The sequence below is a fragment of the Oceanobacter antarcticus genome, assembly GCF_044962685.1.
GTDB classification, from domain to species: Bacteria; Pseudomonadota; Gammaproteobacteria; order Pseudomonadales; family Oceanobacteraceae; genus Oceanobacter; species Oceanobacter antarcticus.
This window is the reverse complement of record NZ_JBBKTX010000006.1, coordinates 1-115,343: the sequence shown is the minus strand read 5'-3', so window position 1 is coordinate 115,343 and position 115,343 is coordinate 1. Positions and strand designations below refer to the sequence as shown.

The window sequence follows — 115,343 nt, the reverse complement described above, 5'->3', positions numbered from 1 at the left end:
TCTGAAAGAAGTGCGCGAATGGGCAGAAACCCATGGTCTCGAACTGGAGCTGGTGCCGGTTGTGGTGCCCAAGGGAGGCTGTGCCTTCCACGATGGCTGGACCTGGCACGGCTCACGGGTGAATCGTGCCGATGTCCCACGACGGGCGCTGGCTATGCATTTTTTCCAGTCCGATATCCAGTTTAATCCAGACAAAATGACGGTCGGAAACGGCCCTATTTACGGTAAATACAAAAAGTTTGGCTCTAACGAAGTGGATGAAAGCTACTTCCCGATTACCTGGCGGAAGGACGGCTATCGCACGCCAGGGCTGGACGATTACCTGGCCTGAGACAGCTCTGGCCAAGTTTTTTGGTGCTTCGTCAGCCCCCCAAGGGCAGCCAACCCGCACTTTTTTGGCGAAGCACTTTTTTTATTCAAAAATGAGCGTTCAGCGTGGGTATTGGACGTGGATGTTCAGCTTGGATGTTTAACAGGCTGTTGATTTTTGTTTTCGAGACAGTCAATGCAAGGCAAAAACCGGCGAAAAGAGGGAGTTTATACGAGATAAATGACCGATTTGAGCCTGTTTTTAACAACGCAGTGGCCACGCAGATAGCAAATCAACAACCTGTTAAAGCGAGTGTTTACAACACAAGAGGAGTCGTACCTTTGAAAATTGCAGCCATTATGGCCGGTGGGATGGATGGCGAGGTGGAATCAGGCCGTATTGGCGAAACCGTCGCTACTCGTGGTGGCACCTTACAGTGGTTTTATCGCCGTCTGGGTGATGGCGTGCCCACGAGCACGAACGGCTTTGATGCCCTGATTGTCTTTGGTGGCGAGCACAGCGTTCATGATCCGGAACTGAAACCCTATTTTGATGGCCTGGGGGAGTGTATTCGTCGCTTTCATCAGCAAGGTAAACCGGTGCTGGGGTCTTGTCTGGGCTGTCAGGCGATTGCCTATGCGTTTGGTGCCGAGGTGAAGCCGCAGGGATTTCTTGAGTACGGTTTTACCCGCCTGAGTCTCTCTGCGGCAGCCCGTACGGACCTTTTGTTGCAAGGACTGGACGAGCAGCCGCTGCTGTTTGAAATGCACTCCGATACCTTCGACTTACCGGACGGGGCTGTGGCCTTGATGAGTGGTGATCAGGTGCCCAATCAGGCGTTCCGCATGGGAACAACCACCTGGGCATTCCAGTGCCACTTTGAAGTGACGCCTCATATCGTCGACATCTGGAACCGGCGCGAACTGATTGGCAATCCGGAGAAAAATCAGGACGATGTGAATCGTATGATCCAACAGACACAACAGGATTTTGAACAGTATCAGCAAGCCCAGACACTGTTTGCCCGTACCTTGATGAATCGCTGGCTGGATCAGGTTGAGGCTGGTTAATTGCTGTTGCTCCGCCAAATACCGGCTTGCTGGTAGAGCGACAGGCCAGTAATCCATGTTAGGGATGCGGGGGAGTATCTGGGGCGACAGCCGTTTTTTGTTCATGCGCTCGCACCATGGCACTGACCACTGCAGCTCCCAGCAGTTTGCCGAACACTGACATAATCCAGTTCGGCAAGGTCAGGAATCCGGCACCGAACAGAAACACCGTGGTATCCAGCGGCGCGGCAAACAAGCTGGACAGCATAACCCGTGTCGACAAGCGGAAGCGGGTAAAGGTAAACAGTACCCAATCCAGCAACTCGGCAATGGCAAATGCCGCCGCCGAGGCGATGGCAATGGACGGGTTGGCGTAATAAAACGACCAGGCAACACCAATCGCCATGGCGATCAGAACCCGGTGCTGCATCTCTTGCTGGGCAAAATCCCGCACCACCAGTACCAGGCCGGTGACTACCGTGACAGGGTTAAAACCAAACTCGGGGGCAAAGGGTAGTTGCCAGTTGGGCGCCCAGCCAAAACTCCAGTTGACAAACGGAATCAGCGCCACATAAATCAGGCTCCATTGCCGTCCGCCCAGCTTTATCAGCAGTACAATCGTCGCCAGGTAGCCAACCAGTACCGGCATCAGGTGGTCGGCATGACGATAAGCTACGATGGCAATTAGCTCGTCGAGCAGTGTGTCCATGGTCATTCCAGCAGGATATTTTGCTTATTGTTGGTGAAGCGTGTTGTGCAAACAAGCACAGTCGCAATTCGCGACTTTGACCGGCCAGAACCAGTCAGGGTCAGCCCCTCTATGTCAGCTTCTCTATGTCAGCCTGGTTGTCACCACAAATCGCCGTATAAATCCCGGTGACAAAGGTACAGCCGTACATCCAGCTCCAGCTGGAAGTAGTCCGGTTCCATATGCTGGCAGAGTTTGTAAAACGCCTTGTTGTGGGCTTTTTCTTTCAGGTGGGATAGCTCATGAACAATAATCATGCGCAGAAAGGCTTCGGGGGTGTTGCGAAACAGCGTCGAGATCCGAATTTCGTTTTTGGCCTTCAGTTTGCCTCCCTGCACCCGGCTGACAAAGGTATGCAGCCCCAGGGCGTGCTCAACCACATGAATTTTGTCGTCGTAAATTACTTTGCTGATCGGTGGCGACGAACGCATATAGCGGTTTTTGAGATCTTGAGCATAGTCATACAGTAACCCGGACGACAGCTGGTGGGCCTGTGGATGGCGCTGTTTGAGCAGGCTGCCGAGTTGGTTGCTATTCAGCAGCTGGTTGGCCTGGTGCTGGACGTCGCTGGAGTAGGCCGACAAATAACGTAGCGGATGGGGATTCATAAAACCGGCAGATTCAGAGTGGTTACGGAGTAGGGGGTGATTGTAACAGAGTCGTATTGATGGTTGAAAAGACGCCGTATTACACTCATTATGCTGAAATAAACTCATCCTTCAGGAACCTTGATGCGTCGTTTGCCGCCACTGAATGCCTTGCGAGTATTTGAAGCATCGGCCAGAAAGTCCAGCTTTGTTGCCGCTTCCGAGGAATTGGCTGTGACTGCATCGGCAGTCAGTCACCAGATCAAAACACTTGAAGAATACTTGGGCGTTCAGTTGTTTAGCCGCAACAAGCGTAAAGTCGAGCTGACGTCGGCAGGAGAGCAATACCTCAACGGCATCAAACACGCGCTGGATGAAATTGAAGTCGCGACCCAGCGACTCACCAGCAGCCACGAAACCAATGTTGTCCAGATCAGCGTGGCACCCAATTTTCTGACTCGCTGGCTGATGCCGCATATGTCCCGCTTTCAGGAGTTGTACCCGGATATCGAGCTGCAAATCAATGCCTCGCAAGGTTTGATCGATTTCAATCGCGTCAGCACCGATATTGCCATTTATTACGGTAATGGCGAGTGGGACGACATCGAAACCCACTTCCTCTGCAAGGTCATGCTGGTGCCGGTGTGCAGTCCGTCGCTGATGAGCGGCAAATACCCACTGGAAAAACCCAATGACTTACGCCGTCATACGCTGATTTACGTCAGCAAGCGCAAGTGGGAATGGGAAGACTGGATGCACCAGGCGGGTGTTGGCAACCTGGTGCCGAAGGGCAGCTTGCAGATGTCGAGCAGCCAGCTGGCCACCGCCGCTGCACAGGAGAACCTCGGTGTGGCTCTGGCAGACAGTACGTTGACCTCCCGTGAAATTGCCTCCGGGCGGCTGATCGTTCCCTTCGATATTCAGCTGGATACCCACAAGGCTTTTTATCTGGTGTATCGCAAAAATCGTCCGCTCACGGCTGGCATGAAAGCCTTCAAGGAGTGGATGATGAATGAAATGGCGGGCGAAACAGACGCAGCAGCCTTATAGCAGGCGGTTGAAAAGCGTGCGTTGCTTCCCTCCCATGACAAATACAGCAATGCCGTTGATCGGGTAGATAAGTGCGTGATGCTGCTCATTTATTGGTGGGCGGCTGTTACAGTCGGTTGCCAGGCTGGTATAAGCAGGCCGTCTTACCTTGAATTATCGGAGATCAAACATGCCCGGCGTAGGCAAAGGTTTACTCGGACTGATATTATTGCTGTTGGTTGTTACCCGTTCGTTTGCGGGTGTTTATGAAGATGTAAAGGTCAGCGCCGATTGCTATCGCTCCCAGGCATTGTGCAGCAAGGACGATTTGGTAAAGCAAAAAATTCTGCGGGCGTGCAGCAAGCGTCCGGATTTGTGCGACGTCAAAAAAAGTCGACTGATGGCCTACCGGCCGAATTATTCGCTGTTTCAGGTGACGGATAAAGACGACAACTCAATAGAAGCCCATTACTCGTTTAAATACCTGTTTACCAAACCCCACTGCATGCCACTAAAACTGTTGAATGCCGGCGACGGCAAAAAATCAGTGCCGGAAATAGACTGTCTGGAAAATTATCGCAACCGCTGGGAAGCCTTCTTTTCTTATACCGGCGAATTTGATTTTTATGCCGCTACCCGGCCATCCAGCCCGGTGATTAACCGGATCAGTAATCCGGCGCTTCATTATCGCAAATACTATCGCGATGTGTATTGGGGCGATACGGCGCTGGAGTGGTTCAATGTCAGCGTGGAACACCGATCCAATGGTCAGGTAATCAGCGCCAAAAAGACATATAACAATCCGGCGTCGCCCTATTATGGCCAATACATTGCCCAGGTTGAGCTGGACAGTGGCGGCTACGAATACTTTGACTCGATCAGTCGCAGTGCCAATTACCTGTCACTGGAGGGCAAGTTTAATACGGTTGGGCGTGATGCTGATGACGATGATTGCAGCAGTCGGCTGTCCTGTTTCAGTTTCTGGGTGAGCAGCAAGCTCTATTTCACTGACGACTCCAAGGTCTATTGGGGCAAGCAGGCCAACAGCGGGCTGCGCATCAATGATTACGACCGGGTGAATCTGGTCTTGAATAAACCTTTCAAAACCCCGCTTACCGCCATTCCGGAAATGGAACTGGGGGTGGAGTGGGTGATTGGCGATCAGGGGCTGGGAACGGATTCCTACGACATTCACCTGATGCTGCCGTGGATTCCGGCTAATAACCTGGAAATTCCGTTTTTTATCAAAGCGCATTTTGGTGCCATGAATACGCTTTCGGACTATACCCGCAAGCAAAACTCCATTGGCATCGGCTTCAAGTTGCGCTGATCAAGTTGCAAGTTATCTGGACCTTCCTCTATCACGGCCTGTGGCTGCGTAATGGCCAGTGGCTCAGTGTCGGCTTGCTTTTTTCGTCCTGATTTGTCGATACCTCCCATGGAATCAAACGATTTCACCGATACCTGTATCCTCGTTAGCCTGTCCTTGTAACTGACGATGCCGGTGTGCCGGCATCTGCAACTCGCTGGTATGAGAACAATAACAATGCGCTTTATTTCCTTTTTAAGCGCCGGTTCGGATACACGCGTCTGCTGATTTAACGCAGGGCGTCATCTTTCCGTATTACCGGTGGTTGCTATTCCACTCCGGGTTGATGACGCTCAGGTCTTGGCTATTGGCTGGCAGATAACTGCTGGGCCATGAGGAGAATTCTATGTTTGAACCATTCCCGGGGAATTACGTCTGGAACCTGCAAACCAACCTGGCGTTGGTGTGTGGTGGTAACCATGGTGAGGTGGACGTTGCCATTCGTCCTATCAAGGAAGCGGCAGCGAAGGGTGAGGACGCGGGCACGGCGCTGTTGTTCGACAGCTGGATTGCAGTGGCCGATCAAGTCACTAAAAACGCCGCAGCCGATGAAGCCGCTGGTTATACCCTGTCGGCGGGCACCAAGTATGGTCGTGCCTTTGGTTATTACCTGTCGGCTGAGCGGATGCAGTCGCGGGATTACGCCCCACGCTGGGAAGCTTACGATAAAGGTCTGGAGTTGTTCCGCAAGTACGTGCAATGCCGGGGTCTGCACATCGATTTTGTTGAAATCCCCTACGGCGATACGTATTACCCGGCAATTTTTGTCCACGATGGCAGCGGCATCAAACGTCCGGCGCTGGTGTCCTGTAACGGTCTGGATTCCATGAAAGAACAGGTTTATATGGCGGGCCATGGGGAATCGAACCTCGAACGTGGCATGTACACCCTGTTTGTGGATCAGCCAGGAACTGGCGAAGCGCTGCGCAAGCGCGGCCTGACAGCGGTTTATAACAGCGAAGCCTGGGCCACTCCGGCGTATGACTATCTGGCGTCTCGTACCGATGTGGACGAGAACAAAATCGGTATGTTCGGTTTGTCACTGGGTGGTTATTACGCTCCTCGCGCAGCCGCCAACGAGCCGCGTTTTGCCTTGTGTGCGGTGATGGGGGCCAACCATTTATGGGGCGATTTGCAACACCGTCGCCAGCAGCGTGAAGGGGAAAATCCGGTGCCGCATTATTGGGATCACGTAATGTGGGTCTGGGGCCATGATAATATCGATTCCTTTATGAAGTACTGCGACAACATCACGCTGGACGGGCAGATCGAGAAGATTTATATGCCGTTCCTGATCACTCATGGCCAAGGCGATCGTCAGGTGCCAGTATCGGACGCCTATCGCAGCCAAGAGCAGGCAGTGAACGCGGCCAAGTGTGATATCCGCGTATTCACGCCAGAAGATTTCGAAATTGAACACTGCGGTGCCGATAACGGCACGGTTATGCGTGATTTTATCGCCGACTGGTGTGCGCAAACCTTCGCAGCAATAGACTGATTCAGCCTGTCTGCAAGTTCATGGCTGTCACCCCGAATACCTTTTGAATGAACCCTGACCCTTGGTGCCAGCGCTGCACCGAGGGCTCAGGGTTTTTCTGGGTGTGGATTCTCCAATAAAAATAACAAACTGAGGTAGTCCCATGAATTCGATTAAATCCTGGCTGGTGGTATGGACGCTGGCATTAGCGGCGGCTTTGACACCGCTCTCTGTTCAGGCTCGGATCAACTCGGTAACAGAAGCCCGATTGCAATCGTTAAATGGCCTCAGTAACTTGTTGATGTTTTTTAATTCCAGCTTTGAAAACCGCGACCCTGGTTTGCAACAACAGTATTGGGAGGCATTTGAAGACGTTCGTGCATGGGCTGCCAAACAGTCCTATGGTAATGAATTGAGTCAGCCGATTGATAATCTGATCAAATCAATTAAACGGCTGGAGGCAGAACCTGACGAATACGCTCATATGCGGCCAGTCTGGATCAATAAAGTTGTTCAAAACCATGCCCGGCTGGAACAGCTATTACAGCCTCACGACAAGGCGAATACCCCGGAAACCCGTATGGCGCTGTATTTGTCGATGCAGAATCTGGTTTATCAAACGGGCACTTTCAGTTCGATTAATATGCTGTTGATGGATGGCCGGCCAGACATTATGGAATTGCTGGATACGGAAATAGAAAAGGAATTAACCATCATCAGGCAAACGGCCCAATCAAAGGATCTGGTCACCAAACTGGAGGCTCGTTACCAGTTTATTCGCCCACGCCTGGTGGGGCATCAGGAAAAATGGGTGCCGAATCTGGTGTCTTATTATTACCACAGCATGGTCGAGCTACTGGGTCAGATTCAGTCCGCACCAATCGTATCAGGGTAGCTGGTCAGTTCCGAAACGTGCCAATACTTCGCACGGAGTTGCTCGCAAGTACTCATGGGCACAGCTATCAATGACTGCGTTTGATAGTACCCTCATACTCTGCCTTAGCCTTCGCATTGAGGGGACAACGCGTGAATTCAAAAAAGCCACCCGGTGATAAACACCGGATGGCAATCGCGGGGGCTTGCTCGGCTGTGTTAGTGGTTTATTGGCAAATGTCGCCAGTGACCGTCACGCTGGGTGCGCCACTGCTGCCTTTGTCGCCCTGAAAACCAAAGGAGACCGTTGCTCCCGGTGCAATACTGCTGTTCCAGGAGACGGGTATCGCAGTGATCGGATCGCTGCCGCTGAAGCTGGCGTTCCAACCGCTGGTCATGGTGCTGCCATCGGTAAAGCTCCAGCTGACGGCCCAGCCATCGATGCTGTTGCTGCCAGTATTGGTCAGGTCGACACGTCCGGTGTAGCCGGTATTCCACTCATCTTCAATAGTGAAGCTGCAAGCGGCTGTGCCAGTATCACCTGTCTCGGTGCCGGTATCCGTACCTGTATCCGTTCCAGTATCGGTGCCTGTCGTGCCTGATGCATCGTTACAGCCGCCGGAACTGAAGTTGCCATCATGAGCCAGCTGGAAACCGAAGCTGTAGCTTGCACCTGCTGCCAGGCTGCCACCGGTTGCAATGATATCGCTGCCGCTGAGTGCCACGCTCGCTCCCCAGCTGTTGGCGATACTGGTTGCGCCACTGACGGGTAGTACGACGGTCCAGGCAGCGGCACTGTCGCCAAGGTTGGTGACGACGATATCGTTGAATACGGCACCGGTATTCCATTCGTCGATGGTGCCGATACTGCAGTCAAAACTGCCTGGTTGGGCTTCGGCTACCGTGACACTTTGTGTCGAGGTATCGCTGTCTTCGCCATCGCTGACGGTCAGGGTGATGTCATAACTACCTGCAGTACTATAGCTATAGTTGCTGGTCACACCAGAAGCGCTATTGCCGTCGCCGAGATCCCATTGATAGGTCAGCGTATCGCCATCGTCATCGGTAGATGCACTGGCGTCGAGGTTGATGTTCAGGAAGCTGTTGCTGACACTGAACGCGGCAACGGGGGCACTGTTGGGCGGTGCGACGATGGCATTCAGTGTCAGTGTGGCACTGGCCCCAGTCGCTGTACCGCTTTCATCAAGACCGGTCAGGGAGACAGTAAAGCTGCCGGTGGTTGACGGAGCAGTCAGGGTCACAGCGCCACTGGCATTGGCGCTGGCAACGACGCCGCCGTTGAGTTGAATCTCGACCGAATCGACATTGGACATGTCGAAGCTGAGGACAAAATCACTGTCTTGAATAATATCGCTGCCATCCACCGGGGAGCTGATGCTGACCGCTGGCACAATAGGTTCTTCCACCGTGATGCTGACAATAGCAGGGGTTGAGCTGGCCCCCTGGTCGTCGACAACCACATAGGTGAAGCTGTCGCTGCCAAAGTAGCCGCTGGCGGGAGTGTAATCGGCGCTGCTTGCCGTGACGGTTACGCTGCCGTGGCTTGGCGCGGTATCGAGTTGATAGCCATTGATGCTGCCATCTTCATCACTGCCACTGAGGCTGATACTAACGGCTGTTTCATATGGTGTGGTCGTACTGGTTGCAGTCGCGGATGGAATACAGTTGATACCGGTGTCAGCACCACAGGCTGGCGTTGGTTCGGCTCCCCAAACCAGTACCCCGGCGTCGTAAAGGGCGATTTTTGGGGCGTTGATCAGCGCACTGGTGTAGTTGTCCCAAGACGGGTCGTCACTGTTATCCCAGTCGCTGTCGTTGGTATTGGTCGGTAGCGACAAGCGGAATTGCACTTCTTTTTTTTCATCCGACTGGCCACCGGGGAATATATTAATACCGGCAAAGGATATGTCGACGTAGTAGATATTGTCAGATGGGTCACCCCATGGCGTCAGCTGACTGATAGCGCTGGCCTGACTGTAAGCGGTCGAAACGGTGACATCTGTTGCGACATATCCTGCGGCGATTTCGCTGCTGAGATCAACCCAGTAACGCATCGTCAGCGTATTGCTGATACGGGCAGGCCAGGCTGAGCGATTATGTACCTGGGTGGCCAGCTCGACAAAGCGGGGGCCGCTGGCGTTAACCTTGGCTTCAACAAAAAACTCGGTCTCACGTACTTCTGCGGGTGGAAATTCGCTCTCGGCAATGGGCGCACCGCCAAAATCGAGATAAAGACGTGCCAGCGCCGAGGTGAAACCGGCGTTGTAGTCGGTGGCAACTTCATTGGCAACATAATCGGTACGATCATCGGTATAGCTGTCGCCGCTGGCTGGCCCACCGACCAGTGCGCCAATCAGCAGGTGGCGGCTTTGAATCGGGGTGCTGATGTTATCTGCCCAGCTGCCGTGGGCCGTACGATGGTGCGGGTTGAGTGGCCCTGACGAGGTCAGACCAATCTGGTAGGGGTGACCCATCGGGTTGTCACCCAACAGGTATTCAAGCTGGCTGGTGGCGAAGTTGTAGTAGCTGTTGATGCGGCTGTTGGATGGCTCAATGGATTTGAGGTAGTCCGAATACACCAGTGCGACCCAGGCGGTATTAGCCGCATAGCGGTTGGCACCCCATTGATCCAGCTGTGCCAGGCCACCGGCGGTGTAGGGGACTTGCTCACCGTTGTAGCCGGTACTCCAGTAATCGAGCCAGCGCTCGGCATCGGCCCGGTACTGGCTTTCGCCGGTCAGCTGCGCCAGCAGCACATAGGAGCCGTAAGACTTGTCGTCCCAGGCCTGAGTCCATTTGTAGGATTTGTTGCTGCTTTGGCCTTCGGTGCCGAGCTGGTTGTAGTCGGTTTTGGCGTTATCCAGATAGGTACTGTTACCGGTGGCCTTGTATAGCCAGGCCGCAGACCAAACCAGTTCATCCTGATAACCGCTCCAGGAATTGTAGAACGACTGGGCGTCGGTGATGCAATCGGAATATTTACCCTGAAAGTTTTTTGCGAAGTCGTACAGCTGTTCTGAATGGGTCAGCAGCGTGGCCGAGTAGGCTGGGTCGTCGCTGGCAAATACCATGGCGATAGCGGCGAGTGCAGCGGCGGTTTCGCCAGCCAGATCGGAGCCAGGGCAGGATTCCGTAATGGCGTAGGAGGGACGGGTTGATGCTGCCCCTGAAGTGGCATGCATTACCTCGGCAGGCCCCCACCAGGCATGGTCGCTGGAGCCGGTGCCAACTTGACCATACAACACATGGGGTGCCGGGTGGGCATTCACAAAATAATCAGCGACAAAACGCAGATTGTTCTTGATATGAACCATTTGACCGGTTTGGTTATAGGCTGCAGGGTTTTCGATCACACCCCAAGCCAGCATGGTGGCGGAAGCGGCCATCGGCAAACCGAATTTGACGTGGTCGCCGGCATCAAACCAGCCGCCGGTCAGATCAACGCCGTTGTCGGCACCGTCGTCAGGGGTAGAATCGCCGCGCCATTCCACCCTATTCCAGGCAGGTAACTCACCGGCTTGTTGGGCTTCGTAAAAATAGATGGATTTTTGTAGCGCTTCGCCGTAGTTGGGGCTGGCGTGTGCTTGTGTTCCTATAGTTGCAATGGCAAGTGACAAAAGTGTTTTCCTTAACCTGACAAATTTCAACTGATCCATGAACCCTATCTCCTTTGGTCGTTAACTTTTAGGAAGTTACGACCGCAGCATAAGCGGGTGTTGATGTATGAGATGTGCGTCAGTTCACGAACGTGGATTGTTGGGCAATTCACGATGTGATGGCGCTTTTTGATACAGGCAAAACAATAAGACCTTATGCGACAGGCGATGACTGGTGGCTGGTTATTGATTAGTCAGTCGTCGATATAACCGCAGAGTAGGTAACAGCATGTGTGTCTTGTTGACAGCAAGGATAAGAGAGGATTGGGGTATTGACTGAACGTTCGTGAGCGTCAGGCTGCCGTTGGGCAGCCTAACGAACAGGTTTATACGGGTTTGCCTATACCGTGATCGAGGGCGTAACGAATCAGACCGGCGGAGTTGTTGATGCCCAGTTTCTGTTTGATCTTCAGCCGGTGGGCTTCCACGGTACGTACCGAAATGCTCAGCTGGCTGGCGATTTCCTTGTTACCCATGCCTTCGGTCAGTAAGGCCAGTACGTCGGTTTCGCGGGGGCTGAGTGCCTGTTGGCCATGGCTGCCTGCGGATAGCCGGGCTGGCGCTGTGCCAAATTCGCTGAACAGGGTTTTGGCCACGCTGGAACTGAAGTAAGTGCCGCCTTGGAAGACCGTCTGCACTGCCAGCAGCAGCTCTTCGGTCGGTACGTCTTTTAATACATAGCCTGCCGCACCGGCCTGTACGGCTTTAAGAATGTATTCGCGGTTATCGTGCATGGTGACAATCAGCAGGCGAATTTCCGGCAAGCGCTGGCGAAAGGACTCACAGGCTTCCAGGCCTCCCATAACTGGCATGGAAATATCCAGCAAGACCACGTCTGGCCCCAGCAAGGCCGCCTGCTCCAGTGCTTGTTGACCATTGCTGACATCGGCGATCACTTCGATAAAGTGTTCGCTCTCCAGGCTGACCTTCAGTCCTTCTCTCACCATCGGATGATCGTCCGCGATCAACAGACGAATAGGCGGACGCGCGCGGGTGATGTTCATTTGGGTTCCTTGCTGAGTACTGGGCCCCGCGCCAGTTCCGGCTCCGGGTTGAGTAGAAAAGCTGCTTTCACGAGTGTACCTTTGGTACGTCGACTGCGAACACTAAACTTTCCTCCTAGTAGCTCGACCCGTTCGCGCATGTTCATCAGGCCAATACCGCTGGCATCTTCGTCACTGGCGAAACCGCAGCCGTTGTCTCCCATGGTCAGTACCAGTTGCTGAAAACTGGCGGTCAGACTGAGGGTGACCTGGGTTGCTCTGGCGTGTTTGCGGATATTGGTAATGGCTTCCTGCACGACGCGATAGAGGGTCATTTCTATGGCATCGGGCAGGCGTTCCCGTGGCAGCCGGATACGGCGGCGGGTATCGATGTGGGATTGTTCTTCAAGCTCATCCAGCAGGCCATGTAACGCGGCTTCCAGTCCCAGATCATCCAGCAACACCGGGCGCAGGTGATGGGAGATGCGGCGGATTTCCTGAATGGCGATATTCAGTTGTTCGACGGCTTTGGTTTGATGCTCCAACGCTTGGCGATCTGGCCATTGTTTGTCGGCAAGATTCAACCGCAATTTGGCCGACACCAGCAGTTGATTGATGCCATCGTGTAATTCTCGGGCAAAATGACGCCGCTGTATCACCTGGAAGGTCACAAACCGGTTGGCCAGCTGTTGCAAGTGCTGATCGGCCAGTTGGGTGGTGTGCATATTGACCAGGGTGACAATCAGCACCACGGTCGAGAGGGTGACAATCAGCAAAATGGTTGAAGCCCAGACACTGTTACGCACATTGCTGGCGACCTTTTGCTTCATCAGGGCAATTTCTTTGGCAATGTCGTCAACATACAGGCCGGTACCCATCATCCATCCCAATTCCGGGATCTGGACGACATAGCTGAGTTTGTTGACGTCGTTGCCATCGGTCGGCTTACGCCAAAGGTACTGGTAATAGCCGCCGCCAGCTTTGGCGATATTGAGCAAATCACGTATGACGAACTGACCGTTTTCATCTTGCAGACCAATCAGATCCTGTCCTTCCAGATTCGGCTGGGTGGGGTGTACCAGATTGATGCCATCGGGGGTATAGGCAAAAAAGTAGCCATCGCTGCCATAACGCATACCCCGCAGTTGATGCTTGATCTGATATTCGGCAATCGAGCGTTCAAGGCCGCCGTCGAGTTGTTCGAGGACTGGAGAGATGGAATTCATGGCCAGATGAACGTGGTTTTTCAGCGCCTCGCGGCGGCTGGCCATCAGGTTTTCTTCAAAAATATCGACCTGTTGTTGCGCCAGCTCCTTGGCCTGTCGCTGATACATCCAGCTGATGGTCAGTGACAGCGCAATCAGTGGCAGTACGGTCAGCAACAGGATTTTGGCTTTGAGAGACAGATTCACCGGTAATGTCGATTCTTTTTGTGGTTGTTTCAGCCCATACGGCAGGTATGGGCTGGCGGGTTTGGCTCCTAGTCAACCAGACCGTAAAACTCAGGGAACATCAGGATGGAAACTACCACACCCACCTGCATCAGAATGAAGGGAATAACGCCCTTGTAGATATCCGTGGTCTGCACCTGTGGCGGTGAGACGCCTTTCAGATAAAAGAGCGCAAATCCAAACGGCGGTGTCAGGAAGCTGGTTTGCAGGTTCATCGCAATCAGAATAGCAAACCACAGCGGTGCTACTCCCAGCGAGTCGGCGACTGGTGCCAGAATCGGGACGATAATAAAGCTGATTTCAACGAAATCGATAAAGAAGCCGAGAATCAGAATCGCCACCATTGACAGGATCAGGAAGCCGATTTCACCACCCGGCAAGTTGGTCAGGATTTCTTCAACAATGTAGTCGCCACCGGTGTAGGTGAAGGCCATGCTGAAGGCGGTGGCACCGAGTAATATCGCGAATACCATCGCGGTGATCTTGACGGTTTCCTGAGCCGACTGGTAAAGCATTTTCCAGCTGAACTGGCCGTACACAGTAGCCAGTAAAATCGCACCAATACCGCCCAGAGCCGAGGATTCGGTCGGCGTGGCGATACCAGCAAAGATCGATCCCAACACCACCAGAATTAATGCCAGCGGCGGAATAATGGCGATGATCGCCTGGGTGTACATTTGGGTTTTGGTGTTGCCGTCGTCTTCGATGGGGAACGCCGGGGCGGCTTCCGGTTTGAGGAAGGAATACACCAAGATATAAAGGATGTAAATGCCAATCAGAATAAAGCCGGGCATCACTGCTGCCTGGAACAAATCGCCAACCGGAATCCCCATCACGTCACCCAGAATAATCAGGATAATGGACGGTGGAATAATCTGCCCCAGCGTTCCCGAGGCACAAATAGTGCCGCAGGCCAAGGACTTGTCGTAGTTGTACTTCAGCATCACGGGTAAGGAGATCAGACCCATGGCCACGACAGAGGCACCTACCACGCCGGTCGAAGCCGCCAGCAGGGCACCAACCAGCACGGTTGAGATCGCCAAACCGCCACGAACCCGGCCAAACAGCTTGCCCATGGCTTCCAGTAATTGTTCCGCCAGTCGGGTGCGTTGCAGCACGATGCCCATAAAAATAAACAGTGGAACCGCCATCAGGGTGACGTTTTCCATAATGCTTTGAATACGGAACGGCATAAAGGCGAACATGTCCGGGCCTTCGGCAATAACGCCAAAAATCAGTGCCACACCGCCAAAGGTAAAGGCCACCGGGAAGCCGAACATCAGCATCAGCAGGGCCACAATAAACATCACAATACCAATCACAGTGCTGCCTCCTTATGGTGTTCGTGTTTGACGCCACGTAACTCGTTAACGGCGCTGAGAATCATGCCGACGCCGGAGATTGACGTAGCAAAAAAGGCCAACGGGATAACGGCCTTGATTACCCAGCGGGCGGGCAAGCCACCGGGATCGCCGGAGGTTTCACCCAGCTCCCAGGCTTCGTGGGCAAAACCGATGCCGTAATAACCCACCAGCAGGCAGAAGGGCAGTAACAGCAGCAGGCCGCCACCAATATCAATCCAGTTTTTCATCGCCATCGGCAAACGCTCATAAACCAGATCGACACGGACATGGCCTTCGGCTCTCAGGGTGTAGGGCACGGCCAGCATGAACATGGCGGCAAACAGGTGCCATTCCATTTCCTGGGAACCAATAAATACGGTGTTTAGCGCATAGCGCAGGACAACGTCGACAAAGACATTGACCAGCATGATCACAAACAGTACGGCGGATATCGTACCGAGCAGATCGGAAAAGCGATTAATCGCTCGCTCAAGCCGAACTAACATAACTTTCTCCCTTGGGGGTACTTTTTTGGTACTTTGGGAAGCAGGGCAGATGCCTGACTCTGCCCCTGGCAGGCTGACGGTCGGGGGTGACCCTGTGGTCAGCTGCCATGAATCACCGGGGGCTTACTGGCCGACGGAGATACTGTTCAGATAGGCCTTGTCGGAAATATCCGTCCAGGCACGGGCTTTTTTCATGTAGCTGGCCTGGGAGTCGAGAATTTCCTTGGCCAGTGGGTCTTCTGTCGCTTTTTCAGCCAGCAGTTCGTCGTTGGCCTTGCGCATGGCGGCGATCACATCGGCAGGGAATGTTTTGATCTTGACGTTGGGGTATTCGCTGCTGATCACGTCCAGGTTAACGGCGGATTCGTGGTACGACTGAATGTACATTTCGTAGGCCGCTGCACGCATGGAAACCCGCAGAATTTCCTGCAGGTCGGCTGGCAGTTTGTCCCAGGTACGCTTGTTAACCAGGAATTGCAGCTCGGTTGCTGGTTCATGCCAGCCGGTGTAGTAGTAGGGTGCAATCTTGTGGAACCCCATACGCAGATCCAGTGACGGGCCGACCCATTCCAGCGCGTCGATCGTGCGACGTTCGAGGGCGGTATACAGCTCCCCTGGCGGAATATTGGTCGGGCTGACGCCCAGCTTGGCCATCACTTCTCCGGCAAAGCCCGGAATACGCATTTTCAGGCCCTTGAGATCGTCCAGCGAGTTGATTTCTTTCTGAAACCAACCGCCCATCTGGTTACCGGTATTACCACCAGGGAAACTCATCAGACCAAACTGGCTGTATACCTTGTCCATCAGTTGCATGCCGCCGCCGTAATAAAACCAGGCGTATTGCTCAGGTGCGGTCATGCCGAATGGCATGGTCGTGAAATACAGGGTATTGGGAACCTTGCCTTTCCAGTAGTAGGAAGCCGAATGGCCCAGATCATACTGCCCGGCACGCACCATATCGAAGACCCCAAAAGGTGCCTTGTGTTTGTTGGCGGAGTCGATGGTGATTTGCAAACGGCCGTTGGACATCTTTTCTGCCATGGCGGCCATGTTACGTGGTGAGTCACCAAAAATCGGGAAGTTGGCTCCCCAGGTTTCAGCCATTTTCAGACGGTAAATCTTGTCCGCTGCCTGGGCACCAGAGGCGACAACCAGACCGCAAAGTCCGGCCAGCAGGCCGCGCTTCAGTTTTGATAATTTGAGCATCTTGTTGTTATCCTTTTTTATAACCCGTCAGAACGACGTCGAGGCGGCAACTGCCTGCACGACCATCAATCGTCTCGTGGAGTTCCTTATAGTCGTCGCAGATGGCTGCTACGGCTATTCGTTGGACTGCGGTTACGCATAGTATTTATACGTATATTGCTTTCCTTGTTGGGTTATTTTGCTGGGTATTAATACGTACGTAGTCGACAAATGCTGGGCCTATAAATGCCTGTATTTACCATCAATACGGTGATTGATAGAAATTCGAAGTGATCGTGGTAGAAACCAAAAAGATAGGTAATTGACCTATGCTACTTTTGTCTAAGTTAGTGTTTGCTGGCTTGTTTGGGCATGTCCGGGGGGCAAAAAACTGCCGACCGGGTTGGAAAAACAGACAATGGCGGATGAAAATCGGCGCTTATGGGTAATTAATATCCGATTCCCCGCAATGCCAGCAGATTGCTGACAGCCTGATAATGGAGGGCTGCGCCATGACGACTGATATCGAAACGATGCGCCGCGTACTGCGTGAGCGGTCTCTTGTGGATGAAACGCAGGCGCTGCATGAGCTGGTAGCACACAGTTGTTTGGCACAGAACCCGACTCAGCGTGGCGCGATTGAAGCGACAGCTGCAGTATTGGTGCAGCGGGTACGTGCCGACAGTCGCCCGACCCTGATGGAAGATTTCCTGGCGGAATATCAGCTCAGCAGCCGTGAAGGGGTGGCTCTGATGAGTCTGGCAGAGGCGCTGTTACGGATACCCGACCGGCTCACCAGAAATGGGCTGATTGAAGACAAGCTGACGTTTGGCAACTGGCATGCACATCGGGGGCATTCGCCTTCTCGCCGGGTTAATAGCGTGACCTGGATATTGATGCTCACGAGCAAATGGCTGGCTCCCACTGCGGATCAGGACTGCGGCTATCGCTGGCGCAGCCTGCGAAAACGACTGGCTCAACCGCTATTACGGGTCGCCATGCAAGTGGCGATGAAAGAACTCGGTCGCCAGTTTGTGTTGGGGCGAAATATCAGGCAAGCCAGTCTGCGGGCAAGGCCAATAGCAGCCCGTGGTTACACTTTCTCTTACGATATGCTGGGGGAAGCTGCACGTACCGAAAAAGACGCCCAGTTCTATCAGCAGGCCTACCGCCGGGCGATCGTTGCACTGGCACCGCAATGTACTGCTGCGACACTGGCCGACAATCCTGGTATCTCCGTCAAATTGTCCGCCTTGCATCCGCGTTATGAATTTTCCCAGCGTGAACGGGTATTGGTGGAGTTGGTGACGCGCACACGTGAGCTGGCACGTCAGGCGTGTCAGGCGGGCATGGGTTTTAGCATTGACGCCGAAGAAGCCGATCGGCTGGATCTGTCGCTGGATGTAATTACTGCGGTATTGCAAGACCCGGAACTGGCGGGTTGGGATGGCTTCGGGGTGGTGGTACAGGCATTTGGCAAGCGCGCCCCTCAGCTTCTGGACTGGCTTTACGCTCTGGCTGGACAGCTGAATCGGCGCGTCATGGTGCGGCTGGTAAAGGGCGCTTATTGGGATACTGAAATCAAGCGGGCTCAGGTGCTCGGCCTGGACGGCTTCCCGGTGTATACCCGCAAAGTGCACACGGATGTTGCTTACCTGTGTTGTGCGGAAAAGCTGCTCGGTATGACCGACCGTATTTACCCGCAATTTGCTACCCATAACGCCCATTCTGTTGCTGCAGTGCTGCATTTGGCAGAGCGGCTTGATAAGGACAAATACGAATTCCAGCGCTTGCATGGCATGGGTGAGTCCTTGCATGAGGCCGTGCAGGCGGAATATGGCAGCCGCTGCCGGATTTATGCCCCGGTCGGAGCTTATCGTGATCTGTTGGCGTATCTGGTGCGGCGTCTGTTGGAGAACGGTGCCAATAGCTCGTTTGTCAGCCAGATTGCCGATGCCACCATCGCTCCTGAAACCATCGTCCGGGATCCGTTTGAGCTGGCCGGCGCATTCACTCCCGCCCCCAGTGAGCTGATTCTGCCTCCGGCACAACTGTTTGGTGACACTCGCCAAAATTCACGCGGTTGGGATATGACCGATCCGCAGGTAATGGCAAGCCTGCTGTCACAACGGGAGCACTTTGCCCAGATCAAATGGCAAGCCCGGCCGCTGATCGCTGGAACAGTTCAGGGAGGCATGCCGCAATTGGTGATCAATCCGGCGGATCCAGAGGATGTTGTCGGCCAGGTACTCAATGCCAGCCCTGCTGATATTGAAACCGCGATCGTGGCTGCTGTGCGGGGTGCTGCATTGTGGTCTGGCGAGCCGGTTGTTCGCCGGGTCGAGACACTGCAACGACTGGCTGATTTATACGAACAACATGCGGTCGAGCTGTATGCGCTGATCCAGCGCGAAGCCGGAAAAACCCTGACGGATGCGATGGGTGAGCTGCGGGAAGCCGTCGACTTTGCCCGCTATTACGCCAGTCAGGCGTTGTCCGTCGGTTCAGAACGGCGTGGCTGCGGTGTCTTCAGCTGTATATCACCCTGGAATTTCCCATTGGCAATCTTTACCGGTCAGGTGCTGGCCGCCGTTGTTAGCGGTAATGCGGTGCTGGCCAAACCGGCAGAGCAGACGCCATTGGTGGCAGCAAAAGCCGTTGCCCTGATGCACGAAGCAGGCATTCCTGTGGCTGTGGTGCAATTGTTACCGGGTTCCGGTGCCGAGGTAGGTGCTCTGTTGACCACGGATGCCCGTATTCAGGGTGTCTGTTTTACCGGATCGACGGCAACGGCACAGAGCATTAACCGCGCTATGGCTGGCAGCATGGCAGCCAGCGCTCCTTTGATTGCCGAGACTGGCGGACTGAATGCCATGATCGTTGATTCGACGGCTTTGCCGGAGCAAGTGGTTCGCGATGTGCTGGCATCGGCGTTTCAGAGTGCCGGTCAGCGCTGCTCGGCACTGCGGCTTTTGTATTTGCAGGAAGACATTGCCGCTACGCTGCTGGAGATGCTCTACGGTGCCATGGATGCATTGACCATTGGCTTGCCTTGGCAATTAAAGACGGATATTGGCCCGCTGATTGATGCCGCTGCACGTAATCGGTTTGACGCCTGCGTTGCCGATTTTGCTGCCCGGGGGTGTTTGCTCAAACGTCTGGATCTGCCCCGGCAGGGGTTGTTTGTTGCACCGGCGGTGGTGAAAGTAGCCGGTATTGAAGATATGACGGCAGAGATCTTTGGCCCGCTGCTGCATGTGGCGACGTTCAGGGCAGCGGATCTCGATCGGGTAGTGGATGCAATCAATCGCCAGGGCTACGGCCTGACCTTCGGTCTGCAGACCCGTATGGAGAGCCGTATCGGCAGCGTGTGCCGGCGTATCCGTGCGGGCAATATCTACGTTAATCGTAATCAGATCGGTGCTGTTGTTGGCTCACAGCCCTTTGGTGGTGAAGGTTTGTCGGGTACTGGCCCAAAAGCCGGTGGACCATTGTATCTTTACCGTTTTCTGCAACTTGAGCCGGAGCCAGCGGCGGCGTTTACATTTGCACCTGCTGGCTCCGACTTCGTCAGCCGCAGCGATCTCGACGGTGCCATTCAGGCTGTTCAGGCTATTCAGCCGATCCCGGCGCTTGCTTTAGCTCTTGATCTGGCTATCCCGACGGTGGATATAGATGCTGCGCAAACTCTGCTACGGCGAGTGAACGACAGTTTTGCCGCACTGGATATCCAGGTTCGTCTTGATCACCCACCGACACAGCTGTTGCCGGGGCCGACGGGAGAACTGAATCGCTGGTCTTTGTATCCGCGGGGTGTATTGCTGTGCTGTGGCCCAGGTTTGCAGCGGGCCCTGAGACAGACGGCAATGGCTCTGGCCTGCGGTAACCGGGTGGTGGTGGTGGCTCCCGGAGCGGTGGCTGCTGTCGGCCAGTTGCAAGGCAACCACTGGCCGATTCAGGCTTTGGACGGAGTGATTCCCGCTGCTTTGCTCAGCAGCCTCAATGGCTTTGATGCCGTTGTGTGTGGCAAGGCCGAGTGGTTGAGAGATTATCGCAAGGCATTGGCAGCGCGGGAGGGTGCTCTGTTGGCGCTGATCAGCGACGACAGCAACAGCCATCGTTATCTGTTGGAACGCCATGTGTGTATCGACACCACCGCTGCCGGCGGTAATGCCAGCCTGCTTGCCCGTTCTGGCTAGGTGTGATCTCTGACTAGCCTGACGCTGGCAAGGGCTGTTCGCCCAAGCCGGGAAGGCGGAAGTCGCATACCCCATCGGGAAACACTGTCGCCAGTTGCGCTGCAAAAGCGGTGACATCCAGTGGTTTATAAAGACCGCTCTTTATCGCCTCGGCTACCGGTATTCGTTGGCACATCAGGGTGGTGGCTCTGGCGTCGTCGCCAGCAGCCTGGCGGCTGCTCTGGAAAAACGGCATCTGCCGGGTGCAAGTCCCATCTGGGTGGTTATTCCAGTGGCCATCCCAAACATCGTCGCCACTGGCGATCAATTCTCCTTGCTGATTCATGCAGCGATCACTGGCGTAGGCAGGGATGGTATCGCGCGCCAGTTTTCCCGTGCGACGCTCACTGAGCCAGCGATCCATGGCAGCGAAGGCATCCCAGCGGGCTTTGTAGCCGGGCTCACTCATCCAGATACTTTGCCAGCGATTGAATCCGTTGCGGGCAATGATCCGGCTGCGGGACGAAATCGCCGACCAGCTGTGGTGCATGTCCGGTTTGGCGTCTTGATAGGGGCGTACGTCGATCAGCGGAATATCGAGTTTGCCGCTGAATACATTGCCGGATAGCCAGGCCGCTTTGGCGGCTTTTCTGGAGCCGGTGCTGCGCGGTGCCAACGACATCAGGTGCCCTTCGTGGGTCATGTTGTGTTCGCCATAGGGGCTGAAACGACGCCAGCTGTCATCGTTGCTGGCTAGCCAGAGGTGTGCCTGCTGCATCTCCGGCTGGGGTTTCCAGCCGCCAATCTTGCGATTGAGGTCGAAAAACTGGGCAGCACTGATGAGGCCGTTTTTCCAGGCATTCAGGCCATATTGAACGCCACGGTTGTCGCTGGGAAGCAGTCCATATCCTTGAGCGTCGGTGCCGTATACCTGGCGCAAGTCCTGCCAGTGATTCCAGTCGGTGGCTGCATTGACGGCAGTGCTGTAACGAGGGTAATGGGTATTGAATCTGGGGTTGTTGACGCTGGCTGAAATGCCACGCCAGCTGTGGGCGCATTCGGTGGTACCAGCGGGAATGACCGGCCATTCCAGTCGCATCAGACTGGCAGCCCAGCTCAGATAGTCGACCACGCCGGGCTGAAAGTCGTTGGTGTAACTCAGCCCTTCAACCAGGCTGCGGTGCTGCGGATTGCGCCAGAAGTCACGGTCAGTGGCGAGATGGTCGAAGTAGTATTCCAGCAATTCGCAGTCCAGCCCGTAAGTGACTTGGGTGACCATATCCGGGTAGGCGATAATCGCCACGCCGCCATCAATCAGACCGGGGCGGTTCTGTGCCAGCAGATACTGTTGCAAGCCTCCACCGGAATCACCAAAACCTATGGTGTAGTCGGGTTTGCCATAGCGGCTAATAAATTGCTGTTTGAGCCGGAGGGCGGTGTCTTCCTGGAGCCAGACGTTGTAATGAAAGTCCGTCTCGGTGCCGGTGGAATAAACGACAGCAAAGCCTTGCTCCAGCGCCGGTTTCATATCACGCAGCAAGCGTTGTAACCGCGCTTCGCCCTGTTGGAAACCAATGCCGACGGCACCCTTGAAGTTGTAGACCAGCTTGCCATTCCAACGGCTTTTATCGATAGCGTCTGGTTGATCCGCATTCCCTACCGGCATCATCACGACATAGATAAACCGGTTAATGGTACCGGTTTCCATACGAATCCAGAGAGACGCCGCTGTGCTGCTGACGCCAGCGTCAGAGGTTGGCAGTTGATCGTCAAAACGTACAAAATCTGGCTTGGCGGGGTTGGCCGAGGCGGGGTCTTCAACAAAATAATGCAAGCGGGTTGGCAGCCCGCAATCCTTGCTGTAGCCGATCACTTCGTTTGTTCGTGAGCCATCGGCATTTTCTCGATATACCGCGACTCCCAGACGTTGCTGATTGTCTACCCGTGGCTGACCCAGACCGGATTCCAGCGACTGGCATAAAAACGGATACAGAGGTGGCACTTGCTGGGTGGAGCCATCGGACTGCCGTGTTGTCAGGGCAAACAAGGGCGTTATTGGCCCTTCGCTGCCGTAGGGGATTGGAAAATGGAAGGTTTCTGGCGGACGAATGATTTGACTTGGCGACAATCCGGTATAGGACGGTAACGACAATACACGGCTGGCTGCTGGTATCTGCTCGACGCCAGGGAGCTCTGTTGAGTCCAGGGCATCTTTGACGAGTTCCTCGACATAGAAGTAACCCGCCAACAGCAAAACAGCGACAAGCGAGATGGCGGCAAAAACCAGTTTCATAGGGATCGTCCAGTAAAGTCAGAAAATAACGGAATATAAATTATTGGTTTGGATGACCCGGACTGTTCGGCTGTGGGCGTCCGAATCCAGCATCGGTTTGATTGTTGCAACGTATCTGCCTGTTGCGCCACGATATACTGTGGCGGAGGTCAGTACCATCTTCGTCTCAGAAACACGCGGGAGGTGGTCTGTTCGGGCTATTCGTTTGCTGGTGGTTTCTTTATGAGTTGCTTGGGAAGCGCCAGATCCGCTTGCCGGTAATCACACACCCCATGACTGAAGATTTTTTGCAGCGTTGCCAAATAGGGGTGCATATCTACCGGCTGATATAATCCTTGCGCCAGTGCTTGTTCGACGGGCTGCAAGTGACAATGGAAGGTATGGCCAGCATAGCTGTCTCCAGCAACCTGCCGTGAACCTTTGAAAAACGGCATCCGTTGGCTGCAGGGACCGTCCGGTTTCCCGTTCCACTCGCTGTCCCAGACCTGCGCGCCTGTGGCGATGACTTGTTTGTCTTTGCTGAAGCAGGTATCGCGGGCCAGTGGTGGCTTGGCTTGTAAGGCCGGCAAGCCCTGATTTATACCCATCAGCCATTGGTCCATCACCGCAACCGCATTCCACATCGGGTTGTAGGGTTTGGTTGTGATCCAGAGCGGGCTAAGGCCAATGTTGGTGCCTGCGTCGAGCAAGCGCTGGCGAATCGACAGCGCTGCCCAGCTGTGGTGGATGTTTTGTTCGGGATCCAGATACATACGGACGTCCATGATAGGGACGTCGATCTTGCCGAGGAAGACACTGCCTGCCTGATAGGCACCTTTGGCGGCTGCAAGGCTGCCATGGAAACGCGGAGCCACAGCCATCACGTTGCCGTTGTGAGTCATGTTGTGTTCGCTGTAAGGCGTCAGCCGGTAAAGCCTTGGGTCTCCACCCAGATGCCAGAGCCGTGCAGGCTGCATGTTGTCTGCGGGTTTCCAGGCACCAATACGGGCATTCAGTTCAAGAAATTGTGTAGGTGATATGACGTGCTGGCGCAGTGCCTGCAAACCGTATTGCACCCCCAGGTTGCTCCAGGGGGAATAGGCCCGGCCACTGTCATCGGTACCATAGACGTCGCGGTTGTCTTGCCAGTGGGTCCAGTAACTGTGCTGACGTACCGGGCGTGCAAAACGATCCCATTCGGTGTGAAACTCCGGGTTGTTGATCAGCGGTGTAGAACCGCGCCAGCCCGCGTTGCATTCAGAGCCGGGGGGCGTATCGCCAGGCCATTGCCCGCGTAGCAATTGAGCCAGCCCTTCCAGCCAGGCCATACGGGGCTGTTTGCCGGTGTTCTGATCGGGCGCAACACTCAGTCCCATCACCGCCTGACGATTGGCCGGGATGCGCCAAAAAAGGTGATCGCTGGCGAGATGGTCGAAGTAGTACTCCAGTAGTTCGCAATCCAGCGCGTACAGGGTTTGCGTCACCATATCCGGGTAAGCGATCAAGGCAACACCGCCATCAATCAGCCCTGGAGCATTCTGGGCCAACAGATATTGCTGCAAACCGCCACCCGATCCGCCCAACCCCATGGTGTACAGTGGCTGCCCATAGCGGCCGATAAACTGGCGTTTTACCCGTCGTGCGGTATCTTCCTGCAGGCGAATGTTGTAAGTGTTGTTGGTCTCGTTAGCAGTGGAATAGATCACCGCATAACCTTGTTCCAGCGCGGGCCGCATTTCCTTGATGATCCGATCCAGACGCAGTTTGCCCTGTTGGAAGCCAATGCTGATACCACCCTTGAAGTAGTAAATCAGTTTGTGGTTCCAGAGTGTTGTATCGGGGTCGGCGGGCCGATCCTGATCGGTCGTTGGCATCAACAGGGTATACGTAGAGCGGTTGATCGTGCCAGTTTCCGCCCGTATCAGCAGCTCGGTATTGGTGGGCACTGTCAGGATGTCGGCATCGACCCGCTGCGGGTATTTGCGGTCGTCGTTAAGGTAATACAGATAATGCAGCTGAGAGGGCAGGCTGCAATCCTTACTGTAGCCAATCATCAAATCCGAGCGTTTGCCGTTCGGGGTTTTGGCAAATACCGGCACCCCCCAGCCCTGAGTGTTATCGACCAGTGGCTGCCCCAGTCCGGATTCTTCGCTTTGACATAAAAAGGGATACTGTAACGATCCGGCATTGAGCGGTTCAATCGGCCCCTTGTCTCCCAAATCAATCGGAAAGTGGAAATATTCCTCCGGCAAGGTCTGGAAGCGGGGAAACACCCCCTGATAGGGCGGTAGATTTGTCTGGCGGGCATGTGGCGGAATACCAACGACCCTGGGCCAGGGACTGTCGAGCCCGGCCTGCTGGCGCAGTTCCATATAATAGTGGTAGCCATAACCCGAACCTGCGGCCAGCAGCAACAGGGCTACCAGTAAACCTTTTTTCATGCGTCGAATCCCCGTTTTTGCCAAACGGCCCTGTTTTTTCGTGGATACAAGGGATGATCCTCCGCGATCATCCGTTGTGGTGATGCTGGCGGTGGGCCAAATTCGTATCGGTATGCTCTGAAATACAGCTTAGTCCACTTTGGTCATGGTGACGGGAACCCATTGCATCACTCAATATGCTCTTCGGCACTACGTATTGGTTGTGGGAAGGGTTATTCGTTTGAAAAACAAATCAATATATCCGAATAATCTACTTAACGAATTAAAACAAATCGACGAGACTGGGGGCGTCAAACAGGTTATTCGGCAGGTTCCACTGTGTACAAGGAACTCGTCAGGCTCAAATAATCCTAACTAATCCAGCATTAATACTCTTTGACAGGCACCTGGTGCGAGGAGAACAAACATGGCAGGTTTTGATAAGGTCGTTGGCAGTTATGCCGAGGCAATGGAAGGGCTCGAAGACGGCATGACCGTCATCGCTGGCGGTTTTGGCCTGTGTGGTATTCCGGAAAATCTGATCGCCGAGATCAAGAACAAAGGCACTCGCGATTTAACCATCGTCTCAAACAACTGCGGTGTGGACGGCTTTGGTCTCGGCATTCTGCTCGAAGACAAACAAGTCAAAAAAATGATCTCGTCATACGTCGGCGAAAACGCCATGTTTGAACAGCAATTGCTGAATGGCGAACTGGAAGTAGAACTCACACCACAAGGCACCTTGGCCGAAAAAATGCGTGCTGCGGGCGCGGGTATCCCTGCCTTTTATACCGCCACTGGCGTTGGTACGCCGGTGGCCGAAGGCAAAGACACACGAGAGTTTAACGGTCGCGAATACTTGCTGGAAGAATCCATCCAGGGCGACTTTGCCATCGTCAAAGGCTGGAAAGCTGACCGCTACGGCAACGTCATGTATCGTCATACGGCACAGAACTTCAATCCGATGGCAGCCACTGCCGGAAAAATCACCGTTGTAGAGGTAGAAGAGCTGGTGGATGTTGGTGAACTGGAACCTTCCCAGATCCACACTCCAGGCATTTATGTCAACCGCTTGATCGTCGGTAGCTTCGAAAAGCGTATCGAAAAGCGGACAGTGTCTGACAGCTGATTCAACGACTACACAACTAACAACAGGTGACGACAATGGCTCTTACTCGTGAACAAATGGCACAGCGTGTAGCTCGCGAACTTCAGGATGGTTTCTACGTAAACCTGGGTATTGGTATTCCGACGCTGGTGGCCAACTACGTGCCCGCTGGTATGGAAGTGATGTTGCAATCAGAAAACGGCTTGTTAGGCATGGGACAGTTCCCTACCGAAGCTGAAATCGACGCCGACATGATCAACGCTGGCAAACAGACCGTTACCGCTATACCGGGCGCGTCTATTTTTAGCTCGGCTGAATCTTTCGCCATGATCCGCGGTGGCCATGTTGACCTGACCGTACTGGGTGCATTCGAAGTGGACGTCAACGGCAACATCGCCAGCTGGATGATCCCCGGTAAGCTGATCAAAGGCATGGGTGGTGCAATGGATCTGGTGGCCGGTGCCGACAACATCATCGTCACCATGACCCACGCTTCCAAACACGGCGAATCCAAACTGCTGCCAGAATGCAGCCTGCCACTCACTGGCAAGGGCTGTATCAAAAAAGTCCTTACCGACCTGGCCTGGCTCGAAATTGAAGATGGTGCCTTCCACTTGAAAGAACGCGCACCCGGCGTATCGGTAGAAGAAATCATCGAAAAAACCGCCGGTAAACTGATCGTACCAGACGACGTACCGGAAATGACGTTCTGAGCGGCTTCTAATATCTGAAAAACCAGGTTTCTAGATACTGTTTTATTAAGCAGGGCAGCACAATGGAACAGGTATCACGCTGAAATTTGACAGCATTAACAAAAAGCCCGGTCAGAGCAATCTGGTCGGGCTTTTTGTTACACGCCATTCTGAATATTGAACCCGTCACCGCCTTATTCGTGCGCGGATTCCTGCTAAGAATGCAGTAATCGGTCTGGCGGGAGTATTGGCAGAAAAACAGGTACTGAATTCTTTGGTACTGACGGGGTTTACAGTCAGTTGAGAGGTTTCCAGCTGGTGTTTCGTGATCTGCTTTCGTTATATTCTGCTCCAATGACTCCAAAGGACATCGATCATGGCTCTGCTGCAACGGATCAAGAAGAACCCCAAGCATTTTTTGTTAATTGCGATCACGGCACCTGTCATTTACGGCCTGATTATTCCGGTGGTGGTTGCGGATGTGTTTGTCTCGCTGTATCAGGCCATCTGTTTTCCGGTGTATCAAATACCCAGGGTAAAGCGCAGTCATTATCTGACGTTGGAGAGAAAGAAGCTGTCGTATCTCACGTTTTTTCAGAAGCTGAATTGCCTATACTGCGATTACGCCAACGGTGTGTTTGCCTACGCCAGTGAAGTGGCCGGGCGTACTGAGTGGTATTGGTGCCCGATCAAGCATTCAAGTCATGCGTTGCGTTCTCATGATCATTACGAAAAATTCATTGAATACGGTGACGGCACTGATTTTCCCAAGCAGCACAAGGCTCGCCGTCAGGCTTGTCGTGCGTGTGAAAGCAGTTGTTCACCGAGCGAGTAGATCAAGCATTCTGATCACTTAAGATTATCTGGGGTGACTGTCAGCTTCCTGCTGGCTCTGTTTCTTTTACTGCGGCACAATACCTGACCGAGCGGTCGGGTTCGACCGACTATCCTTGTAATACGATGACTGACACCACAGGTCCGCATGAACGATTTCAAACAATGGCTGCGTGCCATGCCCAAAGCCGAACTTCATTTGCACATCGACGGCAGCTTGCAGGCCAGTCGCCTGCTTCAGCTGGCCGCTAAAAATGGCGTTGAGATTCCTTACGACAGCGTTGAGTCGGTGGAGCAGGCCTACAATTTTGACGATCTGCAAAGTTTTCTGGATTTGTATTATCTGGGTGCCTCGGTATTGCGTGACGAGGAGGACTTTTATTACCTGATGAAGGACTACCTTGATAAATGCCGTGAGCAGAATATTGTTCATGCCGAAATCATGGTGGAACCTCAAACCTATCTGCCGTATGGCGTGGCGGTTGAAACTGTGCTGGCAGGTTTCCGTAAGGCGATTGCAGCTGCCAAAGCACAAAATGGCCAATCAGCGTTGATGATCCTGAGCTTATTGCGTCATCTGAGTGAGGAAGAAGCCCTTGCGATGCTGGATAGCGTCGAGCCATTCCGGAACGATTTTGTGGGCATTGGTTTGGCCAGTTCGGAGTTGGGTAATCCGCCAGAAAAATTTGCACAGCTGTACGCCAAGGCTAAAGAGCAGGGTTATAAGCTGATTGCTCATGCCGGGGAAGAAGGTCCACCGGAGTACATCTGGGGGGCGTTGGATGTGCTGCAGGTGGATCGTGTTGATCACGGTGTGCGTTGTGTGGAAGACGAGGCCCTGGTGAAGCGCTTGATTGCTGAGCAAGTGCCGCTGACGGTGTGTCCGTTATCTAACGTGCGTTTGTGTGTGTTTAACACCATGGCCGAGCATAATATTCTGGAGATGCTGGAGCAGGGGTTGTGCGTGACGGTGAACTCGGATGACCCCACCTATTTTGGCGGCTTTATGAACGAGAATTTTGAAGCACTGGCGGACGATCTGGGGATGACCAAAGCGCAAGCAGTACAGTTGGCGGCTAACAGTTTCCGCGCCAGCTTTTTGAGCGATGAAGATAAACACGCATTGATTCAGCAGCTGGAGCAGCATGCTGCGATAGCGGCGTAGCAAATATCAGGTCTGGCCGGTGTAAAACGCCTTGGCCGGTGCTTGTGTCATGCGGAAACCCCGAGCAAGGCTGGCTGGCGATGATTTATCCGTCCCAGCCTTCGTCATCCATATCGTCAAAACGACTGTCGGTTTTGTTTTGCGATTTGTCTTTTAATATTTTTGCCAGCCAGAATTCTGGCGTGCCATTCATTTGTTTTTGAATGTCTTCGATCAATTCTTCAACATCCGGGCCACCACTGACCTTGATGGGATTGACCCCCAGAGCAATGAGCTGACGCGTTGCCGAGCCACCAATCGAACCGCAGTAAACAACGTCGGCTCCCACCAGCCAGGCCAGCTTGGGTTTCAGTTTGTCTTCGTTACCATCTTTCTTTTCGTGGCCGAATTCCTGACTGGCCAGTAATTCAGCAGAATCAGCGCTAACGGCAAACAGGTAAAACGCCTGGGCAGAACCAAAATGCTGATCCACCATATCGCCGTCCATAGAGGCAAAGGCAACCAGAACTGCTTGTGGGTCGGCTTCTACGTCTGCAACGCAGGCGACGCTTGTCAATTCGCTCATACTCTCTCCGATGGCAACGGGTCAATGACTGTTACCGATGGTATTGCAAACACCAGGCCATAAAAATTCCATCAAGCTTGGATTTAAGTCAATAAAATCAATTGGTTAAAAAACATGTGATTGGAATGATCGTTGGAATAACCTCGACGAGGGGAGAGTAGTTATCTCCTTGTCGGCTTTCTGACAAATCTTGGTGACATTGACTCTTGGGCAGCGTCACCAATTTACCTTGGGATAGCGCGCCGCCGCGCCCGCCAGGGTTGTGGCTAATACTCTATGCGGGGCCAGCATGGCAGCTGGCGCTCCCAGGGTGCGGAGCCTATTAAAGGCCTGTCTGAATGGGTCGCTGTTTAAGCGACAGCTTCTGTTTGTGCTAATGCCGCCAGGAGTTCTGGTTTGATCTGCTCAATCCAGCCAGCCATGCGTTTTTCTGTTTCCAGTCCCTGGTTTTTATTATCCAGCGCGAGGCCGACAAAGCGGTCATCGATCACGGCTCGGGATTGCGAGTAGATATAGCCTTCGGTATCCCAGCTGCCGATGATTGTAGCGCCCAGTCCTTTAAACAGGCTGTATAGCTCGAACATGGCGTCGCAGTACCGTTCACCGTATTTTACCTGATTGCCCAGCCCATAAATGGCGACGGTTTTGCCGGTGAAATCGGCCCCTTCCAGCTGTGGCAGAAAATCCAGCCAGCTGCCGCTGCGGATATTGGTTTCTGTTCCTGGCAGCTGGCCTTCGCCATAGGTTGCTGTGCCGATAATCAGCGCCGGGTATTGCATCAGATCGTCGAGTGTCACCCGGTTGATGTTTAATGGTTTTGAGGCGATGTCATCGCCGAGCAGTTTGGCCAGTTTTTTCCCGATCAGACGGGTGGTGCCAGTGTCAGTGCCAAAAAAGATGCCTACTTGATTCATATCATGATGCCTTTGCTAAACGCTTCGATGAGATGACCATTGCAAAATTAAAACCAGACCGGCTAATAACCAGCTACCGCGATTGTTTGGGCTTGAAGTCTGATGTCTGGCGGTCTGGACTCAGGCGGTGGCTGGGCATCGGGCCGAATGGTTGGTGTCCACCGTGGTTAAAATGTGTGGTAGCTGACCGGGTTTTGTGTCGAAAACAACAATGCTGGATGACTCGGTCGTTTTGTTTGCTGCAGCTGTTCGGGATTTTCGGGGGGGCGGAAAGAAGGGAGCGGGCCAGTGGCCACACTCCCGGCGAGCTTATTCGTCGTCGAGCTGACTTTGCGGAGCTTCCATGACTGGCGATGCCCACAGGTCGTATTCATCGGCGTGTTCAATTTCTACTTCGATGATGTCCCCCGGTGCGCATTCGTGGAATTCGTTCAGGTACACCATGCCGTCGATGTTGGGTGCGTCGCCCATGGTGCGGCCAACAGCGCCTTCGTCGTCGATTTCGTCAATAATCACCGCCATACGCTGGCCGATTTTGCGGGACAGTTTGCGTGTGCTGATGGTTTGCTGGGTTTGCATAAAGCGGTCGTAGCGTTGTTGCTGAATCTCGGGTGCAACGTGGTCTGGCAGGTCGTTGGCTTTGGCGCCGTCGACCGGGCTGTATTTGAAACAGCCGACGCGGTCGAGTTCGGCTTCTTCGAGCCAGTCGATCAGCATCTGGAAATCTTCTTCGGTTTCGCCAGGGAAGCCCACCACGAAGGTAGAGCGGATCACCAGTTCTGGCACCATCTCACGCCATTTTTTGATTCGTTCCAGAGTGTTTTCGGCATGGGCCGGACGTTTCATCAGCTTCAGAATACGTGGGCTGGCGTGCTGGAAGGGAATATCCAGGTATGGCAGGATTTTGCCTTCGACCATGAGTGGCAATACGTCGTCCACGTTGGGGTAAGGGTAAACGTAGTGCAGACGGACCCAGGCACCCAGGTTACCGAGTTCGTTACAGAGGTCGTATAGCTTGGTTTTAACCGGTTTGCCGTTCCAGAAGTCGGTGCGGTATTTGCGATCAACGCCGTAGGCGGAAGTGTCTTGTGAGATCACCAGAATTTCACGGGTACCGGCATCTACCAGGCGTTTGGCTTCATCCAGTACATCGCCTATCGGGCGTGAGACGTGTTTGCCGCGCATGTCGGGGATGATGCAGAAGGTGCAGCTGTGGTTGCAGCCTTCCGATATTTTCAGGTACGAGTAGTGGCGCGGGGTCAGCTTGACGCCTTGGGGAGGCACCAGGTCGGAGAAGGGATCGTGTTCCTTTTTTAGCGGTGGCACCCATTGGTGCACGGCGGTCATCACTTCTTCGTAGGCTTGGGGGCCGGTGATGGCAAGAATGTTGGGGTTTTGCTCGCGAATGGTGTCGGCATCTTTACCCTTGCCCATGCAGCCGGTCACAATCACCTTGCCGTTAGCCGCCATGGCTTCGCGAATGGCTTCCAGAGATTCCTGTTTGGCGTCGTCGATAAAACCACAGGTGTTGACCACGACCACGTCGGCATCGTCGTAGCTGTTGACCACGTCGTAGTTATCCATTCGCAGTTGGGTCAGAATGCGCTCGGAGTCGACCAGCGCTTTCGGGCATCCGAGGCTGACGAACCCGACTTTACCGCTGCTGCCAGCAGTGCCGGAGCCGGAAGATGGGGTTACGGAAGTCGTGATGTCGGAGTGGTCTGTCATGCGTCGCCTCTGAAAAGCCGAGAATAAGGGCCGAGAAAGGGCAGTTACTGGCCCTGGTTCGAAAAAAGTCCGTCAGTTTACCTGACCGCAACGCCGTCGTCATGGTTATGCAGCCGCCGGATGCCAGCAATGTGTTTTGCAGAAAAGAGGATGTGTCATGGAAACGGTTATGGTGTTGGGTGAGCGGGTGTTCTGCTGTTTGCGGGCCTGTGCTATTGGGGTCGCCAGGGTTGTCATTTTGTTGCTGCTGTCTCAAGCGTTATGGGCGGGAGAATATTATGTGTGTACCGATGCCAACGGCAAAAAGCTGTTTTCGCAGACCCCTTGTCCGGCTGGTTATCCATCGTCGCAGTCGCAACATTATGACGTCCCGGCGAATACCGGTGTATCGCTGTCGCCCGCTGCGGCAGACGCCGGGGAGCGCAGTATCAGTGTCGACAATCAGGGTTTGCAGGAGATGACCACCAACAACCGTCGTATCGAGTTGCAGCGTAAGCTGGCGCAGGCGCAGCAGGCGTTGACGCAACTGTCGCAGCGTCAGGCGGAGGTGCTAACGCCGCTGGAGCAAACCCGCGATGGTATTGCCGGTAATAATGCCAATAACCGTCGCCAGCAGGTGAAGGATCAGATTATCGCCAAGAAGGCAGAATTTGATGATGAACGGGAGGTGTTGAATAACAGCATTGCTGCTTATCGAACCGAACTGGATCAATTATCCTCTGGCCATTGACCTGGCGTTGCCTTGATTCCAGGCGAGTTGCTGGTGATGGTTATGGCACGCCCAAAAATCCTGTTGTTATCTGCTTATCGTTCTGACAGTCATGGTTACTGGTCGGACTGGTTACAGACGGATCTCGACGCTGACTGGCAAGTACTGGAGTTGCCCGGTCGTTACTTTCGTTGGCGTATTCGCGGTAATCCGTTGTCGTGGCTGGATGTCTTGTCTCGGGTGCTGGACGGCTGGCAACCTGAGCGGATTATTGCTACCAGTATGGTAGATCTCGCCACCATCAAGGGGTTGTTCCCGACCTTGTCTGATGTTCCTTGCAGCTATTATTTCCATGAAAACCAGTTCGCCTATCCGGTGGCTGCCGGGCAGCACAGCTCGGTTGATCCCTTGATGGTGCAGCTGTACGGGGCCTTGGCCGCAGATGAATTGCTGTTTAACTCCCGCTTTAATCAGCACAGCTTTCTCGATGGCGTTGATGCCTTGATCAAACGGCTGCCGGATCAGTTGCCAACGGGTATTCGTGCTCGGCTGGAGGGAAAATGCCGTTGGTTGCCGGTGCCAGTGAGGGTTCCTGTGACAGCAACGGCAACGGCTCGGTCTCCCATTGCAGTCAAGACCGCTGACGACGCTGAACCATCAGGGTTGGTAGAGGGCGCTCCGAATACAGACAGTTTTATACCGTTATCTTCTTCCGGCGTATTAACCCGTGAGCCATTACTGTTGTGGAATCATCGCTGGGAGTATGACAAGCAGCCGGAGGACTTTCTGGCGCTGCTGCTGCAATTGAATGATCTGGGAGTTGGCTTTCGGCTGGCGTTACTGGGGCCGCGACCGAAGCAGGTTCCGGCGACGCTAGCGGCCATTCGTCAGCGCTTTGGGGATGTCATTGATGTCGATGGTCGTGTCAGCCGGGAGGAGTATATTGGCTGGCTGACGCAGGCGGATGTGGTGGTCAGTACGGCGATTCATGAATTTCAGGGTGTGTCGGTGCTGGAGGCAGCGGCGCTGGGAGCGACTCCGTTGGTGCCGGATGCGTTGTGTTATCGCGAGCAGTATCCGCCGTTGTGTCGGTATCCCCCCGGCGATATGGCTGCTGCGGGGCGGCGTCTGATTCCGTTGTTGGCTCAGCCGCAGCCTGAATTAATGCTGCGGCCGTGGTTGGTGGCGAATCTGGCGGAGGGCGATAACAGGATTCATACGCCGCCATCGGCCAGCGAGCGCTGGCAGCACTGGCTGTTGTCGGTGAAGTCGATGGGGCTGGGGCGGTGAAATCGCTTCAGTGTTGCTCTTGCAGCCATTGATGAAACGCGGCCTTGTCGCTATCACTGCTGGCGTTCCAGATATCCTGCAGCTGTTCCAGTCGAGTAACCGTACCGGTTTTGTCTTTGACTGCGACGTAGGCGACTTTCTGTTCTTTTTCGACCACGGGCTGGCCGGTAATCTTGTGGCTACCACCAATCAGCCAGATGGGGGATTGGGTTTGCAGCTCTTCGGCCTGATCGCGGTCACGTACGGGGGCATGGGTTAATACATAACGTTGACCGGCGCGGAAATCATTGTCGATAGCGACGGGTTGCCAGCGAATCAGGTAGCCGGACTCGTCTGGGGTGTTCCAGTTTTCTTCATATTGCACCACAATTCTCTGGCTGCCTTCGGTCAATAACAGTCGGTACTGGCCAGTGTACAGGTTGGGTGAATCCACGTTCTGGCCGTTAATGGCGAGCACGCGCAGGGTTGACGGTACAATCACTTCTACGTTGCCCTGACCCAGAGTGGTGAGGTCGTTGGCGGGTTGAACCGAAGAGACTGAACAGGCCCAAAGCAGGGAGGTCAGTGCAACAAACAGGGCTTGCAGGCTTTTCATCAGTACGAGATCTTTTATTTCCGGGTTTAGGTAAATTGCTGGTCATGGTTGAAATCATGGTTACGGTAGCGACGAACCGTCAGCTTCAAAGACCAAAAAGCCCACTCCATTGGAGCGGGCTTTGGCATACTAGCATATTTCATCGGGTCATTTAGGCCCATACAACACTGGTCTTAAGTGCTCTCCGTATCCGTATTACTACTAAGAGTCGCGGGTTGTAAAGGTCTTGTGCTGACTCAGAAGTCGTAGCGTACGCCGAGTTCTGTTTTGGCCACTGTGTCATTGGTTGTGCGGCTGGTATCCAGTTTTTCCAGGGCTACCCAAACCTGAAATTGCTTGTCCAGTGCATTGACGTACTCAATTTTTCTTGAAGCCTTGTCACCGGATTGGTCACATTTGTTGACGGCGAAGCGGGCATGAATTTTGTGAACACCGGTCTTGTAGGCACCGTAAATGCCATTGGTCGATGTTTTCTCGCCGCTACACAGGTTGCTGCTTTTGTAATCGAACGAGTCACTGGCGCGATGGGTGAACGCAGACAAGGTCATCTCATCCAGGGTGTACCAGACGCGTGCGCCCAGGATTTGTCCGTTATTGTCGCCATTTTTGTCTTTAACCAGTGCAATCTGGCCCTTGAATCCGCCGATTTTGTATTCACCACCAGCCTGGACGGTGTCGATATTGTTACCGTCCTTATCTTCGGTCTGGACACCTAATCCAAGCGTGAAGCCATTACCTTTGTAGTAGTACTGGGTCAGGCCGTCGTCGCGAATTGTGTACATGCGCAGGGAGTCCGAACCGTTGCTGAAGTAGGCACCACGAACAAATTTGTGCCAGACGGTTGTCTGCGATCCATGGTACAGCTCGCCCAACGCACCTTTGACACCGACATAGCCTAAACGCAGGGTGGGTGCTGATTTTTGCTCGAAGTCGACGCCGTATTCAATGCCACCTACGGCGGTCAGGCCGTGACCGATGTCGCTACTGGCCTTGATGCCAAAACGAGTCAATTTGTCGTCGCTGCTCATGGCGCTGTCTTCCTTGTCCAGAGCAAGGCGCACGGAGCCGTAGACATCTACTTTGGGCTCGGCAGCGATTGCGGCTGTTGCCAGCAGGCTCAGGGAAATGGCGGTTGCAGTCCTGGTCAATGTCATTATTTTGCTCTCTTTATTGTTATTGGCCTTGTGGCCAGTCTTCGTTTTGATGGCTGTACCTAGCCCCTGGTCTTGAACGTTCAAGACCAGCAGGGGCTTTGGAGGAGAAAAAGCGGGGGAGAATTACGGGTTGTTGGCTTCCAGGGCGGCGCCAATCAGATCTGGACCAATTTCGTCGGCAAACATTTTCCAGACGGGTTTCATGGCGTTAACCCATTGCTGGCGTTCTGCTTCGGTGATGGTCAGTATTTCGGTTTTGCCGGAGTCGATAATTTTCTGGCGGTCTTCTGCACCCTTTTTCAGGGCGATACGGTTACCGTGGGCAATGGCTTCGTCCATCGCGGTTTTCAGCTTGGTGCGAACGTCATCTGGCAGGCCGTACCAGAACTCGGCAGAAGTCACGACCATGTAATCCAGTACGCCATGGTTGGTTTCGGTGGCGTATTTCTGCACTTCAAAGAATTTTTTCGAATAGGTGTTGGACCAGGTATTTTCCTGACCATCAATCGCTTTGGTTTGCAGCAGGGTAAATACTTCCGAGAATGGTTTTTTCAGCGGGATTGCCTGTACGGCTTCAAACTGTGCCTGCAAAACGTCGGAGGTCATGATGCGGTACTTCTTGCCGGAAATATCTGCAGGAACGCGAATCGGGGAGTTGTCGGTCAGTTGCTTCATGCCGTTGTGCAGGTAACCGAGGCCAACCAGCAATTTACTTTCCATGGATTTCAGCAATTTCTGGCCTTCCGGGCCTTGTTGAAAACGGTCGACGGCTTCGATGTCCTTGAACAGGAATGGCAGGTCGAACAGTTGCAGCTGGTCGGTGTACTTCTGGAACTTGGACAGCGCTGGGGCGGCCAATTCAACGTCACCGAGCTGCATGGCCTGCAACACGGTAGAGTCGGTGAACAGCTGGGAATTAGGGTATACCTTGACGTCGATCTGGCCGGGCAAAGCGGCTTCTGCGAGTTCTTTGAACTTCAGCGCCATCTGGCCTTTGGGGGTGTTTTCGGCGACGACGTGGGAAAACTTGATTTCGATGGGCTTGGCAGCAGCCTGGTTAAATGTCAGCAGGCTGGCGCAAGCCAGCACAGTTGCGACTAAGGTTTTCATGGTCGATCCTCACTCTTAATTTTTATTGGCGGTGCTGAATGCTCTGGAATATCGGTGTGTCCAGGACGAATTCTTCAGACGACTGGTAATTAGCAACCCGTATGCCAATCTTGAAAATGGCTGCGATCATCTGCACGCTGGAGGCTGTCGTCGACGCTCAAACAGGTTGTGGGTATGGCCTGATTAAAGACGAAAACACCGCTGTTGCCGGGGTTCGAAAGGAAAGTCAGTCTGTTTCCTGAGACCTTGGGTCGAGCGGGATGAGTGGCTCGGATAGTAGCGTTGGGTACGGCAGGTAATTTGCTACAAAGAATGGCTGGTATGATTTCTTTATTTTAAAAGGGTGGTCTTATGCGCATGAGATATCGTCAATGGGGGGAGATACACCCATGAGTATGGTCACTGATTCCCAGACAACGGGAATTCAGCCAACGGTGGCGGATTTGGAAGCGCACCGCTCCGTTGCGCTGTCGTTGACCTTGTTGCTACTGGGGTGGCTGGTGGGCATGGTATTGGTGGTTGCCACCGTTTGGCAGTTGCAGGAAGACGAAGCGCTACAGGAGTTGGCGCAGGAGGCCAAGGTTATGGCGGATAGTGTCAGTAGCCATTTGCAGCAGTATCGGGGGATTGCAGATGCGGTATCCGACTTGCGTACCTTGCGGGAGGTGCTGGGCGCTCCGACGTCCGACGGGCTGGGTAAGCTGAATCGTTTCCTGCAACAGACCAATCGCAGCCTCGGCAGCGATACTCTTTTTGTGCTTAACCCGGCAGGTATTGTGGTGGGGGCCAGCAACTACGCCAGCAAGAACAGTTTTGTTGGCCATAACTTTGCTTTCCGGCCTTATTTTCAGCAGGCGGTATTGGGTGAAAGTGCCGGTTATTATGCGGTGGGGTTGATTTCCCAAGGTCGAGGCTATTATTTCTCTGCCCCGATTCTGGATGATGGCAAGGTGCTGGGTGTGGCGGTGGTGAAAATATTGCTGGAACCTGTCTTTGAGCGACTGGCTGCCAGGCAGCATGATTTTCTTCTGATTGGCTATGATTCGGTTATTTTTGCCGCTTCAAACCAGGATTGGCAGCTGCGCAGTCTGAATCGTTTGCCCGAGAGCCAGCGTGTGGCTATCCGGCAGTCACATCGTTATGGCAATTCCTCTCTTGCGCCGATGGCGACCAGTCCCGAGAGTGATCAGAATCTGTTTGATGATGCGTATATTCAGCTGGTATCTGGTGGTGTGATCCAGCGCTATCTGGTCGGGCGAGCCTTGGTACGGGAGGCGGGCTGGCATTTGTTTGCGGTCATGCCACGGATGGAATTGCTGCGACGTACGCTGCAGTTCAGCATCTATTTTTCGCTGGTGTACGGACTGCTGGTGTTGTTCTGGCTGTATTGGCGCAAGCGGTCGGAGGTTCAGCGCCATGTGAATAGCATGAATCTGGAGCTGGAGCGCCGGGTCGCCGGTCTGACCTCGGAATTGACGGAATCCAATGCTGAGCTGAAACAGCTGGTGGCTCACTATCAGCGTACCCAGAGCGAACTGGAAACCACCCAGAACCAGTTGATCCAGACCGCCAAGCTAGCGGTGCTGGGTGAGCTGTCGGCCGGAATCAACCATGAACTTAACCAGCCACTGTTGGCACTGCAAACCTACGCCGAAAACAGCCAGAAATTGCTGGCTCGTGAACGCTTCACTCTGGTGGCCGATAACCTGCGTGAGATCCTCCAGATTACTGGCTCCATGCATGCCATTGTGTCGCGCTTCAAGGTTTTTGCCCGTCGCTCGCCTCCCGACCCGCGCCCGGTCGATGTGAACGAAATCATCAATGCTGCCTTGATGATTATGAAACCGTTACTCAAAAAAGCCGGTGTCGGAATTGAGGTGGAATTACCCCCAAGCGGGCAAATGATTCTCTGTGAGCCGGTGCAGATACAGCAGGTGTTGATCAATTTGCTGACCAATGCATCGGAAGCGATGGAGGGCGTCGTTGATGCCAGCGTGCGGGTGCAGGTAGAGGATGGTGATGATCAAATCCGGATTCTGGTTATCGACAATGGCCCAGGGATTGCTAAAGAGCTGCAAAGCACAATCTTTGAACCCTTCTTTACCACCAAGCGTAAAGGATTGGGGATAGGGCTGGCGTTATCGCGCCGGATTCTGGAAACCTTGTCGGGCAGTTTGACTGCGGAATCGGGTGTGAATGGCGGAACGGTCTTTGTGATGACATTGCGCAAATATAGGGGAGTGGACGAATGATCGAAGTGTTGGTCGTTGACGATGAAGAAGGGGTGCGCAAGGCACTGGCACAAACACTGGAGATCGAAGGCTTTGCCGTGATCACCGCCGCCAATGGCCAGGAGGCTCTGGCGCAGGTATCGGGAGACTGGTCTGGTGTGGTGATCACCGACATCAATATGCCGGTGATGGATGGCATGGAGCTGATGCGTGCAATCCGTCTGATTGATGCCGATATGCCAGTGATCCTGCTCACCGGTCATGGCGATGTTTCGATTGCTGTCGATGCAATGCGGCAGGGTGCTTACGATTTTCTGGAAAAACCTTTTTCAACCGATCATTTGCTGGAAACCGTACAGCGCGCCCATGAAAAACGTTTGCTGACACTGGAAAACCGCCAGTTGCGTCAAGAGGTCGAAGTCCAGTCGCGACCCGGCCCTCGGATTATCGGTCATCACCCTGATATGAAAAAATTACGGGATACCCTGAATCATATTAAAGATACCCCGGCGGATGTGCTGATCAATGGCGATACTGGCTGCGGCAAGGAGCTGGTCGCCCGTTATCTGCATAGCCACAGCAAACGCAGCGACAAGGCATTTGTGGCGATTAACTGCGGTGCAATCCCGGAAAATCTGATCGAAAGCGAGTTGTTTGGCCATGAAGCAGGGGCATTTACCGGAGCGGGTAAAAAACGGATCGGCAAGTTTCAGTATGCCAACGGCGGTACATTATTGCTTGATGAAATTGAAAGTATGCCGATGGTGTTGCAGATCAAAATGCTGCGCGTACTGGAGGAACGCAAAGTGGAGCCACTGGGTGGCAATCAGCAAATCGACCTCAATGTTCGCGTGGTCGCTGCGACCAAGGTGGATCTGAAGGCGATGAGTGACCGGGGAGCGTTTCGTCTCGACCTGTATTACCGTCTGAATATGGTTCAGGTGCATATTCCGCCGTTGCGGGATCGACGTGAAGATGTGCCGGTGTTGTTTGAGCATTTTGTCTGGGCGGCTGCCAATCGTTACGGTTCGGAAGTGAATGCGTTGAGCGCCGGACAACGGCAACAGTTACTGGCCCATGATTGGCCGGGTAACGTGCGTGAGTTGCGTAATCTGGCGGAATGTTTTGTCTTGCTGGGCGGCGAGCGGGCGTTCGATAGTTTGCTGAAGTCGGGTGGTGGTGCCGGGCGAATATCGCTGGCGGAACAGGTCAGCCGCTATGAAGAAATGCTGTTGCGAGAAGTATTGGCCCGCCATCAGGGAAGACTGAAAGAGGCTCAGGAAGAAATGGGGCTGGGGCGCAAGACCTTGTACGAAAAAATGAAAAAATTTGATCTGGACAAGGAAATGTTCAAACAGACAGGGGATGACTGACCCCCAAATGGAGGATTTGAATGGGGGTTGATCCCCCCATTTTTTTGCAAGGATCCATCCTGATCGAGACGATTTTGCTGTTCTGCTGGCGACTAATAATAAAAAACAGTCACTAGATCGAGCCGAATAATGCGGTTGGCTCACCCGCCAGGTTAACTTCCAGAGCTGCATGCAATCCGCAGGATACAGGGTTTCCGCCATGTACAGCCTGGTTGCGGTTGTTTTCCCCTGGCGCTGGTTGTTGTTTCAGCCAGAGCTGCCTTTGTCAGGTGTCACTCCTTTTTTGTTTATTGGCACAGCACTTGCTGATGCCGGGAAGATGTTCATATCGTTCGAATTTCCCGCTGGCCATCCTGGCCGAAAACAATAAAAGGAGAGCAGATGATGAAGTTTATCAATCGTCTGGAAGATATCTTGATCGGCCTGTTGCTGGTCTCTATCACCTTGCTGGTGTTTGCTGAAGTGGTTATGCGCTTTGGTTTTAATACCGGTATTCACTGGGCGCAAGAAGCGACGTTGCTAATGTCGGCCTGGATGGTGCTGCTGGGTGCTGCCTGGGCAGTACGGGAACGTTCCCATATTTGTGTTGATGCGCTGTTGGAACAATTGTCTGCCAATACCCGTAAATGGGTAGTGCTGTTCGCCATTGCGGTGGCGCTGCTTTACTGCGGTCTGTTTATCAAGAGCTCCTGGGTGTACGTCGCCAAATTACACCTGATTGGGATCGAGCTGGAAGATATTCCTGTTCCCAAGTGGACGGTGGTATCCGGCTTGTTGGTCGGTTTCGGCTCACTGACCCTGCGGCTGATTGAACTGGCGGTGGCGGTCTGGAAAGGCGAGGCCAACGGTTTTCATGAACATCGGGAATCGCTGTTACACGATGATGGCTGCGATGAAGCCGGGGAGAAAGTGTAATGGTGGCGTTAACGCTGTTCCTGTTGCTGTTTGTCTGTATGGCGCTGGGGTTGCCGATTGCGGTGGCGCTGGGTTTCTCATCCATGACTGCGATTCTGTTTTTCACCAATGACTCCATGGCGTCGATTGCGCTGAAGCTGTTTGAGTCGGTGTCAGAACATTACACCCTGCTGGCGATTCCGTTTTTTATCTTGTCGTCATCGTTTTTGTCGTCGGGCGGTGTTGCTCGCCGTTTGATTGATTTTGCGACGGCATCGATTGGCCATGTGCGTGGCGGATTGGCGATGGCCTCGGTTTTGGCTTGTATGCTGTTTGCGGCGGTGTCTGGTTCGTCTCCGGCAACAGTGGCAGCGGTAGGCTCGATTGTGCTGGTCGGTATGGTGCGGGCCGGTTATCCGTTGTCGTTTGCTGCCGGTGCCATTTCCACTGCGGGGACGCTGGGTATTCTGATTCCGCCGTCGATCGTCATGCTGGTGTATTCAGCGGCGACCGAGGTGTCGGCGTCTCGTATGTTTATGGCCGGGTTTGTGCCAGGTATTCTGATTGGTCTGATTCTGATGGTGACTATTTATATTGTTGCCCGGCGCAAGAATTTGCCCGCCGAGCCATTCGCCGGATTCCGTACCATTCTGAAATCGGCCTGGAGCGCGTCCGGTGGCCTGATGCTGATTATTCTGGTGTTGGGGTCGATTTATGCGGGTGTGGCGTCACCGACCGAAGCGGCGGCAGTCGCGGCGGTATACGGTTTCCTGGTGGCAATCTGGGGCTATCGTGATATCGGTCCGTTAAAAGATCAGCCCTGGCACCGCGAAGGTGAAAATACCCTGATCATGCTGGCGCGTAATCTTGTGCTGTTGCCAGTGGGCATCGTACGGTCGGTATATCACCCGGAAGTGGGTGGCATTGTCCGCGATGCGGCACGGGTTTCGATTACCTTGCTGTTTATTATTGCCAACGCGATGCTGTTTGCTCATGTGTTGACGTCTGAGCAGATTCCACATCATTTGGCTGCCACGATTACGGAATGGGGTCTGCCAGCCTGGGGTTTCCTGATTGTGATGAACATCTTGTTGCTGATGGCGGGTAACTTTATGGAGCCGTCTGCCATTCTGTTGATCATGGCACCGATTCTTTTGCCGATTGCGCTGCAACTGGGGATCGATCCCGTTCACCTCGGCATCATCATGGTGGTGAATATGGAGCTGGGGATGCTGACGCCGCCGGTGGGGTTGAATCTGTTTGTCACGGCGGGGATTACGGGCAAGTCGATTGGTTGGGCAATCAAGGCCTGTGCGCCCTGGTTGCTGCTGATGCTGGTTTGTCTGATCGCGATTACCTTTATTCCGGAAATCAGCCTGTGGTTGCCCAACTACCTGGATGGTCTCTAACGCCAGAGAGTGGGTGTGTTGCCGGGTGGTGGCCCCTCCCCGGCAACGCCTCTTTTATTGATGCTCTATGATTTGCAACAGCGACTTTTGCTCGGCTCTGCCGGGCTTTTTTATTCAGCTACCAGACAGAGCAAGAAGGCTGAAGATGGCTGGTAGCTGAATGGTCTTTACAGCATAAAGCTGAACGTACCGGATTCGGTTTGATGGCAGCTGTCATTGTTTCCGCCAATGGTGGTGACGGTATCGGCTTCCATGCTGTAAGTGGCGGAGACGATGGCGTTGTCGTCATTGCGCTCCAGCTCGGCATCCAGGTTGCCGTCACTATCGTATAGATAAACGATGCCGTTGATGGTCTGCTGGTACTCTTCGTCAATTGCGATGGTGACGCTGTCGCCATCCAGACTCATGCTATGGCTGTCGGACCCGGGCCAGCGCATGGTGGCTTCATCAAAGTTGATGATAAACAGATCACTGTAGCTGCCATCGCTAGTGCCGGAGTCGCAGGTCAGGGTGTAGTTGCTGGAACTCAGGGCCAGATAGTCATTGTCATCAAGGGACATCAGAGCCCGGCTTGGTTCGGCGACGGTCAGGGTGTAGCTGCCAGTGATGATAGCCTCAATTTCAATGACATAGTCGCTGTTGGCACTGACGTCAATCAGGATGGCTTCGGTGGATGTAATGTAGCTGGAATTATCAATCAGCTCGCCATCGGCGTATACCAGCAGATCCAGATCGGAGTCGGTCGAGCCATCCAGCAGTATCATCACCCAGCCATCGGCTGCTGCGGTGTAGGTATAGAGGTCGGTTTCATCGGTGCTGCTGAGGTTGCCTTCGACGTATTGGTTAATGCTCAGGCTGTCGCTGCCCTCGGTCAGTGTGACACTGGTATCGCTTAATAGGGGGGAGACTTGGTATTCGGTGTTGGGGTTTGAGTCTGAGTCGTCGTCACTACCACAACCGATTAATGATATGGACAGCGCCAGTGTGGTCAGGCTTGTGGTGATGAGGGAAGGTTTGCTACCGGTCATGTGGTCGTCTCCTTATGAGGCGTGTTGAATTATGGATACGCTAACTACAACGGAGATGTTACTAATCGGTTGACAAAACGATGGCTGCTTGGGGAATCCCGGCCTGCTATCTGGTGAGGCAGGGGGTGCTGGCCAGTACGGCGTTGTCTTTTGGTTGTTAATAATTGGCCTGGAAATTGCCGAGAAATTTTGGCGGAGAAGTTGATTGTGGTAATGTCCTTCCTCTAGGCACTGCCAACCCTGCGTTTCTTTGCAGGGAGCCGAGCCAGGTATCGCTATTGGAGCGCACTGTCTGTTATGGGCCTTGCATAACACAAAGGAGTTAATACCGTGATTGAGCAGATGTTTGAACGGCTGGTGTATGCGTCGCGCTGGATTTTGGCGCCTATTTATCTGGGCCTGAGCCTGGCTCTGGTGGCGCTGGGTATCAAGTTCTTTGGCGAGCTAGTGCACCTGCTGCCGCATATTCTTGACGTCAGTGAAACCGATATGGTGCTGGTTGTTTTGTCGCTGATCGATATGGCGCTGGTGGGTGGGCTGATTGTGATGGTGATGTTTTCCGGCTATGAAAATTTTGTCTCGCGGATGGATTTGGGAGAAAACACCGAAAAGCTCGATTGGCTGGGCAAAATGGATACTGGCTCACTCAAAAACAAGGTGGCGGCATCGATCGTGGCTATTTCGTCAATCCATCTGCTCAAAGTGTTTATGAATGCCGACAATGTCAGTAATGATAAATTGCTCTGGTACGTGGTGATCCACCTGACCTTTGTGTCGTCGGCGGTTGCGATGGGATTGTTGGACAAGGTTACTCGCAAGGCTCATTAACAAACGCCGGAAGCGCCGGTTTTTGCTGTTGCCCTGTTGCGGCTTTCTATGGTCTTGACGCCCCCTATACGTTTTCTGGAATTTTATGAACGAGTGGATCAAGCAGTTCGTGTTTTTATGGGCGGTAATTGACCCTATTGGCACCATTCCGGTGTTTCTTGCCGTCACGGCATCGCTGAAAGATCCGGTGATGATTCGGCGTATCGCCTATAAAGCAACCGCAATTGCAGCGCTGGTGTTATTGTTTTTTGTGCTGGTCGGTGAGTTGCTGCTGGATGCCATGGGAATTCCGCTGGAGGCGTTTCAGATTTCTGGTGGATTGGTGTTGTTCCTGTTTGCACTGACGATGATCTTTGGTGAAAGCAAACCGGAAGAAGAAATCGGTATGGTGGCTCGAGGTATGCAGACGGCGGTTTTTCCGTTGGCGATCCCGTCCATTGCGTCGCCGGGTGCGATGATGGCAGCGGTATTGTTAACCGATAATCACCGTTTTTCCATCATTCATCAGGCGGCGACCAGTCTGGTGATTCTGTCTGTGTTAGTGGTGACGCTGATGTTTATGTTACTTGCCAGCCGGATTCAGAAAGTGATTGGTGAAGGCGGTGCCAGTGTGATCAGCCGGGTAATGGGGCTGATTCTCGCTGCGGTAGCGGTTAACTCTGTACTAACGGGCATTCAGATCTATTTTGGTCTTGGTAATGCCGTGCCCTGAGAGGTTGCTGATACAGATCAGCCCTGATGAATATAGGGTTCAATGGCTGCCGGATCGGCGAGGTGATCAAGATCCGGTGTGCGTTCAGCGCGCAGAGCAACCCAGGCGGCTACGTCTTCACGCCATTCCTCCATGGGCCTCAAGCGGGGCGCTGCCAGCAGTTTGGCCTCGGTTCCCTTGTTGGTAAAAACCAGAATGTGCTCAACTTTGTAGGCTTGCAGGCTCATGGCGGGTAGTGCTCGTTGTCAGGGCTGTGGCAGGGGCGCGGAAGTGTGCGGTGTTGCGGGCAGATCGTCAAAGGCATTTTCCCGGAACGGCAGTAACGTGGCCGCTTGCTGCTGGTAGTTCAATATCTGGGGTATTTCCTGTTCGATAAAGTCGGCGACGGCGGCCTGGAAATCCGGGTGTTGCAACTGGTGGATGCTGGAGGTGATGACCGGTTCAAAACCTCGACTGATCTTGTGTTCGCCCTGGGTGCCTGGATCAAAATGATCCAACCCATGCTCGAGGCAAAACTCGATTCCCTGATAGTAGCAGGCCTCAAAGTGGAGACCGTCGACTTCTTCCTTGCAACCCCAATAACGGCCGTACAGGGTATGGTCATCAAAAAAGTACAGGGCGCTGGCCAGGTGTTGTTCGTTGTGGCTGGCCTCGACCAGCATCATTTGCTGGTTCATCGTCGCTGCCAGCTGCAAGAAGAAGGTGTTGTTCAGATAGCCTTGTTGTCCGCGTTTCAGGTAGGTCAGTTGGTAGCACTGATAAAACCGTTTTATAACGTCGGCCGTCAGCTGTTCTCCTGTCAGGCGGCGAATATGGATGTTCATATCCCGCACGCGCTGCCGTTCTTTGCGCACGCTTTTGCGTTTGCGGCTGGTGAAAAATTCCAGAAAGTGCTCAAAATTGGTGTAGTTGCGATTAAACCAGTGAAATTGGCAGGCCTGCCTCAGCAGGTATCCCTGTTGTTCGGTTAATGTTTTCAGCTCGGCAAGATCGCTGCTGTTGGGGAAGTTCAGGTGCCAGCCGGAAGCTTGTTGATCGCGACAGTGTTGCTGCAGGGCTTCGATGGCGTCTTGCCAGGGTGCCGGGTTTGTAGCGTTGTGATAGAGCAGGCGTGGGCCGGTAGCCGGTGTAAACGGCGCGGCGCACAAGAGTTTGGGGTAATAACGGAAACCATGACGTTGGTAGGCGTCGGCCCAGCCCCAGTCAAAGACGTACTCACCATAGCTGTGATGTTTGCGGAACAACGGCAGAATCCAATCCGGGCGGTTGCTGGCGTCCCGGTGTAGCAGGTATTCAGGATGCCAGCCAGAGTCGCCGCCCATGCAGCCACTGTCTTCGAGCGCTTGCAGAAACGGGTAGCTCAGAAATGGGTAGCGCTCTGGCAGCAGGGTTTGCCAGTCCTGTTCTGCGATGTCGGCTATCTGCGTTATAACCTGAAATGTCGCCATAAATCAGTGACCTGAATGTGGAGTTTGCCTACTATGAGGGTAAATCGTATGAAGATAAACGTTTGCCCTGTAAGCATGCAAACCGGCAGCACGGGCATATTGTTCGCTAGCAGCCTGTCGGACTTAGGCGTTCGTCGCGAGGGAAAGACTGGTTTGAGCGATGTTTGCGCAAATTTGAGGCGAATAGTGGTTCTATATTAACTTAGCAATAGTTTGCTCAAAAAAGAGCCAGACTCAGCTTTTCCGCAGTAGAACAGCCCTAAGCCCGACAGACTCCCAGGGAGCGTCCTCAATGATTAAACTGGGCCTGCTGAGCGCCCGTTGGTTTCAGAACAAGGCATGAGGAGCGGGGTTTAGCGAGCTCAACAAGTGACGAAATTGAGAACGCCCCCTGGTGCTGACACATGTCCAGATGGGTGCTGATCGAATAAGAGTAAGATGCATCTATCTGTGACCAAGGAGAGAGTATTATGTTTTCCCTCGATAGCCGACTTCAAGCCGACACGGTATTTGTCGGGCGCTTGCCATTATGTCAAGTGCTGCTGATGAACGACAGCCGTTACCCTTGGGTGATTCTGGTGCCCCTGCGCAAAGATGCCAGAGAGTATTTTCATTTGTCGGTTGCCGATCAGACCCAGATGATGCTGGAATCTGCCTGGGTTGCGGAAAAACTGGCTGATCATTACTCCGCCAAATCGATGAATGTGGCTGCGTTGGGTAATGTGGTGCCACAGTTACATGTTCATCATGTAGTTCGCAAGGAAGGGGATCCGGCCTGGCCTGGCCCGGTTTGGGGTCATAGCCCGGCGGTTCCTTATGATGTCGATGCGCTGGAGCAACGGGTACACGAATTGAAGGGGTTGTTATCCAGCCATTTTATCGAAGACATGGATGGCGACGATGATATTGAAAACAACATCTACTGGTAAGGGAGCGCTTTTATGATCGTGCTGCGACGTTACATGAATAACAATCTGCGTAATTTCAATTATCTGATTGGGTGCGAAGAGAGCCGTCAGGCGATTGCGGTGGACCCGCTCGGTGCCGATGAGATGCTCGCACTGGCAGAAGAACAGGGCTATGAGATCAAACTGATCCTCAACACCCATGAACACCATGATCACATCGATGGTAATCCCCGTGTACAGGAGGTGACGGGTGCTGATATCTGGGCGCATAAAAACGCTGCTGAGCGTATTCCGAATGTTGCCCGTGGTTTGGTAGCCGGTGATGTGGTTGAGCTGGGGACTATTCGATTGACGGTGTTGTATACACCGGGTCACACCATGGCGCACTTATGCCTGTTAAGTGAAGACGGTGGCCCGGATGGCCAGCCGGTGCTGTTTTCTGGCGACACCCTGTTTAACGCCTGTGCTGGTAACTGCCGTAACGGTGGTGATCCGGATACCTTGTACGATACTTTTGTCTCGCAATTTCAGCCGTTGCCAGACGATACCCTGATGCACCCCGGCCATGATTATATGAAAAATAACCTCAGCTTTGCGCTCACTCGCGAGCCTGGCAACGACATGATCCAGTACTGGCTGGATCAGGTGTCGGCGTTTGACGCGGATGAGATGCCGGTGATGACGCTGGGGCAAGAGCGTACCTACAACCCGTTCTTGCGCTTGCACCAGCCACTGATTCGAGAGCGCCTGAAAGACGCATTTCCGGCGCTGGGTGACGGTGATCGTGATGTTTTCAAGGCGCTGCGGACGTTGCGTGATCAGTGGTAGTTTTGAAGCTGGTCGTTTATATGGCCGTAGTCCGATGCAGTGGCTGGCTGCCATTGGCGGCGTTTATTACATGCCGTAATGCTGGCACTACTTCTGCTTCAAACCAGGGGTTTTTCTTCAGCCAAAGCTGATTGCGGGGTGATGGGTGCGGTAGTACAAAAAACGGTTTTGGTACGTCTCGCCAGTGTCTGATCCGATCAGTCAGGGTCGGGTGCTGTTGCAGAAACTCCTTCGGCAAATAGTAGTTCTGGGCGTATTGACCGATCAGCAATATATGCTGCAGTTGTGGCAGCTGTCCCAGCAGCGCTGAATGCCACAAGGGTGCACACTCTGGCCTTGGCGGCAAATCACCACTTTTCCCCTTGCCGGGGTAGCACAACCCCATCGGAATAATGGCAATCTCGGCTTCGTTGTAGAACTGCTCTGGTGTCAGCTGTAACCACTCGCGCAGGCGCTTGCCACTGGCATCATCCCAGGGAATTCCGCTGGCCTGTACTTTGGTGCCCGGTGCCTGACCAATAACCAGCAACCGGGCACTGTGGCTGGCGCGAACAACGGGCCTGGGTGGAAAGGGCAGCTGTGCCGCACAACAAGTACATTGCCTGATGCGCTGCAAGAGCAGATCCAGCGAGTGTGTTTGCGACATGGTGTCGGTGGTTATGGTGGTTGCCGTGTGGAGCGGTTGCTTTGAGTCTGTGGTGTTGGTCATGTCAGCTCCTTACATGAATGATCTCCTTACCATAGCCGTAGTATTTTGCGGTGAGCAAGAGGGTGGGAGTGTCGGCTGGTTTGAATTCCGCTATAATGCCTGCCTTTTAAAATTTGTACGTCGTTGATTCGATACGTCAGCGCCGTGACACTCACATGTTATGCAGGACCATACGATGCGCACTCACTATTGTGGTGATATCAACGAAAGCTTGATCGACCAAACCGTTACTTTCTGTGGCTGGGTTCATCGTCGCCGTGACCACGGTGGCGTTATCTTCCTGGATGTACGTGACCGTGAAGGTCTGGTTCAGGTGGTCTTCGACCCGGATACCGTTGACGCTTTTAATACCGCTGACAGTGTGCGTTCTGAGTACGTGTTGCAAATTACCGGCCGTGTTCGTGGACGCCCGGATGGCACCACCAATGCCAATATGAAAACCGGTATGATTGAAGTATTGGGTAAGGATGTGGTCGTGCTGAACAAGGCTCAGACACCGCCATTCCCGCTCGATGGTTACACCGATGTGGGTGAAGATATTCGCCTGAAATACCGTTACATGGACATGCGTCGGCCGGAAATGCAAGACAAGCTGCGGTTCCGTTCCAAGGTCACTTCCGGTGTGCGCCGTTATCTGGATGATGCCGGTTTCCTGGATATTGAAACGCCGATTCTGACCCGTGCGACCCCGGAAGGTGCGCGTGATTATCTGGTGCCCAGCCGAACGCACGAAGGCGCTTTTTTCGCCTTGCCACAGTCACCACAGCTGTTCAAGCAGTTGCTGATGGTGTCGGGTTTCGACCGTTATTACCAGATCGCCAAGTGCTTCCGTGATGAAGACCTGCGTGCTGATCGTCAGCCGGAATTTACCCAGATCGATATCGAAGCGTCGTTCATCGACGAAGACACCATCATGGGTCTGACTCAGGACATGATCAAAGGCATCTTCCAGAAAGAATTGGGCGTTGACCTGGGTGACTTCCCTCGTATGCCGTATGCCGAAGCGATGAACAAGTACGGCTCCGACAAGCCGGATATGCGTATTCCAATGGCAATCGTTGATGTGGCGGAATTCCTGCAAAACATCGAATTCAAGGTGTTTGCGGCGCCTGCCAAGGATCCACATGGTCGTGTTGCGGCCTTGAAAGTACCTGGTGGTGCCGAGCTGTCTCGCAAGCAGATCGACGAATACACCAAGTTTGTCAGTATCTACGGTGCCAAAGGTCTGGCGTGGATCAAGGTCAACGATATCGAGAAAGGCGTTGAAGGCCTGCAGTCGCCGATCATTAAATTCATCGGCGACGACAACACCATGAAAATCATGGCGAAACTGGAAGCCAAAAACGGCGATATCGTCTTCTTTGGTGCTGATAAAACCAAGGTGGTTAACGAAGCACTGGGTGCACTGCGTTGCAAGCTGGGTGAAGATCTGAATATGTATACCAGCGAGTGGGCGGCATTGTGGGTGGTCGACTTCCCGATGTTTGAAGCCAATGACGACGGCTCGATTTCAGCCTTGCACCATCCGTTTACCGCCCCAAGTTGTTCCGCTGAAGAACTGGAAGCCAAGCCTCTGGAAGCCCTGTCCCGTGCCTATGATATGGTGCTGAACGGCTGTGAGCTGGGCGGTGGTTCCATTCGTATTCATGATCAGTCGATGCAGCATGCGGTATTCCGTGCCCTGGGTATCAGTGAAGAAGAACAGCAAGAAAAGTTTGGCTTCCTGCTCGATGCGCTGAAGTTTGGTGCTCCACCGCACGGTGGTCTGGCCTTTGGTCTGGATCGTCTGATTATGTTGATGACTGGTGCAAACTCCATTCGTGAAGTGATTGCCTTCCCGAAAACCCAGTCAGCGGCCTGTGTCATGACCAAGGCACCAGGCGAGGTGAGCAACGCCCAGTTGCGCGATTTGCATATCAAGCTGCGCGAAAAGCCAAAGGCTGAATCAGCGAGTTAAGTGATTGCTGTGCCATGATAAACGGGAGCCGGTAAGCTCCCGTTTTTTTTGGATAGATTGAATATCCTTATATTGCGGCCACGGGTATATTTATATTTATGTCAGGCATTGCCTGTCTGGTCGAATTCTATGAAATAGTCGTTATAATTCGAGCCTTCCTCGCCACCTCAGGTGTGTATTTTGCTGCTGCGTGCTCTCGCTCTGTTTGGTTGCTTCTCTTTGCTTACTGGTTGCGGCGCTTCCAATGGCGATACGAATACGGCTCCCTCGCTCTCGGTGGTTTCCACGATCGCCGTTGCCGGTGGCGCAGAGGTCACCTTGAGGAGCACTGCCAGTGATGTAGATGGCTCGATTGAGGGGTATCTCTGGGAGCAAGTGTCTGGCGAGGTCGTAGAGGTTGAGGGGGCAGCGACCGATACACTGACCTTTGAAGCACCTGTTGGACTGGACGGGTATGAGCTGGTGTTTCGTATCGCGGCAACGGATAACCAGGGCGGCAGTTCCAGCGCGAAGGTGACGGTGATTGTGGCGGCAGGAATAGCAGCCCCGACCAGTTTCAAGGTCAGATCCCCGGTTAATGCCAGTGGGGTTGTACTCGATTGGGATGCCATCAGTTTACCGGATGGTGCTGATGGAGAGATTACTTACTCTGTGTATTACGCCCGCCAAACGTTTAATGCCATCAGTTCGCTGATTTATTACGAATCACTGGATGGTGCTGGCGTTGAAAGTGGAATCACCACGACCAGCTATCAGATGAATTTTACTAACGGTCAGAAATATTTCTTTTTGCTTGTGGCAACTTACACCAGCGACACCCTGGTCGCAGAAAGTCAGCCCACCGCAGAAGTAGCAAGGGTGATCGGCAAGGCTTTTACTTATACCAGTCCGTTGAATGACACGACGGTCAGCCAGTGTGTGGATCTTGACGGCAACTGGGCTGATTGTCCGGTGACGGGGCTGATCGGGCAGGATGCAGAGTCGGGACGTACCGCAGCGGCAGCGGCGGGCAGTCTCAATAAAACGGGCGTCGGCCTGGGGGGCTTTGACTGGACCTTGCTGGATGCTGACGGTACGGTGTTGTCGCCCGGTAGCGAACAGGCGGATTGTATTCGTGACAATGTCAGCGGATTGGTGGTGGAGCTGAAAAACTCAGCAACTTCCCTACGTAATCCGGTGCATCAGTTCAGCTGGTATCTGGCCGATGAAACGACTAACGGTGGATATTCTGGGCTGGAAGCGGGGCCGGAATGTGTCGCTGGTGTCTGCAATACCGCTGCTTATGCGATGGCTCTTAATCGGCGAACCCTCTGTGGCGAGAGCAGCTGGCGCTTGCCAGTGGTGTCGGAATTACGCTCGATTTCAGATATTGCCGGGGCTTGTCTGCTGGATGGAGGTGGTTGTAAGTTGGCTCTGGATTATTACTACTGGACGTCGACGACCCGCGCCGATGCTCCGGATCAGGCCTGGATGGTTAATTTGTATGGTAAAACGGATACCTCATATGACAAGCAAGCAACTGCTCGGGTGATCATGGTCAGTGATGGGGATTCTGATGAATAAAGATTGGCTGAAATCACTGGTGACAGCGTGGCTCGGGTACTGGCTATTCAGTAGCTCGGCGGTTGCTGCGCAACAATGTCTGGACACCGTGCCAGATACCACCAATGAGCGTTTTGAAACACAGTTGGATGGCTCTCTCTATGAGCCACAGCTAGGGCTGCTCTGGTTTTCTTGTCTGTATGGCCAGCAGTGGAAAGATGGGGAATGTGCTGGCACGGCCAAGCGCCTGTCGCTGGCGGCGGCCTATGGCTATGCCGATGAGGTTGTGCTGGCGGGTTACTCGGGCTGGCGCTTGCCCAATATCAATGAGCTGCAGAGCCTGGTGGAGTGGCAATGTGTCAACCCGGCTGTTAATACTGATTATTTTCCTGAAATAACCAGCGGATATTTTTGGAGTGCATCCGCCAGAAATAATCACAATGATCAGCCAACGATCCTGATGGTGGATTTTTATAATGGTCGGGTACGAGACGCGTTGTATCTCAAGGGATATCTGTTGTTAGTGAGGGATATGTGATGACTTGTACTTCGCTTTTAATTCATGGAAAGCTGAAATGAAGAACGTTAAAACCGAAGTTGGCATGCTGAGACGGGTTCTGGTGTTTATGCTATTAACGGCGTTGGCTGGTTGTGGGGCACAAAGCGGCCCTGATGCGACTGGCTCCTCAGCAACGGATGGCTCTGGCACTGATACTGACAGTGGGGATACCGATACGGTTGATCCTGACAATGTTGCTCCGGTCGCAAGTGCCGGACTTGACCAGTCCGTGTACGAAGGGGCAACGGTTCTGTTACCAGGATCGGGTATCGACGAAGACGGTACGGTGGTGTTGTATGAATGGGCCCAGTTGAGCGGCACTGAAGCAGCGATTGTTAACCCAAATTCAGCCAATACGTCGGTGATTATCCCCGGTCTGACCGTGGCAGAAAACATGGTGTTCAGCCTGACGGTGACGGACAACGCTGGCGCCAGTGATACCGATACGGTGACTCTGTATGTGTATGTTGAGTACGACGAGAGCGGAAATCTGAAACCTGTTGTTGATGCTGGCAGTGATCAGGAGGTTCATGTCGGGCAAACGGTTTACCTGAATGGGTCAGCCTCCGATCTGGATGGCAATGTTGTGTCTTTTCAATGGGTTCGGCAACAAGGCCCAGCGATTGATCTGTCTGACGCGACTGAGGCAGAGGCTACCTTTACCGCGCCGGATGTGGCAGAAGACACGGATATTGTTCTGGTACTGTTGGCAACGGATGAACAAGGCGCAACCGGTTCTGATGAAATGGTTATTACCCTGTTTGCCGATCTCGCAGTCCCTGACAATCTAGCGGTGAGTGTTGACAGTTCCGAAGTGACGCTAACTTGGGATGAGGTGGCGTCAGCGGCATCCTATAACGTTTATTATGCGCGCGAGACGATCCCGGTATCGGATGTGGCCAATTACAACAGTTATCTGGGGGGCATGCTGGAAACTGACGTGATCACAAACCGTTTTGTTCTGAGTTCCACCGATGATGCCATCCGAACCTACTACTTCAGGGTGTCTGCGGTGCGTGGTGAGTACGAAAGTGATCCGAGTGACGAGGCGGTTGCGACCAGTACGATTGCTGTAACCATTGGTGCGACAGGCAAAAGTAATGATACGGGTCTGACTGCCTGTTATTCGGCCACTGCCGAGACGGTTTGCCCAAATACGAACTTTGGTGGTCAAGATGCAGATTATGGCAGGGATGCTGATGCCAGCCTGGTTAAAGAAGGGTCGGGTAAGGCTGGATTTGATTTTATCAAACTCGACTCGGAGGGCATCGCGCTGGCGGCAGCTGCCGAGGAATGGTCGTGTGTTCTGGATGTGAATACCGGGCTGTTATGGGAAGTAAAAGATGCTTCGGGCTCTGGCACAGAAAGGGATAGTAATTCGTATTTTACCTGGTACAGCACCGATACTTCGATAAATGGCGGCGCTGATGGTGTGGGTACAGAAAGCGGTGGAGGGGGGTGTAATCTGGACGGTGAGTGCAATACCGCTGCTTATGTAGACTATATGAATTCTATCGCTTTGTGTGGTTATAGCGCCTGGCGTTTACCCTCGGTTTATGAGTTGTCTTCGATCATCGATCATTCAGTCACAGCGCCTTCGATTGATGAGGATTATTTTCCCAATACGCTGTATGCCCGTGTTTATTGGACATCTGATGTTTATGGTGGAGAAAGTTGGGCGGCCTGGGCGGTTGATTTTAATGAAGGGGTGGTGAGCGGTACGGATACCAGTGGCTCGCAGCTGGCTAAAAGCAAATCCTTTTTTGTGCGTCTTGTAGGGGGGTGAATATGGTCATAAAACCGATTCTGTGGTCGCTGGTGCTTGGTGTTGGTGTTATATCCGGGATCTGTCATGCCGCGAGCCAGGCTTGTGTGCCAGGAGCTGTCTTGTATACGCCATCGAGTGATTTTGTACAGCATGGCGACACGGTGACGCATACACCCACTGGGTTGATGTGGCGGCGATGTCCAATCGATTATGACTGGAATGCAACGGCTAAATCATGCGACCTTGATGAATCAACGGATCGTAAAAGCTATTACACTTGGTCTCTGGCATTGGCAGCGGCTGAAAACCTGATTCTGGCTGGATACAATGACTGGCGCTTACCTAATATCACAGAACTGAGAACGATTGTGGAGCGGCGTTGTACTGCATTTGCGATTAATGTTGGTATATTCCCGACCAGTTATAATAACTCTACCTACTGGAGCTCGACGACCAGCAGTTTTCAGGTTGATGCCGCCCGAATTATAACGTTTGCTCAAGGGACGGAAAGGACATACGATAAATCGGAGAGTCTGCAGTTTATGGTTGTGCGGGATGCAGACTAAGAGACGTTGTTTGTTATCAGGTATTTGAGGTGCCAATAAAAAACCCGACGTTTAAACGTCGGGTTTTTTATTGCTGTCGATTTTTATCTCGCTAGCAGCACCGGCAAGGCCAGTACTGCTGACGGGGTTACTTGTCGGAAGCGATAACGGCGGTAGCCGCTTTCTTGGTGTACTCGTCCATCTTGTCGAAGTTCAGGTACTTGTAGATTTCACCAGACATACTATCCAGCTTGTTGGCGTATTCCATGTATTCTGCGGTGGTTGGCAGTTTACCCAGAATAGCCCCAACGGATGCCAGTTCGGCAGAGGTCAGGTAGACGTTGGCACCATCGCCCAGACGGTTCGGGAAGTTACGGGTAGATGTCGACAATACGGTAACACCGGATGCTACACGCGCCTGGTTACCCATACACAAAGAACAACCTGGCATTTCAGTACGGACACCAGAAGTACCGAAGATATTGAAGTAACCTTCTTCCATCAGCTGGGCTTCGTCCATTTTGGTTGGTGGAGACATCCAGAAACGGGTGCTCAGACCACCTTTGTGGTTAGCCAACAGTTTACCGGCTGCGCGGAAGTGACCAATGTTGGTCATGCAGGAACCAACGAAGACTTCGTCTACTTTTACGCCAGCAACGTCAGACAGTGTCTTGGCATCGTCCGGGTCGTTCGGGCAGCAGACGATAGGCTCTTTGATATCAGCCAGATCGATTTCGATGATATGGGCATATTCAGCATCTTTGTCGGCACGCATCAGCTTGGGATCGGCCAGCCATGCTTCCATTGCCTGAGCACGACGCTCCAGAGTACGTGGATCACCGTAGCCTTCAGAGATCATCCAGCGCAGCATGACGATGTTAGAACGCAGATATTCAGCGATGGATTCTTCTGACAGAGTGACCGTACAACCGGCGGCAGAACGTTCAGCAGAAGCATCTGATAATTCAAATGCTTGCTCAGCCGTCAGGTGCTCGAGACCTTCGATTTCCAGAATACGACCGGAGAATTCGTTGATCTTGCCTTTTTTCTCAACCGTCAGGATGCCTTGCTTGATACCGTACAACGGAATGGCGTGAACCAGGTCGCGCAGGGTAATACCAGGCTGCATCTTACCTTTGAAGCGCACCAGTACAGATTCAGGCATATCCAGTGGCATAACACCCGTCGCAGCGGCGAAGGCAACCAGACCAGAGCCGGCAGGGAAGGAGATACCCATTGGGAAACGGGTGTGTGAATCACCACCGGTACCCACGGTATCAGGCAGCAACATGCGGTTCAGCCAGGAGTGGATGATACCGTCGCCCGGACGCAGCGCCACACCACCACGGGTCTGGATAAAGTCAGGCATGGTGTGCTGCATTTCCACGTCAACCGGCTTTGGATACGCTGCCGTGTGACAGAAGGACTGCATCACCAGATCTGCCTGGAAGCCGAGGCAGGCCAGGTCTTTCAGTTCGTCACGGGTCATCGGACCAGTAGTGTCCTGAGAGCCGACCGTGGTCATCTTGGGTTCGCAATAGGTGCCTGGACGAACGCCTTGTCCTTCTTCCAGACCGCAAGCTTTGCCGACCATTTTCTGCGCCAGGGTAAAGCCTTTGGTGCCAGCCTCGGGGTCAACCGGCAGACGGAACAGATCGGTTGCGCCAAGACCCAGGGCGGTACGAGCTTTGGTGGTCAGTCCGCGGCCGATGATCAGCGGAATGCGGCCGCCAGCCTGGACTTCATCCAGAATGACTTCAGATTTGAAACCGAATTCGGAGATGACATCACCGGCTTCGTTGAAGATTTTACCTTCATATGGGCGGATATCGATCACGTCGCCCATGTTCATATTGTCGACCGGAGCTTCAAATACCAATGCGCCGGCATCTTCCATGGTGTTGAAGAAGATAGGGGCCACTTTGGAACCGATACAGACACCGCCACCACGTTTGTTCGGTACACCAGGAAGGTCATCACCGAAGAACCACAATACCGAGTTAGTGGCAGACTTACGGGAAGAACCGGTACCCACCACGTCACCAACGAAAGCAACCGGCAGACCTTTGGCTTTGATCGCGTCGATCTGAGACATCGGGCCAGTGACACCGTGCTCTTCAGGCTCTAAGCCGTCGCGGGTCATCTTGTACGCAGCACGGGCATGCAGTGGGATATCCGGGCGTGACCAGGCATCCGGGGCCGGTGACAGGTCGTCGGTGTTGGTTTCGCCAGTCACCTTGAATACGGTCATTTTGATGGATTCAGCAACCTTGTTGCGGTTGGTAAACCATTCAGCATTGGCCCAGGACTCCATCACTTCTTTCGCGATCGCATTGCCAGCGTTCATTTTGTCCTGAACGTCGTTGAAGGCGTCAAACATCAGCAGGGTGTGCTTTAGTTCTTTCGCGGCCAGAGGTGCCAGTTCAGCGTTATCCAGCTGTTCAACCAATGTCGCGATGTTGTAGCCACCCTGCATCATACCCAGCAGTTGAATCGCTTTTTCTTTGGATATGAGTGGAGAAGTCGCTTCATCTTTCAGAATGGCAGTCAGGAACGCTGCTTTTACGTAGGCTGCTTCATCCACACCCGGAGGGATACGGTTTTCCAGCAGGTCAACCAGAGTGGTTTCTTCGCCAGCGGGTGGAGTTTTCAGCAACTCGACCAGAGCAGCTGTCTGTTCAGCATTCAGAGGCTTGGGTGGAATTCCCAGCTCTGCTCGCTCGGCAACGTGAGCACGATAAGCTTCTAACACGGTGTTTTCCTCATCTCTATGAATCTTCAGATTCACCCGGGTTCCCCTTTTGAGGGTGCCGGCAACCTTCAGATTGTGTTGTTCCATTGGGAATGCAGGGGCGCAAGTATACTTGATTACTGCCTTTCGGTTAAGGAAGCCAATGGTCGTAATTGCCTTTGATGTAAGGGTTTTTACCAATGTCGGCTATTCATCCAGAAAATGAACCGGGTGGAATTAGACATGACCATCCCTTTTGCCGGTATTTTGTGCAGAGGCGCTTTTATCCCTGTTTTTGTCGACAATGCGGTGTTTAGTCTGTGTTCTGATACCAGGCAATTATCCTGAAAGGTAATCGCCCGGAGTATCCGTGTTTGGCTGATCGTCGGCTTTTTTTGACAGAATCTTGCTGGTCATTGTAAAGATGGGTGTGGCTTGACAAAATGTCGCCCTGTATTCCAACTGGACAACACCCTCGTGCGAATAGCCGCTGACGAAAACATTCCTCTGGTAGATTCTTTCTTTTCTGAGTTTGGTGAAATTCGGCGCCTTAATGGTCGCAGCCTGACTGCTGATCAGCTGGCGGACACCGATATATTACTGGTGCGTTCTGTAACAGCCGTTGATGAAACCTTGCTCAAGGGAACCCCGGTCAAGTTTGTTGGAACCGCAACGATTGGCACAGATCATATTGATCTCGACTATCTGCAGCGTGCAAATATTGGCTTTGCCAGTGCCCCTGGTTGTAATGCGCAAGCCGTTGTGGATTACGTATTAAGTTCGCTCAGTGTACTGATTGATGTGCGAGGCGTGTCTTTTGCTGATCTTTCCGTGGGTATTGTCGGGGTTGGCAACGTCGGGCTGTGTTTGCGTCGGCGGCTTGAAGAAATGGGTGTTGACGTAGTGGCGACGGATCCGTTCAAGGATCCAGCTGTTGTGGGGCCACTGACGTCACTTGAGGAAGTGCTGAAGGCGGATGTGGTGAGTTTGCATACTCCGCTGGTGAATGATGGGGAATGTCCCACCCGGCATTTGATGGGTGCCGAGCAGCTGCTGCAAATGAAACAGAATGCCTGTTTGATCAACAGCAGTCGGGGAGCGGTGGTGAATAATGCTGAATTGTTGGCTCACCTGAGGTCGCACAACGATTTTGAGGCAATTCTGGATGTGTGGGAGAAAGAACCTCATCTGGATCTTGCCTTGATGCATCGCTGTATGCTGGCGACACCGCATATCGCTGGTTATTCTCTGGACGGTAAGATGCGTGGTACGGAAATGATTTATCAGGCCGTGTGTGAGTATTTTGGTCTGCCGATGCGGCGCAAGTTGGGTCAGTTTTTGCCAGAACCCGGTATTCGGCGGGTGAATTTTTCTGATCAGGTACCGTTAAATCAGGCGTTGCGTACGGCGATTCGAGCCGCTTATGAAGTGCGTGTTGATGACGGTAAAATGCGTTCAGCCATGTCACGAGCGGAGGACGTTAAACAGACCTTTGATCAGTTACGTCGGGATTATCCACTGCGTCGGGATATTCCTACGATGAAGGTAGGTGTTCCCGCCAAGTGCGTCGACTTGCAGCAATTATTGGCCTCTGCCGGGTTTGCCGTCAGAACCAAATAGGGTTGGGTAATTTCACCGTGATGACAGAGAAGGTGTCAGGGCGCAGTGATTAAATTGGTTTGAACGATCTGGCTGATCCAAGTGGTATCACTTTGCAACCGGGCAAATTCCAACACCTGAATAACAGGTGTTGGTGTCTCTGGCAGGTCGTGCCCTCGATCCGGATTGTTACTCTTTGCCGGTGCCAGCAGCCGCATCAGTGCCTTGCTGGTCAATACAAAATCATCAACAGACTCTTGGCGATCCTGGCCACTAAAACGTATATACCCTTCCTCTCTGAGCCATCCTAGCGTACTCAGCGCCGCCAGGTGGCGATTGCTGTGCAGGCCAAATTCATCCATCTGATCCGGCCCTGATATGTCTTCAATAAACAGGGTTTGAGGACGAGGAAAATGCCTGAAGCCTATCAGCAGGATGGTAGCGCAGTCCTTGAAAAAATCGTCGATATGAACATCAAGCATAGTGGGGCCGTTTCCATTGGGTCTGATGGTGAAAATTTCAGGCTTGCACGTAGCCACGGAAAAACTGATCAATCCGGCTCATCGCCAAAGTCAGGTCTTCAGGGCGGGGTAAAAATACAACGCGGAAATGATCGGGCGATTTCCAGTTAAACGCAGTGCCGTGCACGATCAGAATCTTTTGTTGTTCCAGCAGATCCAGCACCATGCGTTCGTCATCCAAAATGTTGAATTTGTCCTTGTCCATTTTCGGGAAGCAATACAGCGCGCCTTTGGGTTTGACACAACTGACACCCGGGATGCTGTTGAGTGCTTCCCAGGCGATATCCCGCTGCTGGCGAATGCGCCCGCCTTCTGCGACCAGGTCGTCGATACTCTGATAGCCTCCCAGTGCGGTCTGAATTGCGTACATGGCGGGTACGTTGGCGCAGAGTCTCATGGAGGCCAGCATTTCCAGCCCTTCTATGTAATCTCGGGCTTTGTGTCTGGCGCCACTGATGATCATCCAGCCGGAGCGAAAACCCGCCAAACGGTAGTTTTTGGACAGGCCGTTAAACGTAATGATCAGCAGGTCGTCAGCCAGTGAAGCTGTGGATGTGTGTGTTATGCCATCAAAAATAATCTTGTCGTAGATTTCATCCGAGAACACGATCAGGTTGAATTCTCGGGCAATTTCCAGCATGCCCAGCAGCAACTCGGTAGGGTAAACCGCACCGGTAGGGTTGTTGGGATTGATCAAGACCATGGCGCGGGTACGGTTGGTAATTTTGGCGCGCATATCGTCCAGGTCGGGATACCATTCTGATTGCTCATCACAAACGTAGTGAACCGCTCGTCCGCCTGCGAGCACGACAGCGCCGGTCCATAGCGGGTAGTCGGGTGCCGGAACCAGTACTTCATCACCGTTATTCAGCAACCCTTGCATGGAAGCAACAATCAGCTCGCTGACGCCATTGCCGATGATAATGTCTTCAATGCCGACATTGGCGATGTGTTTCTGCTGGGCGTACTGCATGATGGCTTTTCGCGCAGAAAACAGGCCTTTGGAGTCCGAATAGCCTTCGGAATCAGGCAGGTTGTAGATAACGTCCTGAATGATTTCTTCAGGGGCATCCAGACCGAAGGGTTTTGGATTGCCAATGTTCAGTTTCAATATCCGGTGACCTTCTTCCTCCATGCGCTTGGCGGCCTGAAGAACCGGGCCGCGAAGATCGTAAAAAACATTAGCCAGCTTGTCGGATTTGCGAATTTCCTGCATCGAAGAGGGAGCCTTGTACTGGTCGGATGCCGTAGCAACATGGGATGCACGGTACTGCCGAACGAAAAATAGGAAACGGGGTCGATGTCATTTGACGCATGATCGACAGGGGCGAGATGATACCCTTGGGAATTTAAAGCTTAAAGTCCCCGATGGCGTCTAGTCGTGGGTACAAGCAAAAATATCGCCCAAGAAAATCTGGCATGATGTGCGCGAGTGTATGTAGCAAGGGGAAATAAGCGAATGAGTGACAAGAATAATGAAGAGAATATAGCCACTGGGGAGCGTGTTGCTCGACGAGTGAAACGCTCTCCTGAAGAGTGGCAAGCATTGCTGGATCCTCATACCTACTTCGTTACCCGAGAGGCTGGAACTGAAAGGCCATTTACCGGTAAGTACTACCAGACAGTGGAGTTTGGTGTTTATAGCTGTGTTTGTTGTGGTGAGCCGCTGTTTGTCTCGGATACCAAATTTGACGCCGGCTGTGGTTGGCCCAGCTTTTATCGGGAGTTGGCTGGCGCGGTTGAAAAACGTATTGATACGTCGCACGGCATGGTTCGGACGGAAGTCATTTGTGCCGCCTGCGATGCCCATCTGGGGCATGTGTTCGAAGATGGGCCTGTACCAACAGGCCTGAGATTTTGTATCAATTCAGCTTCGCTTGATTTTCAGCCAGCTGAAACAGGACTTTGATGTGATAAGAAACCGACACTTCATGACACTGGTTGATAGAAGGATCTTGTGTATACTTTGTGGCTCTCATTTTTTGGGACGCCTTTTTGCGGCGGTAACAACTTGAAGTCCAATGTGAACAAAACGGATAAATATTCGGCCAGCCATGTTTAAGGATGAGTGTGTGATGGAGCGCAGGCGAAAGCGGTCGCCGTTACAAATAATGCAGGACACGGTGTACGCACTGTTCATTCGGGAGTTACGTACTCGTTTCGGAGGCAGCCGTCTGGGGTATTTCTGGGCGATAGCGGAACCTGCCGGGCAGGCGGCAATTATGGCCGGCATATTTTCACTGTTGGGCCGTTCATCAATTTCTGGTGTTGAAGTGGGCCTGTTTATGGTTACAAGCCTGCTGACGTTTAAACTATTCAATAAAATTCTCACTCAGACAGCTAATGCCGTTCAAGCTAATAAGGGCCTGATGTCCTACCGCCAGGTAGAGCCGATTGATCCGGTGATCACCCGGGTCATTATTGAGCTGGTCACCTACATTTGTGTGCTGTTTCTACTTTGTGTGCTGATGGCCTGGGTTCTGGGTTACGAAGTATTACCAGCATTTCCGTTGCAATTGATAGGAGCTATTGGACTATTGACCTTGCTCTCTTTAGGAATCGGACTGCTATTGTGCTCTTTGGTGGAATATTGGGCGGATACCCCCAAGTTGTTGACTGTAGTGATGACTCCCATGCTGTTTGTATCCGGAGTGTTTTATCCGGCTTCTGTTGTGCCTAAGCATTACTGGTATCTGATTAACTGGAACCCAGTGTTCCATTGTCTGGAATTAATGCGGGAAGCCTATTTTGATGTTTATTATGCCGGATTTGGTTCCTGGACTTATGTGATATCACTAACGCTACTATTTTTGTCCTTGTCCTTATCCTTGTATCACGTTAATCGTTCCAGGTTTATTGGCGGATGATTCGGTTTAATCAGCTTTGCAAATGGTATAAAACTCGATCCGGTCGTAATTACGTATTTCGGGATCTGATGCTTGATCTTCCTATGGATAAAAGTATTGGCGTTATCGGCAGAAATGGTGCTGGTAAATCGACACTGATCCGGATGATTGGTGGGGCAGAAATGCCGAATTCAGGCACGATTGAATCACCATTACGTATCTCCTGGCCACTTGGACTACAAGGGGGGGTGCAGGGTAGTATGAGTGGCCGAGAGAATGCCCGGTTTATTGCTCGTATTCATGGCATTCGTGACACTCGATTAATGGAAAATCGGGTAGACGATTTTGCTGAAATTGGCCAGTACTTTGATGAGCCGATGAAAACCTATTCCAGTGGCATGCGCGCCCGAGTGATGCTAGGTATTACTGTTGCTTTGGATTTTGATTTTGATGTGCTTTTAATTGATGAAATTACCGCAGTTGGCGATGCGGCCTTCAGAGCAAAAGGTGAGAAAATGCTGAAAGAAAAGTTTTCGGCGACCAAAGTGATTATGGTGAATCACTCGCTAGATCAACTAAAAAAATTCTGTGAAGCGGGACTATTGATTAACAATGGCTCGTTATCCTATTTCGACAATATTGACGATGCCATTGCTGTTTATAACAGCTAGCGGCTTTAGTGAGATGTTTTGACAACTATACAAGAAGAACCTGTGAGTCAGATCGACGTGCCCACACAAACGGCAGCTCCTGGAGGAGTGGAATCAGCGGCTGTTTTATCTGTGGATACAAAACAGCGAGGCGGTCATGTCGGGCAAAAACTTTGGCGTGGCCTGGCTGGTCTTGGCTCGTTTGCCCTCGTCATCGTGGCAACGGCGCTGATCGTCATTTATTACGGCTTTCTCGCGTCGCCGCGTTTTGCCACGGAAACGCAGTTTGTGGTGAAAGAGTCGGGTAATCAGACAGAAATCACGGGTCTTGCGTCGCTGGGAGCCGTCAGTTCATCAACCAAAGATTCTCTGCTGATCAAGGCGTTTATTGAATCTCGGGCCATGGCGGAGCAGCTGGATCAGGCAATTGCGCTGCGGGCTCACTATGAAAGTGACCGCATTGACCGATTGAGCCAACTTCCTCGCGATGCAACGTCGGAGGAGTATTTGAAGTATTACCAGAAGCATGTGCTGGTATATCACGACGAGACGTCTGACATTATTCGGGTTGAAGTGCAAGCATTTGACCCTGATTATTCATTGGCAATGGCTAAGGCCTTATTGACAGTGAGTGAAGAGTTTATCAATGATCTCGGCGACAAAATGGCGCAAGAACAACTCGATTATGCCCAAGACGAAGTTGAGCGGGCACACGACTTGTTAAAAAACTGGCAGCGTAAGTTGATGGGATTTCAGCAAAAAAACCGGCTGTATAATCCAGAGCAAGAAGGCGGAGCGATTCTCGAAGGTGTCAGTGGCTTGCAGGTTGAGTTGATCAAGGCGCAGGCGCGTTTGAAAGAGCTTGCTGCTATTATGCGTGATGGATCGCCGGAGGTAAAAGCGCAAGAGAATCTTATCCAATCGCTGGAACAGCAGCTCGCAGAAGAGCGCACGCGCCTGACTCAGGACTCCCACAATGGATTTAACAAGATCAATATGGACTTCAAAGAAATCGCCCTGAGCAGCGAACTGGCGACCGATTTATACAAATCTACACTGGTCAGCCTCGATAGCGTTCGTTCGCAAGCTCTGCAGAAATTAAAACACTTATTGATTGTGGAGCCTCCCATGTTGGCACAAGAAGCTAAATACCCTCGTCGCCTTTACAATATCGCCACCTGGTTTGCAGTACTGCTGCTTATTTATCTGGTTGGTCGTTTGCTGGTGTCTGTTATTGAAGAGCATAAGGACTGATATGTTGGCACGTCTGATATTATTATTGGCAATTGTATTGTGTGGGAATTTTGCTGTCGCTGTCGATCTTGGACAATCGCTCCCGGAAGAAGACCCAGCAGGTATTTTGAAGACAAGTGAGCAAAAATTATATGCTAGCTGGTTGTTTAGTGGTGGATTTGAAGACACATCGTTTACCGGGATTAACCCTGAATATCGAATTGCCCAGGGTGACAAGCTGCTGGTTCAGCTTTGGGGGGGGATTGAATTTCAACAAGAGATGGTCGTTGATGCCCAGGGTAATATTTTTGTACCCAGAGTCGGACCGGTCAAGGTATTGGGTGTTGCTAATAAAGACCTTAATCAAGTGGTGTTAAAATCCATCAAAAGGGTTTACAAGGCCAATGTCGAAGCCTATGTCACATTAGCCTCAAGCCAGACCGTCAAAGTGTTTGTATCTGGCATGGTTCCCAAACCTGGAATTTATGAGGGCCAAAGCGCCGATAGTGTTTTACGCTATATCGACAAGGCGGGCGGGATAAAAAATGATCTTGGGAGCTATCGTAATATTCTTGTAAAGCGTCAAAATCTTAATATTGCAGAAATCGATTTGTATGATTTTGTCCAAAAAGGCCAGATGCCTCCCGTACAGTTGCAGGATGGTGATCTGATCTTTGTATCGCGCAGGCTGGGGAGCGTAAGTGTTGAAGGAGTGGCCGGTTTTTTGGGCTCGTATGAGTTGGCAAAGGTTGATACACCATTGACTGAAGTTGTTGATGCCGCTGTTGTGGGTGAGCGCGTAACCCATGTGACGGTGGTTGCCCCAGAGGGGGATCGGGTTAATGCCTATCAATATCCCGTTGGCGAAATAGCGGGCGTCAATGTCGCACCAGGCTCGGTTATTCGTTTGTCTTCTCAATTACGTCCCGACAGCATCAGTGTAGAAGTGCTTGGGGAGCATGAGTCAACGACAGAAATGGTGCTTCCCTGGGGGGCAACACTCAAGGACCTTCTTGCCAAAGTTAAGCTGACGGAATTGTCTGATGGCGATTCAGTCCAGCTCTTCAGGCAGTCGGTAGCCCAGCGGCAGAAAGATATGTTGATGTCATCACTCCACGCTCTGGAGCAAAGCGTTTTAACTGCCAGATCCGCTACCAAGGAAACCGCTGAACTGAGAAAGATCGAAGCGGATTCTATTCTCTCCTGGATCGATCGCGCGAAACAGGTATCCCCCAGGGGTCAAGTACTCCTTGCCGAGGGTTATAATCCTTCCCAGGTTATTCTGAATCAGGGGGACAAGATTGTAATCCCTGCCAAACGGCATCTGGTGATGATTCATGGAGAGGTGCTTTTCCCTACCGCGATTACTTATGAGAAGGGAAGAACGATTGAACGTTACGTTGAGCAAGCAGGTGGTTCCACCGCCGATCTCGACGATATGAATACACTGGTGATGAAACCGAATGGCATGTTTGTGACTGCCAACCGTGATCTGGATGACAAAAAAATGGTTGGCCCTGGTGACGAGATTTTTGTACTAGCCAAGCCTACTTTGAAAGCGTTGCAGTTAACAAAAGATATAAGTCAGGTTATTTATCAAATTGCAGTATCGGCGGCTGTAGCGTTGGCGCTATGAATGAGGTTTTCTATAATTATATATTGTTAGACCCTGTGGGTAGCAAAAGCTCTGGAATTAGTAAGTATTGTAATGATGTTTATGATTTGTTATGCGAGTCTAGTTTATTTTCTTCTGTATATCTTTTTTCAAAGAATAGTTCTGAAGATATAAAAAAATATCAAAAAAGGGTTGTGTCTTTATTGGATGGATTTTCCAAGTCTGGAAATATATCTATTGTTGAAGTTCCTGAGGCATATGCAATTCTTGCTGGTTATTCTGAAAAAAATATATTTGTTCATGTTAGGTTGCATTGTGCTTATACGTTAGCTGCCTCAATTCAAGGTATGGTGATCAATGAGAAATTATTTGAGGAGGAGAAAAGCATGATAAATAATGCCGACTTTTTATCATCACCTTCTTATTTTGCTTGGATTGCAACTTCTAGGTTTTTTGGGGTGCATCGAGATGTTGTCTGTTACCCTAATCCAATAAGGAATAAAGACTGTAATACAAATAATACTATTTCATCCGATTCGCATCAAAAAAAAGTATGCTTTGTTGGTCGTTGGCAATCATTAAAAGGAGTTGGACTTTTTACGGATGAATTTATATTGAGTTTGAAGTCTGATTTTTACATAATATCAAACGATGTTCCAAGTAGTATTGCTCAGCATGAAAATGTTAAAGTTATAGATGGGATGAAGTGGAGCCCTGAAGATATTTATGGGGTTGATTGTATTGTTATTGTGCCTAGTTTGTTTGAAACTGCCTCAATGGTTGCAATTGAAGCTTTGTCGTACGGAGCTAGCGTTGTCTGTTGGTCTCATTTAGGGGTTTGTGAATATGCGGCGAATGATAAAGTAAAAAGAGTGAGTGCATGGGATTCAAATGCATTCCTAGAAGTTATAAAAGAAGAAATAGCGAATGGAAATGAAAACTCTTCTGATGAATTTATACGTAAAATAAATGATAGATTTTCGTCAGGAATTAGATCGATAGGGAGTCGAAGTGCAAAAAATTTTCTTCCCTTTCCTCCGTGTGAAATAAATGATGTTTTTTTGAATTCTTTACTATCAGGAAAATACAAGGATAAATTCATGTCTAAGCCAACCCCTCGATTCATAAAAAAGACTAGAAAGCTATTTAGAAACCCAAAAAGTTTTTTCAAGGATTCAAGATATTTTAATTTTTTAGATGTAAAAAAAAAAGCTACTAATCTAGATTCACCGAAAAATAATCCAAGTAAAAAAAATGTTACGGTCGAACCTAGTCAGAAAGAAATTACTAAGGAAAATAAAAAGCCTGTGAGTACAAGTCCCTTTATTGAGTTGGGGAAGGAGGGGGATATTGGGGTAGGTAATGTTCCTGAAAAACCACTCGGCATGATTTCTGTCCTTATGTACCCTGTTGGGCGTGCTAAGGAAATTGAAGGCAGATTGCTTGACAAGTGTCTGCAATTTACAGATTTTAGATATTTGCAAAGACCATTTTTACAAATTGGTAAATATCCCCCAGAACTAAATACTGAAGTTAGCGAATTGATTCGCATGGTTGGTTCTAAAGGAATGGATAAATTGAGTTCCGTTGATAATTATATATTAATAGACCCCCCTAGATCTGTTTTGATTTTTTTGCGGGCAGTTGGTACCCGGCCTAGAATTATTGTGGTAAGGACTAAAGTCAACTGTTATTTGCCTGAAGTTGATGAGGCTGATGTGGTTATATTGAGGACTGATGAAAGTCATCATCGTCTCAAGGAATATAGGAAAGTTGTTGCATATAATAATATAGGTGTTGAGTTTACTATACGAAAAGTATTACAGGATTTGGCTAGGAAAGATCCTGATTTTTTGTTACCAATTGTTGGATTTGAAAGTAGTGGTTCCTTAGATGAATTTAATGGACTTTCTGTGGGGTCTATATTAAAGATTTCATCGGCTACTAATTTAAAATCATCATTATCTTCAGGTATGGCATATAAAGAAATTGCTGGGAATGTAGTTGAGTTGGCTGTCAGAGAATCAGTTTATTTGCGTTATCAAAACCTTCTTGATTTACCAAATGAGGTTAGTTTGGAAGGATTTTTGAAAGCATCATCTAGAGATGGAGTTATTCATCATGTTATTCAATAAGATTGTTCATATTAGCCCAACTCCATTAGTTGGAGCTCCTGGTAAAATTGCTCTTGCTCAAAGGCAAACAGGGAAGGAATCAATATGTTTTATATTGTCAGATTACCCATCATCAGGGCCTTTGTATCAGAAGTTTTCTTCCAACTCGATTCTACTGACTGAAGATAATTCTGATTTTTTTTATGAGAAAATATCTGGAGCAGATGTTGTTCATATTCATAATTTTATTCCAGATAAACATGAAAAAAAAATACGGTCTTCTATAGGTGAATCATTGTTGGTTTATCACGCTCACAGTCCTCTTAGGGAAGGGCCTCTGTTTTATGATAGGTCTACTCAGTTAAGCTATGATGTGAAGTTGGTTGTAGGTCAGCACTGGGGAAGATTGCATACTGAGCATATCGCTGTTCCAAACATAATTTTTGATACTCCTAGTATTAACCTTAGAAAAGAAGGGGAGTTGTTGAAAGTTATGTATAGCCCTACGCATAAGCATAAAGGGCGCTGGACGAGTAAAGGCTCGAGTAAGCTGGATAAAGTATTAGATGGTCTTTTATCATGTAAAATGATTGAATTAATAAGGCCAAAAAAACCTGTATCACCTTATGAGTTATTCCAGTTAAGACGAACATGTCATTTAACAATTGATGAGATAATTACTGGGGGGTTCCATCAGGTATCTATAGAAGGAATGTGTGCCGGAAATATTGTGGTCAACGGGGCGGATTTTTTGGGTAAGGCTTGCTACTCTCGATTTTCAGATGGGGAGTTTCCTCCATTTTTATATGCCAACGACGACACAATTACAGATACGCTTGTTAACTTGGCATCCAATGTCGAGGAAACGAGAAGAATGCAGCAGGAATCATATGATTTTTTTGTTAAATACTGTGATTATAAAAAATTAGTGGAGTTTTATGATGTGGCGTATAGGGTCAAAGAAAATATCTCTTAAGTGGTTAAAAGGAAAAGAGTCAGGTAAAGATGTCTATATTCTTGCGAATGGACCAAGTTTGAAGTCATTGGATCTTTCCTTTCTTAGAGGGGAGACTGTTATCGGAATGAATGCATCCGCACTAATAGAGAAAAAATATGGTGTGGTGAGTAAGTATTATGTTGTATCTGATAAAAGATTTATGGATGTTGAAGAAAAAAAGAAAATAGTAACGTCAGATTTGTGTGAAGAAACTATTCGTATTCTGAGGAGTGATATTGAAGCTGTTGATTCTGACGGGCTTGAGCATAGAAGTATTTATGTTAAACCATTGGAACGCGATGGTTTTTCAAAAAATATAAGTAATGGTTTTTTTTATGGATGTACTACCACTATGTTGGCATTACAGCTTGCATATTATATTGGTGCAAAAAATGTTTACTTATTGGGGTGCGATTTAAAATACCCAAAAGAATCTCCACGATTTTATAAGGAGGAAAAACCTCAGCTTAGTGATTCATTTGTCAGTGTTCAAATAAAAAACATATCAGAATCAAGGCAATTCTTTCAGAGTAGAGGAGGAGATTTATTTGGTTGTAGCCAAGATAGTTTTTTGAGATCCTATTTGCCTTATTATTCCTTGGATGAGCATCGTGTGAAGGAGGATTTATGAGAGTTGCCCTGATTTCGAATTTTTCGGAATCTAAAGATAAAGTAAAAAATTTCACAGGAATTTGGAGCATCTATTTTCCAGAGGCACTTGAAGCGGCTGGTATCGATGTAGTTAAAATTCATTGTGATGTTCATGAACTGAATCAAACTGGAAAGATAAAAAATTTTCTTGATTCTTTGGATGTTACTACATTTGACCATGTTGTTGCACTTGGCTTGAGATTCTTTTCTTATACTCCTTTGAATGAAACGTTAGCCTTAAAAAAAAGAGTAAAGGGATGTTTAGGGCAAATATATGATGGTGGAACGTTAGATAGTAGCCCTGTAGACTTGACATTTACTTTTAGAGATGATGACTGGGCATATCCTCCCGGTTCTACTAATAATAGATATAAAAGGCACCGAGAAAATAATAAATATATAGGCTGGGCTGCAGATTCTGAATATCTTTATCCTGATCAGTCTTGTCAGACTCTTCGGGTGCTAGTTGATCACCCTGCATTTAATGTGGCTCAGAAGGATCAAACATTGTCAATACTGATGAATTTGGAAGCTTTAGAGAAAAATAAGGAGATTATTTCTAAGTATGGATTTGATGATATAGCTGTTCGTCAGATTATGGATGGAGGAGTTGTTGATGTTGATCTGAAAAAAATAGCTGTTCGGCCTTATAAGAAGATAGCAGTCCCATTTCTTGAAATATCAAAAGAGTACCGTGCGGCACATATATTTATGGTAACCCACTTGGAAAGTGTAGGTCTGACAATGCTGGAGGCTGCATTGGCTGGAGGGGTAGTGGTTGCACCTAAGGGGTTAGTTCCTATGGATAGATTGGAGACTATTAATCATGTGTTGGTTGATGGGGCTGTTGATTGGGACTATGTGCTCGAAAAAGTAAACCCGAGAGAAAACTCCCTTGTCGCTGCTCGGAATTCTTGGGAAGAAGTTGCAAGAAAAATGCATTACCACCTATCTAATTTTGTGAAGGGCTGATTGGCATGAATTGCGAAGATAGCTATGTGATAGAAGATGGAGTTGAGGCACTGGTGTGGTCGGATGAAAACCCAGTTCAAGCTATTGTAAGCTTTACAAGTATGAATCCTGGTAAGTTTGAACGGTGGTCTTGGTTTTCAAATAATCCATTAAATAACCCAACATTATATATAATGCTAAGAGATGATGAGCATAAATACTATTTGGGTGATATTAATGAGTCGAAAAATAAATATATATGTTTTCTGAGTGATACTCTTAAAAAGTACAAGGTTGATAAAAGTAAAGTATATGCTTTGGGTTCGTCGATGGGGGGGTATGGTGCAGTCTATGCCACAGTCAAATTGGGCTTTTCTGGTTGTTTATGCATAAACCCACAAGTCGACTATTTTAGTGCGGGCTTGCATGAATATAGTTTGTGGCAAAGAAAGATGAGGTCAACTAAATGGGTTGATCTAGATCATGTAATACTTACGACATTGTGTGATTCTTCACCTGAATTTTATTTTATTCGGGGGTTGTATGGCGCAGATTCTTGCGCTATGGATAAATTGGTTTATGCGGTTGATTGTTTAAGGTATCCTTATTCACTTAACGTCGTAAATGAGAAAGAGCATGGCTGGTTTGGGATGCCAAAAAACAAATTGATACGCCATTTAAATGATTTTTTTAATAAAGATAATACGAACAAGATTTAAGCTCTTTTATGTTTTTTGGCAGTGCGTTAATTTTTTTGTTGCAAATTAAAAAGACATGTGTAAAATGCGCACCACTTCAGAGACGTCCCCATCGTCTAGAGGCCTAGGACACTGCCCTTTCACGGCGGCAACAGGGGTTCGAATCCCCTTGGGGATACCATTCTTCTCGGCGTTATATTGAGGGGAGAGTTAGCGGGAATAGCTCAGTTGGTAGAGCACGACCTTGCCAAGGTCGGGGTCGCGAGTTCGAATCTCGTTTCCCGCTCCATTTTATGCTTTTATATTCTGTGTTGCATAAGGTGGTCTGAATATGTAGTTTGTTGGTTCTGTGTCCCCATCGTCTAGAGGCCTAGGACACTGCCCTTTCACGGCGGCAACAGGGGTTCGAATCCCCTTGGGGATACCATTCTTCTCGGCGTTATTGAGGGAAGAGTTAGCGGGAATAGCTCAGTTGGTAGAGCACGACCTTGCCAAGGTCGGGGTCGCGAGTTCGAATCTCGTTTCCCGCTCCAAATTTTAAAAAGCTGATTCAGAGATGGGTCGGCTTTTTTATTGCGTTTTTCGTATGGATTTTGCTATCACACTCAAGTGTTGCTGAAACAACTACTCTTGAGTGTGATGGGAGTGTTAACTAGTTTTCTTCATCCTGCTGTTGAAAGAGGCGGATTTCTTCATCGGTCAGGTAATGCAGGCAGTCGCCGCCGAATATCCATAGCAATTCCCGGTCGATAGCTGGCGCCAGTTGGGGGGTGTGCATCATCAGGTTGTTGAGCCATTGGCGGGTATCTTCGTAGGCTGTTTCAGACTGTTGCGTCAGCTGATCAATCAAGGCCGCAAGCTGGTGTATCATATCTGTATTAATCACTTCGCTTTCGCTAGCCGCTTCCAAGCGGCTTTTTAGTTTCTGTAGCAAGCGGATGTGGTTTGGTTGTTCGCTCATGTATTTTCTCAAACAGGTTGATTTGTATGGTTCCGGCACTGAAGGTTCAGGGCTTATCCAAGGTTTACGATAATGGTTTTCAGGCGCTCAAGGGGATTGATTTGAGTGTCGAGCAGGGGGATTTTTTTGCCCTGCTGGGCCCGAATGGCGCGGGTAAGTCTACCACGCTGGGTATTTTATCGGGTTTGGTGCAGAAATCTGCCGGTAAGGCAGAGGTGATGGGCTTTGATGTGAATGAGCAGTCGTTTGGTGCTCGTTTAAATCTCGGCGTAGTGCCACAGGAGTTTAATTTCAACCAGTTTGAGAAGGTTGAAGATATTGTGGTAACGCAAGCGGGATATTTTGGGTTGAATGCCAAAGAGGCTCGCGAGAGTGCGGAATACCTGCTCAGGGCTCTGGATCTGTGGGACAAGCGTGATGAGCCGTCACGGATGTTGTCTGGAGGAATGAAACGACGTTTGATGATCGCTCGTGCGCTGGTACATAAGCCAAAGGTGTTGATTCTGGATGAGCCAACCGCGGGTGTCGATATTGAGCTGCGGCGTTCGATGTGGGCGTTTATGAAGGAGCTGAATGAGTCGGGCACCACGATTATTCTGACCACTCATTATCTGGAGGAGGCGGAGCAATTATGTCGCAATATTGCGATTATCAATCGTGGAGAGATTGTTCGCTGCACCAGTGTTCGTTCGCTGCTGGCCAATATGAAATCTGAGACCTTTGTGTTTGATCTGAAGTCGGATGCGCCTGCTGATTTGTTATTGAGTGGATTTGTTGTTCGGGTCGTCGCTGCAGATTCGATTGAGGTGGTGGTGGATGAAGGTCAAAGTATCAACGAGGTTTTTACCGGTTTGTCTGCCCAAGGGTGCCAGGTACGTAGTATGCGGCCCAAGGCTAATCGCCTGGAAGAGTTGTTTGTGAATCTGGTGCGAGGAGACAACCAATGAGTCATTTGGCCGTTCAGTGGGTAGCATTAAAGACGATTGTGACGAAGGAAGTCCGTCGATTTACCCGTATTTGGCAGCAGACGCTGGTGCCTCCTGCGATTACCATGACGTTATATTTTGTGATTTTTGGTAATTTGATCGGTTCTCGCATCGGAGAAATGGGCGGTGTGGACTATATGTCCTTTATCGTTCCTGGCCTGATTATGATGAGTGTGATTACCAATGCGTATGGCAATGTGGCATCGTCCTTTTTCAGCAACAAGTTCCAGCGCAGTGTGGAAGAGTTAATGGTGGCACCGGTGCACCCGGCGACCATTCTGTTGGGTTTTGTCGCTGGCGGTGTGGTACGCGGTGTGATGGTGGGCATTATTGTCACCTTGTTATCACTGTATTTTACTGATCTGAGTATTCATCATCCTGGCGTAGTGATTGGTATCGTGTTGCTCTCTGCGGTGTTGTTCTCATTGGGTGGTTTTATTAACGGTGTGCATGCACGCAAGTTTGATGATATTTCAATTGTCCCGACGTTTATTATTACTCCTCTAACGTATCTTGGTGGTGTTTTCTACTCTATCAGTTTACTGCCAGAGCATTGGCAATGGGTCTCCCAGTTGAATCCGATTTTGTATATGGTGAATACGTTTCGTTATGGGATTCTGGGTGTCTCTGATGTCGGGGTGGTATTTTCATTTTTGATGATGGGTGTGTTTATCGTTATTTTGAGTGCGTATAGCTTGTGGTTGCTCAAGCGTGGCACCGGCATGAGGCAATAAGAGTTATGGCGATGATTGATTCTGAGTTAAATCCTCTCGGTAAGCAGTCTGACTATAAAGACGCGTATGACGCGTCATTGTTGTTTGCTATCCCCCGTGAGGAGGGGCGCTCCCGACTGCTGGCTGATGCTGAGTTGGCTCCTATGTACGGCGAAGACATCTGGAACGCATATGAAGTGTCGTGGCTGGATGCCAGGGGGAAGCCGGTGGTCGCTATTGGGGAGTTCAAAATTCCGGCAGCCGCTGCCAATCTGATTGAATCCAAGTCGTTCAAGCTGTATCTGAATTCTTATAACCAGACCCGATTTGATAGCAAGGATGACGTTCAGGCTCTTATGGTGAGAGATCTTGCTGCCGTGTCCGGGGGCGAGGTGGCTGTCGAGCTGATGTTGCTGCCTGGGGGGAAGGATTTTGGTACTGCGCCGGAGGCCTGGTGTATTGATGAGCTGGAAGTAGATATCACTACTTATCAGCCTGACGGGGCTTTGCTGGCGACAACCGCAGGGGTGTTTGACGGCTGGTTATGCTCGCACTTGTTGAAGTCCAACTGCCCGGTTACTGGTCAGCCAGACTGGGGAAGTGTGTATGTCTATTATCGTGGGCCTGCCATTATTCCTGAGTCCTTGCTCGCCTACGTGGTGTCGATGAGGCAGCATCAGGGCTTTCATGAACAATGCGTCGAACAAATGTTTCAGGATATAACCCACTACTGTCGGCCTGAGGTTTTGACGGTCTGTGCCAGGTATGTGCGCCGAGGTGGGTTGGATATCAACCCGGTACGCTCTTCGGTTGATGGAGTCTGTCTGGAGAACTTTCGTACGCTTCGTCAGTAGTGGTTTGAACCGCTGAATCCGTTGTTATTTGTCTTGTGATTTTACCTGCGCGGCGGCCGTTCTGGCTGCTCGTTGCTGTGCCGTTGGGGGGTGTCGTTCTGGCGCTCGGGTCTTGACCTGATTTCTCAGTTTACTGGCTGCTTGCTCCAGTGCATCGGCGACCTTGTTACGTTCGCTGTCACGAACCTTTTCCGATTCCAGATAAAGTGAGAAGCCTTCGGTTTCATGGTTCATAAATCCTGCGTTTGCACCGAGGTCGCGGCGGTAATCAACCACCTGATAGAGGGGTACCGGGTCGCGAAAGCCTTTTACCATGGCGGTGCCGCGTTGTCGGCAAATGATCTTGTCTTTGACCAGTGAAAATGTCTCGTGGGAAATCAGAATTTCGCCGGCATCGGCAGCACTCTCAAGCCGACTGGCGAGGTTAACTTCCTTGCCGACGATGGTGTAGTCCATTCGGCTTTCGGTGCCGAAGTTGCCGACGGTGCAGTAACCGGTATTGATGCCCATGCGAATTTGTAATGGGGTGGTCATGCCTTGTTCGGTCCAGTGCTTTCTCAGTTTCAGCATATGGCGGCGCATTTCAATTGCCATTGCGACGCAGGCCAGGGCGTCTCGCTTGATGCCTTTGGTGCTCGGGTCGCCAAAAAAAATCATAATGCCATCGCCGATAAACTTGTCGATGGTACCGCCATATTTCATGGCCACCTCTGACATATCGGTAAGGTAGCCATTGAGTAGGTCGGTGAGCGGTTCTGCTTCCATTTGCTCGGAAAGCGAAGAAAACCCGACAATATCGGAAAAGAAAATGACCAGTTTTTTGCGCTGGGTTTCGAGTTTGGCTTCACGTTTGCCATTAAATATGGATTCCCTGACCTGAGGGGCAACATAGCGTGATACTTGGGTGGACAATTCCTGATAACGGTCGATCTGGCTTTTAAGACGCGATTGCATAGCGCCAATCTGATCTCCTTGGCGTATGGCGAATAAGGCCAGTGCGGCAAAAAAAACGGCGGTGGCAGCCCCACAAGTAATCACCAGGCTATTAGGAATGGCGGCGGCTTGCTCTGAACCTGAACTGAGCCAGAGGTAAGAAGCAAACATGCTGGTAGCCGAAATTAATACCCCGGACAGCCAGCTGGACTTGCTGCCGGTCAGAATCAGACTGGTGTTGAGCATCAATAGCGTGGGTAGGGTTAATTCAATGGGAACTTGAACCAGCCCCAGTAACAAGCCGGTGATGGCGGCATCTACCTGTGTCCAGAAGGTGAGCGCGGTGTTTCGACTCCATGGGAGGCGACGCTCAATCACTTCCACCAGATGCGGGTACACCAGGCAAAACGCCATGGCTGCCCAGAAATTATCAGGCCAGTAATGAGTAAAAATACCGGCGGCTATCGTTAATGCGCCAGTGCCGTAGCCCAGAATGCGTGCGATGTAGTCTGGATGAGGATGGGTCAGGGGGGCTGTGTCAATGCCTTCGATCACGTCGTTCATAGTCCTGCCAAGGGTACTTCGGCTTTATGCCGCCCTGAATAAAGTGAATTGCTATGGTCTGTATAGCGGTAAATGTGAGCTTCATCAAGGAGAGTCCGTGATGGGTGGCAATGCGATTGATATATGTTCTGAGGCTAGGGTTAAAATATGACAAAACAACGAGGGAGTCTTTATAGGTGCAGGTAGGTAGTGGTAGGTGTATGGCGAGCTGAGTTGACAGAGGCCGCCCCCCAGCGCTCTGGTGGATCGTATGTTGGCGAATAAACAAGAATGAAATGCCACTGGAAGTGGAAGCCGGATAATTTGCGTCAGAGCGAGGCGGTTGGCTGGAGCTGAACAGTCGCCTTTGATGCACCGTGTTTGGGATGTAACGATGAAAAGGCCGATGATTTTGGTTGACATGTTCTATATCGATAAGTATATTGCGCGGCCTCTGTTAGGGGTAAATTCCTAATCAAGGTGAGGTGTCCGAGTGGCTGAAGGAGCACGCCTGGAAAGTGTGTATACCGCAAGGTATCGAGGGTTCGAATCCCTCCCTCACCGCCATTAAAATTCCTTTAAAATCAATTGGTTACCGATTTTAAATCGCTAAAAAGCCTGTTCTGGGAACGTTTCTGGGAACACGATCGAAAAAAGCAGCCATCTGGCTGCTTTTTTTGCTTCTGCCGCCCGGTCTGACATTTATGAGCGCTCTACCATCGTCCGGCAAGTATTCAAGCCGTCAGACAGAGTGGTGTGAATGATTCGGATATCCAGATTCTCTGCCATATCAAATTCGGACAGTTTCTGAATACACGGATAGCGTCGTTCATGGTTACTACGCCGTGGATTGGGTATGGTGGCGATTCCTCTGTCTGATATTCAGCCGTATTGGTGCTTCTCCGTTATACTGGCGCATCTTGCTGTATCGGTTCGGTTGTTCACCATTGAAGCCGACAGTGCTTGTTGCGGAAATTCAGGTTTTTATGTCTTCAGCGTTATCAGTATCGACAGCCACCATCTTGCAGTTTTTCTTCAGACACGGTGCCACCACGGCGATGTGCCGCTGGCTGGACTTCCGTTTGTTTGTGGCGCAAAAACGTCTCCGTCTGGAAGCCAGCACACAGGTTGAAAGTTACGACGCTGACACCTTGTCCCCGGCGGAGTATTTAAACCGTTGGGAGCAGCGTGCCTTGCAACAGACCGATACGTCTGCGCTGACGACTCCGGCGCGGTGGGTGTTGCTGTTGCTGGGATTACTTGTCGCACTGGTCGGGCTGGCCAGTATGGCGGGGGTATTGAATTACTCGGGTCGACAGCCGATCAATATCTGGGTGCCGCTGGTGCTGTTCGCATTTTTGCCCTTGCTGCTGACCTTGAGCAGTGCGTATGTTGCGTTGTTTTCAGGCGCTCGTCAGTCTGTGGCTGGGCATCCGTTGCTGTTGCAGTTGGCTGACAAACTCAGGCTGAAACACTTTTTGCCATACCAGAATGTCTTGTTTCCCTGGCTGGTCTGGCAAGCCCAGTTGCTGGGGCTGGTGTTTTCCGTGGCGGCATTGCTGTCGTTTTTTGCACTGGCGACGTTTCAGGATTACCAGTTTGGCTGGTCTTCAACCTTGATAACTGATAATGCCACCATGGTGCAAATGATGGCGGTGATCAGTTGGCCCTGGCATTGGCTGGTGTCGTCGCCGGGTGTCGAACTGATCAGTCAGAGTCGTTTTGCCGCCCAGGAGATGGCTGCGCAGGGTGTCAATCAGCGTGGCTGGTGGTTGACGCTGGTAATGGCGGTGACGGTGTACGGTATTTTGCCGCGTGTGGCGCTGGCGTTGTTGTTGCGCTGGCGTTTTATCCGCCAGCTACGCTGGAGCATTCTTAACAGTGCCGATATTGAGGAGTTTGTGCTGGCGCAGCAGCATCAACCGAGCCGCAATCCGCTGGTGTCTGATGACCCGCTGGTATTGCCAGATGTGATTGATATTCGCGCCACCAACGCCGATCTGATCAGCTGGCAGCAACCACAATCGGACTGGCCAGTGGTGAAAAACCTTGGCAGCGGCGACTGGCTGGAAGACGAGCAGTGGCTGTCATCGTCGGCCAGTGCCCGGCCCAGGCCGGTACTCCTTATTGTTGATCCGCTCCAGACACCCACCGGTGAAATGGCCGACTGCATCGAGCTGTTGCAACAACAAAACACGGTGGTGGTACTGGTACTGGTATCCACTCAGATAGATGCCGAGCGTTATAAGACCCAACTCAAGTCCTGGCAGTTTTTCGCCAGTCGTCATCGCATCACATTAAAGAAGGGGCATTAAGGTGGCAGCGCCGGTATTTGCGGTTGTCGGGCACCCGAATAAGGGCAAATCGAGCATCGTGGCGACGCTGACGCGTCAGGATGCGATTCGGATCTCGGAGATTTCCGGTACCACAACGGCGGCACAAGCGTTTGAATTACGTGTCGATGGTATTTGTCATTACCGGCTGATTGATACTCCGGGGTTTCAGCGTCCGCGTCAGGTGTTGTCCTGGTTGCAGCAACACGCGCCTAATGCCGCCCAGCGCAAGCAGGCAGTGCAGAATTTTGTGGCGCAACAACGGTGTGAGCCAGGCAGCAAGTTTCAGGACGAAATCGAACTGTTGCAGCCGATTCTGGCCGGTGCCGGAATTATTTATGTCGTTGATGGCTCATTGCCTTACAGTCCTGAATTTGAAGCCGAGATGACCATTCTGCAATGGACCGGACAGCCCCGCATGGCGCTGATTAACCCGATTGGTGGTGCGGCCTATGTTGAAGAGTGGCAGAACGCTCTGAGCCAGTATTTCAGTGTGGTGCGGGTGTTTGACCCGATGACGGCCGACCGGCAGAAGCAGTTCGCGGTTTTGTCGGCCTTTGCGGAGTTGTATGAACCCTGGCGTCCGGCGATTGAGGCGACGATGGCGGCGCTGACCACCTATTTTGATCGTATCGCGGCGCAGGGTGCCATGATCGTTGCGGAGCACATGGTGCAAATGATCAGCCATGTGAGTGAAGTCCGGGTGCCCGCCGAGTTTGTCAAAACAGCGCTGGAAGCCCAGTTAAAAAACCAGTATCAGCACCGTCTGCGTGATATCGAAGCCAGTATGCAGCGTCAATTACAGGCGCTGTTTGCGCACTCCCATATGCGTATTCATGCCCAGGCGTTAAGCGCTGATTACCCGGATTTGTTTGATAGCAGCCACTGGTATCTGTATGGGCTGGATCGGCAGAAAATTGTCGCGCTATCCGCATCGGCGGGTGCTGCTGCAGGCGCTGTACTCGACGTTGGCGTGGGCGGCAGTTCCTTTATGACCGGGGCGCTGGCGGGTGGCTTGTTGTCCGGGCTGGCCTCGTTGGCGGCGACCTGGAAGCCTGAAAAGCTCAATATCAAGGGAATCCCTGTTGCCGGTAAAACACTCACTGCCGGGCCAGCTCGGGAGCTGACCTTTATCTTTGTTTTGCTGGGACGGGCGATAGACTTTCTGGAGATGATTCTGCGCCGTACTCATGCCGACCGTACGGTGGCAGAGTTGAAGACAATCAGCTTGTCAGAGCGGTTAAACCAGCTGCCAAAAATGGAGCAGGTACAGTTAACTCGTAGTCTGCAAAAAGCCGCTAAGGGTTTGAACGACAAGGAATTGTTGCAGCTCCGAGACTGGATTTTACAGCTGGCTCAAGCGGTTGATTAACGCCAGGCAATCAACGCCAGGCAATCAACGATAGATACGCTGCGCCCATTCGGTCAGGCCGGATACCACACTGCCAAAATGATCGCCATCCAACAGCGGAATATCACCCAGAGTGCGGGCTACCGCTTGCCGAATCAGCGGTGAGCGGGCGCTACCGCCGGTAATAAATACCCGATCTGGTTGTACACCAGCCTGGGCGACCGCTTCCGCCATCAGCTCTGTTATACGCTGTAATGGTCGCTGAATGGCTGCTTCCAGTCCGGTTTTCACCATCTCGGTACCAAGCCCGGCTTCAACAAAGTCCAGTGCTACACGGGTGGATTCGGCATCGGACAGGACGATCTTGGCATTTTCTGCGCAACGTACCAGTTGCTGGTTTTGCTTGTTGGCCTGCAATCTTAGCAGGCGGCTGATCAGCTCCGGTTGCAGACAATCGCGCTGCAGTTGTTGCAGCTGGAGGGTGGTTTCCAGGCTGCTGAAACGAGACAGAGCACTGACATCGTTGGTGCAGACCGCATCAAGAAAGGTTTTGGTGGGCATAGGTTTGCCGCTTTTGAGGCTGGCGTGCATGCCAAACAATGGCATCAGCTGTTTGCCAGCCAGCGCAATATCGAGGTCGTTACCACCGATACGTTCGCCAGTATGGCCAAGAAAATCTGCGCTGCGGTCTTCGCGGTCGCGGTGATCTGGCCCCATTCGTACCATGGCGCAGTCGCTGGTGCCACCGCCGATATCGACCACCAATACGGTTTGGTTGTCGGCAAGAGTGCGTTCAAAGCTCAGACCGGCGGCAATCGGCTCATAAAGAAACTCGACCTCACTAAAGCCGCTGCGCTGGGCAGCACGGCTCAGGATCGCCAAAGCCTGGTGATTACTGTGCTCGGCATTCACACCCTGGAAATTGACTGGCCTGCCGATCACAGTGCGGGTCAGTGGTTGGCCGAGCGATAACTCCGCACGCTGCTTTACCGTTTGCATCATGGCGGTAACGATGTCTTCAAAAAAATGCACAAACTCGGGGCGTAACCCACTGGCACCGAGATAGGACTTCGGGGATTTGACGAAGTAGCCTTCTTCTGGGTCGGAAAAATACTGGTCAAAGGCTCGTTGGCCGACCAACATTACCGCTTCAATATCTTCCGCAGCTGATCCAAGATCCAGCTCGCGCCGGGCACGTTGGGCCAGCTGTAATGGCCCTCGTCGAGTGGCGATAAACTCATCCCGCAGCGGGCCAGTAGTCATGGCCAGGCCGACTTGCTCGCAGATCAGTTCACGACCCAGTGCATACAGCGCCGACGGCATAAACGCATGGTCGCCGTCTACGGCCAGCAGTTGTACGACATCCTGTGGTTTAACGCCGATGGCGCAGTTGGAAGTACCGTAGTCGAAGCCGCAGATCATGGCGTTCCTCTTGAGCAGGGCGTGAGAAAAAGTCGCGCACATTAGCACAGGGGCTTGGTGGGTCAAGAACACAGCGGCAGAATTCAGCGGGATCGACTGGCCTGGTTAGCCCGTTTTGTCTGCAACCTTCGATCAAGGCGGAGTGCGGGTAACACCCTGCTTAAGGAGGTCAAGGCTCGATACAAAGCAGTATGTTGGCCAGACCCGGTACTGCGCATGCTACGGCAGGCCAATAACAATAAACATGGGCCAAATATGATGAAGAAAACACTTTCCACTTTGCTGATCTGCGGTTCAGCACTGACCGCTTCTTGTGCCAATATGAACGGTATGCATGAACAGTCAATCGTCACAGAGTCTGTCAGGGTCAATGCACCTGCTGACGATGTATGGCAGCTGGTGGGGAAATTTAATGACCTCAAGCGCTGGCATCCGGCGGTCAAAATCAGCAAACAGGTGTCCGATCAGCGTTACCTGACCTTGCAGGACGATACCGAAATGGTCGAACAGGAAACCGCTCGTGATGATAGTGGTATGAGCTATAGCTACCGCATTGTGTCCAGCCCGCTGCCAGTGGCTGCCTATCATGCCACGATCAGTGTGATGGCGGTGGGGGCCAGTCAGTCAGAGGTGACCTGGCGTTCCAGCTTTGATGCCAAGGGGGTCTCGAAAGCAGAGGCGGAAGCGACTATTCGCGGGGTCTATCGCGCCGGTCTGGATCATTTGCAACAAATGTATCGTTAGGACTTTTGCCATTAAAAACCGTTAACGCGATCCACCTGGGCAGGCTGTTATGCCTGCCGATGGATCGACTCATAGGGCTGTTTATGCTCCGGGCAGTCGGATTATGGTTTTACTGCTAGAATGCTCGTCCACTACCTGGTGTTGGCCCTCTGGCCCATTCCCTGCCCAGTAAGCGAGTTTCCATGACTGCCAATGTTAGCCAACCCTCTGCCAATACTCTGTTTAATCCGGTACTGATTGCAGGCTGCCTGATTATTCTGGTGGGTTTTGCGATTCGATCGTCGTTTGGATTATTCCAGATTCCAGTGGCCGAGGCGTTTGGCTGGTTACGGGCTGATTTCTCTTTTGCCATTGCGTTGCAAAATCTGTTCTGGGGTATAGGCCAGCCGATGTTCAGTGCGCTGGCGGAAAAATACGGCGACCGTAAGGCGATTCTGGCAGGCGCTTTCTGTTATGCCACTGGGTTGGTGCTGTCTTCATATGCGACGACGCCAGGGCAGCATCAGCTGCTGGAAATGCTGGTCGGTTTTGGAATCGCCGGAACCGGTTTTGGCGTTATTCTTGCCGTTGTTGGCCGTGCAACGGCGGAAAAGTACCGTTCACTGGCGTTGGGTATTGTCACTGCCGCTGGTTCGGCCGGTCAGGTGGTTGGCCCACCGTTAGCGCAATACTTGCTGGATCAGATGCCATGGCAATCGGTATTCGTGACCTTCGCCGGACTGGTGTGTGTATCCATGTTGGCGTTGTTATTGATGAAGGTGCCGCCACCCGCTGCGGTACAGCCAGGAGAAGATAACCTCGGCCAAGTGGTGCGGCGGGCCATCAAGGATCCGACCTTTATTTTTATCTTCCTCGGTTTTTTCTCGTGCGGCTATCAGCTCGCCTTTATCACGGCGCATTTTCCGGCGTTTATCAGCGAAATGTGCAGCGCAATCGAACCAAACGGCATACTGCATTCGATCGGGATTACCTCTACCTCAACGCTGGGAGCCATGGCGCTGTCTTTGATCGGGGTGTTCAATATTATCGGAACGATTCTGGCGGGCTGGCTGGGCAACCTGTATTCCCGCAAGTACTTGCTGGTGGGTATCTATGTGTTGCGAACCCTGATTTCTGCCTTGTTTATTATGAACCCGGTGACACCGGAGACGGTTTTCCTGTTTTCGATGTTGATGGGCGGATTGTGGTTGGCAACGGTGCCGATCACTTCAGGACTGGTGGCCCAGATTTACGGCTTGCGTTACATGGGTACGTTATATGGGTTGGTGTTTTTATCGCATCAGATTGGCGGCTTTCTGGGCGTCTGGCTGGGGGGCAGCCTCTACGATCTGTATGGCAACTATACGCTGGTGTGGTGGGTTGGCGTCGGCGTCGGAGCCTTTTCTGCCTTGATACACCTGAACGTGGATGAACGTCCATGGAATCGGCGGGTGATGCTACAGGCAGCATGACTGCTCTGGTAACGGCCTTTGAACGGATGATTTTTTGCGTTCTTTTTACGGCTCGAAATGCAACAATCCGTAGCAATTGTCATGACAATGATGGCGACTGCTGGTGCGTGTTTTCCTGTCCATCCATTAAACAAGACATTGAATGATTCCATTGCCCCAGGCCCCAATTACCCCAGGCATCAGACCCCAAGGTTTATTTGAGCCACAACAGACGTGAGGGAAGCCCGTGATTGATGCCCGCGTAACCACGCGTCTTATGGCCATGCCGGTACTCTGGATGGGAAGCGTGCAGATGGTGTTTGGTGGCCTCTCGGTGGCGTTGTTTCGTGATGACGTGGCCCGGGTTTTTCTGGAACCGGGCCTGGCGATGTTGCTTGGTGGTGGCGTGTTGTTCTGGAAAATGCGAAGAACCAATTTGGCGCTGGCATCCTATCAGGATGCGCTGTTCTACGCGGTGGCCACCTGGGTAGTGACCGGTTTGCTCGGAGCCTTGCCAATTCTGTATATCGAACACGTCAGCTTTGCCGATGCGGTGTTTGAATCCGTCAGTGCCCTGACCACCACCGGGGCTACTGTTTTGAGTGGGCTGGATAACATGCCGCTGACGTTTTTGCTGTATCGCCAGTTTTTACAATGGATGGGCGGGCTGGGCATTGTGATTTTTGTGGTCGCCGTGTTACCCATGCTGAACGTTGGCGGCATGCGCCTGCTCAAGGCCGAGACGCCGGGGCCAATGAAAAACGACAAGCTGTCTCCTCGTATTGCCGACACCGCCCGGCATCTCTGGGGGGTGTACATCACGGCGACGCTGGCTTGTGCCCTGTGTTACTGGCTGGGTGGTATGACCGTCTTTGACGCCTTCGCCCATAGTCTGGCGACCGTTTCTACCGGTGGCTTCTCCACTCATGATGCCAGTATGGGCTATTTCGACAGCCAACTACTGCTGGCCATTGCGGATGTATTTATGCTGGTGGGGGCGATCAGTTTTGCAGTGCATTTCCGGGCAGTTCACCGGGCTGATCTGAAGGTTTATTGGGTTGATGAAGAAACCCGGATCTTTCTGCTGATTGTGATTTGCCTGTCGCTGATATTGACTGCCTACCTGTTAGCGACCGAGGTGTTTACCGATGTGCTGGAGTGTCTGGGACGGTCGTTTTTTCACGTGATCTCGTTTATTACCAGCACCGGATTTGCTGCAGACGATTTTGTCAGCTGGCCCGCCGCTGCCGGTTTCCTGCTGGTCTTCAGTGGTTATCTGGGCGGCTGCTCCGGCTCCACTGCCGGGGGCAACAAAATCATTCGTAATATCCTCACCATCAAGCTGGTCAATCAGGCGATGGGGCATATTCTGCATCCGCGCTCTATTTATACGCTCAAGTATCAGCGGCGACCGGTGGCCGAGGACGTACAGGGGTCGGTGATGGGGTTTATGTCGTTTGCGGCGGCGTCCAGTGCCGTGCTGACCCTGATGATGATGGCAACCGGTCTGAATTTCTGGTCGGCATTTACTGCTGTTGCTGCCTGCATCAATGTACTCGGCCCAGGGTTTGATCAGGTTGGAGCCAACTTCAAACCGGTATCGGATGCTGGCAAATGGATACTCTCCGGTGCCATGATTCTTGGACGGTTGGAGTATTTTACGGTGTTTGCACTGCTATCACCCAGGCTGTGGCGAGCGTGAGCCCGGCGTAGGAAATATATCTGGCCTGACTCCGGGCTCGCTTCACCCTTTACTCTGCCAGCGCATTTGCCGCCAGATTTTTTGTTGTTCGGCGTTGAGAAAACTCCAGGCGATAAAACGACTGCTTTTCTGCCCCTGCGTCATGGTGATGACCTGTTGCTGTACTGCACCGACGTCACGCAGCACTTTCTCCAGTGCTGGCAAGGCCGCCTGCCGTGATACCAGCGAAGTAAACCAGTACACCTGACTGGCGTATTGTCGGCTTTCTTGCATCATGCGGCTGACAAAGCTCACTTCACCGCCTGCGCACCACAGCTCGTTACTCTGGCCGCCGAAGTTCAAGGGTGTCTCTGCGTTCAACGCTGTGCTGTCGGGCTGTTGGTCATCCCACTTGCCGAGATTTTTCCACTTGCGTTGATTGCCACGGGCCATCTGCTCGGGCGACTCATGGAAGGGTGGGTTGCACAGCGTCAGGTCGAGAAATTCCTTGCCCTGCAACACATGCTGAAAGTAACACTGGCTGTCAGGCTGCTGCCGCAGGCTGATAGCGGGTTGCAACGCAGGATTGGCAGCCAGAATGCGTTGTGCGGATGCCAGCGACAGCGGATCGATATCAGCCGCAATAAATTGCCAGCCATACTCACTGTTGCCGATCAGCGGATAAATGCAGTTAGCGCCACAGCCGATATCCATTACCCGAATGCGCTTGCCCGCAGGTTGCTTGCCACCATTGGCGGCTGCCAGTAAATCTGCCAGATTATGGATGTAGTCCGCTCGACCGGGTATGGGAGGACAGAGGTAGCCGTCAGGAATATCCCAACCATCAATCTGATACCAGTGTCGCAGCAATGCCCGGTTCAGCGCCTTGATGGCCTGCGGATTGGTAAAGTCGATGGAATGATTGCCCTTCGGGGTTGGCCGAATAAAATCACCCAGCTCCGGACTGACGGCCATGAGCGCCTCAAAATCATAACGCTGCTGATGACGGTTGCGAGGATGCAGCCCGGCTGCCGTGCTCTGGACACGGGGGGCTGACGGTTTGCTGTTGGCAGAACGGGAAAACGACTTTTGGGACATAACAACTCTTGCGTATCGGGCGTGCAGCGAAAAACAGCGGGCAGTATAAAGACCATTGGCGAGAGGGGACAGCACAGCCGCCGATGTGTTGTGGTTCACTGTGCACTAACGCCAGTTACCTGCCTCTCTCGTGGGTGTTCAAGTGTTGCGGTTATTATCTGAATTCAGGTGTGAATTCAGATATCCAACAGACTATAAGCCGGATTGTCGGTCTAACGGTCAATCGTGGGCTTTTTGTCCTGACATATTGGCTCCAATCGACCAATTGATATGGAAGCAGATATGATCTGAATCATTATTCCGGTGTGTCGCGAAGCTACAATCGTTGCCTTGTTTATGGGGCTATCAGCCTCGTTCTGTACGGGCCGGTGTCATACTGTGTTATTTGGTGTGGTATTAGCGGGGCGTATTTCTGCGATTATTGGAGGTGGTCGTGAGCTATTTTATCTGGGATTCCACATATGACATTGGCGTTGATATTATCGATCGCCAGCATCGGCGTATCGCGGACTATATTAACGATTTACACCATGCGATTGAAAATAATGACGTGGAGGAAGTCTATAGCGTTATGGAGCGGCTGAAAGATTATACTTTTGACCATTTCAGTTTTGAGGAACAACTGATGGAGCGGGCCGGGTATCCACTGTTGGCAGCCCATTTACAGGTACACCGGCGATTTTCTGCGCAGGTCGAGGAGCTGAGTGTGCAGCTTTATGGCGGTACAGACCCGATGAGTGTTGCACGCAAGGTACGTACCGGACTGATGCGCTGGCTGTTGCAGCATATCAAGGACGAAGATCAAAATTATGCAGAGCTGGTGCGCAAGTCATTACGTAAGGAAAGTGGCTGGGTAAGCGCTACCCTGAAACGTATTTTCGGATCGGTCGATCATCCTGTCTGATCCGGATGCGCGCCAGGGTGCGTCTACAAATGTGCGCTCCGGCTTCCGGCAGTCATGGATGATACGGCTGGCGCGGAGCTGGTTGCTCCGGCCAGGCTTTGTCTGAGTAGAGAACGACAAGTTAAGAACCAGGCAAGCCAGTCAAAAACAGGGCAGATAATGCCGCGTTACAGTTGCCGATACCCTTCTTCCATCAGCACCCGCTGCACAACCGGGCGACGAGCCATGGCCTCGTAGTGAGCCTGACAGGCGTCCGGCAGCGTCATTTCCAGGCGCTTGGCCCAGAATTCGTTATAAAACAGCGCGGCATCTACTATAGAAAACTGGTCATAAAACAGTGCTCCGGCAGATGCTTCCAGCCATTGGGCAGCTTGATGAAAACCCTTCTGCACCAGTGTTCGACCCTGGCGTTCAATGGTGTCGCGATCATCGGCGTGTAGCAGGTAGCGGTCGGGTGTGAAAATACGGGTAAAGCCATGGCCATGCAGGGTGCCGACCAGATAATTGAGTCGATCCAGAGCCACGGCCTGAGCGGTTAGATCTTCCGGTAATAATTGTTTTTTCGGCCAGCGCTGGGCCAGCCACCAGGCAATGGCGGCAAAATCAGTCAGGGCGGTGCCATCGTCCAGCACCAGTGTGGGAATTGTGCCTTTCGGATTAATCGCCAGATACTCCGGTTTCTGGCCATCTCCGGCTGGCAGATTCAGCACGTGGGCGCTGAACACCAGCTCCAGCTCTTCCATCAGAATATGAATACCTGTCGAGCAGGAGCCTGGGGTCATATAGAGCGTCATCATGAGGGGTTATCTCTTCATCAAAGGCGTTGTTTTGTTTATCTCGGTACTGCAAATTGATAACCAATCACTTCACGCTGTCATCTCGTCAGGTGGCCGCAGGCAACCAGCGCTGTGGGCGTTATCAGGGTGCTTAGGTGCTGTCGCAAACCCGACAAGCCAGACTGTGGCCAAGGTTTTGTCGGGTTTCAGCCGAGTGGCTGGGTGGTATAACCCCCCCACGGCTGGTGACGATTCGCTTGATCAGCGGCGGCAACGGCAGGGAACGGGGATTGCAATCAACCCTGGCCCCATATCTCTAGCCGGTTGATATTGTTTATGACTGATTCTTCGATTTCCCAGGACCTCTCGTTGCAGCTGGACTGGTCTGACTACCGTGATGCCGGTATGGGAGATGCCTATGCTGACATTCCCAAATACGGTGGCCATTACGCCAAAGCCATTGCCGCCTGTATCAACAGCCGTCAATGCGAAGCTGACGGCAAGCAGGTGATGTGTCCCAGCTATCGCATCAGCGGCGATCCCAATCTGGCTACCGGTGGACGAGTGCGTTTGCTCAAGGCGGCGTTGTCGACTTCTCAGGCTCAGTCGCCACTGCTCGACCCCGAGCTGCAACAGGCCATGGATTTGTGCGTCAGTTGCAAGGGCTGTAAACGGGAGTGTGAAAGTAATGTCGATATGCCGCTGATCAAGGCTGAATATCTGGCGCAAAAATACGCTCTCCAGCCGCGCAGCTGGCGTTCCCGGCTGATGGCCGCCTTGCCGCAGTGGCAGCATCAGCATCCGTGGATGGATGCCTTCATACAGCTACGCAATCGCAGCAGGCTGTTGCGCCGAATTGTCGATCCGCTGATGGGGCTGAACCCGGCGGTGAATTTGCCAACGCGGGCAGGGCGCTCGATCAAACAGCCCGATAGTGCCAATGGATCCGGTGTTTCTGGCAACCTGAATGGCCATAAGGTGGCGCTGTTTATTGATACGTTCACACGGTACTACGAACCGCACATCGCGGCAGCGGCGATCAGTGTGCTGGAGGCCAGTGGCTATCAGGTCATGTTGCTGCAGCCAGAATCTGGAGGACGATCGGAGCAGGATTCGCGTCCCTACTGTTGCGGGCGTACCTGGCTGGCACAAGGCATGATTGATCAGGCCAGGGCAGAGGCCCGTCGGCTGATTCAGGCCATAGTGCCGCTGGTGGAGCAGGGCTACAGCATTGTCGGGTTGGAAGCTTCCTGTGTGCTGGGGTTAAGAGACGATGCCCAGGCGCTTGGTCTGGGAAAGAACGCCGTGACAGCAGCCAAAAACAGTTTTTTATTCGAAGAATTTCTTGCTCGTGAGGCCAAGTCCGGGCGGCTCAATCTGTCGTTATCCAGCCCGGCCAGCGCTACGCTGGTACATGGCCATTGTCATCAAAAAGCCGTTGGTGCGATGAAGTCGGTACGGCGGGTGCTGAAACTGCTTCCTGATCATGCCTTCGATTTTATCGAATCCAGCTGCTGCGGCATGGCAGGCAGTTTTGGGCTGGAAGCCGAGCATGCGCAACACAGCCTGGCCATGGCTCAACAAGACTTGCTACCTGCGCTGGCAGCACGGGGAGACCGCCAGGTGATTGCCAACGGGTTTTCCTGCCGACAACAAATACGTCATCACAGCGATGCCAAGCCGTTGCACCTGGCCGAACTGATTGCCGGCTGTCTGGAAGATTATCCTGCTCGCTCAGCCGATCAGTCCCCAAATGAGGGAGATGTCAGGGAACGGAACATCAGGAAGCAGGAGGAATCACCCATCGAAACGTCAGGTTAACCCGTGGCTGGTGGATGCCGGTTTCGGCAGGTACGGCGTGTTCCCAGTGTTGCTGACAGGGCGGCTGCATCAGCCATAAGTCACCCGAATGTACCGGAACGGCTATTTCAGGTTGTGGTTCAGGTTGTGGTTCATGTGTGTGTTGGTGTCCCGGCGTAATCTTTGGACGCAAGCAGAATGCCCGTGTTGCCCCGACCGATAACGATGCAATCACCGGCGCTGGCCCCAACTCCGATTCGTCGTCGGCATGCCAGCCAACACTGTCCTCTCCAGATCGATACAGCGTTGCCAGCACGGAGTTAAACCGCTGCCCAGTCAAAGATTCCACCCGCTGACGTAACCGGTTCAGCCGCTCTGGCCAGGGCAGGGTTGTCAGTAAGTTATCGGAGTAGCGATAGCGAATACCAGCATCTGCAAACCAGGCTTGCTGGCGAGGAATCGGAAAACGACGGCCAAAAGCCTCGTAAAAGGCATTGCCCCAGGCCACTTCATGCAGCAGCCAGTGCAACCATTCATCTGCCTCTGATTGGGTCAATATTGACCCCAGATACATCAGGCCAGCCCGTGTTGCTGTTTCGTTTACTATTGCATTTGCTGTCGCGCCAACCTCCATGTTCTGCTCCTGAGATTGCCAAAATTCATTACTGCGGTTGCAACCGCAATATTGCCATGTCGGTACTGCAGCATTGATGCCAGGCTGCTGGGTCAGGATGTCATCCAAGAAGATTCATGCCGAGTTTAAGACAATGCGGGTTGCTGTCTGTGCGGGAAATATTAATTGATAATATTTTAATGTTCCTTTTTAGGTGCTTTAATAAAAAATATTGAATTAATGTTCTATTTTGAGGACTTTAAATTATATTTCGATTATTTTATTTTAATGTGCTAATTTGTGATCGTTAAGTGAAAATAAAGGACTAAAGTCCTCAATAGGTATCGTTATGAGTCTATCTGGAAATTCTGCGACAGCACTTGCAGCCGAGCTGGGCGAACGCTTGAAGCAAGCCCGGTTGAACCGCGACCTGACACAGGCTGATGTTGCCGAGCAAGCAGGCATCGCCAGAAAAACCGTCCTTAATGCCGAGAAGGGCAAGGCCCAGCTGGACATCTTTATCGCCATTCTGGCGGTGTTGGAACTGACGGATCAACTGGAGCTGTTTTTGCCCAAGCAAGAGATTTCACCCATCCAGCTGGCCAAGCTGCAGGGCAAGCAGCGGCAGCGTGCGTCCGGGCAACGACATCCTGACCAGGAGGCAAACACAGAATGGTAATGGAAGTTGTTCGGGTGATTTACCAGCAGCAAGACGTCGGAGCGGTGAGCTTTAATACCACCACGGGGGTCGGCGCGTTTGAATACGATCCGGCCTTTATACGTCAGGGAATCGAGCTTGCGCCCCTGAAAATGCCACTGGCAAAACGTATCTACAGCTTTCCGGAGCTGGACTTCAACACCTTTAAAGGTTTGCCAGGCTTGATCGCTGATTCGCTCCCGGACGACTTCGGTAACGCCGTGCTGAATGCCTGGGTGGCGGCGCAAGGCAAGTCGCCTGCCGATATCACGCCGTTGCAGCGGCTTCAATACACCGGGATACGGGGTATGGGTGCGCTGGAATATCTGCCCGCCACCCGCATCAAAAGCCTCAATGCCTCACATTCTGTAGCGATTGAATCCCTGGTCGCCATCGCCCAGGACGTGGTGGATTGTCGTGATGACTTTGCCGTGAAGCTGAGCCACGGCGGCCAGGAAGACCGCGAAGCCATGATGTCTTTGCTCTCGGTTGGTATGAGTGCCGGTGGCGCCCGAGCGAAAGCCGTACTGGCATTTGATGACAACTTCAAACAGGTACGTTCCGGCCAGGCACAGGTACCTGATGGCTTCACCCACTACCTGATGAAATTTGATGGTGTCAGAGAGCACAGCAAACAGCAGGAAACCTTTGGCGACCCTATGGGCTTTGGGGCGATGGAATATGTTTACTACCAAATGGCGACCGCCTGCGGTATCGACATGATGCCTTGTCACTTGCTTGCCGAAGGCCCTCGACGGCACTTTATTACCCAGCGATTCGATCGCCAGGCCTCCGCTGATGACGAGGGTAAAATCCACGTCCAGACCCTGAATGGCATTGCCCATGTCGATTATAAAAAACCGGGTTCCTTCTCCTATGCCGAACTGTTTGGTGTGGCCCGGCAACTGCGGCTGTCGGCATCAGAAGCGGAACAACTGCTTAAGCGCATGACGTTTAATATCGTTGCCCGCAACCACGACGATCACGCCAAAAACGTCGCCTTTAGGTTGCAGGGAAATAAGTGGTCTCTGGCACCCGCCTACGACCTGGCCTACAGCTACAAACCGGGTAGCCAATGGGTCAACAGCCACTGGATGAGCCTCAACGGCAAACGGGACAACTTTACCCGGCAGGATATTTATTCCCTGGAAAAACTCAGCCCGCTGTTCACCCGAGCCAGAATCAACGCCATTCTTGATGCCACTCAGGATGTAGTCTCTGGTTGGAAAACACTCGCCGCTGCGGCGGATGTGCCTGATTCGTTAATCCGGGAAGTAGAACCAAACTTGCGGCTGGGGATATGACTCAGGCTCCAACGTCGCTCTGTTTATGCAATCTTGTTACGCAACACTATATTCATGCTGCGCCACTGCTCATCGCGGCAGACAACTGGCAGTATGGCCCTTCTCCTGACTGATCTTGCGGATACCCCAACGTGACTGGCTCCTTGCTGTTGAACCAACCCCTGCAACGCTGGCTAGCAGGTGCCCCGGCTATCAAGTTGTTTGCTGGCTTGCTGCTGCTGTTCGCTTTGCTACTGGTCTTGGCCAATGCGCTGGTGGTCAATTTCCCGGCATGGATGGCGGGAGTGCCGTTGTGGGTTGCCACCCTGTTACTGGCCCCGCAAATCAAAGTGGCCCAGCGCAAACAGATTGGCGTGCTCTTGCTGGTGGGGGCCGCCGGGCTGGTCTTTGCCGGTTGGAGTGGCTCGGGTGGGCGGTACTTGCTAAAAGCCGTGGAGGGTAACCAGATGTTACTGGCCATGCTGATTGGCGTCAGTTTTTTGCGGCTGGTGGCGCTGGCTGGCATAGCTGCGTCTGAACAGCTTCCACGAGGACAGCGAGCGTTACAGCAAACCCTGCTCAGTACCCATCTGTTTGCCTCCGTGCTGAATATTTCTGCTGCGCTGATTGTGGGTGACCGGCTGCGACACGCACGTAACAACCAGCCGTTACAGCCAGAGCAGGGGATGGTGTTGCTACGGGCATTTTCAACCTGTGCCTTCTGGTCGCCGTTTTTCGCCGCCATGGGGCTGACGCTGTTGAGCGCGCCCGGCTCTCAGCTGGCCACGCTGGTATTGTTCGGCCTGCCGTTGGCACTGGCCGCCTTGCTGTTTTCTGCCTGGGAAATCAGCCGTAACCCGGAGGCTGAAAATGCCCTTGGTTATCCGTTGCAGTGGTCGTCACTCTGGATGCCACTGGTGTTGGCCGTGCTGGTTATTATCAGCCACTTGATCTGGTCAGAACTGGCGGTACTGACACTGGTTACGTTGATTGCCATGGTGTTTTCGTTTATTTGGCTGGCGTTAACACGCGGGATCAAAGGTCTGAACGACGTGGGTCAGCACATCACGGTCGGCTTGCCAGGGCTGTGCAGTGAAATCGCTCTGTTTTTAGGCGCAGCAGTATTAGCCGCCGGGGTCTCTGCCACCATGAACGCACTGGATATTTCTGTTGCCCCTGAACACTTCGGCGCTCTCGAAGCCTGCATCACACTCGTTATATTAATTGTGGTCGCCGTCGCTGGTATGCACCCGGTAACCAGCGTGGTGTTGGCTGGCAGTTTATTGGCAACCAGCGTCACCGACCCTAACCTGCTCGGACTTACCTTGCTGATGGGGTGGGCCGTGGGCGTCGGGTTGTCGCCGCTGTCTGGTATTCAGCTTACCTTGCAAGCCCGCTTTGGCATGAGCGCTCGCGCCATGATGTGGGCCAATCGCTACTACGCACTGCTGATAGTGCCGCTGTGTTGCGCCACTTTATATGGGTATGAGTGGGTGACGGATATGGGTACGAGTGGGTGATGGGGGCAGTAATCCATGTGATGTGATTGCGTCTACATTGTGTGTCTGCGGCAGAGTTCATCGTGCTGTGTACCAAGACAATAATCACAGATTCATGTGTACGTCGATCAGGCCATTTAAAACGGCTACCTGGCAGGCTTAGGGCTGTCTTGTGTCCTGTAGCGAACCCGAGGCCCGCTCTGGATTGAGTCAACGCCATTCGCACATAGACATACTACGTAATACGAGCATGTATATGCCGCATGGATGGCGTGACAGCCCCCATGCCCATGGGGCTGTTGTTGTTCAGGCGAAGAAGCGTTTTTTCATGCGGCTGACAAAACCACCTTCGATTGATTTACGCACGTAGGGCACATAGTCCTTGTCGTCGCGCTGAATATGGTTGGTCAGCCAGAGGCCGATATCCGACCGTACTTCCTTGGCGACTTTGAAGCAGTCTTCGCCGTTTTCAAGGCGTTGATCGTACGCCAGAGCGCGATTACGGAATGCCTCATGTACTTTGGAATGAGCCGCCAGAATGGGATAACTGGCACGCTCCATCAAGGTCTCTTCAAAAGCGTTGTGGGAGATTGAGTAGTCAATCAGTGACCTGGCAATCTGTTTCACGACATCTGGATCCTGGAGTCGAATGGCTCTGTCGACTTCAAGCAGGTATTCAAATATCCGCTTGTGCTGAGAATCAATCACATCAATCCCGGTTTCGAACTCGGGCACCCACTGGAATTGCAACATGTGTATTTCTCCTTCAAGTTTACATAGGTTCAGCAAAATCTATTCCAGTATTAATGTTATTAAATTCAATAAGTTACGATTTGTCGGAAAGTGCACTTGTCATGTTTATGACATTTTAGTATCCGTTTTGTTACATAGATGCGTTGACTGGATGGTCTGCGAGGCTGATGCGGGCCAGTGTGAAATTCCGGCTGGATATTGGCGTGGATGGTGATATCTGCATGTTTGGTCACAGGGTTAACAAACAGGGCGAGATCGATTGTGAACAGAAGATGGCTTGGCCGGTATTGTGAGGACGTCTGGATCTGTAGCTGACTGTCGTGGCTATTTATCTTGGCAGAAGTACTAGCGGCTAAAGAAGTGTCATTCAAACCCGTAAGTATTATTCCTGTTCCAGGCCTGCGGATGGATGCTGCGTACACTATGCCTTGGCGCTACTTTGGGCCTCGGCGCTAATTTTGGCTGCAAGCAGCTATTTCCTCGATTCTGGCTCACGCAACCTAAAGCGGATCGGTCAGCGGGCAGCTCAACGAAGCGCTATTGAGTGACGGCTCCACGTAACGGAATGAACCCAACATGATAAAAATAATAAAAAACCGGAAAAAGAACCTGATAACAATGCTGATGGTACTGCTACTGTCAGTACCGGTTGCGGCCGAGACGATACGTTTCGGTATGATCACCACACCAGACCACGCCTGGTCACGGTTGATGCAACAGTTCAAAAGCAGCCTGGAAAATAGCTCCAGTAATGCCATTCGAGTACGCGAATCCCGCTTTGCCAAGGTGCGTGGTGAATCCAGTATTATCGAATTACTGGGTCGCGGTCAGCTTCAGGCAGCCATTGTTGCGGTAGGGTCTTTGACCACACTCGATCCATCCCTGAATGGCTGGTTAATGCCTTATCAATTTTCAAGCGCTGCCCAGTTGCGCCTTGCGGCACAGAGCGATGATGCCAAAGCCATGCTGGCCGGGCTGGAGCGTCATAATCTGGTGGCGTTGGGATACGTCTTTTCCGGTATGCGTGTGATTATGACGCCAACGTTGATGACCAGTACCCGTGATCTGAAAGGCAAGCGAGTCGGCACCTTTCCAAATGACGTATTCTACAATTGGTATCGGCAGCTGGGCGCTGACCCGCAGCCGATCCAGATTCAGGATATCCGGCTCTGGTTTGAACAAGAAAAAATAGATGCTATCGATACCGACCTCGCCACCGCCGTTGATCTGCAGCTATACGATCAGGCACCCAATCTGATGTATACCAACCACATGGCATTCCCAGGGGTGTTTGTGGTTTCAAAAAGCTGGTGGGCTGCACTTGCATCAGGCAAGCAGCAAGCGATTTCGGCAGCTTTTTCCCAGGCGGAAAAGACGACCTTTGCAGCGTTGGAACAGTCCGAAAAGGCAGACTTGCAACAGCTGCGGGAGCGGGGCGTTACCGTGAAAAAATACACCGAAACCGATTTTAACGGTGTACCCCAAAAACTGCGGGATTTTTACTACGGTACTAACGAGCGTTTGAAACGCTTTGGGATGGCGCAGCCCTAAGCCCGACAGGCTCTTAGGTCGTTCTCGATTATTTAACGTGGCCTGTTGGGAGGGAAAATCCCGTCAGGGAAGGCGTTGGACGCAGAGAATGGCCAGCCTATTTCAAGTCCAATAGCACCGGATGGGGTGTCAGGGTCTCTCCAATCGTTGAGAACGCCCGCTAAGGCTGGCTGGACAGATACCCCAGCCCCTCGTCAATAAATGTTCCGATCTTCCTGTATCCGTGTGATACCAGCACGGCTTCTATACGTGTCCAGTCCAGATTGAGGTAATCGTGAACAATGGCGTTACGCATGCCGATAGCACCTTTTAAAACGGCATGGGGTATTTGGCTTTGCAGCATGTCGTGGGCCTTTAGAGCGGTGCCGTAACCATCACCAGAAGCTGGAATATTGGCTTGTTTGCAGCAGTGTTTGGCGACGCCGATGGCGGCTTCTACCAGTATTTGCAAGCTGCGCTCGACGGCCAGACGTTCAATCTTTCTCAGTGGTGCCTGGGTTGCCAGCTCGGCCAGCTCGGCCAGTGTATCGAGCTGTTCTTGCGTGTGCTGGCGCATGGATTCAATATAGGTTGGTGTCATGCTCGTTGGCTCCAGTAAAGCCACTCATCCCACTTCGACCAGATACGTTGTTCCATAAACATTGCGTCGGCATCACCGAACAGGCGTTCGCCTTCGACCGCTTCGTAGGCCAGCGGGGTTGGTGTTTTGGCAATGGATACGCAATGAACGGTGAGGTGCAGGGCTTTGGACAGTTCATAATCCAGCTCTGGCAGAATTTGCCAGTCGTCCTGATCTTCCAGTAACAGCACGGCGAGATCGACATCGCTGTGTTGGTTGGCGGTGCCTTTGGCGTAACTGCCATACAGCCAGGCAGCCAGAACCCCTTGCTGCTGCAAGTTGTGTTGAATCTGCTGGCGCTGATGATGGGTGAGTGTCATGCCGGAGAGTGTAGCGAAAGGGTTGGGGGTTGTCGAAAGCCGATGGGAATGGATAGGGGTGGGTGTGCAAGCACTAAATCAATGCGTGACTCGACAGGGTAAGAAAATCTGTACTGGCTCCCACGCGGGCGCATGAGGAGCCAGGTCTGGCGGTTTTTACAGTGCTTTGATGGCTTCGATCTGTTCCTTGATCTTGCCTTGGTCTCGTTCGTAGCCGTTCAGTTTTTCTTTCTCTTTTTCAATCACGGCAGCCGGGGCTTTGGCGACGAAGCCGTCGTTGTTCAGCTTGTTGCTGATGCGGCCGATTTCTTTTTCCAGGCGTTCTGCTTCTTTGTTCAGGCGAGCGATTTCCTTGTCTTTGTCGATCAGGCCTGCCATGGGCACCAGTACTTCCATTTGGCCAACCAGTTGGGTGGTGGCCATGGGGATGGTGTCGCCGTCGTTAACCCAGGTGATGTTGCTGAGTTTGGCGAGCTTGGCGAGGAAGGTCTGGTTTTCGTCGGCGCGGCGGAAGTCTTCGTCGTCGCCGTCTTTCAGCAGTACGTCGAGTTCTTTGCTGGGGCCGATGTTCATTTCTGCGCGAATGTTACGTACGGCGGTGATGACACCTTGTAGCCATTCGATGTCGGCTTCGGCTGCGGTGTCGATCAGGGCGTCCTGGGGTGCCGGGTAGGCCGCCAGCATGATGGTTGCTGTGGCGTCTGGGCCGCCTTTGCCAGCCAGGTCTTTCACCTGTTGCCATACCGCTTCGGTGATGAAGGGGATGATCGGGTGGGCCAGGCGCAGGGTGGCTTCTAAGACGCGTACAAGGGTGCCGAGGGTGCCGCGTCGGGTTTCGGCGCTGGCGTTTTTGTCCCACAGTACCGGCTTGGACAGTTCCAGATACCAGTCGCAGTATTCGTTCCAGATAAATTCGTACAGCGCCTGGGCGGCCATGTCGAAGCGGTATTGATCCATGTGGCGGCGTACTTCGCCTTCGGCGCGTTGCAGGCGCGAGATGATCCAGCGGTCGGCCAGTGATAATGCGGCAGGCTCACCGGTGGCACCACAAGCCGCCAGCATGTCGTCGGTAATGGCGATGCTGGTGTTGTTGGCTGCTGCGGCTTCGACGGCTTCTTCTCCAGCAATGGAGAGCATGACGTAGCGCGAGGCGTTCCACAGTTTGTTACAGAAGTTGCGGTAACCTTCCAGGCGTTTCATGTCCCAGTTGATGTCTCGACCGGTAGAGGCCATGGCAGCCAGGGTGAAGCGCAGGGCGTCGGTGCCGTGGGGGGCGATACCGTCGGGGAATTCTTTTTGGGTGCGCTTGCCGATTTTTTCCGCCAGTTGTGGCTGCATCATGTTACCGGTGCGCTTTTCCATCAGTTTGTCGAGGCTGATGCCGTCGATCATGTCCAGTGGGTCAAGGACGTTGCCTTTGGATTTGGACATTTTCTGGCCGACTTCATCGCGGATCAGGCCGGTGACGTAGACGGTTTTGAACGGAACTTGTGGCTTGCCTGGGGTTTTCGATGAAGCATCGTCTTTGCAAAAATGCATGGTCATCATGATCATGCGGGCAACCCAGAAGAAGATGATGTCGAAGCCGGTAACCAGTACATCGGTGGGGTGGAAGTCAGCCAGGCGACGGGCGACTTCTTTGTCGTCGGTGTTGGGCCAGCCGAGGGTGGCGAAGGTCCACAGAGCGGAAGAGAACCAGGTGTCGAGGACGTCGTTGTCTTGCATCAGTTCAACGTCGTCGGCCAGATGGTTCTGGGCGCGCACTTCGGCTTCGTCGTGGCCAACAAAGACATTGCCTTCGGCGTCGTACCAGGCCGGAATGCGATGTCCCCACCACAGCTGGCGGGAGATGCACCAGTCCTGGATGTCGCGCATCCAGCTGAAGTACATGTTCTCGTAGTTTTTCGGGACAAATTGGATGTCGCCGTTTTCGACCGCTTCGATGGCGGGTTTGGCCAGGGTTTTGGCATCGACGTACCATTGATCGGTAAGCATTGGCTCGATGACGACGCCACCACGGTCGCCGTAGGGGACGGTGAGGTCGTGGTCTTTGATGGCGTCGAGCAGGCCCAGTGTCTCGAAGTCGGCAACAATGGCCTTGCGGGCGGCAAAGCGTTCCATGCCACGGTATTTTTCCGGGATGCTGGTGTCGACGTCGGTATTGACCGAGCCATCAGAATTAAACGCCTGGGCTTCGTCGCGGATGTCGGCGTTGAAGGTCAGGATGTTGATCATCGGCAGGCCGCAGCGTTTGCCAACTTCGCAGTCATTAAAATCGTGAGCCGGGGTGATTTTGACGCAACCGGTGCCCTTGGTCATGTCGGCGTGTTCGTCACCGACGATCGGGATGCGGCGGCCAACTAACGGCAGTTCGATGAATTTGCCAATCAGGTGCTGGTAGCGGGAGTCTTCCGGGTTTACGGCAACGCCGGTATCACCGAGCATGGTTTCCGGACGTGTCGTCGCCACGACGATGTAGTTTTGGGTGTTGCCGTCGGCGTCGGTGTAGGTTTCGCCGTCGGCCAGCGGGTAGCGCAGGTGCCACATGCTGCCTTTGGATTCCTTGTTTTCGACTTCCAGGTCAGAGATGGCGGTGTGTAGTTTCGGATCCCAGTTCACCAGACGCTTGCCACGGTAGATCAGGCCGTCGTTGTAGAGACGGATAAACACTTCTTGCACGGCTTTGTAGAAGCCATCGTCCATGGTGAAGCGTTCGGTGTCCCAGTCAACGGAGTTGCCGAGGCGACGCATCTGGCCGGTGATGGTGCCACCGGACTGTTCTTTCCATTGCCAGACTTTTTCGAGGAACTTGTCGCGGCCTAATGCGTGGCGATCCGGCTGGCCTTCGGCGGCCAGTTTGCGTTCAACCACCATCTGGGTGGCGATACCGGCGTGGTCGGTGCCGACTTGCCACAGGGCTTTTTTACCCAGCATGCGGTGATAGCGGGTGAGGGCATCCTGAATGGTGTGCTGGAACGCATGGCCCATGTGCAGGGAGCCGGTGACGTTCGGCGGCGGAATCATAATGGAGTAGCCTTCGCCATCCAGGCCATCCTGATAGGGCTTGAAGTAGCCTTTTTCTTCCCATTGCTGGTACCAGGTTTGTTCGAGGGCGTCGGGCTTGTAGGTCTTGTCCATGGCGATGGTGTGATCTCAATGGTAACGCAGCGAGCCATCTCGGCAGATTTGGCAAGCGACTGATTAAACGATGAAAAAATGGCGGTCAGTATAACGGAATCGGAGCGCGGGTTCAGCCGCTGGATGGGGCTGGATAAGTATGTGGGCCAGCAGCCCGCATACTCAGGGGATCAGGTAGTCGCAGGCGTTCTCAGCGTGGCTTGGCCATCAGGATGTTGCGCAGTTTTTCACGCAGTCGGGTCTGGATAATGGGGGTCAGTTCATCGATCAGGGATTCGATCAGCTGGTTTTTTTCCGTTGTTTCGAGGCGTGAGATGGCTTCGGAATCGCGCTGCTGCTTTTGTTCCATCACTCGTTGCATGGTGCGATGGGCTTCTTCGGCACTGTGCTGGGCGGCCAGTCGTTCGGAGGTCAGGCGATCCAGCACCGATTGTGGCAAAAATGGGTTGGAAGATATTTTGGCGGTAATGGCGGGTGCTGGGCTGGCCGCTGGCGCAGACGGCTCAATGTGGAGGCTGTTGTCCGTGTCCCTGTCTGTCAATGTGGGGATGTCCGCTTCGGTCATGTCTTTCTTCAGATCGGGCAAGTGATTGGCCGCAGGGGGGGCCGGAGTGGCTGCCGGAGAGAGGTTGAAAGGTGTAATCATCAGGCCGTCAGCGGCAGAATGGCCGCCGTCAATGGGGCCGAGCAGGGCATCAAGGGTGTCGGTGCTGTGGTCGGTTGCGTGCTTGCGCAGCATCTCCTGACGCAGGTGTTCAAGAATGTCGCCAGAGATAATGGCGGGTGCCGGTGTCGTGGGTGGCGTTTTAACCGCCGATAAATGAGACGGGCGATTGCCAGGCTTGTTGATGTTGCGCAGTGCGGGTGGTTCATCCCGGCTGAACAGGTCGCTCAGTACCGGCACTTCGTCAACGGTGTTCAGCTGGGTCAGTGCGCGTTCCAGGTCAATTTGCTCACCGGCTGCATCGTCGAGGACGCGTTGCAAGGTTTCCAGTTCGTCGAGCAGGTTACGCGAATCGTTTTCGGTGCTCATGTGCGTAGTCTCATATCCTGGTGAGTAATAGGGTAGCCCCTGTCACGCAAAAAACGAAAATGGTCGCGAGTGTGTTCCAGTACCGCATCGTGCTGGATGACGACTTCGACCAGTCGATCAAAACGGCCAAAAAAAGATGGCAACTGGTGGTGCAAGTTGATCAATACGTCGTGCTGCTCTGGCGGTGCTTCGTGCCAGCCAATATGCACCGGGCTCTGGCCAACAGGCCGTTGCTCGTCCACCAGGCTGTGCGGCACAAAGGCGCTGTCACGGAACTCCCACAGCTGCCGGTCCAGTTGTTCGGCGTGGTTGCGAGACCCGGTGTGAATATAGACGCGTTTGCCCTGGCTCAGAGCTTTTTCGGTCAGGCGGCACACGAATTGTTGTTGTTCGACGATGGTGGTCGCTGCCAGTACATAAAAAAGAATATCTGTCATTCGTGGCGTGGCCGCAGTTGTCCTGGGTCAATAATGAGCTAAATGCTACCCCGGTTAGGGGGTGCTTTCAAACAGGTTGATAGCATTAACGGCGGATCTTTTATGCGTTGTCTGGCAGTGCCGGGCGATCGTCAGACGGTTTGACTGAAAATTGGGAAATACGGACGTGGAGGGTCACATTAAGACCGTTCAGGGCCAGTACTTGTTGGCGTTTTTCGGCCGTGATACGCCAGCCGTGCGGGGTCATGGTGAGCAGGTCGGGCAGGGCATCGGCAGGAATGAATACCTGGCTGCTGTATTCACTGCTGGTGAGCCGCTCAAATCCCTGTTTTGCCATGTCGTCTGCCGGATCGTAGCTGTCGGTACGGACGTCGGTATAAATCTGTTGCCGTAATTCCTGCAGGTGTTGCTGGGCCGGGGTAATCAGCCAGACCGGCGCACCGGGTTTGAGCAGCTCTGGCCAGCGGTCGGCCATGGTCGGGGTGAAAACGCTGAAGATGGCATCGAGACTGCCGGGCAAAAATGGCAGACGGCTGCCACTGGCAACCAGCCATTCAATTTCTTTGCTGCGCTGACAGGCGGTGCGTACGGCATCTCGTGAAATATCGATGCCGTACAGGCGGTGATTGATATTGGCTGCCGTCAGGTGGCGGGACAAGAATTCGGTGTAGTAGCCTTCGCCACAACCGCTGTCGGCAATATGGAGCGGTTGTGTTGTGCTTTGTTCTGCCTGAGTGTGTTCTGCCTGAGTGTGTTCTGCAGTTTGTTCAGCTTGAGCCTGTTCTTTTATGGTGCTCAATACAGCCGTGAGTACAGTATTGATGGCGGTGGCAATGGCCTGATAATAACCGCCGTTCAGGAACTGTTGTCTGGCCCTGACCATTTCCAGATTGTCGCCTGGATTGAGTGAGCGTTTCTGGTTGACCAGTAACAGGTTGAAATAGCCCTGCTTGGCGCGATCAAAACTGTGGTTGCCAGCACAGGCACGACGTTGTAATTGGCCGCGTTTGTTGGTTGCTCCGGCCAGTTCTGGCAGTGCTTGCTGGCACACCGGGCAGACCAAAATATCGTCTGACCTGGCGGTGTTGAGTGGGGTGCCGGTGTTCATCCCAGCAGGCGCTCAAGAATGCCTTCGTACAGGCTGGCCAGGGTGTCGAGGTCGGCGGCGCTGACACATTCGTCAACCTTGTGGATGGTGTCGTTGCGGGGGCCAAGTTCAACCACCTGGGCACCGGTCGGGGCGATAAAACGACCGTCGGAGGTGCCGCCTGCGGTCGATAGCGCGGTCTCCTGGCCGGTCACCGCGCGAATGGTGTCAATGCAGGCGTCAACCAATGGGCCATGATCGGTCAGGAATGGCAGGCCGCTGAGGTTCCATTCGATGTCGTAGTCGACCTTGTGCTTGTCGAGGATGTCGCAGGTGCGTTGTTTGAGGATGTCGGCATTGAGCTCGGTTGAAAAACGGAAGTTGAACACCACCGTCATGGTGCCGGGAATCACATTGGTTGCCCCGGTGCCGGCATTGATATTGGAAATCTGGAAACTGGTGGCTGGGAAAAATGCGTTGCCCTGATCCCATTCTTCGCTGGCTAATTCGGCCAATGCTGGAGCTGCCTGATGCACCGGGTTGCTGGCCAAATGCGGGTAGGCAACATGACCCTGAATACCCTTGACGGTCAGTACTGCGCCGAGCGAACCACGGCGGCCGTTCTTGATGGTGTCGCCAACCCGATGGGTAGACGAGGGTTCACCAACAATGCAGGCGTCGATTTTTTCGTTACGAGCTTCCAGGGTTTCAATCACTTTGACGGTGCCGTTGTGTGCCGGGCCTTCTTCATCGCTGGTAATCAGAAAAGCAATTGAACCGGGGTGATCCGGGTATTTGGCGACGAAGTTTTCGACCGCAATGATCATGGCGGCGAGTGAGCCTTTCATATCGGCAGCGCCCCGGCCATACAACATGCCATCAACAATCTGCGGTTCAAACGGCGGGTATTTCCAGTTGTGTTCCGGGCCGGTGGGGACAACATCGGTATGGCCAGCAAAACAGACCAGCGGGCCTTCGGTGCCACGACGTGACCAGAAATTGTCGACCTCTTCAAAACGCAGTGGCTCGTTGGAGAATCCGGCGTTGGCGAGGCGCTCCATCATTAATGCCTGACAGCCTTCGTCTTCCGGGGTAACGGAGCGGCGGGCAATCAGATCGCAAGCCAGTTGCAAAGTAGGGGACATGACAACTCCTGGGGTTGGCTCAGGTCAAAAACGGCCGCGGATAATACCACAGCCGTGATCTGGGTATAGGGTGAGGCGATGTGTTGGTGGCCATCCCGGACAACACCCGGCTGCCGCGCTTCGCTGGCGCTGTTGGTGTTGGTCAGTTCGCCAGTGGTTTGATTTTAACCGGGCGCTTCATGGGGATTGGTGCTTCGCCATCGTGCTTCAACGGATCTGTCCAGATAATGGTTGCTCCGCGTCGGGATGGCGGCGGGTAATAAGGCCAGCCTCCCCATGTGCCCCAGCCGGTGTAGTAGTGGACTTCCGTCGGGACGGTTTCGCGCCAGAGTTCGATACCGTCGGCCTTGATCAGGGCAAAGCGGTAGGCATGATCACCGATTTGCCCATTTTCCATGCCCGTAAATTGCCCTCTGACGGTGACCAGACGACCTGGCTGGTAAATTTCCGGGTCAACAAAATAACCGAGTTCGGCGCGGAAACGGCCACCAGATTGATCGTTGTCGGCGTGTGGCTGGCCGGAACTCCACAGCGGGCGGTGCAAAATTTCCAGCGTGGTGTGCTCAGCACCATTGATCACGCTGACGATCCGGCCACCCAGCACGACGGTCTGGTGCTGATATTGGTCGGGGCTGGCTTGTAATTGTTGCAGGTCTGGCAGGCTGTCAGGATTGGCCACAGAGATTGATTTTGGGTAACTGGCACAGCCGGATAATAACCCGGACAGCAATAAAGCCAGCCCGATCAGTCCTGGGCGTATACGTGGGCGTTTATGGCTGCTGTTGTTCGCTGGGTGCAAAAAACAGGCGATGGGAACATAAATGTCGGCATAGAGATCGGCATAGAGGCCAGTATGGATACGGCCAGAGACAGGGCCAGAAGTAGGATGGACGTTGCTGTCGATATTGCTGTCAGTGTTGCGAAAATAGTGCATACGCCAAGTTCCCTCAAATTCCCTGTGGTTGGCAAAGGCCGCTGGTCTGCCAAGCAGGATAACGGCGCGTTCTTGCTACTTGGTTACGTGGCAGGGCAGAAGGTTCCTGCCGCCAGACTTTGCTCTGGCCAATCGGTTGTTGCAGGCCGTCCCGCAGTTGCGGCTGCGTGCTACTATACCGCTTTTTACTGACATGCCGGGAAACCTCCATGAGCGATATGCCGACCAAAGAACAGCTGGATGCTGTGTTGCAAGAAGCCGATTTGCTGAAAACGCCACAACAGGTTGATGATGCGATCAATCGGCTGGCAGCCGATATTACCGAGCGATTGCAGCAGTCTGTTCCTGTGGTCTATACCATTATGAACGGGGGGCTGGTGCTAGCCGGACTGTTGTTGCCACGGCTGGGTTTTGCGCTGGAAGTTGGCTATATGCACGCGACCCGTTACCGGGGAGATGTGACCGGCAGCGCCGAGCTGCAATGGCAAGCACCTCCGTCTGTGCCCATGGCTGATCGTACGGTGCTGATCCTCGACGATATTTTTGATGAAGGACATACCCTGGCGGCGGTGGTGGAAGCCTGTCGTCAACAGGGTGCCAGGGAAGTGCTTACGGCGGTGCTGGTTAACAAGATTCACGATCGTAAAACCAGCGCGCTGACAGTCGATTTTGTTGGGCTGGAAGTGGAAGACCGCTATGTGTTTGGTTGCGGTATGGATTACCGGGGTTTTTGGCGCAATGCGCCCGGTATTTATGCGGTTAAAGGTCTTTGAGTCGTTAAGGTCTTTGATGTCGATGAGTGATAGCCGTTGAAGACTGGCTGTGGTGGCAAGCGATCACAGTCGGTAGGCTCCTAACTGCAGGTCATGTTTTTTGAGTTTGGGTTTGGGTTTGGGGTAGGTACTGGTCATAAAGTAACAGATGGCCATGACAGCTTAGGCTGGAATGACAGGTCGGGGTGTTTTGGGGGTTGGAATATAGACCCGGCAACGCTCCGGAATGGCGCGCTGGACTACACTGGCGATATCGTAGCTGGAGTTTAGGTGCAGATATGACGGTCTGGTTTGGCTCCCCCGGAGGTGGTTTGATTCATGAACGTTGAGTATATCAATCCTTTTGTTGAGACCATCAACAATATACTGGCGACCATGGCATCCATGACCTGTGAGTATCAAAAGCCTTATGTGAAGCCGGATGATGCGCCGCTGGGTGTGGTGACGGGTCTGATTCCTATGGCCGGTGACACGGTACGCGGGTCGTTGGCGATCAGCTTTTCTGAAGGCGCTATTCTGATGATCAGCAGCCTGATGCTGGGTGAAGAAATCAGCCAGCTGGATGACTCCTGCCGCGATCTGACCGGCGAATTGACCAACATGCTGTCGGGTGGGGCGCGCAAGTTGCTGTGGGAAAAAGGCTTTGATTTTGAAATGGCCCAACCGCAGCTGCTGTTTGGTGATGATCTGGTGGCCCATGCGGTGAACGGCCCGGTGCTGGTGATTCCGTTCGAGACCAAGGCTGGCCCGTTTTTTATCGAAGTGGTATTCAGTAGTCGCCTGGATCGCGCCAGGGTGATTGCCGGATAGCTACGACGTTCGGCACCGCATGGCGGCAACCTGTCTGGTTGCTGCAGTTTGAACAGCAATCTCTTTTATTATTATCTCCTTGTTTCCCTCCCGGCGTGATGGACTATTTTATAGCCTGCTTATGCCTCGCTGGCGGCGCAGCTGATCTACAGGTTGTGGTTGACGATCCTTGACGGAACTTTTCAAAAATGCGATGAGTCTGACGCGGCAGTTTGCCCTGTAGATGGTCGTTTGGGATGTCGTTTGGGATGTCGTTTGGGATGTCGTTTGGGATGTCGTTTGGGATGTCGTTTGGGATGTCGTTGCGGGTGTTATCTGACCATGCGTGTTATGCGCTGTTTTAACTGCCAGGGAGATGCCCGGTGAGTGTTGCATTATCTATTTCCGCACGGCCCGACCGGAGATGGTCGTGTGTGCTGTTGTTGCCGTGTTGGTGGGTGCTGGTGACGGTGGTCGGCTGTAGCACGATTGATCCGGTGCAGCCGCAGTCACTGGATATTCCGGGTTTGGCCGATGCCAGTATGACCGCTGGCGAGCCAGTGGATGCCCGCTGGTGGCAAGCCTTTCATGATGACTATCTTGATCAGCTGATTGAGACCGGTCTGGAACACAACTTTACCCTCCAATCTGCCTGGGCCAGGCTGCAGCAGAGTCAGGCTCTGGCGCGGCAGTCCGGTGCGGAACAGTATCCGAGCCTGGATGCCAGCCTGTCTCGCAGTCGTTCATTTGGTCCTGATTCCGCTGCCAATAACTGGAATGCCGGATTGTCGGCGACTTATGAAATTGATTTCTGGGGCCGGATTGGCGCGTTACAGCAGCAAGGCCAGTTAAATGCCCAGGGTAGTGCTGCAACGGTACGTGTGGCGGCCAATACCCTTGCTGGTGAGGTAGCTGGTAGCTGGTTTGGCTGGTTACGTCAGCAAGGCCGGATTGCATTGTTAACCCGGCAGCAGCAGCGTATTGCGTCGGCATTGGCCGTGACCGAGGCGCGTTTTAATCGCGGGCAGGCTGCGGTTTCGGATGTCTGGCAACAGCAACAGTTGCAAGAAGGCGTTGTTGCCGGTCTGGTGGCCGACCGCGCCCAGCAAGTGATCTATCAGCAGCAACTGGCTGTCTGGCTTGGGCGCAGTGACTGGTTGCGAGTCGATGTGGTGCCCGAGTTGGCTGCGTCTCGCTCTTTGCCTGAATTGCCGTTGCAACCCCCGCTTGTTTCTCTGACGGCTTTACAGCAGCGCCCGGATGTACAGCAAGCCTGGTTCGCCTTGCAGTCGGCCAATGCGGCAGTCGCGGTGGCAGTGGCAAACCGCTACCCACGGTTGACGCTGTCGGCTTCGTACTCCGCTGCGGATGCCAACCTGGCCGATGTCTTTGATCACTGGGTGGGCAACCTGGCTGCCGGACTGGTCGTGCCATTGCTGGATGGTGGCAGTCGCCGGGCAGCGCTAGCTGCTTCGCAGGCCAGTGTGCAGGCCGCCGTGGCGGAGTATCAGCAAACGTTACTGGCAGCGGCACAAGAGGTTCAGCAAGTGCTGGTGCAAGAACAGCAGGCCAGCGATCTGTTGGTCAGCCTGACAAAACAGCTGCACCTGGCGCGTCAGACCGAAGGGTTCCAGCTGGCTCGCTATCGTCGTGGTGTTGGCGATTTTCTGGCATTACTGAATGCCCAGCAGGATGTACTGGCGCTGGAGCGAGAGGTGCTTGATGGGCATTGGCAACAACTGCAGTATCGAATTCAACTGTATCGCTCCGTCAGTCACGGAGATTTCACCGGGGCTGATGCTGGAGAGCCACAAGAATGAAGCAACAAACAGGCATGACAAAACAGGCAGGTAAAGTATGGCTGGTGCTGCTGGTGCTGATACTGGGCGGTGCGGCTGCCTGGGTCGTACTAAAAACAGCGCCGGTGCCAACACGAGTCAAGCCTGACGTTCAGGCGCGGCTGGTGGAAGTGCAACCGCCAGGCAGCGGGGATGTTCGTCCGGTCTGGCAGGCCGGGGGCCAGGTGATGGCGGCTGAGCAGGTATCGCTGCAGGCGCAGGTCAGCGGCCGGGTCGTGGCCGTGGCGGCTGCGGCAGTGCCAGGGGCCACACTCAAGGCGGGTGCTGCTTTGTTGACCATCGAGCCACGGGATTACGAGCTGATATTACAGCAGCGCGAAGCTGCTCTGGTGCAGGCACAGGCGAGTCTGGATATTGAACAGGGAGCGTCGGCGCTGGCCGCCGATGAGTATCAGCTGGCGGCACGTCAGCTGGCAGCTTCGGATCGGGCGCTGGTGTTACGTGAACCACAAATTGCCAGTGCCAAAGCGGTTTTGCTCAATGCCCGTGCGGCGGTAAATCAGGCACGACTGAATCTGTCCCGTACTCGGGTAACGATGCCCTTTAATGGCCAGATACAGTCACGCGGTGTGGCGACTGGCAGCCAGGTTGGCAATTCAGCGACTTTGTTTGAACTGGTTAATACCGATGAATTCTGGGTTGAAGTCAAAGTGCCTCGGGGCTTTTTGCCGTGGCTGGATCCGGAGGCCCCGGTGCTGCTTCATCATCCTGGTTGGGGCGGTCAGACCCGAGAAGCGCGGATTCTGAATTTGCTGCCCGGAGTGGATAGCAACGACCGTCAGGCACGGTTGATGGTGGCGGTGCGTGATCCGTTGAGCCTGAATCATCCTGCTGAGCCGGTACTGCTGCTGAATGATTTTGTCTCAGTCGAGCTGCAAGGCAAGCCCATCCGCAATAGCGTTACGGTGCCATTGCAACAGATGAACGACGACGGCAGCCTGTGGGTTGTTAACAATAACAAGATGATACTGCGTAAACCTGAAGTACTTTATCAAGGTCGAACGCTGGTCTGGGTTGGCTCTGGATTACAGCCAGGCGATCAACTGTTGGTGAATCGCCTGGATAGCGTGACGGCAGGCATGCCGGTGCGCCTGGCGACCCGTGCATCAGCGACTGACACCGCTACGTCGGCGGGAGTCCGGCCATGAGTGTGGCGCAAGGGAATGGCCCGATCGCCTGGATGTCGCGCCACGGGGTGGCTCCCAACCTGCTGATGGCGGTACTGATCCTCGGTGGCTTTATGATGTCGCTGACGATCCGCAAGGAGTTTATTCCATCCTACGAAGCCGAGGCTGTGATCGTTCAGGTTGGCTATCCGGGGGCGACGCCGACGGAGATGGAACAAGGTGTCGTACTGCCTATCGAGAACGAGCTGGCTGCCGTTGATGGCCTGAAAGAAGTGAATTCCACCGCCTCCCAGGGCAGTGCCAGAATCAATATCGAACTCGACAATGGCACCGACCGCCAGCAGGCCTATCAGGATGTGCAGCAGGCGGTGAATCGGATCACGACCTTTCCGGCGCAAATGGAAACCCCCATCGTCAGAATTGCCAGCCGTAATATCAGTGTGGTGGAAATGGCGATTTTTGGACCGCTGGATACCTTTGCGCTGAAGCGCCTGGCCGAACAGGTAAAGGATGAACTGTTGTCCTCAGCGGATATCTCCAAGGTCGAGCTGACCGGCACCCCGGATGAAGAAATCCATATAGAAATCCCCCAGGCAGAATTGCAGCGTTACGGTCTGACCTTGCAGGACATCGCCAGCGCTGTTGGCAATAATGCCATTGAACAAAGCGCCGGTACGGTCAAAACACCGGGCGGCGATATTCTGGTGGCACTGGATCAACGTCGTTACTGGGCCGGGGAGTTTAATGACATCCCGGTGATTGCCGATGCCGCTGGTGTGCGCTTGCGGCTGGGTGATATTGCCCATGTGCAAGAGGGCTTTGGTGATGCCCGGCGGTTGGTGACTTACGACGGTCAGGAAGCAATTCGCTACGACGTCTATCGTGCCGAGCAGCAAACGCCGCTGACGGTGGCGGCCGCAGTACATGAAAAACTCGATGACATTCGCAGCTGGCTACCGCCGGGTGTCAAAATTGTGGTCACCGATGATGATGGCAAAACCTACAATCAGCGAGTGGGCTTGCTGATCAAAAATGCCGCTATCGGCTTGATTCTGGTACTGGTGTTGCTCAGTCTGTTTCTGGAATACCGACTGGCGTTCTGGGTCACCATGGGCATTCCGACGGCCTTTCTGGGATCCTTGCTGTTACTGCCAGCGGTGGATGTTTCCATCAACATGATCTCGATGTTTGCCTTCATTGTTGCCCTCGGGATCGTGGTGGATGACGCCATTATTGCCGGTGAAAATATTTACGAACATATGCAGCAGGGCATGCCGTTTGCCGACGCGGCAGTGGTGGGCGCTCGTGAAGTGGCCAGTCCGCTGGCGTTTGCGATTCTGACCAATGTCGCGGCGTTTCTACCGCTGTTGGCGCTGCCCGGCATGATGGGCAAGCTGTTCCTGGCGATTCCGATCGTGGTGATCAGCTGTTTTCTGATCTCCTGGCTGGAAGCATTGTTTATTCTGCCGTCGCACCTGGCGCATCTGAAAGAAAAGCCGGAGAGCCGACTGGGGCGCAAGCTGGATGCCATACAAGAGGCAGTGGATGGCCAGCTTGGGCGCTTTATCGAGAGGGTGTACCGCCCGCTGCTGGGCCGCAGTTTGCGTAACCCCGGATTAACCCTGGCGATCGCACTGGCGCTGGGCATCACCGTGCTGGCCTGGGCCTTCAGTGGCCGCATGGGTTTCAGTATGTTTCCACGACTTGAAGGTGAATTTACCGTCGCTCAGGTGGAGCTGCCATCCAATGCGCCTTTTGAGCAGGCGCTGGACGTTCGGCTGCAACTGGAAGCGCGGCTGCGCGATATTGTTGCACCGGTCGAGGCCGCAGGAACACCGCTGCTGGTGAGTGTGGAAGGCAGCATCGATGGCTCAACCGTTGAAGTGGAAGCGCGGCTGGTGGATTCCGAAATTCGGCCGATTTCTGCTCATGAAGTCGCCAAACGCTGGCGCACAGCCATGGGAGAAATCCCCGGCATTCGCAGTATCACCTTTGATTCTGAACGGGGTGGCGGCCCATCGGGTGGGCGCGGCCTGACTGTGGAACTGCGTGGCACCGATACCCGCTTGCTGGCTCGGGCCAGTGACGACCTGGCGGTGTTTATGGCACAGCTGGGAGGCGTCAAGGATATTGCCAGCAGCTTTAGCAGTGGCAAACCGCAATGGGACGTGGAAATTAACGACCTGGGTCGCAGCCTGGGGCTGGAGTCGGACGACGTTGCCATGCAAGTCCGGGCGGCGTTGTACGGCGCTCGGGCCTTGCGTCAGCAGCGGCAGCGGAATGAAGTAACGGTACTGGTGCGGCTGCCACAAAATGAACGCCGTTACAGTGCCGATATTGAACGTCTGATGATCCGCACTCCAGCGGGTGGTTACGTGCCTCTGGCAGAAGTGGCAACGCTGGCAAAAACCGTGGCCCCTTCCAGTATTTCGCGGCGGGCGGGTAAACAAGTGGTGAGTGTGACCGCCGATGTGGAACCCCGGACGCAGATTCCGGCGGTGATGACGGTATTGCAGCAAGAAGCCTTTGTCGACCTGCAAGCCCAATACCCGACGCTGGATTTTGATTTTCGCGGACGTCAGGCCGATACGCGGGAAAGCATGAGTGCCATGCAGCTGTACGGCTTCTTCTCCTTGCTACTGATTTACGTCTTGCTGGCGATTCCGTTCCGCAGTTACGGCCAGCCATTACTGGTGATGCTGGTGATCCCGTTTGGTGCCGCCGGGGCAATCCTCGGCCATATCCTGCTGGGTTACAGCTTGTCGATTATCAGCATTATGGGGATTGTGGCGCTGGCGGGGGTGGTAGTGAACGACAGCCTGATTCTGGTGGACTACGCCAATCGCATTCGGGCCAAGCGCCATCTGACGGCGCTGGAAGCCATCAGTGAAGCCGGGGTGAGGCGTTTCCGGCCAATATTATTGACCACGCTGACGACCTTTGGTGGTTTGGCCCCCATGGTGTTTGAAACCTCCCGCCAGGCGCAGTTTATTACGCCGATGGCGGTATCGCTCGGGTTCGGGATCCTGTTTACCACCTTTATCTGCTTGCTGGTGCTACCCGCCCTGTATGTGCTGCTGGATCAGCTGCTGAACAAGCTGGCGGGGCGTCCTGTATTGAAACCAGAGGAGATATAAGTGCACTTCAGGTCGGCCTGCAAAGCTTCTACCGGTCTGATCAGGAATTATTAATCAGTCCGGCAGGCTCCTGGCACTTCGGTTTCAAATGTGCTGCTTTCTGCTGACGTTAGGTTGGAAAAATTACACAGAAAAATGGGCGCTTCCGAGCAGCACATTGCACTGACTCTTGCGCCCTGCAGCAAAAAGCCACTACGACCAATGGAGAAGGGGTGGTGACGTTTTCTGCCAGAGCATTGCTGCTGTGGAGCTTGCCGTCTGCTGTGTAAGCTGTGAGGTAATCCACTGATTCAACCAGTAATAAAATGCTGTGAATTTCTGACCTCATGAATTCTGACCCTTGAATTCGATCTCGTTGAAAAACGGGCTGGAAGTCATGGGTCGCTGCTTTATAAAAACTGTATATATTTAGTGCAATTCAGATTGGACCGGGATTAATGTCCGGTTTTGAGCCACGCTTGCGCGCTTTTGTGGAGACTGGGACTGTACCCGTCAAAGGTCAGTGGTCATAAGCTCTACAAAGATTTATATAAAAAGATACCTCAGAATTTGCTAAAGCTAATAGAGTCTGAAAGCCCGTAAACGCTCAAACAACCCCATCTACCGATTTAAATAACGGCCGCTTTCATATTCTCAGGCAGCAGTTTTTCAATGTCTTCCACGGTTTCGCATAACGGCAACTGGGCAAACACTCTCCGTAAATACGCGTAAGGCTCCAGGTCGTTCGCTTTGGCGGTTTCTATCAGGCTGTACATCATGGCGCTGGCTTTTGCGCCACGCTGACTGTCACTGAATAACCAATTTTTGCGCCCTATCGCAAACGGTCGGATAGCATTTTCGACGGGATTATTATCTATATGAAGTCGCCCATCGGTGAGGTAGACCGTTAGTTTGTCCCAGTTTTTATCGAGGTAGGCTAAGGCTTCGCCGGTTTTTCCTTTTGGCAGGGTTTGTTGCAACGCTTTGTCCAGCCATGCTCTGAGTTTGTTGAGCTGGGGCAGGCTTTTTTCTTGTCGAATTTGATATTTCTGTTCGGCTGGTTGGTCTTTAATCGCGGCTTCGATGACGTACAGTCCTTTGATCATTGTCACGGCCATGTCGGCTTTACTGACTTTTCCTTTCGGGCTTGGGCTGACTTTCTGAGCGTCGATAAACTTACGTCGAGCGTGGGCCATGCAGGCCAGTGCGACGATGCCTTTTTGCTGCCCAATACGGTGATAGCCAATATAATCGTCGGTTTGCAGGTAGCCTTGATAATCACCAAGCAGCGATCTGGCCACATCGGTGCGACGACGACTGGCGTAATCAAATAAGATAATGGGGTGTTCCCGATCACCGGTTTTTCGTACCCACA

At 52.7% G+C, this 115,343-nt stretch carries 96 protein-coding genes and 5 tRNA genes (1 of these 101 running past the window's edge); 62 read left to right on the top strand and 39 right to left on the bottom strand.

The window, feature by feature from the left end; translation table 11 throughout:
- Positions 1-331, top strand: partial view of a phytanoyl-CoA dioxygenase family protein gene (locus tag WG929_RS06515; protein WP_369854541.1) — the 3' end only. Its footprint begins 521 nt before the window's first position; 331 of the gene's 852 nt are visible here — the last part of the coding sequence; its start codon lies off the left edge, out of view; it ends in the stop codon at positions 329-331.
- A 320-nt stretch (positions 332-651) separates the two neighbouring features.
- On the top strand, positions 652-1,380 hold the full coding sequence (locus tag WG929_RS06510; protein ID WP_416205386.1) for a type 1 glutamine amidotransferase: 729 nt from the start codon (positions 652-654) through the stop codon (positions 1,378-1,380).
- A gap of 58 nt (positions 1,381-1,438) precedes the next feature.
- Here WG929_RS06510 and WG929_RS06505 read toward each other — a convergent pair whose 3' ends face one another.
- Together WG929_RS06505 and WG929_RS06500 are read right to left on the bottom strand one after the other, a co-directional pair.
- On the bottom strand, positions 1,439-2,068 hold the full coding sequence (locus WG929_RS06505; protein ID WP_369854539.1) for a VUT family protein: 630 nt from the start codon (positions 2,066-2,068) through the stop codon (positions 1,439-1,441).
- 140 nt (positions 2,069-2,208) lie between these two features.
- A complete protein-coding gene (locus WG929_RS06500; RefSeq protein WP_416205385.1) occupies positions 2,209-2,715 on the bottom strand; it encodes a M48 metallopeptidase family protein in 507 nt (168 codons plus the stop codon).
- Positions 2,716-2,838: 123 nt separating this feature from the next.
- On the opposite strand from WG929_RS06500, the gene gcvA reads away from it, so the two are divergent.
- From gcvA to WG929_RS06480, 4 genes are all read left to right on the top strand, one after another.
- On the top strand, positions 2,839-3,744 hold the full coding sequence (gene gcvA / locus WG929_RS06495; RefSeq protein ID WP_416205384.1) for a transcriptional regulator GcvA: 906 nt from the start codon (positions 2,839-2,841) through the stop codon (positions 3,742-3,744).
- 169 nt (positions 3,745-3,913) lie between these two features.
- Positions 3,914-5,053, top strand: coding sequence for a hypothetical protein (locus WG929_RS06490; protein WP_416205383.1), 1,140 nt, complete (start codon positions 3,914-3,916; stop codon positions 5,051-5,053).
- 385 nt (positions 5,054-5,438) lie between these two features.
- Positions 5,439-6,590, top strand: a complete 1,152-nt coding sequence (locus tag WG929_RS06485) for an alpha/beta hydrolase family protein (protein WP_416205382.1) — start codon at positions 5,439-5,441, stop codon at positions 6,588-6,590.
- A gap of 142 nt (positions 6,591-6,732) precedes the next feature.
- Positions 6,733-7,464 carry a hypothetical protein gene (locus tag WG929_RS06480; protein WP_416205381.1) on the top strand — a complete coding sequence of 244 codons (732 nt, stop codon included), beginning with the start codon at positions 6,733-6,735 and terminating at the stop codon, positions 7,462-7,464.
- Positions 7,465-7,669: 205 nt separating this feature from the next.
- On the opposite strand, the gene WG929_RS06475 is transcribed toward WG929_RS06480, so the two are convergent.
- The 6 genes from WG929_RS06475 to WG929_RS06450 form a co-directional block, all read right to left on the bottom strand.
- On the bottom strand, positions 7,670-11,080 hold the full coding sequence (locus tag WG929_RS06475; protein ID WP_416205380.1) for a glycoside hydrolase family 9 protein: 3,411 nt from the start codon (positions 11,078-11,080) through the stop codon (positions 7,670-7,672).
- A gap of 365 nt (positions 11,081-11,445) precedes the next feature.
- A complete protein-coding gene (locus tag WG929_RS06470; protein ID WP_416205379.1) occupies positions 11,446-12,123 on the bottom strand; it encodes a response regulator in 678 nt (225 codons plus the stop codon).
- Positions 12,120-13,514, bottom strand: coding sequence for a cache domain-containing protein (locus tag WG929_RS06465; protein WP_416205378.1), 1,395 nt, complete (start codon positions 13,512-13,514; stop codon positions 12,120-12,122). The genes WG929_RS06470 and WG929_RS06465 overlap by 4 nt, the downstream gene beginning before the upstream one ends.
- A gap of 68 nt (positions 13,515-13,582) precedes the next feature.
- Positions 13,583-14,875, bottom strand: coding sequence for a TRAP transporter large permease (locus WG929_RS06460; protein ID WP_416205377.1), 1,293 nt, complete (start codon positions 14,873-14,875; stop codon positions 13,583-13,585).
- Positions 14,872-15,402 (bottom strand): TRAP transporter small permease subunit, encoded by a 531-nt coding sequence (locus tag WG929_RS06455; protein ID WP_416205376.1) that lies wholly within the window; start codon positions 15,400-15,402, stop codon positions 14,872-14,874. Before WG929_RS06455 ends, WG929_RS06460 begins: the two co-directional genes overlap by 4 nt.
- 123 nt (positions 15,403-15,525) lie before the next feature.
- Positions 15,526-16,608: a TRAP transporter substrate-binding protein gene (locus tag WG929_RS06450; RefSeq protein ID WP_416205375.1), complete on the bottom strand. Its 1,083-nt coding sequence runs from the start codon at positions 16,606-16,608 to the stop codon at positions 15,526-15,528.
- Positions 16,609-17,099: 491 nt separating this feature from the next.
- Between WG929_RS06450 and putA the strand changes: the two genes are divergently transcribed.
- Positions 17,100-20,786, top strand: a complete 3,687-nt coding sequence (gene putA, locus WG929_RS06445) for a bifunctional proline dehydrogenase/L-glutamate gamma-semialdehyde dehydrogenase PutA (protein WP_416205374.1) — start codon at positions 17,100-17,102, stop codon at positions 20,784-20,786.
- Positions 20,787-20,799: 13 nt separating this feature from the next.
- Here the strand turns inward: putA and WG929_RS06440 are convergent, their stop codons facing one another.
- Together WG929_RS06440 and WG929_RS06435 are read right to left on the bottom strand one after the other, a co-directional pair.
- Positions 20,800-23,058 carry a DUF6351 family protein gene (locus WG929_RS06440; RefSeq protein ID WP_416205373.1) on the bottom strand — a complete coding sequence of 753 codons (2,259 nt, stop codon included), beginning with the start codon at positions 23,056-23,058 and terminating at the stop codon, positions 20,800-20,802.
- 197 nt (positions 23,059-23,255) lie between these two features.
- Positions 23,256-25,478 carry a DUF6351 family protein gene (locus WG929_RS06435; protein WP_416205372.1) on the bottom strand — a complete coding sequence of 741 codons (2,223 nt, stop codon included), beginning with the start codon at positions 25,476-25,478 and terminating at the stop codon, positions 23,256-23,258.
- A 406-nt stretch (positions 25,479-25,884) separates the two neighbouring features.
- Here WG929_RS06435 and WG929_RS06430 point away from each other — a divergent pair, with 406 nt between their 5' ends.
- From WG929_RS06430 to WG929_RS06415, 4 genes are all read left to right on the top strand, one after another.
- Positions 25,885-26,586: a CoA transferase subunit A gene (locus WG929_RS06430; protein WP_416205371.1), complete on the top strand. Its 702-nt coding sequence runs from the start codon at positions 25,885-25,887 to the stop codon at positions 26,584-26,586.
- A gap of 35 nt (positions 26,587-26,621) precedes the next feature.
- Positions 26,622-27,278 (top strand): CoA transferase subunit B, encoded by a 657-nt coding sequence (locus WG929_RS06425; RefSeq protein ID WP_416205370.1) that lies wholly within the window; start codon positions 26,622-26,624, stop codon positions 27,276-27,278.
- Positions 27,279-27,633: 355 nt separating this feature from the next.
- Positions 27,634-28,092, top strand: a complete 459-nt coding sequence (locus WG929_RS06420) for a hypothetical protein (protein ID WP_416205369.1) — start codon at positions 27,634-27,636, stop codon at positions 28,090-28,092.
- 147 nt (positions 28,093-28,239) lie between these two features.
- Positions 28,240-29,256 (top strand): adenosine deaminase, encoded by a 1,017-nt coding sequence (locus WG929_RS06415; protein ID WP_416205368.1) that lies wholly within the window; start codon positions 28,240-28,242, stop codon positions 29,254-29,256.
- Positions 29,257-29,341: 85 nt separating this feature from the next.
- Here WG929_RS06415 and WG929_RS06410 read toward each other — a convergent pair whose 3' ends face one another.
- The 3 genes from WG929_RS06410 to rimO form a co-directional block, all read right to left on the bottom strand.
- On the bottom strand, positions 29,342-29,821 hold the full coding sequence (locus tag WG929_RS06410; RefSeq protein ID WP_369854520.1) for a NifB/NifX family molybdenum-iron cluster-binding protein: 480 nt from the start codon (positions 29,819-29,821) through the stop codon (positions 29,342-29,344).
- Positions 29,822-30,171: 350 nt separating this feature from the next.
- On the bottom strand, positions 30,172-30,735 hold the full coding sequence (locus WG929_RS06405) for a flavodoxin (protein ID WP_416205367.1): 564 nt from the start codon (positions 30,733-30,735) through the stop codon (positions 30,172-30,174).
- 309 nt (positions 30,736-31,044) lie between these two features.
- Positions 31,045-32,463: a 30S ribosomal protein S12 methylthiotransferase RimO gene (gene rimO / locus WG929_RS06400; RefSeq protein WP_416205366.1), complete on the bottom strand. Its 1,419-nt coding sequence runs from the start codon at positions 32,461-32,463 to the stop codon at positions 31,045-31,047.
- A 157-nt stretch (positions 32,464-32,620) separates the two neighbouring features.
- Between rimO and WG929_RS06395 the strand changes: the two genes are divergently transcribed.
- Positions 32,621-33,193 carry a DUF4124 domain-containing protein gene (locus tag WG929_RS06395; protein WP_416205365.1) on the top strand — a complete coding sequence of 191 codons (573 nt, stop codon included), beginning with the start codon at positions 32,621-32,623 and terminating at the stop codon, positions 33,191-33,193.
- A 42-nt stretch (positions 33,194-33,235) separates the two neighbouring features.
- Positions 33,236-34,462 carry a tRNA-queuosine alpha-mannosyltransferase domain-containing protein gene (locus WG929_RS06390; protein WP_416205364.1) on the top strand — a complete coding sequence of 409 codons (1,227 nt, stop codon included), beginning with the start codon at positions 33,236-33,238 and terminating at the stop codon, positions 34,460-34,462.
- 7 nt (positions 34,463-34,469) lie between these two features.
- Here the strand turns inward: WG929_RS06390 and WG929_RS06385 are convergent, their stop codons facing one another.
- From WG929_RS06385 to WG929_RS06375, 3 genes are all read right to left on the bottom strand, one after another.
- Positions 34,470-35,057, bottom strand: coding sequence for a DUF2057 family protein (locus WG929_RS06385; RefSeq protein WP_416205363.1), 588 nt, complete (start codon positions 35,055-35,057; stop codon positions 34,470-34,472).
- A 236-nt stretch (positions 35,058-35,293) separates the two neighbouring features.
- Complete coding sequence (locus tag WG929_RS06380) at positions 35,294-36,211, bottom strand: porin (protein ID WP_416205362.1); 918 nt, start codon at positions 36,209-36,211, stop codon at positions 35,294-35,296.
- A 123-nt stretch (positions 36,212-36,334) separates the two neighbouring features.
- Positions 36,335-37,321, bottom strand: coding sequence for a TRAP transporter substrate-binding protein (locus tag WG929_RS06375; protein ID WP_369854511.1), 987 nt, complete (start codon positions 37,319-37,321; stop codon positions 36,335-36,337).
- A 389-nt stretch (positions 37,322-37,710) separates the two neighbouring features.
- On the opposite strand from WG929_RS06375, the gene WG929_RS06370 reads away from it, so the two are divergent.
- The 5 genes from WG929_RS06370 (at position 37,711) to WG929_RS06350 (ending at position 43,228) form a co-directional block, all read left to right on the top strand.
- Positions 37,711-39,573 (top strand): sensor histidine kinase, encoded by a 1,863-nt coding sequence (locus WG929_RS06370; RefSeq protein ID WP_416205361.1) that lies wholly within the window; start codon positions 37,711-37,713, stop codon positions 39,571-39,573.
- A complete protein-coding gene (locus WG929_RS06365) occupies positions 39,570-40,925 on the top strand; it encodes a sigma-54-dependent transcriptional regulator (RefSeq protein WP_416205360.1) in 1,356 nt (451 codons plus the stop codon). Before WG929_RS06370 ends, WG929_RS06365 begins: the two co-directional genes overlap by 4 nt.
- A gap of 199 nt (positions 40,926-41,124) precedes the next feature.
- Entirely contained in the window at positions 41,125-41,295 is a 171-nt protein-coding gene (locus WG929_RS06360) for a hypothetical protein (protein ID WP_369854509.1), read from the top strand.
- A gap of 11 nt (positions 41,296-41,306) precedes the next feature.
- Positions 41,307-41,840, top strand: coding sequence for a TRAP transporter small permease (locus tag WG929_RS06355; protein WP_416205359.1), 534 nt, complete (start codon positions 41,307-41,309; stop codon positions 41,838-41,840).
- Positions 41,840-43,228, top strand: coding sequence for a TRAP transporter large permease (locus WG929_RS06350; RefSeq protein WP_416205358.1), 1,389 nt, complete (start codon positions 41,840-41,842; stop codon positions 43,226-43,228). Before WG929_RS06355 ends, WG929_RS06350 begins: the two co-directional genes overlap by 1 nt.
- A 167-nt stretch (positions 43,229-43,395) precedes the next feature.
- Here WG929_RS06350 and WG929_RS06345 read toward each other — a convergent pair whose 3' ends face one another.
- Positions 43,396-44,256, bottom strand: a complete 861-nt coding sequence (locus WG929_RS06345; protein WP_416205357.1) for a hypothetical protein — start codon at positions 44,254-44,256, stop codon at positions 43,396-43,398.
- Positions 44,257-44,586: 330 nt separating this feature from the next.
- Between WG929_RS06345 and WG929_RS06340 the strand changes: the two genes are divergently transcribed.
- Both WG929_RS06340 and WG929_RS06335 read left to right on the top strand, forming a co-directional pair.
- Positions 44,587-45,084, top strand: coding sequence for a TIGR00645 family protein (locus tag WG929_RS06340; protein WP_435873313.1), 498 nt, complete (start codon positions 44,587-44,589; stop codon positions 45,082-45,084).
- A gap of 85 nt (positions 45,085-45,169) precedes the next feature.
- Positions 45,170-45,796 carry a MarC family protein gene (locus WG929_RS06335; RefSeq protein WP_416205356.1) on the top strand — a complete coding sequence of 209 codons (627 nt, stop codon included), beginning with the start codon at positions 45,170-45,172 and terminating at the stop codon, positions 45,794-45,796.
- A 17-nt stretch (positions 45,797-45,813) separates the two neighbouring features.
- Here the strand turns inward: WG929_RS06335 and WG929_RS06330 are convergent, their stop codons facing one another.
- Together WG929_RS06330 and WG929_RS06325 are read right to left on the bottom strand one after the other, a co-directional pair.
- On the bottom strand, positions 45,814-46,023 hold the full coding sequence (locus tag WG929_RS06330; RefSeq protein ID WP_369854505.1) for a hypothetical protein: 210 nt from the start codon (positions 46,021-46,023) through the stop codon (positions 45,814-45,816).
- 18 nt (positions 46,024-46,041) lie between these two features.
- Complete coding sequence (locus tag WG929_RS06325; RefSeq protein ID WP_416205355.1) at positions 46,042-47,244, bottom strand: GNAT family N-acetyltransferase; 1,203 nt, start codon at positions 47,242-47,244, stop codon at positions 46,042-46,044.
- 470 nt (positions 47,245-47,714) lie between these two features.
- Between WG929_RS06325 and WG929_RS06320 the strand changes: the two genes are divergently transcribed.
- Complete coding sequence (locus tag WG929_RS06320) at positions 47,715-48,173, top strand: HIT domain-containing protein (protein WP_369854503.1); 459 nt, start codon at positions 47,715-47,717, stop codon at positions 48,171-48,173.
- Between the two features lie 12 nt (positions 48,174-48,185).
- The gene (locus WG929_RS06315) at positions 48,186-48,980 is read left to right on the top strand and encodes a hydroxyacylglutathione hydrolase C-terminal domain-containing protein (protein ID WP_416205354.1); all 795 of its coding nucleotides are present in this window, start codon (positions 48,186-48,188) and stop codon (positions 48,978-48,980) included.
- 16 nt (positions 48,981-48,996) lie between these two features.
- Here WG929_RS06315 and WG929_RS06310 read toward each other — a convergent pair whose 3' ends face one another.
- Complete coding sequence (locus WG929_RS06310) at positions 48,997-49,689, bottom strand: uracil-DNA glycosylase family protein (protein WP_416205353.1); 693 nt, start codon at positions 49,687-49,689, stop codon at positions 48,997-48,999.
- A gap of 175 nt (positions 49,690-49,864) precedes the next feature.
- Here WG929_RS06310 and aspS point away from each other — a divergent pair, with 175 nt between their 5' ends.
- From aspS to WG929_RS06285, 5 genes are all read left to right on the top strand, one after another.
- Complete coding sequence (gene aspS, locus WG929_RS06305) at positions 49,865-51,646, top strand: aspartate--tRNA ligase (protein WP_416205352.1); 1,782 nt, start codon at positions 49,865-49,867, stop codon at positions 51,644-51,646.
- 180 nt (positions 51,647-51,826) lie between these two features.
- Entirely contained in the window at positions 51,827-53,209 is a 1,383-nt protein-coding gene (locus WG929_RS06300) for an Lcl C-terminal domain-containing protein (RefSeq protein ID WP_416205351.1), read from the top strand.
- Entirely contained in the window at positions 53,202-53,726 is a 525-nt protein-coding gene (locus WG929_RS06295; RefSeq protein ID WP_416205350.1) for an Lcl C-terminal domain-containing protein, read from the top strand. The genes WG929_RS06300 and WG929_RS06295 overlap by 8 nt, the downstream gene beginning before the upstream one ends.
- Positions 53,727-53,763: 37 nt before the next feature.
- A complete protein-coding gene (locus tag WG929_RS06290; protein ID WP_416205349.1) occupies positions 53,764-55,533 on the top strand; it encodes a PKD domain-containing protein in 1,770 nt (589 codons plus the stop codon).
- Between the two features lie 2 nt (positions 55,534-55,535).
- Positions 55,536-56,081, top strand: a complete 546-nt coding sequence (locus WG929_RS06285; protein WP_416205348.1) for an Lcl C-terminal domain-containing protein — start codon at positions 55,536-55,538, stop codon at positions 56,079-56,081.
- Between the two features lie 127 nt (positions 56,082-56,208).
- Here the strand turns inward: WG929_RS06285 and acnB are convergent, their stop codons facing one another.
- Positions 56,209-58,812, bottom strand: a complete 2,604-nt coding sequence (acnB, locus tag WG929_RS06280; RefSeq protein ID WP_416205347.1) for a bifunctional aconitate hydratase 2/2-methylisocitrate dehydratase — start codon at positions 58,810-58,812, stop codon at positions 56,209-56,211.
- Between the two features lie 414 nt (positions 58,813-59,226).
- Between acnB and pdxB the strand changes: the two genes are divergently transcribed.
- Positions 59,227-60,411, top strand: coding sequence for a 4-phosphoerythronate dehydrogenase PdxB (gene pdxB / locus WG929_RS06275; RefSeq protein WP_416205346.1), 1,185 nt, complete (start codon positions 59,227-59,229; stop codon positions 60,409-60,411).
- 35 nt (positions 60,412-60,446) lie between these two features.
- Here pdxB and WG929_RS06270 read toward each other — a convergent pair whose 3' ends face one another.
- Together WG929_RS06270 and WG929_RS06265 are read right to left on the bottom strand one after the other, a co-directional pair.
- Positions 60,447-60,872 carry a hypothetical protein gene (locus WG929_RS06270; RefSeq protein WP_416205345.1) on the bottom strand — a complete coding sequence of 142 codons (426 nt, stop codon included), beginning with the start codon at positions 60,870-60,872 and terminating at the stop codon, positions 60,447-60,449.
- Between the two features lie 37 nt (positions 60,873-60,909).
- On the bottom strand, positions 60,910-62,127 hold the full coding sequence (locus WG929_RS06265) for a pyridoxal phosphate-dependent aminotransferase (RefSeq protein ID WP_416205344.1): 1,218 nt from the start codon (positions 62,125-62,127) through the stop codon (positions 60,910-60,912).
- A gap of 243 nt (positions 62,128-62,370) precedes the next feature.
- On the opposite strand from WG929_RS06265, the gene msrB reads away from it, so the two are divergent.
- The 14 genes from msrB (at position 62,371) to WG929_RS06195 (ending at position 73,199) form a co-directional block, all read left to right on the top strand.
- Positions 62,371-62,820: a peptide-methionine (R)-S-oxide reductase MsrB gene (gene msrB, locus WG929_RS06260; protein ID WP_416205343.1), complete on the top strand. Its 450-nt coding sequence runs from the start codon at positions 62,371-62,373 to the stop codon at positions 62,818-62,820.
- A 166-nt stretch (positions 62,821-62,986) separates the two neighbouring features.
- On the top strand, positions 62,987-63,778 hold the full coding sequence (locus tag WG929_RS06255; RefSeq protein WP_416205449.1) for an ABC transporter permease: 792 nt from the start codon (positions 62,987-62,989) through the stop codon (positions 63,776-63,778).
- Positions 63,775-64,428, top strand: a complete 654-nt coding sequence (locus WG929_RS06250; protein ID WP_416205342.1) for an ABC transporter ATP-binding protein — start codon at positions 63,775-63,777, stop codon at positions 64,426-64,428. Before WG929_RS06255 ends, WG929_RS06250 begins: the two co-directional genes overlap by 4 nt.
- Positions 64,429-64,470: 42 nt before the next feature.
- Positions 64,471-65,661 carry a KpsE/RkpR family capsule polysaccharide export protein gene (locus tag WG929_RS06245; protein WP_416205341.1) on the top strand — a complete coding sequence of 397 codons (1,191 nt, stop codon included), beginning with the start codon at positions 64,471-64,473 and terminating at the stop codon, positions 65,659-65,661.
- A 1-nt stretch (position 65,662) separates the two neighbouring features.
- Entirely contained in the window at positions 65,663-67,276 is a 1,614-nt protein-coding gene (locus tag WG929_RS06240; protein ID WP_416205340.1) for a polysaccharide biosynthesis/export family protein, read from the top strand.
- Positions 67,273-69,390 carry a glycosyltransferase gene (locus WG929_RS06235; RefSeq protein WP_416205339.1) on the top strand — a complete coding sequence of 706 codons (2,118 nt, stop codon included), beginning with the start codon at positions 67,273-67,275 and terminating at the stop codon, positions 69,388-69,390. The genes WG929_RS06240 and WG929_RS06235 overlap by 4 nt, the downstream gene beginning before the upstream one ends.
- Positions 69,377-70,345 carry a hypothetical protein gene (locus WG929_RS06230; protein WP_416205338.1) on the top strand — a complete coding sequence of 323 codons (969 nt, stop codon included), beginning with the start codon at positions 69,377-69,379 and terminating at the stop codon, positions 70,343-70,345. The genes WG929_RS06235 and WG929_RS06230 overlap by 14 nt, the downstream gene beginning before the upstream one ends.
- Entirely contained in the window at positions 70,308-70,997 is a 690-nt protein-coding gene (locus WG929_RS06225; RefSeq protein WP_416205337.1) for a 6-hydroxymethylpterin diphosphokinase MptE-like protein, read from the top strand. Before WG929_RS06230 ends, WG929_RS06225 begins: the two co-directional genes overlap by 38 nt.
- Positions 70,994-71,989: a hypothetical protein gene (locus tag WG929_RS06220; RefSeq protein ID WP_416205336.1), complete on the top strand. Its 996-nt coding sequence runs from the start codon at positions 70,994-70,996 to the stop codon at positions 71,987-71,989. Before WG929_RS06225 ends, WG929_RS06220 begins: the two co-directional genes overlap by 4 nt.
- Before the next feature lie 5 nt (positions 71,990-71,994).
- The gene (locus WG929_RS06215) at positions 71,995-72,687 is read left to right on the top strand and encodes a hypothetical protein (protein WP_416205335.1); all 693 of its coding nucleotides are present in this window, start codon (positions 71,995-71,997) and stop codon (positions 72,685-72,687) included.
- Positions 72,688-72,771: 84 nt separating this feature from the next.
- Positions 72,772-72,847 (top strand) — tRNA-Glu (locus WG929_RS06210).
- Between the two features lie 32 nt (positions 72,848-72,879).
- Positions 72,880-72,955 (top strand) — tRNA-Gly (locus WG929_RS06205).
- Positions 72,956-73,017: 62 nt separating this feature from the next.
- A tRNA-Glu gene (locus WG929_RS06200) sits at positions 73,018-73,093 on the top strand.
- Positions 73,094-73,123: 30 nt separating this feature from the next.
- Positions 73,124-73,199: transfer RNA gene (locus WG929_RS06195), tRNA-Gly, on the top strand.
- A gap of 119 nt (positions 73,200-73,318) precedes the next feature.
- On the opposite strand, the gene WG929_RS06190 is transcribed toward WG929_RS06195, so the two are convergent.
- Positions 73,319-73,627 carry a PA2817 family protein gene (locus WG929_RS06190; RefSeq protein WP_369854476.1) on the bottom strand — a complete coding sequence of 103 codons (309 nt, stop codon included), beginning with the start codon at positions 73,625-73,627 and terminating at the stop codon, positions 73,319-73,321.
- A 26-nt stretch (positions 73,628-73,653) separates the two neighbouring features.
- Here WG929_RS06190 and WG929_RS06185 point away from each other — a divergent pair, with 26 nt between their 5' ends.
- Genes WG929_RS06185 through queF form a run of 3 tightly spaced genes read left to right on the top strand, consistent with a single transcriptional unit; the run spans position 73,654 to position 76,180 of the window.
- Positions 73,654-74,574 (top strand): ABC transporter ATP-binding protein, encoded by a 921-nt coding sequence (locus WG929_RS06185; RefSeq protein WP_369854475.1) that lies wholly within the window; start codon positions 73,654-73,656, stop codon positions 74,572-74,574.
- Positions 74,571-75,347 carry an ABC transporter permease gene (locus tag WG929_RS06180; protein WP_416205334.1) on the top strand — a complete coding sequence of 259 codons (777 nt, stop codon included), beginning with the start codon at positions 74,571-74,573 and terminating at the stop codon, positions 75,345-75,347. Before WG929_RS06185 ends, WG929_RS06180 begins: the two co-directional genes overlap by 4 nt.
- An 11-nt stretch (positions 75,348-75,358) precedes the next feature.
- On the top strand, positions 75,359-76,180 hold the full coding sequence (gene queF / locus WG929_RS06175) for an NADPH-dependent 7-cyano-7-deazaguanine reductase QueF (protein ID WP_416205333.1): 822 nt from the start codon (positions 75,359-75,361) through the stop codon (positions 76,178-76,180).
- Positions 76,181-76,204: 24 nt separating this feature from the next.
- Here the strand turns inward: queF and WG929_RS06170 are convergent, their stop codons facing one another.
- The gene (locus WG929_RS06170) at positions 76,205-77,677 is read right to left on the bottom strand and encodes an adenylate/guanylate cyclase domain-containing protein (protein ID WP_416205332.1); all 1,473 of its coding nucleotides are present in this window, start codon (positions 77,675-77,677) and stop codon (positions 76,205-76,207) included.
- 458 nt (positions 77,678-78,135) lie between these two features.
- On the opposite strand from WG929_RS06170, the gene WG929_RS06165 reads away from it, so the two are divergent.
- The 3 genes from WG929_RS06165 (at position 78,136) to WG929_RS06155 (ending at position 81,361) form a co-directional block, all read left to right on the top strand.
- A tRNA-Ser gene (locus WG929_RS06165) sits at positions 78,136-78,223 on the top strand.
- A gap of 419 nt (positions 78,224-78,642) precedes the next feature.
- Positions 78,643-79,971 carry a DUF2868 domain-containing protein gene (locus WG929_RS06160; protein WP_416205331.1) on the top strand — a complete coding sequence of 443 codons (1,329 nt, stop codon included), beginning with the start codon at positions 78,643-78,645 and terminating at the stop codon, positions 79,969-79,971.
- Position 79,972: 1 nt separating this feature from the next.
- On the top strand, positions 79,973-81,361 hold the full coding sequence (locus tag WG929_RS06155; RefSeq protein ID WP_416205330.1) for a DUF3482 domain-containing protein: 1,389 nt from the start codon (positions 79,973-79,975) through the stop codon (positions 81,359-81,361).
- A gap of 24 nt (positions 81,362-81,385) precedes the next feature.
- Here the strand turns inward: WG929_RS06155 and yegD are convergent, their stop codons facing one another.
- Positions 81,386-82,762: a molecular chaperone gene (gene yegD / locus WG929_RS06150; protein ID WP_416205329.1), complete on the bottom strand. Its 1,377-nt coding sequence runs from the start codon at positions 82,760-82,762 to the stop codon at positions 81,386-81,388.
- A gap of 255 nt (positions 82,763-83,017) precedes the next feature.
- On the opposite strand from yegD, the gene WG929_RS06145 reads away from it, so the two are divergent.
- The 3 genes from WG929_RS06145 to WG929_RS06135 all read left to right on the top strand — a co-directional run bounded on the left by WG929_RS06145 (position 83,018) and on the right by WG929_RS06135 (position 86,638).
- Positions 83,018-83,506 (top strand): SRPBCC family protein, encoded by a 489-nt coding sequence (locus WG929_RS06145; RefSeq protein ID WP_416205328.1) that lies wholly within the window; start codon positions 83,018-83,020, stop codon positions 83,504-83,506.
- Between the two features lie 182 nt (positions 83,507-83,688).
- Complete coding sequence (locus WG929_RS06140) at positions 83,689-84,957, top strand: MFS transporter (RefSeq protein WP_369854467.1); 1,269 nt, start codon at positions 83,689-83,691, stop codon at positions 84,955-84,957.
- Between the two features lie 226 nt (positions 84,958-85,183).
- A complete protein-coding gene (locus tag WG929_RS06135) occupies positions 85,184-86,638 on the top strand; it encodes a TrkH family potassium uptake protein (protein ID WP_416205327.1) in 1,455 nt (484 codons plus the stop codon).
- 42 nt (positions 86,639-86,680) lie between these two features.
- Here the strand turns inward: WG929_RS06135 and rlmF are convergent, their stop codons facing one another.
- Positions 86,681-87,715, bottom strand: coding sequence for a 23S rRNA (adenine(1618)-N(6))-methyltransferase RlmF (gene rlmF, locus WG929_RS06130; RefSeq protein ID WP_416205326.1), 1,035 nt, complete (start codon positions 87,713-87,715; stop codon positions 86,681-86,683).
- Between the two features lie 433 nt (positions 87,716-88,148).
- Here rlmF and WG929_RS06125 point away from each other — a divergent pair, with 433 nt between their 5' ends.
- Positions 88,149-88,619 carry a bacteriohemerythrin gene (locus WG929_RS06125; RefSeq protein ID WP_369854464.1) on the top strand — a complete coding sequence of 157 codons (471 nt, stop codon included), beginning with the start codon at positions 88,149-88,151 and terminating at the stop codon, positions 88,617-88,619.
- 167 nt (positions 88,620-88,786) lie between these two features.
- Here the strand turns inward: WG929_RS06125 and WG929_RS06120 are convergent, their stop codons facing one another.
- On the bottom strand, positions 88,787-89,416 hold the full coding sequence (locus tag WG929_RS06120) for a glutathione S-transferase family protein (RefSeq protein WP_369854463.1): 630 nt from the start codon (positions 89,414-89,416) through the stop codon (positions 88,787-88,789).
- Positions 89,417-89,731: 315 nt separating this feature from the next.
- On the opposite strand from WG929_RS06120, the gene WG929_RS06115 reads away from it, so the two are divergent.
- Complete coding sequence (locus tag WG929_RS06115) at positions 89,732-91,216, top strand: (Fe-S)-binding protein (RefSeq protein ID WP_416205325.1); 1,485 nt, start codon at positions 89,732-89,734, stop codon at positions 91,214-91,216.
- On the opposite strand, the gene WG929_RS06110 is transcribed toward WG929_RS06115, so the two are convergent.
- Complete coding sequence (locus WG929_RS06110; RefSeq protein ID WP_416205324.1) at positions 91,176-91,751, bottom strand: alpha-ketoglutarate-dependent dioxygenase AlkB family protein; 576 nt, start codon at positions 91,749-91,751, stop codon at positions 91,176-91,178. The genes WG929_RS06115 and WG929_RS06110 overlap by 41 nt on opposite strands.
- Before the next feature lie 406 nt (positions 91,752-92,157).
- On the opposite strand from WG929_RS06110, the gene WG929_RS06105 reads away from it, so the two are divergent.
- The 3 genes from WG929_RS06105 (at position 92,158) to WG929_RS06095 (ending at position 95,308) form a co-directional block, all read left to right on the top strand.
- On the top strand, positions 92,158-92,487 hold the full coding sequence (locus WG929_RS06105; RefSeq protein ID WP_369854460.1) for a helix-turn-helix transcriptional regulator: 330 nt from the start codon (positions 92,158-92,160) through the stop codon (positions 92,485-92,487).
- Entirely contained in the window at positions 92,481-93,809 is a 1,329-nt protein-coding gene (locus tag WG929_RS06100; protein ID WP_416205323.1) for a type II toxin-antitoxin system HipA family toxin, read from the top strand. Before WG929_RS06105 ends, WG929_RS06100 begins: the two co-directional genes overlap by 7 nt.
- Before the next feature lie 131 nt (positions 93,810-93,940).
- On the top strand, positions 93,941-95,308 hold the full coding sequence (locus WG929_RS06095) for a hypothetical protein (protein ID WP_416205322.1): 1,368 nt from the start codon (positions 93,941-93,943) through the stop codon (positions 95,306-95,308).
- 285 nt (positions 95,309-95,593) lie between these two features.
- Here WG929_RS06095 and WG929_RS06090 read toward each other — a convergent pair whose 3' ends face one another.
- On the bottom strand, positions 95,594-96,040 hold the full coding sequence (locus WG929_RS06090; protein WP_369854457.1) for a bacteriohemerythrin: 447 nt from the start codon (positions 96,038-96,040) through the stop codon (positions 95,594-95,596).
- Between the two features lie 618 nt (positions 96,041-96,658).
- On the opposite strand from WG929_RS06090, the gene WG929_RS06085 reads away from it, so the two are divergent.
- On the top strand, positions 96,659-97,591 hold the full coding sequence (locus WG929_RS06085; protein ID WP_416205321.1) for a TRAP transporter substrate-binding protein: 933 nt from the start codon (positions 96,659-96,661) through the stop codon (positions 97,589-97,591).
- A gap of 160 nt (positions 97,592-97,751) precedes the next feature.
- On the opposite strand, the gene hepT is transcribed toward WG929_RS06085, so the two are convergent.
- The 8 genes from hepT to WG929_RS06045 form a co-directional block, all read right to left on the bottom strand.
- Entirely contained in the window at positions 97,752-98,171 is a 420-nt protein-coding gene (hepT, locus tag WG929_RS06080) for a type VII toxin-antitoxin system HepT family RNase toxin (protein ID WP_369854455.1), read from the bottom strand.
- Complete coding sequence (mntA, locus tag WG929_RS06075; RefSeq protein ID WP_416205320.1) at positions 98,168-98,530, bottom strand: type VII toxin-antitoxin system MntA family adenylyltransferase antitoxin; 363 nt, start codon at positions 98,528-98,530, stop codon at positions 98,168-98,170. The genes hepT and mntA overlap by 4 nt, the downstream gene beginning before the upstream one ends.
- A gap of 156 nt (positions 98,531-98,686) precedes the next feature.
- The gene (locus tag WG929_RS06070) at positions 98,687-101,668 is read right to left on the bottom strand and encodes a valine--tRNA ligase (RefSeq protein ID WP_416205319.1); all 2,982 of its coding nucleotides are present in this window, start codon (positions 101,666-101,668) and stop codon (positions 98,687-98,689) included.
- A 190-nt stretch (positions 101,669-101,858) separates the two neighbouring features.
- A complete protein-coding gene (locus WG929_RS06065) occupies positions 101,859-102,701 on the bottom strand; it encodes a hypothetical protein (protein ID WP_416205318.1) in 843 nt (280 codons plus the stop codon).
- Complete coding sequence (locus WG929_RS06060) at positions 102,698-103,138, bottom strand: DNA polymerase III subunit chi (RefSeq protein WP_369854451.1); 441 nt, start codon at positions 103,136-103,138, stop codon at positions 102,698-102,700. The genes WG929_RS06065 and WG929_RS06060 overlap by 4 nt, the downstream gene beginning before the upstream one ends.
- Before the next feature lie 100 nt (positions 103,139-103,238).
- The gene (locus tag WG929_RS06055) at positions 103,239-104,246 is read right to left on the bottom strand and encodes a putative RNA methyltransferase (RefSeq protein WP_416205317.1); all 1,008 of its coding nucleotides are present in this window, start codon (positions 104,244-104,246) and stop codon (positions 103,239-103,241) included.
- A complete protein-coding gene (dapE, locus tag WG929_RS06050) occupies positions 104,243-105,370 on the bottom strand; it encodes a succinyl-diaminopimelate desuccinylase (protein WP_416205316.1) in 1,128 nt (375 codons plus the stop codon). Before dapE ends, WG929_RS06055 begins: the two co-directional genes overlap by 4 nt.
- A 142-nt stretch (positions 105,371-105,512) precedes the next feature.
- Positions 105,513-106,304, bottom strand: a complete 792-nt coding sequence (locus WG929_RS06045) for a Slp family lipoprotein (protein ID WP_416205315.1) — start codon at positions 106,302-106,304, stop codon at positions 105,513-105,515.
- A 209-nt stretch (positions 106,305-106,513) separates the two neighbouring features.
- Between WG929_RS06045 and WG929_RS06040 the strand changes: the two genes are divergently transcribed.
- The 5 genes from WG929_RS06040 to WG929_RS06020 all read left to right on the top strand — a co-directional run bounded on the left by WG929_RS06040 (position 106,514) and on the right by WG929_RS06020 (position 113,989).
- Positions 106,514-107,077: a hypoxanthine-guanine phosphoribosyltransferase gene (locus tag WG929_RS06040; RefSeq protein ID WP_369854447.1), complete on the top strand. Its 564-nt coding sequence runs from the start codon at positions 106,514-106,516 to the stop codon at positions 107,075-107,077.
- 318 nt (positions 107,078-107,395) lie between these two features.
- Entirely contained in the window at positions 107,396-107,887 is a 492-nt protein-coding gene (locus WG929_RS06035) for a chemotaxis protein CheX (protein ID WP_416205314.1), read from the top strand.
- A gap of 413 nt (positions 107,888-108,300) precedes the next feature.
- Positions 108,301-109,686, top strand: coding sequence for a TolC family protein (locus tag WG929_RS06030; protein WP_416205313.1), 1,386 nt, complete (start codon positions 108,301-108,303; stop codon positions 109,684-109,686).
- Entirely contained in the window at positions 109,683-110,873 is a 1,191-nt protein-coding gene (locus WG929_RS06025; protein ID WP_416205312.1) for an efflux RND transporter periplasmic adaptor subunit, read from the top strand. Before WG929_RS06030 ends, WG929_RS06025 begins: the two co-directional genes overlap by 4 nt.
- Positions 110,870-113,989, top strand: coding sequence for an efflux RND transporter permease subunit (locus WG929_RS06020; RefSeq protein WP_416205311.1), 3,120 nt, complete (start codon positions 110,870-110,872; stop codon positions 113,987-113,989). Before WG929_RS06025 ends, WG929_RS06020 begins: the two co-directional genes overlap by 4 nt.
- 608 nt (positions 113,990-114,597) lie before the next feature.
- On the opposite strand, the gene tnpC is transcribed toward WG929_RS06020, so the two are convergent.
- On the bottom strand, positions 114,598-115,343 hold a 746-nt coding region (gene tnpC / locus WG929_RS06015), incomplete at its 5' end, for an IS66 family transposase (RefSeq protein WP_416205310.1).

Bases quoted from the DNA above. Each gene is read 5' to 3' on its own strand.
- WG929_RS06235 (WP_416205339.1), top strand. From the start codon at position 67,273: ATGAATGAGGTTTTCTATAATTATATATTGTTAGACCCTGTGGGTAGC.
- WG929_RS06025 (WP_416205312.1), top strand. From the start codon at position 109,683: ATGAAGCAACAAACAGGCATGACAAAACAGGCAGGTAAAGTATGGCTG.
- WG929_RS06140 (WP_369854467.1), top strand. From the start codon at position 83,689: ATGACTGCCAATGTTAGCCAACCCTCTGCCAATACTCTGTTTAATCCG.
- WG929_RS06500 (WP_416205385.1), bottom strand. From the start codon at position 2,715: ATGAATCCCCATCCGCTACGTTATTTGTCGGCCTACTCCAGCGACGTC.
- WG929_RS06450 (WP_416205375.1), bottom strand. From the start codon at position 16,608: ATGCTCAAATTATCAAAACTGAAGCGCGGCCTGCTGGCCGGACTTTGC.
- WG929_RS06170 (WP_416205332.1), bottom strand. From the start codon at position 77,677: ATGAACGACGTGATCGAAGGCATTGACACAGCCCCCCTGACCCATCCT.
- WG929_RS06220 (WP_416205336.1), top strand. From the start codon at position 70,994: ATGAGAGTTGCCCTGATTTCGAATTTTTCGGAATCTAAAGATAAAGTA.
- WG929_RS06440 (WP_416205373.1), bottom strand. From the start codon at position 23,058: ATGAAACTGGTTTTTGCCGCCATCTCGCTTGTCGCTGTTTTGCTGTTG.
- WG929_RS06105 (WP_369854460.1), top strand. From the start codon at position 92,158: ATGAGTCTATCTGGAAATTCTGCGACAGCACTTGCAGCCGAGCTGGGC.
- WG929_RS06325 (WP_416205355.1), bottom strand. From the start codon at position 47,244: ATGGCGACATTTCAGGTTATAACGCAGATAGCCGACATCGCAGAACAG.
- hepT (WP_369854455.1), bottom strand. From the start codon at position 98,171: ATGACACCAACCTATATTGAATCCATGCGCCAGCACACGCAAGAACAG.
- WG929_RS06320 (WP_369854503.1), top strand. From the start codon at position 47,715: ATGTTTTCCCTCGATAGCCGACTTCAAGCCGACACGGTATTTGTCGGG.
- WG929_RS06350 (WP_416205358.1), top strand. From the start codon at position 41,840: ATGGTGGCGTTAACGCTGTTCCTGTTGCTGTTTGTCTGTATGGCGCTG.
- WG929_RS06385 (WP_416205363.1), bottom strand. From the start codon at position 35,057: ATGAAAAGCCTGCAAGCCCTGTTTGTTGCACTGACCTCCCTGCTTTGG.
- WG929_RS06020 (WP_416205311.1), top strand. From the start codon at position 110,870: ATGAGTGTGGCGCAAGGGAATGGCCCGATCGCCTGGATGTCGCGCCAC.
- WG929_RS06505 (WP_369854539.1), bottom strand. From the start codon at position 2,068: ATGGACACACTGCTCGACGAGCTAATTGCCATCGTAGCTTATCGTCAT.
- rimO (WP_416205366.1), bottom strand. From the start codon at position 32,463: ATGACAGACCACTCCGACATCACGACTTCCGTAACCCCATCTTCCGGC.
- WG929_RS06115 (WP_416205325.1), top strand. From the start codon at position 89,732: ATGACTGATTCTTCGATTTCCCAGGACCTCTCGTTGCAGCTGGACTGG.
- WG929_RS06055 (WP_416205317.1), bottom strand. From the start codon at position 104,246: ATGAACACCGGCACCCCACTCAACACCGCCAGGTCAGACGATATTTTG.
- WG929_RS06410 (WP_369854520.1), bottom strand. From the start codon at position 29,821: ATGAGCGAATTGACAAGCGTCGCCTGCGTTGCAGACGTAGAAGCCGAC.
- WG929_RS06310 (WP_416205353.1), bottom strand. From the start codon at position 49,689: ATGACCAACACCACAGACTCAAAGCAACCGCTCCACACGGCAACCACC.
- WG929_RS06415 (WP_416205368.1), top strand. From the start codon at position 28,240: ATGAACGATTTCAAACAATGGCTGCGTGCCATGCCCAAAGCCGAACTT.
- WG929_RS06085 (WP_416205321.1), top strand. From the start codon at position 96,659: ATGCTGATGGTACTGCTACTGTCAGTACCGGTTGCGGCCGAGACGATA.
- dapE (WP_416205316.1), bottom strand. From the start codon at position 105,370: ATGTCCCCTACTTTGCAACTGGCTTGCGATCTGATTGCCCGCCGCTCC.
- WG929_RS06215 (WP_416205335.1), top strand. From the start codon at position 71,995: ATGAATTGCGAAGATAGCTATGTGATAGAAGATGGAGTTGAGGCACTG.
- WG929_RS06285 (WP_416205348.1), top strand. From the start codon at position 55,536: ATGGTCATAAAACCGATTCTGTGGTCGCTGGTGCTTGGTGTTGGTGTT.
- WG929_RS06355 (WP_416205359.1), top strand. From the start codon at position 41,307: ATGATGAAGTTTATCAATCGTCTGGAAGATATCTTGATCGGCCTGTTG.
- WG929_RS06480 (WP_416205381.1), top strand. From the start codon at position 6,733: ATGAATTCGATTAAATCCTGGCTGGTGGTATGGACGCTGGCATTAGCG.
- WG929_RS06230 (WP_416205338.1), top strand. From the start codon at position 69,377: ATGTTATTCAATAAGATTGTTCATATTAGCCCAACTCCATTAGTTGGA.
- WG929_RS06330 (WP_369854505.1), bottom strand. From the start codon at position 46,023: ATGAGCCTGCAAGCCTACAAAGTTGAGCACATTCTGGTTTTTACCAAC.
- WG929_RS06265 (WP_416205344.1), bottom strand. From the start codon at position 62,127: ATGCAGGAAATTCGCAAATCCGACAAGCTGGCTAATGTTTTTTACGAT.
- WG929_RS06240 (WP_416205340.1), top strand. From the start codon at position 65,663: ATGTTGGCACGTCTGATATTATTATTGGCAATTGTATTGTGTGGGAAT.
- WG929_RS06315 (WP_416205354.1), top strand. From the start codon at position 48,186: ATGATCGTGCTGCGACGTTACATGAATAACAATCTGCGTAATTTCAAT.
- WG929_RS06270 (WP_416205345.1), bottom strand. From the start codon at position 60,872: ATGCTTGATGTTCATATCGACGATTTTTTCAAGGACTGCGCTACCATC.
- WG929_RS06430 (WP_416205371.1), top strand. From the start codon at position 25,885: ATGGCAGGTTTTGATAAGGTCGTTGGCAGTTATGCCGAGGCAATGGAA.
- WG929_RS06360 (WP_369854509.1), top strand. From the start codon at position 41,125: ATGTACAGCCTGGTTGCGGTTGTTTTCCCCTGGCGCTGGTTGTTGTTT.
- yegD (WP_416205329.1), bottom strand. From the start codon at position 82,762: ATGATCTGCGGCTTCGACTACGGTACTTCCAACTGCGCCATCGGCGTT.
- WG929_RS06035 (WP_416205314.1), top strand. From the start codon at position 107,396: ATGAACGTTGAGTATATCAATCCTTTTGTTGAGACCATCAACAATATA.
- WG929_RS06295 (WP_416205350.1), top strand. From the start codon at position 53,202: ATGAATAAAGATTGGCTGAAATCACTGGTGACAGCGTGGCTCGGGTAC.
- WG929_RS06185 (WP_369854475.1), top strand. From the start codon at position 73,654: ATGGTTCCGGCACTGAAGGTTCAGGGCTTATCCAAGGTTTACGATAAT.
- WG929_RS06100 (WP_416205323.1), top strand. From the start codon at position 92,481: ATGGTAATGGAAGTTGTTCGGGTGATTTACCAGCAGCAAGACGTCGGA.
- WG929_RS06425 (WP_416205370.1), top strand. From the start codon at position 26,622: ATGGCTCTTACTCGTGAACAAATGGCACAGCGTGTAGCTCGCGAACTT.
- WG929_RS06470 (WP_416205379.1), bottom strand. From the start codon at position 12,123: ATGAACATCACCCGCGCGCGTCCGCCTATTCGTCTGTTGATCGCGGAC.
- WG929_RS06390 (WP_416205364.1), top strand. From the start codon at position 33,236: ATGGCACGCCCAAAAATCCTGTTGTTATCTGCTTATCGTTCTGACAGT.
- putA (WP_416205374.1), top strand. From the start codon at position 17,100: ATGACGACTGATATCGAAACGATGCGCCGCGTACTGCGTGAGCGGTCT.
- WG929_RS06485 (WP_416205382.1), top strand. From the start codon at position 5,439: ATGTTTGAACCATTCCCGGGGAATTACGTCTGGAACCTGCAAACCAAC.
- WG929_RS06225 (WP_416205337.1), top strand. From the start codon at position 70,308: ATGATGTGGCGTATAGGGTCAAAGAAAATATCTCTTAAGTGGTTAAAA.
- WG929_RS06365 (WP_416205360.1), top strand. From the start codon at position 39,570: ATGATCGAAGTGTTGGTCGTTGACGATGAAGAAGGGGTGCGCAAGGCA.
- rlmF (WP_416205326.1), bottom strand. From the start codon at position 87,715: ATGTCCCAAAAGTCGTTTTCCCGTTCTGCCAACAGCAAACCGTCAGCC.
- WG929_RS06370 (WP_416205361.1), top strand. From the start codon at position 37,711: ATGAGTATGGTCACTGATTCCCAGACAACGGGAATTCAGCCAACGGTG.
- WG929_RS06040 (WP_369854447.1), top strand. From the start codon at position 106,514: ATGAGCGATATGCCGACCAAAGAACAGCTGGATGCTGTGTTGCAAGAA.
- WG929_RS06255 (WP_416205449.1), top strand. From the start codon at position 62,987: ATGGAGCGCAGGCGAAAGCGGTCGCCGTTACAAATAATGCAGGACACG.
- WG929_RS06420 (WP_416205369.1), top strand. From the start codon at position 27,634: ATGGCTCTGCTGCAACGGATCAAGAAGAACCCCAAGCATTTTTTGTTA.
- queF (WP_416205333.1), top strand. From the start codon at position 75,359: ATGATTGATTCTGAGTTAAATCCTCTCGGTAAGCAGTCTGACTATAAA.
- WG929_RS06455 (WP_416205376.1), bottom strand. From the start codon at position 15,402: ATGTTAGTTCGGCTTGAGCGAGCGATTAATCGCTTTTCCGATCTGCTC.
- WG929_RS06335 (WP_416205356.1), top strand. From the start codon at position 45,170: ATGAACGAGTGGATCAAGCAGTTCGTGTTTTTATGGGCGGTAATTGAC.
- WG929_RS06395 (WP_416205365.1), top strand. From the start codon at position 32,621: ATGGAAACGGTTATGGTGTTGGGTGAGCGGGTGTTCTGCTGTTTGCGG.
- WG929_RS06435 (WP_416205372.1), bottom strand. From the start codon at position 25,478: ATGAAAAAAGGTTTACTGGTAGCCCTGTTGCTGCTGGCCGCAGGTTCG.
- WG929_RS06090 (WP_369854457.1), bottom strand. From the start codon at position 96,040: ATGTTGCAATTCCAGTGGGTGCCCGAGTTCGAAACCGGGATTGATGTG.
- WG929_RS06070 (WP_416205319.1), bottom strand. From the start codon at position 101,668: ATGGACAAGACCTACAAGCCCGACGCCCTCGAACAAACCTGGTACCAG.
- WG929_RS06405 (WP_416205367.1), bottom strand. From the start codon at position 30,735: ATGAATCAAGTAGGCATCTTTTTTGGCACTGACACTGGCACCACCCGT.
- gcvA (WP_416205384.1), top strand. From the start codon at position 2,839: ATGCGTCGTTTGCCGCCACTGAATGCCTTGCGAGTATTTGAAGCATCG.
- WG929_RS06380 (WP_416205362.1), bottom strand. From the start codon at position 36,211: ATGACATTGACCAGGACTGCAACCGCCATTTCCCTGAGCCTGCTGGCA.
- WG929_RS06060 (WP_369854451.1), bottom strand. From the start codon at position 103,138: ATGACAGATATTCTTTTTTATGTACTGGCAGCGACCACCATCGTCGAA.
- WG929_RS06180 (WP_416205334.1), top strand. From the start codon at position 74,571: ATGAGTCATTTGGCCGTTCAGTGGGTAGCATTAAAGACGATTGTGACG.
- WG929_RS06145 (WP_416205328.1), top strand. From the start codon at position 83,018: ATGATGAAGAAAACACTTTCCACTTTGCTGATCTGCGGTTCAGCACTG.
- WG929_RS06490 (WP_416205383.1), top strand. From the start codon at position 3,914: ATGCCCGGCGTAGGCAAAGGTTTACTCGGACTGATATTATTGCTGTTG.
- WG929_RS06290 (WP_416205349.1), top strand. From the start codon at position 53,764: ATGAAGAACGTTAAAACCGAAGTTGGCATGCTGAGACGGGTTCTGGTG.
- aspS (WP_416205352.1), top strand. From the start codon at position 49,865: ATGCGCACTCACTATTGTGGTGATATCAACGAAAGCTTGATCGACCAA.
- WG929_RS06375 (WP_369854511.1), bottom strand. From the start codon at position 37,321: ATGAAAACCTTAGTCGCAACTGTGCTGGCTTGCGCCAGCCTGCTGACA.
- WG929_RS06045 (WP_416205315.1), bottom strand. From the start codon at position 106,304: ATGCACTATTTTCGCAACACTGACAGCAATATCGACAGCAACGTCCAT.
- WG929_RS06345 (WP_416205357.1), bottom strand. From the start codon at position 44,256: ATGACCGGTAGCAAACCTTCCCTCATCACCACAAGCCTGACCACACTG.
- msrB (WP_416205343.1), top strand. From the start codon at position 62,371: ATGAGTGACAAGAATAATGAAGAGAATATAGCCACTGGGGAGCGTGTT.
- mntA (WP_416205320.1), bottom strand. From the start codon at position 98,530: ATGACACTCACCCATCATCAGCGCCAGCAGATTCAACACAACTTGCAG.
- WG929_RS06250 (WP_416205342.1), top strand. From the start codon at position 63,775: ATGATTCGGTTTAATCAGCTTTGCAAATGGTATAAAACTCGATCCGGT.
- WG929_RS06120 (WP_369854463.1), bottom strand. From the start codon at position 89,416: ATGATGACGCTCTATATGACCCCAGGCTCCTGCTCGACAGGTATTCAT.
- WG929_RS06190 (WP_369854476.1), bottom strand. From the start codon at position 73,627: ATGAGCGAACAACCAAACCACATCCGCTTGCTACAGAAACTAAAAAGC.
- WG929_RS06065 (WP_416205318.1), bottom strand. From the start codon at position 102,701: ATGAGCACCGAAAACGATTCGCGTAACCTGCTCGACGAACTGGAAACC.
- WG929_RS06160 (WP_416205331.1), top strand. From the start codon at position 78,643: ATGTCTTCAGCGTTATCAGTATCGACAGCCACCATCTTGCAGTTTTTC.